Annotated in this window: 99 protein-coding genes (2 of these 99 running past the window's edge); 59 read left to right on the top strand and 40 right to left on the bottom strand. The window is 62.3% G+C overall.

The window, feature by feature from the left end; all coding sequences use genetic code 11:
- The 4 genes in view from CXQ82_RS03335 to CXQ82_RS03320 are tightly spaced (at most 10 nt apart) and all read left to right on the top strand, a layout consistent with a single transcriptional unit that may run on beyond the window.
- A protein-coding gene (locus CXQ82_RS03335; RefSeq protein ID WP_101266129.1) for a type II secretion system F family protein crosses the window boundary here: on the top strand, positions 1-692 show its 3' portion. The gene continues 190 nt to the left of window position 1, outside the view; the window shows 692 of its 882 coding nt (coding positions 191-882); its start codon lies off the left edge, out of view; the stop codon is at positions 690-692.
- Position 693: 1 nt separating this feature from the next.
- A complete protein-coding gene (locus tag CXQ82_RS03330) occupies positions 694-1581 on the top strand; it encodes a type II secretion system F family protein (protein WP_101266127.1) in 888 nt (295 codons plus the stop codon).
- Positions 1582-1591: 10 nt separating this feature from the next.
- On the top strand, positions 1592-2302 hold the full coding sequence (locus CXQ82_RS03325) for a lipopolysaccharide assembly protein LapB (RefSeq protein ID WP_101266125.1): 711 nt from the start codon (positions 1592-1594) through the stop codon (positions 2300-2302).
- Positions 2303-2312: 10 nt separating this feature from the next.
- Complete coding sequence (locus CXQ82_RS03320; protein ID WP_101266123.1) at positions 2313-2582, top strand: DUF3613 domain-containing protein; 270 nt, start codon at positions 2313-2315, stop codon at positions 2580-2582.
- Between the two features lie 21 nt (positions 2583-2603).
- Here the strand turns inward: CXQ82_RS03320 and CXQ82_RS03315 are convergent, their stop codons facing one another.
- Positions 2604-3392 carry a response regulator transcription factor gene (locus tag CXQ82_RS03315; RefSeq protein ID WP_101266121.1) on the bottom strand — a complete coding sequence of 263 codons (789 nt, stop codon included), beginning with the start codon at positions 3390-3392 and terminating at the stop codon, positions 2604-2606.
- A gap of 125 nt (positions 3393-3517) precedes the next feature.
- Positions 3518-3967 (bottom strand): prepilin peptidase, encoded by a 450-nt coding sequence (locus tag CXQ82_RS03310; RefSeq protein WP_101266119.1) that lies wholly within the window; start codon positions 3965-3967, stop codon positions 3518-3520.
- A 72-nt stretch (positions 3968-4039) separates the two neighbouring features.
- On the opposite strand from CXQ82_RS03310, the gene CXQ82_RS03305 reads away from it, so the two are divergent.
- Together CXQ82_RS03305 and CXQ82_RS03300 are read left to right on the top strand one after the other, a co-directional pair.
- Positions 4040-4489: a TadE/TadG family type IV pilus assembly protein gene (locus CXQ82_RS03305; RefSeq protein WP_101266117.1), complete on the top strand. Its 450-nt coding sequence runs from the start codon at positions 4040-4042 to the stop codon at positions 4487-4489.
- A complete protein-coding gene (locus CXQ82_RS03300) occupies positions 4486-7203 on the top strand; it encodes a PAS domain-containing sensor histidine kinase (protein ID WP_101266115.1) in 2718 nt (905 codons plus the stop codon). The genes CXQ82_RS03305 and CXQ82_RS03300 overlap by 4 nt, the downstream gene beginning before the upstream one ends.
- 9 nt (positions 7204-7212) lie before the next feature.
- Here the strand turns inward: CXQ82_RS03300 and CXQ82_RS03295 are convergent, their stop codons facing one another.
- The 6 genes from CXQ82_RS03295 to pbpC all read right to left on the bottom strand — a co-directional run bounded on the left by CXQ82_RS03295 (position 7213) and on the right by pbpC (position 13987).
- Positions 7213-9159, bottom strand: coding sequence for a pilus assembly protein TadG-related protein (locus CXQ82_RS03295; protein ID WP_101266113.1), 1947 nt, complete (start codon positions 9157-9159; stop codon positions 7213-7215).
- Between the two features lie 85 nt (positions 9160-9244).
- On the bottom strand, positions 9245-9802 hold the full coding sequence (locus CXQ82_RS03290) for a DUF4136 domain-containing protein (protein ID WP_101266111.1): 558 nt from the start codon (positions 9800-9802) through the stop codon (positions 9245-9247).
- A gap of 45 nt (positions 9803-9847) precedes the next feature.
- Entirely contained in the window at positions 9848-10450 is a 603-nt protein-coding gene (locus CXQ82_RS03285) for a DUF4136 domain-containing protein (RefSeq protein WP_101266109.1), read from the bottom strand.
- Positions 10451-10474: 24 nt separating this feature from the next.
- Positions 10475-11224, bottom strand: a complete 750-nt coding sequence (locus tag CXQ82_RS03280; protein WP_101266107.1) for a methyltransferase — start codon at positions 11222-11224, stop codon at positions 10475-10477.
- The gene (locus CXQ82_RS03275; protein WP_003188211.1) at positions 11217-11525 is read right to left on the bottom strand and encodes a MazG-like family protein; all 309 of its coding nucleotides are present in this window, start codon (positions 11523-11525) and stop codon (positions 11217-11219) included. Before CXQ82_RS03275 ends, CXQ82_RS03280 begins: the two co-directional genes overlap by 8 nt.
- Positions 11526-11674: 149 nt before the next feature.
- Complete coding sequence (pbpC, locus tag CXQ82_RS03270) at positions 11675-13987, bottom strand: peptidoglycan glycosyltransferase PbpC (protein WP_101266105.1); 2313 nt, start codon at positions 13985-13987, stop codon at positions 11675-11677.
- 212 nt (positions 13988-14199) lie between these two features.
- Between pbpC and CXQ82_RS03265 the strand changes: the two genes are divergently transcribed.
- Positions 14200-14493 carry a hypothetical protein gene (locus CXQ82_RS03265; RefSeq protein ID WP_101266103.1) on the top strand — a complete coding sequence of 98 codons (294 nt, stop codon included), beginning with the start codon at positions 14200-14202 and terminating at the stop codon, positions 14491-14493.
- A 67-nt stretch (positions 14494-14560) separates the two neighbouring features.
- On the opposite strand, the gene CXQ82_RS03260 is transcribed toward CXQ82_RS03265, so the two are convergent.
- Positions 14561-19456, bottom strand: coding sequence for an alpha-2-macroglobulin (locus tag CXQ82_RS03260; RefSeq protein ID WP_101266101.1), 4896 nt, complete (start codon positions 19454-19456; stop codon positions 14561-14563).
- 251 nt (positions 19457-19707) lie between these two features.
- Here CXQ82_RS03260 and CXQ82_RS03255 point away from each other — a divergent pair, with 251 nt between their 5' ends.
- Complete coding sequence (locus tag CXQ82_RS03255; protein ID WP_101266099.1) at positions 19708-21051, top strand: MATE family efflux transporter; 1344 nt, start codon at positions 19708-19710, stop codon at positions 21049-21051.
- A gap of 112 nt (positions 21052-21163) precedes the next feature.
- A complete protein-coding gene (locus tag CXQ82_RS03250) occupies positions 21164-22654 on the top strand; it encodes a M91 family zinc metallopeptidase (RefSeq protein WP_101266097.1) in 1491 nt (496 codons plus the stop codon).
- On the opposite strand, the gene CXQ82_RS03245 is transcribed toward CXQ82_RS03250, so the two are convergent.
- The 5 genes from CXQ82_RS03245 to CXQ82_RS03225 all read right to left on the bottom strand — a co-directional run bounded on the left by CXQ82_RS03245 (position 22651) and on the right by CXQ82_RS03225 (position 27888).
- Entirely contained in the window at positions 22651-23514 is an 864-nt protein-coding gene (locus CXQ82_RS03245) for an alpha/beta hydrolase (RefSeq protein WP_101266095.1), read from the bottom strand. The genes CXQ82_RS03250 and CXQ82_RS03245 overlap by 4 nt on opposite strands.
- Positions 23515-23670: 156 nt before the next feature.
- Entirely contained in the window at positions 23671-25584 is a 1914-nt protein-coding gene (speA, locus tag CXQ82_RS03240) for an arginine decarboxylase (RefSeq protein ID WP_101266093.1), read from the bottom strand.
- Between the two features lie 142 nt (positions 25585-25726).
- A complete protein-coding gene (locus CXQ82_RS03235; RefSeq protein ID WP_101266091.1) occupies positions 25727-26098 on the bottom strand; it encodes a translation initiation factor Sui1 in 372 nt (123 codons plus the stop codon).
- Positions 26099-26281: 183 nt separating this feature from the next.
- Positions 26282-26818 carry an NUDIX hydrolase gene (locus CXQ82_RS03230; protein WP_101266089.1) on the bottom strand — a complete coding sequence of 179 codons (537 nt, stop codon included), beginning with the start codon at positions 26816-26818 and terminating at the stop codon, positions 26282-26284.
- A 2-nt stretch (positions 26819-26820) separates the two neighbouring features.
- Positions 26821-27888, bottom strand: coding sequence for a DUF2333 family protein (locus CXQ82_RS03225; RefSeq protein WP_101266088.1), 1068 nt, complete (start codon positions 27886-27888; stop codon positions 26821-26823).
- 299 nt (positions 27889-28187) lie between these two features.
- On the opposite strand from CXQ82_RS03225, the gene CXQ82_RS03220 reads away from it, so the two are divergent.
- The 13 genes from CXQ82_RS03220 to CXQ82_RS03155 all read left to right on the top strand — a co-directional run bounded on the left by CXQ82_RS03220 (position 28188) and on the right by CXQ82_RS03155 (position 45283).
- On the top strand, positions 28188-29858 hold the full coding sequence (locus tag CXQ82_RS03220; protein WP_101266086.1) for a PleD family two-component system response regulator: 1671 nt from the start codon (positions 28188-28190) through the stop codon (positions 29856-29858).
- Positions 29859-29911: 53 nt separating this feature from the next.
- Complete coding sequence (locus tag CXQ82_RS03215; RefSeq protein ID WP_101266084.1) at positions 29912-31873, top strand: methyl-accepting chemotaxis protein; 1962 nt, start codon at positions 29912-29914, stop codon at positions 31871-31873.
- 297 nt (positions 31874-32170) lie between these two features.
- Entirely contained in the window at positions 32171-32626 is a 456-nt protein-coding gene (gene aroQ / locus CXQ82_RS03210) for a type II 3-dehydroquinate dehydratase (protein ID WP_010213488.1), read from the top strand.
- 24 nt (positions 32627-32650) lie between these two features.
- The gene (gene accB, locus CXQ82_RS03205; RefSeq protein ID WP_027607997.1) at positions 32651-33112 is read left to right on the top strand and encodes an acetyl-CoA carboxylase biotin carboxyl carrier protein; all 462 of its coding nucleotides are present in this window, start codon (positions 32651-32653) and stop codon (positions 33110-33112) included.
- A gap of 17 nt (positions 33113-33129) precedes the next feature.
- Positions 33130-34491 (top strand): acetyl-CoA carboxylase biotin carboxylase subunit, encoded by a 1362-nt coding sequence (gene accC / locus CXQ82_RS03200; RefSeq protein ID WP_101266081.1) that lies wholly within the window; start codon positions 33130-33132, stop codon positions 34489-34491.
- Positions 34492-34754: 263 nt separating this feature from the next.
- Positions 34755-35633 (top strand): 50S ribosomal protein L11 methyltransferase, encoded by an 879-nt coding sequence (gene prmA, locus CXQ82_RS03195; RefSeq protein ID WP_101266079.1) that lies wholly within the window; start codon positions 34755-34757, stop codon positions 35631-35633.
- A gap of 30 nt (positions 35634-35663) precedes the next feature.
- Entirely contained in the window at positions 35664-36905 is a 1242-nt protein-coding gene (locus tag CXQ82_RS03190) for a DUF3426 domain-containing protein (protein ID WP_101266077.1), read from the top strand.
- A gap of 185 nt (positions 36906-37090) precedes the next feature.
- Positions 37091-38104, top strand: coding sequence for a tRNA dihydrouridine synthase DusB (gene dusB / locus CXQ82_RS03180; protein WP_101266073.1), 1014 nt, complete (start codon positions 37091-37093; stop codon positions 38102-38104).
- Positions 38101-38421, top strand: coding sequence for a DNA-binding transcriptional regulator Fis (gene fis / locus CXQ82_RS03175; RefSeq protein WP_002555375.1), 321 nt, complete (start codon positions 38101-38103; stop codon positions 38419-38421). The genes dusB and fis overlap by 4 nt, the downstream gene beginning before the upstream one ends.
- Before the next feature lie 81 nt (positions 38422-38502).
- Positions 38503-40110 carry a bifunctional phosphoribosylaminoimidazolecarboxamide formyltransferase/IMP cyclohydrolase gene (gene purH, locus CXQ82_RS03170; protein ID WP_101266071.1) on the top strand — a complete coding sequence of 536 codons (1608 nt, stop codon included), beginning with the start codon at positions 38503-38505 and terminating at the stop codon, positions 40108-40110.
- Positions 40111-40313: 203 nt separating this feature from the next.
- On the top strand, positions 40314-41606 hold the full coding sequence (gene purD, locus CXQ82_RS03165) for a phosphoribosylamine--glycine ligase (RefSeq protein ID WP_101266069.1): 1293 nt from the start codon (positions 40314-40316) through the stop codon (positions 41604-41606).
- Between the two features lie 112 nt (positions 41607-41718).
- Entirely contained in the window at positions 41719-44490 is a 2772-nt protein-coding gene (locus tag CXQ82_RS03160; protein ID WP_101266067.1) for a hybrid sensor histidine kinase/response regulator, read from the top strand.
- A 196-nt stretch (positions 44491-44686) separates the two neighbouring features.
- A complete protein-coding gene (locus tag CXQ82_RS03155; protein WP_003171467.1) occupies positions 44687-45283 on the top strand; it encodes a MarC family protein in 597 nt (198 codons plus the stop codon).
- Here CXQ82_RS03155 and CXQ82_RS03150 read toward each other — a convergent pair.
- The 5 genes from CXQ82_RS03150 to cobG all read right to left on the bottom strand — a co-directional run bounded on the left by CXQ82_RS03150 (position 45280) and on the right by cobG (position 50618).
- Positions 45280-46059, bottom strand: coding sequence for a hypothetical protein (locus CXQ82_RS03150; protein ID WP_101266065.1), 780 nt, complete (start codon positions 46057-46059; stop codon positions 45280-45282). The genes CXQ82_RS03155 and CXQ82_RS03150 overlap by 4 nt on opposite strands.
- A gap of 225 nt (positions 46060-46284) precedes the next feature.
- A complete protein-coding gene (gene cobJ / locus CXQ82_RS03145) occupies positions 46285-47922 on the bottom strand; it encodes a precorrin-3B C(17)-methyltransferase (RefSeq protein ID WP_101266063.1) in 1638 nt (545 codons plus the stop codon).
- Positions 47922-48653 (bottom strand): precorrin-2 C(20)-methyltransferase, encoded by a 732-nt coding sequence (locus CXQ82_RS03140; protein WP_101266061.1) that lies wholly within the window; start codon positions 48651-48653, stop codon positions 47922-47924. Before CXQ82_RS03140 ends, cobJ begins: the two co-directional genes overlap by 1 nt.
- On the bottom strand, positions 48653-49279 hold the full coding sequence (locus CXQ82_RS03135; protein WP_010213506.1) for a precorrin-8X methylmutase: 627 nt from the start codon (positions 49277-49279) through the stop codon (positions 48653-48655). Before CXQ82_RS03135 ends, CXQ82_RS03140 begins: the two co-directional genes overlap by 1 nt.
- On the bottom strand, positions 49272-50618 hold the full coding sequence (gene cobG / locus CXQ82_RS03130; RefSeq protein WP_101266059.1) for a precorrin-3B synthase: 1347 nt from the start codon (positions 50616-50618) through the stop codon (positions 49272-49274). Before cobG ends, CXQ82_RS03135 begins: the two co-directional genes overlap by 8 nt.
- A 38-nt stretch (positions 50619-50656) precedes the next feature.
- Here cobG and cbiE point away from each other — a divergent pair, with 38 nt between their 5' ends.
- From cbiE to CXQ82_RS03075, 11 genes are all read left to right on the top strand, one after another.
- The gene (cbiE, locus tag CXQ82_RS03125) at positions 50657-51862 is read left to right on the top strand and encodes a precorrin-6y C5,15-methyltransferase (decarboxylating) subunit CbiE (protein WP_101266057.1); all 1206 of its coding nucleotides are present in this window, start codon (positions 50657-50659) and stop codon (positions 51860-51862) included.
- Entirely contained in the window at positions 51859-52578 is a 720-nt protein-coding gene (locus CXQ82_RS03120; RefSeq protein WP_101266055.1) for a cobalt-precorrin-6A reductase, read from the top strand. Before cbiE ends, CXQ82_RS03120 begins: the two co-directional genes overlap by 4 nt.
- Before the next feature lie 173 nt (positions 52579-52751).
- Positions 52752-53147 (top strand): DUF2946 domain-containing protein, encoded by a 396-nt coding sequence (locus tag CXQ82_RS03115; RefSeq protein ID WP_101266053.1) that lies wholly within the window; start codon positions 52752-52754, stop codon positions 53145-53147.
- A gap of 47 nt (positions 53148-53194) precedes the next feature.
- Positions 53195-53677 carry a copper chaperone PCu(A)C gene (locus CXQ82_RS03110; protein ID WP_101266051.1) on the top strand — a complete coding sequence of 161 codons (483 nt, stop codon included), beginning with the start codon at positions 53195-53197 and terminating at the stop codon, positions 53675-53677.
- 11 nt (positions 53678-53688) lie between these two features.
- On the top strand, positions 53689-54090 hold the full coding sequence (locus tag CXQ82_RS03105) for a DUF2946 domain-containing protein (protein ID WP_101266049.1): 402 nt from the start codon (positions 53689-53691) through the stop codon (positions 54088-54090).
- Between the two features lie 92 nt (positions 54091-54182).
- The gene (locus tag CXQ82_RS03100; RefSeq protein ID WP_101266047.1) at positions 54183-56252 is read left to right on the top strand and encodes a TonB-dependent copper receptor; all 2070 of its coding nucleotides are present in this window, start codon (positions 54183-54185) and stop codon (positions 56250-56252) included.
- Between the two features lie 118 nt (positions 56253-56370).
- Positions 56371-57753, top strand: coding sequence for a PepSY domain-containing protein (locus CXQ82_RS03095; protein WP_101266045.1), 1383 nt, complete (start codon positions 56371-56373; stop codon positions 57751-57753).
- A 150-nt stretch (positions 57754-57903) separates the two neighbouring features.
- Complete coding sequence (locus tag CXQ82_RS03090) at positions 57904-60012, top strand: TonB-dependent siderophore receptor (RefSeq protein WP_101266043.1); 2109 nt, start codon at positions 57904-57906, stop codon at positions 60010-60012.
- Positions 60013-60152: 140 nt separating this feature from the next.
- Positions 60153-60941: an ABC transporter ATP-binding protein gene (locus tag CXQ82_RS03085; protein ID WP_101266040.1), complete on the top strand. Its 789-nt coding sequence runs from the start codon at positions 60153-60155 to the stop codon at positions 60939-60941.
- Entirely contained in the window at positions 60938-61885 is a 948-nt protein-coding gene (locus CXQ82_RS03080; protein WP_101266038.1) for an ABC transporter substrate-binding protein, read from the top strand. The genes CXQ82_RS03085 and CXQ82_RS03080 overlap by 4 nt, the downstream gene beginning before the upstream one ends.
- A complete protein-coding gene (locus CXQ82_RS03075) occupies positions 61882-62892 on the top strand; it encodes an iron ABC transporter permease (RefSeq protein WP_101266036.1) in 1011 nt (336 codons plus the stop codon). Before CXQ82_RS03080 ends, CXQ82_RS03075 begins: the two co-directional genes overlap by 4 nt.
- Here CXQ82_RS03075 and CXQ82_RS03070 read toward each other — a convergent pair.
- A complete protein-coding gene (locus CXQ82_RS03070; protein WP_101266034.1) occupies positions 62889-68813 on the bottom strand; it encodes a hypothetical protein in 5925 nt (1974 codons plus the stop codon). The genes CXQ82_RS03075 and CXQ82_RS03070 overlap by 4 nt on opposite strands.
- A 303-nt stretch (positions 68814-69116) precedes the next feature.
- On the opposite strand from CXQ82_RS03070, the gene urtA reads away from it, so the two are divergent.
- The 11 genes from urtA to ureC all read left to right on the top strand — a co-directional run bounded on the left by urtA (position 69117) and on the right by ureC (position 79225).
- Positions 69117-70382 (top strand): urea ABC transporter substrate-binding protein, encoded by a 1266-nt coding sequence (urtA, locus tag CXQ82_RS03065; RefSeq protein ID WP_101266032.1) that lies wholly within the window; start codon positions 69117-69119, stop codon positions 70380-70382.
- Between the two features lie 134 nt (positions 70383-70516).
- Positions 70517-72019: an urea ABC transporter permease subunit UrtB gene (gene urtB, locus CXQ82_RS03060; protein WP_101266030.1), complete on the top strand. Its 1503-nt coding sequence runs from the start codon at positions 70517-70519 to the stop codon at positions 72017-72019.
- Positions 72019-73086, top strand: a complete 1068-nt coding sequence (gene urtC, locus CXQ82_RS03055) for an urea ABC transporter permease subunit UrtC (protein WP_101266028.1) — start codon at positions 72019-72021, stop codon at positions 73084-73086. The genes urtB and urtC overlap by 1 nt, the downstream gene beginning before the upstream one ends.
- Complete coding sequence (gene urtD / locus CXQ82_RS03050) at positions 73083-73916, top strand: urea ABC transporter ATP-binding protein UrtD (protein WP_163034692.1); 834 nt, start codon at positions 73083-73085, stop codon at positions 73914-73916. Before urtC ends, urtD begins: the two co-directional genes overlap by 4 nt.
- Before the next feature lie 89 nt (positions 73917-74005).
- Positions 74006-74704, top strand: a complete 699-nt coding sequence (urtE, locus tag CXQ82_RS03045; RefSeq protein ID WP_101266024.1) for an urea ABC transporter ATP-binding subunit UrtE — start codon at positions 74006-74008, stop codon at positions 74702-74704.
- A 30-nt stretch (positions 74705-74734) separates the two neighbouring features.
- Positions 74735-75574, top strand: coding sequence for an urease accessory protein UreD (locus CXQ82_RS03040; protein ID WP_101266022.1), 840 nt, complete (start codon positions 74735-74737; stop codon positions 75572-75574).
- 144 nt (positions 75575-75718) lie between these two features.
- The gene (locus tag CXQ82_RS03035) at positions 75719-76021 is read left to right on the top strand and encodes an urease subunit gamma (protein WP_101266020.1); all 303 of its coding nucleotides are present in this window, start codon (positions 75719-75721) and stop codon (positions 76019-76021) included.
- 10 nt (positions 76022-76031) lie between these two features.
- On the top strand, positions 76032-76553 hold the full coding sequence (locus CXQ82_RS03030) for a GNAT family N-acetyltransferase (RefSeq protein ID WP_101266018.1): 522 nt from the start codon (positions 76032-76034) through the stop codon (positions 76551-76553).
- Between the two features lie 5 nt (positions 76554-76558).
- Positions 76559-77092 (top strand): GNAT family N-acetyltransferase, encoded by a 534-nt coding sequence (locus CXQ82_RS03025; RefSeq protein WP_101266015.1) that lies wholly within the window; start codon positions 76559-76561, stop codon positions 77090-77092.
- Positions 77089-77394, top strand: a complete 306-nt coding sequence (locus CXQ82_RS03020; protein ID WP_101266013.1) for an urease subunit beta — start codon at positions 77089-77091, stop codon at positions 77392-77394. The genes CXQ82_RS03025 and CXQ82_RS03020 overlap by 4 nt, the downstream gene beginning before the upstream one ends.
- A 130-nt stretch (positions 77395-77524) precedes the next feature.
- Positions 77525-79225, top strand: a complete 1701-nt coding sequence (gene ureC, locus CXQ82_RS03015) for an urease subunit alpha (protein WP_101266010.1) — start codon at positions 77525-77527, stop codon at positions 79223-79225.
- A gap of 135 nt (positions 79226-79360) precedes the next feature.
- On the opposite strand, the gene CXQ82_RS03010 is transcribed toward ureC, so the two are convergent.
- Positions 79361-80299 (bottom strand): DnaJ C-terminal domain-containing protein, encoded by a 939-nt coding sequence (locus CXQ82_RS03010; protein ID WP_101266008.1) that lies wholly within the window; start codon positions 80297-80299, stop codon positions 79361-79363.
- Positions 80300-80537: 238 nt separating this feature from the next.
- Between CXQ82_RS03010 and CXQ82_RS03005 the strand changes: the two genes are divergently transcribed.
- Positions 80538-81806, top strand: a complete 1269-nt coding sequence (locus tag CXQ82_RS03005; protein WP_101266005.1) for an Hsp70 family protein — start codon at positions 80538-80540, stop codon at positions 81804-81806.
- 119 nt (positions 81807-81925) lie between these two features.
- Here the strand turns inward: CXQ82_RS03005 and CXQ82_RS03000 are convergent, their stop codons facing one another.
- The 3 genes from CXQ82_RS03000 to CXQ82_RS02990 form a co-directional block, all read right to left on the bottom strand.
- Positions 81926-82939: an AI-2E family transporter gene (locus CXQ82_RS03000; protein ID WP_101266002.1), complete on the bottom strand. Its 1014-nt coding sequence runs from the start codon at positions 82937-82939 to the stop codon at positions 81926-81928.
- 192 nt (positions 82940-83131) lie between these two features.
- Positions 83132-83434, bottom strand: a complete 303-nt coding sequence (locus tag CXQ82_RS02995; protein ID WP_101265999.1) for a PsiF family protein — start codon at positions 83432-83434, stop codon at positions 83132-83134.
- Positions 83435-83505: 71 nt separating this feature from the next.
- The gene (locus tag CXQ82_RS02990) at positions 83506-84294 is read right to left on the bottom strand and encodes a helix-turn-helix transcriptional regulator (protein WP_101265997.1); all 789 of its coding nucleotides are present in this window, start codon (positions 84292-84294) and stop codon (positions 83506-83508) included.
- Between the two features lie 97 nt (positions 84295-84391).
- Here CXQ82_RS02990 and CXQ82_RS02985 point away from each other — a divergent pair, with 97 nt between their 5' ends.
- Positions 84392-85261, top strand: a complete 870-nt coding sequence (locus CXQ82_RS02985; protein WP_101265995.1) for a DMT family transporter — start codon at positions 84392-84394, stop codon at positions 85259-85261.
- Here the strand turns inward: CXQ82_RS02985 and CXQ82_RS02980 are convergent.
- Both CXQ82_RS02980 and CXQ82_RS02975 read right to left on the bottom strand, forming a co-directional pair.
- Entirely contained in the window at positions 85258-86148 is an 891-nt protein-coding gene (locus CXQ82_RS02980) for a triacylglycerol lipase (RefSeq protein ID WP_101265993.1), read from the bottom strand. The two genes, CXQ82_RS02985 and CXQ82_RS02980, sit on opposite strands and share 4 nt — an antisense overlap.
- An 80-nt stretch (positions 86149-86228) precedes the next feature.
- Positions 86229-86870 carry an FMN-dependent NADH-azoreductase gene (locus CXQ82_RS02975; RefSeq protein WP_101265991.1) on the bottom strand — a complete coding sequence of 214 codons (642 nt, stop codon included), beginning with the start codon at positions 86868-86870 and terminating at the stop codon, positions 86229-86231.
- Positions 86871-87007: 137 nt separating this feature from the next.
- On the opposite strand from CXQ82_RS02975, the gene CXQ82_RS02970 reads away from it, so the two are divergent.
- Both CXQ82_RS02970 and CXQ82_RS02965 read left to right on the top strand, forming a co-directional pair.
- Positions 87008-87907, top strand: coding sequence for a LysR substrate-binding domain-containing protein (locus CXQ82_RS02970; protein ID WP_101265989.1), 900 nt, complete (start codon positions 87008-87010; stop codon positions 87905-87907).
- 98 nt (positions 87908-88005) lie between these two features.
- The gene (locus CXQ82_RS02965) at positions 88006-88536 is read left to right on the top strand and encodes a bacterioferritin (RefSeq protein ID WP_101265987.1); all 531 of its coding nucleotides are present in this window, start codon (positions 88006-88008) and stop codon (positions 88534-88536) included.
- A gap of 141 nt (positions 88537-88677) precedes the next feature.
- On the opposite strand, the gene CXQ82_RS02960 is transcribed toward CXQ82_RS02965, so the two are convergent.
- Positions 88678-90747, bottom strand: coding sequence for an AsmA family protein (locus tag CXQ82_RS02960; protein ID WP_101265984.1), 2070 nt, complete (start codon positions 90745-90747; stop codon positions 88678-88680).
- Positions 90748-91093: 346 nt separating this feature from the next.
- Between CXQ82_RS02960 and CXQ82_RS02955 the strand changes: the two genes are divergently transcribed.
- Together CXQ82_RS02955 and CXQ82_RS02950 are read left to right on the top strand one after the other, a co-directional pair.
- Complete coding sequence (locus CXQ82_RS02955; protein WP_101265982.1) at positions 91094-91504, top strand: hypothetical protein; 411 nt, start codon at positions 91094-91096, stop codon at positions 91502-91504.
- Between the two features lie 146 nt (positions 91505-91650).
- A complete protein-coding gene (locus CXQ82_RS02950; protein WP_101265978.1) occupies positions 91651-92283 on the top strand; it encodes a TetR family transcriptional regulator in 633 nt (210 codons plus the stop codon).
- 5 nt (positions 92284-92288) lie between these two features.
- On the opposite strand, the gene CXQ82_RS02945 is transcribed toward CXQ82_RS02950, so the two are convergent.
- A complete protein-coding gene (locus CXQ82_RS02945; protein WP_101265976.1) occupies positions 92289-92783 on the bottom strand; it encodes a C40 family peptidase in 495 nt (164 codons plus the stop codon).
- Positions 92784-93060: 277 nt separating this feature from the next.
- Here CXQ82_RS02945 and ureE point away from each other — a divergent pair, with 277 nt between their 5' ends.
- The 5 genes from ureE to CXQ82_RS02920 all read left to right on the top strand — a co-directional run bounded on the left by ureE (position 93061) and on the right by CXQ82_RS02920 (position 96698).
- Entirely contained in the window at positions 93061-93561 is a 501-nt protein-coding gene (gene ureE, locus CXQ82_RS02940) for an urease accessory protein UreE (RefSeq protein ID WP_101265974.1), read from the top strand.
- A complete protein-coding gene (locus tag CXQ82_RS02935; protein ID WP_101265972.1) occupies positions 93558-94232 on the top strand; it encodes an urease accessory protein UreF in 675 nt (224 codons plus the stop codon). The genes ureE and CXQ82_RS02935 overlap by 4 nt, the downstream gene beginning before the upstream one ends.
- A gap of 11 nt (positions 94233-94243) precedes the next feature.
- Positions 94244-94858: an urease accessory protein UreG gene (gene ureG / locus CXQ82_RS02930; protein ID WP_003188109.1), complete on the top strand. Its 615-nt coding sequence runs from the start codon at positions 94244-94246 to the stop codon at positions 94856-94858.
- Positions 94859-94880: 22 nt separating this feature from the next.
- A complete protein-coding gene (locus CXQ82_RS02925) occupies positions 94881-95453 on the top strand; it encodes a HupE/UreJ family protein (protein WP_101265970.1) in 573 nt (190 codons plus the stop codon).
- A gap of 135 nt (positions 95454-95588) precedes the next feature.
- On the top strand, positions 95589-96698 hold the full coding sequence (locus CXQ82_RS02920; RefSeq protein ID WP_101265968.1) for an AGE family epimerase/isomerase: 1110 nt from the start codon (positions 95589-95591) through the stop codon (positions 96696-96698).
- A 42-nt stretch (positions 96699-96740) separates the two neighbouring features.
- Here the strand turns inward: CXQ82_RS02920 and CXQ82_RS02915 are convergent, their stop codons facing one another.
- The 9 genes from CXQ82_RS02915 to CXQ82_RS02870 form a co-directional block, all read right to left on the bottom strand.
- Positions 96741-97646 (bottom strand): cation diffusion facilitator family transporter, encoded by a 906-nt coding sequence (locus CXQ82_RS02915; protein WP_101265966.1) that lies wholly within the window; start codon positions 97644-97646, stop codon positions 96741-96743.
- 196 nt (positions 97647-97842) lie between these two features.
- Positions 97843-98607: an SDR family oxidoreductase gene (locus CXQ82_RS02910; RefSeq protein ID WP_101273714.1), complete on the bottom strand. Its 765-nt coding sequence runs from the start codon at positions 98605-98607 to the stop codon at positions 97843-97845.
- Positions 98608-99395: 788 nt separating this feature from the next.
- Positions 99396-100112, bottom strand: a complete 717-nt coding sequence (locus CXQ82_RS02900; RefSeq protein ID WP_101265964.1) for an ABC transporter ATP-binding protein — start codon at positions 100110-100112, stop codon at positions 99396-99398.
- Complete coding sequence (locus tag CXQ82_RS02895; RefSeq protein ID WP_101265962.1) at positions 100109-100984, bottom strand: ABC transporter ATP-binding protein; 876 nt, start codon at positions 100982-100984, stop codon at positions 100109-100111. The genes CXQ82_RS02900 and CXQ82_RS02895 overlap by 4 nt, the downstream gene beginning before the upstream one ends.
- Positions 100981-102258, bottom strand: coding sequence for a high-affinity branched-chain amino acid ABC transporter permease LivM (gene livM, locus CXQ82_RS02890; RefSeq protein WP_101265960.1), 1278 nt, complete (start codon positions 102256-102258; stop codon positions 100981-100983). The genes CXQ82_RS02895 and livM overlap by 4 nt, the downstream gene beginning before the upstream one ends.
- 2 nt (positions 102259-102260) lie before the next feature.
- Positions 102261-103175, bottom strand: coding sequence for a branched-chain amino acid ABC transporter permease (locus tag CXQ82_RS02885; RefSeq protein ID WP_003236186.1), 915 nt, complete (start codon positions 103173-103175; stop codon positions 102261-102263).
- Positions 103176-103358: 183 nt separating this feature from the next.
- Positions 103359-104495, bottom strand: coding sequence for a branched-chain amino acid ABC transporter substrate-binding protein (locus CXQ82_RS02880; protein ID WP_101265958.1), 1137 nt, complete (start codon positions 104493-104495; stop codon positions 103359-103361).
- 374 nt (positions 104496-104869) lie between these two features.
- A complete protein-coding gene (locus CXQ82_RS02875; protein ID WP_101265957.1) occupies positions 104870-106153 on the bottom strand; it encodes an FAD-binding oxidoreductase in 1284 nt (427 codons plus the stop codon).
- A gap of 187 nt (positions 106154-106340) precedes the next feature.
- On the bottom strand, positions 106341-107831 hold the full coding sequence (locus CXQ82_RS02870) for an aldehyde dehydrogenase family protein (protein ID WP_101265955.1): 1491 nt from the start codon (positions 107829-107831) through the stop codon (positions 106341-106343).
- A gap of 153 nt (positions 107832-107984) precedes the next feature.
- On the opposite strand from CXQ82_RS02870, the gene CXQ82_RS02865 reads away from it, so the two are divergent.
- The 3 genes from CXQ82_RS02865 to nadE all read left to right on the top strand — a co-directional run bounded on the left by CXQ82_RS02865 (position 107985) and on the right by nadE (position 111141).
- Positions 107985-108875 carry a LysR family transcriptional regulator gene (locus tag CXQ82_RS02865; protein WP_101265953.1) on the top strand — a complete coding sequence of 297 codons (891 nt, stop codon included), beginning with the start codon at positions 107985-107987 and terminating at the stop codon, positions 108873-108875.
- 220 nt (positions 108876-109095) lie between these two features.
- The gene (gene pncB, locus CXQ82_RS02860; RefSeq protein WP_065900159.1) at positions 109096-110310 is read left to right on the top strand and encodes a nicotinate phosphoribosyltransferase; all 1215 of its coding nucleotides are present in this window, start codon (positions 109096-109098) and stop codon (positions 110308-110310) included.
- A 3-nt stretch (positions 110311-110313) separates the two neighbouring features.
- Positions 110314-111141: an ammonia-dependent NAD(+) synthetase gene (nadE, locus tag CXQ82_RS02855; RefSeq protein ID WP_101265951.1), complete on the top strand. Its 828-nt coding sequence runs from the start codon at positions 110314-110316 to the stop codon at positions 111139-111141.
- Between the two features lie 151 nt (positions 111142-111292).
- On the opposite strand, the gene azu is transcribed toward nadE, so the two are convergent.
- Complete coding sequence (gene azu / locus CXQ82_RS02850) at positions 111293-111739, bottom strand: azurin (RefSeq protein ID WP_101265948.1); 447 nt, start codon at positions 111737-111739, stop codon at positions 111293-111295.
- Between the two features lie 331 nt (positions 111740-112070).
- Between azu and CXQ82_RS02845 the strand changes: the two genes are divergently transcribed.
- Positions 112071-112253, top strand: coding sequence for a hypothetical protein (locus CXQ82_RS02845; protein ID WP_101265946.1), 183 nt, complete (start codon positions 112071-112073; stop codon positions 112251-112253).
- A gap of 230 nt (positions 112254-112483) precedes the next feature.
- Here CXQ82_RS02845 and CXQ82_RS02840 read toward each other — a convergent pair whose 3' ends face one another.
- Positions 112484-113374 (bottom strand): transglutaminase family protein, encoded by an 891-nt coding sequence (locus CXQ82_RS02840; RefSeq protein WP_101265944.1) that lies wholly within the window; start codon positions 113372-113374, stop codon positions 112484-112486.
- Positions 113374-115343: the 3' portion of a circularly permuted type 2 ATP-grasp protein gene (locus CXQ82_RS02835; RefSeq protein WP_101265942.1), read on the bottom strand. 517 nt of this gene lie beyond the right edge of the window; 1970 of the gene's 2487 nt are visible here — the last part of the coding sequence; the start codon falls outside the window, past its right edge; its stop codon occupies positions 113374-113376. Before CXQ82_RS02835 ends, CXQ82_RS02840 begins: the two co-directional genes overlap by 1 nt.

Below are 115343 nucleotides of genomic sequence, written 5' to 3'. Positions count from 1 at the left end.
GCAAACCCACAGATCGCCTGGGCCTGTGGATATGTGGCTGGGTGGTCGGTGCGCTGTTGGGCTACTTGCTCGCCGATGGGCTGGGCCTGCTGCTGATGCTGGTGGGGCCGCCGCTGGTTGTGCGTATTTATATCGCCTGGCGTTACCAGCAGCGTGTACAGCGCATGGTCGAACAGTTGCCGCAGTTGCTCGACCACAGTGTGCGCAGCCTCAAATCCGGCAGAACCCTGGCCGACGCAGTATTGGGCGGGGTCGAGAGCATTGAAGACCCGCTCAAGGAAGCCATGGGCCGCGTGCAGCGCAACGTGCGCATGGGCGTGAGCCTGCCGGACTCGGTCAGCGATTTCGCCGAGTTCTACGAACAGGACGAATTTCGCCTGTTCGCACTGGGCCTGAAGGTCAACCATCGCTACGGCGGCAACGCCAGTGAATTGCTGGAAAACCTGATCAAGATGATTCGCGAGCGCGAACAAGGCGCGCGTCAACTCAAGGCCATGACCGGTGAAACGCGCATGACCGCCTATGTACTGGGCGGGTTGCCGATCCTGATCGTGGGTTACTTCTTGATGGTCAACCCGGACTATCTGATGAACATGTGGAACGACGACACCGGGCGCAACATGTTGCTGGGCGCACTGGCCATGGACCTGACGGGCTCCTTTGCCATGTGGCGCATGCTGAGGAGTATCTGAGATGGTGCTTCTGGCCAGCCTGTTGATGTTGCTTGCTGCCGGGGTATTGGTGGGCGGCCAGCTGCTTGAGCATCGCCGCCGCGAGCGGCGGGTGACCGAGCGCCTGCAAGGGCGCATGGCTGCAGACGACAAGCTCGGCACACTCCTGCGCCAACTGGGCAGCAGCGCGCTGGCCCAGCGTTCGGTCAGCCTCGACAACGAAACCCAGACCCTGCTCAACCGGGTCGGCTGGCGCAAGGCCAACCAGCGCTCGCTGTTTGCCGCCTGCCAGATCGGCGTGCCGATTGTGCTGATGGGCCTTACGCTGCTCGCCCAGGAAATTCTGTTCGCGCAAATGTCGCCGGCCTGGATTGCCCCGATGATTGCGCTGGGCATCGGCTACCTGCTGCCAAAACGGGTGCTGGCCGCTGCCGCCAAACATCGCCAGCAGCGTATCGCCAAGGAAATTTCAACCTTCATTCCGCTGCTGCGCATCCTGTTCGAGTCGGGCATGGCGGTTGAACAATCCTTGCGTGTGCTGGGCAACGAAGGCCAACGCCTGCTCCCCAGCCTCACCCATGAATTGCGCCTGATCCTGGCACGGGTCGATTCCGGGCTGGAGCTGGGCGAAGAACTGGGCAAGACCGCCCGCGTGTTGGAAGTGGATGAGTTCACCGACACCTGCATCATCCTCCAGCAATTGATCCTGCAAGGGGGCGGGGCGATGAAATCGTTGCTGACCCTCAAGCAATTGCTCGATGACCGGCGCCTGACCAACCTGCAAGAGTACATCTCGAAAATGTCGGCGAAGATGTCCGTGGTGATGATGGTGTTTCTGTTTCCTGCCTTGCTGATCGTGCTCGGTGGCCCGGCGTTTATCGGCATCGCTCGCGCGTTGACCCACTTTTGAGGAGACCTTGATGAAAGCATTGATAGCCGGCCTGACCCTGCTGATGCTCGGCGGATGCGCGACCAATGGCCAAAGCCCGTGGGCCACATTGACCTCACCCGGCAGTTGCTCCAAACCCGGCGCGGACCAGGAGCTGGCGCTCAACCTGGCCGACGATATGGCCAACGAAGGCAAGCTGCACGCCAGCCTGGCCAACCTGCAAAGCCTGCCCGACAGCCTGCCCCAGGTGCGCCAGCGCAAAGCCCGCGCCTACCGTTTGCTGGGGCGCAGCGAGGCCGAGCCGTTGTACCGCAGCCTGTTGGGCACGTGCATGAACGCCGAAGGCGAGCACGGCCTGGGGCAACTGGCGGCGGCCAAGGGCGACAACGTCCAAGCGCTGGCCCATATGCAACGGGCGGCGCAGTTGGCGCCGACCGATGAAAAAATCCGCAATGACCTGGGCGTGGCCTACCTCAACCAATTGCGCCTGGAAGACGCCCGCTTCGAATTCATGACCGCCATCGAACTCAAGCAGAGCGACCCGCTGGCCGCCATCAACCTGGTGACGTTACTGATCTATCAGGACAACTGGGGCCAAGCGGCAAAAGTGGTCAGCCAGTTGGGCCTGAGCCCCGAGCAGGTCACCGACGCCCAGGCGCGCGCGGCAAAGCTCAAGGGCTTAAACACTGCACCGCGCAAAGTAGCGGCGGTCAGCGATGCCCTGCCGCTGACCATCAAGTAAGGAGTGATTGATGAAAGCCCATTACCTCATCTGCCTGGCGCTGATGCCGCTGGGCGCAGTGGCTATCGAACCCGGCCCATCGTCCCCGTACCAGGCCGAAACGGAAAACTGGTTGGCCTTGCAGGTCAATGGCGTGGCAGCGTCGCCCACGCCGCAAAAAACCACCCCCGCGGAACGGGAGCAGGCTTTGCAACGTTGGCTGGACAGCAACAAGCACCCGATCCCGGAGTTCTTTGAATCCGAATCCGGCGGAAAATCGGGCGGTGGCAAAAGCCAATAAGGTCGGTGCTCGCTCCCGCACTCAGTGTGCAGTGACCCGCTGGCGCATCGCCGAATTGTTCGGTGACAACGCCAACGCCAGCTGGGTACGGTTATGCATATGGGTCAGGCGCAGCACCTGGGACACATACAGCTTGACCGTGTTTTCGGTGATCCCCAGCTCGCAGGCTATCTGGTAGTTGGTCTGGCCCTTGCCCACCAGCCGCGCAACGTCAAGCTGACGGGGCGATAGCTGCGTGAAAATGGTCGGAATTTCTACCGGCGCAGCTTCGTCGGCCGCCAACTCGACCTCGTCCGCCACGCCGGCACCTGGGCTGCGACGCACTTTGTCGAGGTCGTGGTACAGGTCATTGATGGATTCGGAGAGGTATTGCAGCTTCTGGTTCAGGTGCCCCAGTTGTAACTCTTTTTGCCGCTCCTCCAGCGCCGACTCCTGGCGTTGCAGGCCTTCGAGCAATTCATCGAGGTTGATGGGTTTCTGGTAGTAATCGGCGATGCCCGCGCGCAGGGCCTTGATCACGTCCTGCTTGTCAGCGCGGCCGGTGAGCATGATCGCCTCGAACGCGCGCTGCTTGCCGGCGACCTTCTGCATGGCCTGGACCAGTTCAATGCCATCCATGTCGGGCATGTGCAAATCGCACAGCACCAGGCCGATCTCGGCGTCTTCGCTGAAACGCTGCAAGGCATGGCGACTGGACTCACAAGGCACGCAGCGATAGCCGCTGCTTTCGAGGAATTCGCAGAGTTCTTCCACGATCAACGGTTGATCGTCGACCACGAGCACTTTTACTGCCGATGTAAGCTTGTTCACGTGCTACTCCATGCCTGGCAAGCCAAATGGTTGACCTATCCCTTTTGACGAAGAATCTACACATCCACGCAATAAACGTAGACCTACTTTCCGACTATGTACATAGCGATAGAGGCCTTGTGCGACTAATGGATCCAAACGCTGTAAAGGGCAAAACCTGTCAATAAAAACGGTGCAAAGGGCTGCTTTGTTGACGCGCCTTGCGGCGGGGTACGGCCACGCGCCCTAAGCCATTGATCAATAAGTGACCAGCCAGCCAACGCCACCGCCGCCCCGATCAATGACCACAACAAATGGTCCACGGTAGAGGCCAGGCCCAGTGCGGCCAGCAGCTTTACATCACCCGCGCCAAAACGCCCCAGCGCATAGCCTGGCAGGGTCAGCAGCAACGCCAGGGCAAACGCCCAGCCGCCCTCGCCCGCCGGCGCGCCCAGCCAGGTGCGGCCCATCCACAGCAGATAAAGCAATGCCAACAGCGCCACGCCCAGGGTCAAGCCATTGGCGATCTGACGCTGACGAATATCCTGTACCGCACAGAGCCCCAGCCAGAGCAATATCACCGCGCCATGGATCACGTAAAAAACATCCCTTTTCGCTGAATGATTCTATGCTGATATCAAGTAGTAGCCGTCAGGGTAGACGCAGTCATGAAAACAGGCCTGCCTAAAAAGCAAAAAGGTGCGGCGGCGATTGAGTTCGCCCTGGTCTTCGGGATCTTTTTTGCGGTGTTCTATGGGTTGATCACCTATAGCCTGCCACTGCTGTTGATGCAGTCGTTCAACCAGGCGGCGGCCGAGGCGGTGCGCCAGGCCATGGCGGTAGACCCGCTGACGTCAGGATCGGCCTACCCCACGCTGCTCACCCAACGCGCCAAAGACGCCGCCGCATTGCAATTGAGCTGGATCCCCAGCAGCTTCCAGTTTCAACCCTCCTTCATTAGCGCCACCTACAACGTCGCCACGACCACGCTGACCGTTGCGATCACCTACCCCAGCGCCAACCTCAACGCCGTATTCCCGGTATTGGTGGTACCGGGCGTTGGCACCGTGCCGAATCTGCCGACCAATCTTACCGCCAGCTCGAGTCTTCAGTTTTGACCTCGGGGGATAACCTGTTCGGGCGCCTGCTGGGCCGCACCCACCCGGTGGTCCTCGACACACCCGCCTTGCCCGTTGCCGGGATGCACGTGCAACTGGACCCGCAAGGCCGCGTCGTGAACATCAGCGGCACGTTGCGCGCGCAGTTGGCCGCTCACGAGGCCACACCCTTACTGCGCGAACTGCTGTGCGCCGGCAGCGCCTTGAGCATCGAAGGCAGCCCTGCCGACTGGCAACGCCAAAGCCTCGACCTGGATTTCCAGGGCGCCGCCGGCCAGGTCCTGCATACCCGTGGCTGGGTCGCGCCCGACGGCGATGGCTGGTGCCTGCACTTGCTGGATGTGGGCGACTTACTCGCTGGCCGGCAACTGGCCCAGCACCACGAACAGAACCATCAACTCGCGTGCAGGATGAGCGAGCAGTTGCGGGTGTGCAGCCTGAGCCGCCTGCCCGAGGTGTTCAACGAGCACCTGCGCAGCCTGGCCCAGCACTGGCGAATCCCCTGCGTGGCCATGGCCTTGCTCGATGATGAGGACCAAGGCTGGCGGATCTACAGCCAATACGCCGCCCACGACGCCCCGGCCTTGTGGCAAACCGACCAGCACCTGGGCACCAGCCTCGACAGCGTAAATGGCAACGCGCTCTTGAGCCTCGCCGAAGGGCGCAGCGATAACCCGCGCTTGCACAGCGTCTTCGGTAACGCCGACGGGTTTCTGGTGCCCTACCGTGACAGCCAGGGCATTGCCGCCTGGTTGCTCTGCGGTTTCTACAGCGGCCAGCCGCACACCCGCGAGCGCGACTGGCTGGACCTCACCGCCGCCCTCGCCGCCCCGCTGTTGGGCCGCCTGCGCGAGCAACGCAACCATCAGCAACTGGAGCGCATGGAAGCCCTGCAAGGCCTGCTCGGCACCGGTTGGTGGGAGCTGTTGCCCGCCACCCAAGAGATCCAACTCGCGCCGCAATTGCTCGCCAACCTGAGCCTGGAACCGGGCGCAACCCGCCAGGCGCTGGGCACCTGGCTGGAACTGATCCACCCCGCCGACCGCCAGGAACTCAACAGCCGCCTGCAGGATCTGCAAGGGCTGGGCAAACCGCTGCTGACCAGCGTGCGCCTGCAGCGCACCGACGCCGAACACCACCCGCTCTGGTATCGCGTGCAGGGCCAGGTGCTGGGCGTCGGCGACGACCGCCGCTGGATCGGTTTCATGCTCGACATCAGTGACATCAAGAACCAGCAACTGCAGGCCGCCGCCGCCCACGCGCGCCTGGACAACCTGATCGCCAGTGCGCCGGCGGTGATCTATGTACAACGTTATGTTGACGGCGCCCTGCACCCGGCATTCTTCAGCGACAGCCTGCTGCCGCTGCTCGGCTGGACCCTGGCCGACTGCACCCACGACGGCCTGGCATCACTGATTCACGCCGACGACCGCGACCACTACTTTGAACGCACTCGCCAATTGCTGCGTGAGGGCAACGTGCGCAGCCGCTACCGCGTGCGCGATAAACAGGGTCACTACCACTGGCTGCTCGATGAAGCCAAGCTGTTACGCGATGACCTGGGCCTGCCAGTGGAAGCCGTCGGGCTGTGGCTGGACGTGACTGACGCGACCATGGCCGCCGAACAGATCAAACAAAGCGAAGAGCGCTATCGCATCCTGGTGGAGGATTCCCCGGCGATGATCTGCCGCTACCGCCCGGACCTGACCCTGACCTTCGGCAACACGCCGCTGGCCAACTACCTGGAGTGCCTGCCCGCGCAATTGCCGGGGCTGAATCTGGGTGATTGGCTGTCGGATGAACAGCGCCAGGCCTTTACCCAGCGCATCCGCCAACTGACCCCCGAGTTTCCGGTGAGCACCGCCGAAATCAGCCTGCAACTGCCGGGTCGCGAACATGCCTGGTGGGTGTGGTCCGACCGTGGCGTATTTGACCAGCAAGGTACCTTGGTGGAAGTGCAGGCGGTGGGCCGCGACAACACCGAAGTGCGCCGCTCCCAGCAACAACTGACCCAGAGTGCCAAGATGGCCACCCTCGGGGAAATGGCCACGGGCCTGGCCCATGAGATCAACCAGCCGTTGAACGTGATGCGCATGGCCATCGCCAACGTGCTCAAGCGCCTGGGCAGCGGCGAGGCACACATCGACTACCTCACCGAAAAGCTCCAGCGCATCGACGCCCAGGTACAACGCGCGGCACGGGTGGTCGACCATATGCGCGTGTTTGGCCGCCGTTCGGAAGTCGAACAGCAGCCCTTCGATCCGGCGCAGGCGGTGGACGGCACGTTGTCGCTGCTCAGCGAGGGCCTGCGCGGCAAGGGTGTGGAGCTGCGCATCACCCCGGCGGATTTTGCGGTACACGTCAAAGGCCACGTCGACCAACTGGAGCAGGTGCTGATCAACCTGATGGTCAACGCCCGCGACGCGCTGCTGAGCAAACGTGAAAAAGATGCGCAATTTCGTCCCTGGATCGCGCTGCATTGCGAGCACGACAGCCGGCATGTGCGGATCTGGGTCGAGGACAATGGCGGCGGGATCGACCCACGTTTGCTGGAGCGGATTTTCGAGCCCTTTTTCACCACCAAACCGATTGGCGTAGGGACGGGGCTGGGGCTGTCGGTGAGCTATGGAATTGTGGAAAACATGGGTGGGCGCTTGAGCGTCAGCAATGGCGAGCAAGGCGCGCGTTTTTGTGTCGAGCTGCCGGTGGTCTAGATCACTGCTTCAAATTACCAAGTAAGCGCGGCCCAGATGGCAGCTGAGGTTGGCACCGACTTCGGCGTTACCCGCGCTGATGCCCAGGGCTTTGAGCAGCGTATTGACGATCGGGTCGAGTATCGGCGACAGCACGTTCTGCACCAGGCTGGTCACCGAGTTGATCACCGTCGTTAATGCGGTTGTAACGGTGGCTGTCGGGCTATTGGGCGTGCTGCCGGTAGGTGGCACATAGGTGACCTGCAAGCCGCTCAGGGTCGCCCCCAGGCTGTTGATCACGTTGGCGGTGGCGGGTGGGCTTTTGTAGATCGTGGTCGCGTTGATGTCATTCACCGGTGCAAACAGCAACGTACTGGTTTGCGCGCCCACGGTGGACAACGCTTTGAGGTTCAAGCCGCCGCCGACACCGGCGGTGCGCGGGCCACACACCAGCGTCAGCAGGCAAAATTTCTGGCCAAAGTCGATCAGCCGCACCGGCTGCACATTGACCGCCGCAGACGACGAAAACACCGTGGCCGGGTCCACATAGCCGACGCCCAAGGTAGCGATTGAGGTCGTGGTGCTGACCGTCAACGACTTGCTGGCAGGCGTGGCGCAATTGAAATCGGTGACATGGGCTTGCGCGCTGCCCGCCTCGATATAAATGGAAAGTGAGGTGGTGATATCGACGTCAGTGACATTGCACCCCACTACACACAAAACACCGTTTACCACATCGAGAAGATTCAAATTCAGCAAGCCGCTGACCACCTTCGACACCGGCGTCGCCAGCCCGGTCAGTATCGACCCGACTCCCGACACCAGCTTGAGCCCCGGGGCCTGCACAATCACCAGGGTTCTGACTTGCGCGGTGCGCACAAAAATCTGATTGGTCGGCGGGTTGTTGGCCAGCCCGGCCTTGGCCAACGCAGGGTTGCCGAACGCCGAGAGCTGCGGTGGCTCGATGACTTTGGTCTGGATCGACACGCTGCCCAGGATCGGCACATTCACCTGGGTGGCCACACTGACGCCGCTCTTGCCGTTGGACAGCTGTGCAACCGTCTCGAGCAATTGAAACAGCTGCACGCCAGTGTTCAGCGCCGCCGTCGGCGTACCCGTCGCGACATTCAGCAGGCTGCCCACCGTGAGCACTTTGGTATTGGGCGCAATGGCCTTGATGGTCAGTACGTCATTGACCACCGCCTGCACTGCCGAACCATTCTTTTGCAGCAGCGTCACCGCCGCATCGATCAGGTCGGTGGCCGACGCGGCGGTGTTCAACAGCGTGGTGTAGTCACCCGCCGTCACGTTCAATTTGATCGCCAACTGGTCCAGGTAGCCGAGCAGGTTCACATTGGTTTGCAGGATGCCATTCCAGCCGGCCGCCGTGATCGACAGGTTGCCGCCAAGCAAACTGCCGATGGCGAAGTTCAGTGCGGGAGACTGGCTGGAATCGACCGTCAGCAGGCTGCTGCGAATGGTCAACTGCGCCACCGGCGGCGCGTAGGCGGCCACGGCGGTGGCGCTCAACAGGGTTTGCGTGGCAACCGGCGCGCCGCTGAACATGTTCCAGATACCACTGATAACACTGGTGACCACGCTGCGCGTTGCGACGACCCGGACCGCATCGTTTTTGCTCGGGTCGGGGGTATACACACGGATATTGCTGGCATTGGTCACCAGGCTGCCGCAGGTCACGGTCAGGCCACGGCTGTTGTCGCCGGCGCCTACGGTGAAGCCGTTGCGCGCAGCGTTTTGCAGCGCGTAGTCGTTGGCGGTGGTCGACGGGCTGCACACGCCGCCACGGCTGGCGGCTTCCAATGCCGCAGAGTCGGCGATGGACTGCAATTTGCGCTTTTCCAGGTACAGGCGCCCGCTATCCACTGCCAGCAGCATAAACACCAGGGCAACCGCCAGGGTCGCCGCCGCCATCAAGCCAATTGCACCACGCTGCCTGCAACCAAGTCGGGGAGACATCAGGCACTCCTTAGCGCTTACTCTCCGTAGTTGCTGTGGAGTGTAGACAAGGCTGGAACAAAATGTGCGAGGGGCGGTGTTGGGGTTAGTGTGGGGGGTAGCTGGAGAGGACGCGGCTCACCGTGGTGCGGATGGCCTTGTCGCGATCCTGCGGGTTGGGCGAGCCGGCCAGCATTTGCTCGTCACTGCCGCGCCACACCAGCTTGCCGTCCTTGCCGTCGAGCAGGTCGATCTGGATGGTCGCCACTTTGTAGGTGATGTTACGGGTTTCGTTGTACATCGGCGCACCCCAGTAGCCGTTCCACGGACCGCCCCACGCGCCACCGTAGTTGGTGGTGACTTGCTGCTGGCGGTCTTCGACGATCAGGTAGGCCTGCACATTAAGGTCTGCCTTGGTGCCAGCTGCTGCCGGGCGCAGGCCGCGCTGGTCGAGTTGCTCGCCCACGGCCTGGCGGATGCGCTGTTCGGTGAGGTCACTTTTGATCCGCGGGTCATCCGGGCGGTATTGCAGCGCCGGGTCTTTCCAGGCCCAGCTACGGTAGGCGCCGAAGTCTCGGCTGGCGTCAAAGTCGTGGTTGACCTGCGCGCTTTGGCAACCGCCCAGCAGCACGACAAAAGCGAGCGTAGCGATACGACGAAACATGGTTTTTCTCCAAAGAACAACCTGAGCTTGAAATGAGAATAGCTGTTAACTCGGAGGATAGGCCGTCATTGCCTTTTGCACCGCCTGGCGCAAGGCGTCTCCGCGCTCACTGAGGCTTCCCTGGCTGCCGGTTTCCGCACTGGCACTCCACACCGGCTGGCCAGTGCGGGCATCGAACAAGTTGACGCGAACCACCACCACTTGCACTTCATAGGTGCGCACGATCGGCACCGAGTTGTACATGCCATAGCCGTTGCCATAGCGGTTATAACCGCCGTAACCGTAGCCATAGTCATCCTGGACCTGCTTGAGGCGCTTCTCCAGGCGCACATCGGCACTCACGAACAGGTCCGCAGGGCGGTTGTCGTGCAACGGCCGCAGGCCACGCTGGTCGAGGGCGCCGCTGACCGCCTCGGCCACTTGCGCGGAATCGGCCCAGGCGGTACCCGCCGGTAGCTGGCCATTGCGCCAGGCCCAATTGCGATAGGCACCGTAGTCGCGCGCCGGCGCGGGGTAGGCGCTGGCGTCAAACGTGTTGGCTGCCTGCGCCGGGGCCGGTGGCATGGGGGCCGAAGCGGCGACATAGGGATTAGGGCTGGAGCAAGCGCTCAGCCCAAGGGCTAACAGGATCAAACAGAGACGACGCATTTCGACCTCCGCAGACTGGGCCGCTTAAACCGGACGGCAGATCCAGTGCAAATAACGCCCAAGTCCGGCAAAGCTTGGGTGACGACGGTGAGCGAGTTCCATCTCCAACAAATCCTGCACATTGGCTCGGGCCTGGAATTCCACCGGCATATAGTCGTGAAAAACCCGTACGCCACTTGTGCTTTCGACCTGCCAAAGCCCTTCTAGTTGCGCCGCCAATTCTCGTGGGTCGAGCGGCTGCTGGGGAGTAAGGCTCTGCTTCTCGCCGGCCATGTCGTTCTTGCGCATTTTGCGGAAATGGCCTTTGAGCAGGTTGCGATAAATCAGCGCATCACGGTTGTAGAACGCCAGCGACAACCAGCCGCCCGGCACCGTGAGCTGGTGCAGCACCGGCAGGATCGCATGGGGCTCGGCCAGCCACTCCAGCACGGCGTGGCACAGCACCAGGTCGTAGGGTTCGGTGAGTTGGCCGAGCAGGTCTTGCCAGGGCGCGTGGATAAAGGTCGCAGTCTGCCCAGCGTCGGCGAAACGTTGGCGCGCGCCGTCAAGCATGGGCTCGGCAGGCTCGGCCAGGGTCACCTGATGGCCCTGCTCGGCCAGCCACAACGACATATGCCCCAGCCCCGCGCCGATATCCAGCACGCGCAACGGGCGTTGGGGCAAGGCTTCGGTCAGGTCGGCCTGGAGCACCGCCAGGCGGATGGCACCTTTGGCGCCGCCGTAGATTTTTTCGGCAAAGCGCGTGGCCAATTGGTCGAAATGGCGGTCACTCATGGGCAAACCGCCGTTCGCTGTCGGCCAGTTTGGCGCGCACAACCTCGTTCATGTCCAGGCCCAACTCACTGCACAGCAACAGCAGGTACAGCACGATATCGCCGACTTCCTGCCCGGCATGGGCGAGTTTGTCGGCCGGCAGCTGGCGGGACTGGTCTTCGGTCAGCCATTGGAAGATTTCCACCAGTTCGGCCATTTCGACGCTGGCGGCCATGGCCAGGTTTTTCGGGCTGTGGAACTGCTTCCAGTCGTTGGTATCGCGGATACGATGCAGGCGTTCGGTGAGGTGTTCGAGGTTCATGCGGGGGCTCCTGAAGGTGGGTAGCTTCGGGGGGATTGGGCTTGAAGGCAAGTGAACCTTTAGGGCCTCATCGGGGGCAAGCCCCCTCCCACATTGGATTTGTGATCACCTTCAGAGGTGCGAAGATTCGACTTGCCCCCGATGAGGCCCTAGTCGACGACGCTGAATTCCAGCCTTGCGGTTTGGCCGGCTTCATCGAGGACGCTGAGCTGGTAGCGGCCCAGGCGCTCGAAGCTGGCATTGATAAAGTCCTGGTTGGCGCTGTCGCCCAACGGCGCGCCGTTGAGGAACCACCAGCGCCGACCACTGCCGCCGAGGGCGGATAGTTTCAGCTGCAGGGCTTGCTGGCTGCCCGCTGGCAGGCGCAGTTGGTCGCCTTCGCGGATGCCGACGATCGACAGCGGCGAAGACGCGGCGAGTGCCGGTGGCGGGCAATCCGGGTCGGCCGCCGGGATGCGTGCTTCACGGCGTTCAGCCCTTGGCAGCCAAGGCTCCAGTGGCGCGGGCCACAGGGCAATATTTTTGCCGACGGCACCAGGGCAATGGGCGTCCACGCGCAAACCCTTGGCGTTGACCCAGATGGCTTCCATCAAACCCACACTCAACGGCTGATCGAGCGCCTGCAAGGTCGGCGGCGTGGTGTTATCCAGGGTCCAGGCAAAGCGCTGGCGACGGCAGTTGGGGTCGCTGCGGTTCATCGGCTGGCCCAGCGGCCAACAGATCGCCGCCACGCCGACATTGGCCGGCACCGGGCTGACGGGCGCGCTGATGCCGCGCTGGCTGTCGCGGTTGGTCAGCACATCGTGCACTTGCAACATCAACGGCGCGGCCGAGGCCAGGCCGAACTGCCCCGGCACCGGCGTGCCGTCGGGTCGGCCGATCCATACGCCGATCAGGTAACGCGGCCCCACACCAATCGCCCAGGCATCGCGAAAGCCGTAGCTGGTGCCGGTTTTCCAGGCCAGCACCGGGCGCTGAACCAGCTCGGCGCGGGGGTCGCGGTCCGGGCGCGCCTGGCCACTGAGGATGCGCCGCACAATCCAGGCGGACCCTGGCGACAGTAATGGCCGTTCTCTAAGCGTATCGTCCGGCTGTAATCGAATCGTTGCCGCCCTGCCGTCGCGGGCAAAGGCGCTGTAGCCGCTGACCAGGTCTTCGAGGCGGCTGCCCGCGCCGCCCAGGATCAGCGCCAGGTTGGGCTCGGCCAGCGCCGGCAGCGCCAATGGCACCCCGCCGATGCGCATCTGCGCGGCAAAGCGCTTGGGCCCGTAGGCCTCCAACAATTGCACGGCCGGCAGGTTCAATGAACTGGACAGCGCCGTGCTCGCCGGTACCGCGCCGGTAAACCCCATGGAGAAGTTGCCCGGCCGATAATCGCCATAGCGACGCGGCACGTCCTGCAACAGCGATTCGGAATGTATCAAGCCATCGTCCAGGGCCATGCCATAGAGGAAGGGTTTCAGGGTGGAGCCGGGCGAACGCAGCGCGCTGATCATGTCCACGTGGCCAAAACGCTTGGCATCGTTGATATCCACCGACCCCAGATAGGCGCGCACCGCCATGCTCTCTTCTTCCACCACTAGAATGGCGGCGGAGGTGTGCTCCGGCAGGCGCGCGCGCCAGCCCAGCAGCAGGTCTTCCAGGCGGCGTTGCAGGGTGGCGTCCAGCGTGGTGCGGATCAGCGGCGGGCTGTCCGGGCGGTTCAGGCGGCGCGCGAGCAAAGGCGCCAGGCTGGGTTCCAGGCGCGGGGCCAGCAGCAACGGTTCTTCGAGGGCTTCATCCACCGCCGACTGCGGCCATACCTGGAATTCACCCAGGCGGCGCAGCACCTTGTCCCGCGCAGCCTGGGCGCGTTGCGGGTGGCGGTCGGGGCGCAGGCGACTCGGCGCCTGGGGTAATACTGCAAGCAGGGCGGCCTCGGCGTGGGTCAACTGTGCCGGGGACTTGCCCAGGTAAGCCCAACTGGCGGCCGCCACGCCCTGCAAGGTGCCGCCAAACGGCGCGCGATTCAGGTACAGGTTGAGGATCTGTTCTTTGGACAGGTGCCACTCCAACTGCGCCGTGCGCCACAGCTGGCGCAGTTTGCCGTGGAAGGTGCGCGAATGCGGGTCGAGCAACCGCGCCACCTGCATCGACAAGGTGCTGCCGCCGGACACCACCCGCGCGCCCGTGAGGTTCTGCCACGTCGCCCGCGCCAATGCCAGCGGGTTTACGCCAGGGTGCTGGTAGAACCAGCGGTCTTCATAGGTGAGCAATGCGTCCAGGTAATACGGCGACACTTCGCTGGTTTGCACCGGGTAGCGCCACACCCCGTTGGCATCGGCAAACCGCCATAACGGCGTGCCATCCTCGGCCAGTACCACCCGCGCCAGGTCGTCCTCTGGCAGGGGCAACGGCCAGAAGCGATCGGCCAGCCACAGCAGGGCAATCACCAGCAACACACTTGCCAAGGTCCAACGCAATAACTGTGGGAGGGGGCTTGCCCCCGATGGCAGTGGGTCAGTTGCCAAAGCGTTCACAGGCATACCGCCATCGGGGGCAAGCCCCCTCCCACATCAAACCGAGTCATTAATACAAAACTCAAACGGGCAAACCTCTATGCTGGTAGGGAACTAGCCTGTCGCAATTACAACCAAAGGCACAGATACGCCCACCTCTTACTCAGGACACACACATGCAGGTAGAAAGCTTTTTCGAATGGCTGGGCCAGGCGCTGGGCTCCATCATCCGCTTTATCGTCGACGGCCTCAGCGGGTTGTTCGGTGCCTTGACCAACGCCGGCGGCAACTTTGTCGAAGGCCTGTCCCGCACCTTGGGCATGGACACGTCGATCATCAGCATCATCACCCTGATCGTCGGCCTGCTGTTCCTGTACTCGGCCGTGCGCGCGTTTATGCGCGCGTCGATCGTCTTTGGGATTATCTGGTTGATGCTCGGCCTGTGGCTCCTGAGCTGGGTAGTCCACTAACGCCAAAAATCCTCTGTGGGAGGGGGCTTGCCTCCTCCCACATCTGCCCCTATTTCAAATTAGGCTATCAGCGGCCCTTGATCACCAGATCCGCCGGAGTCTCCCCCACCGCCTGCCAGTTCGGCCGGTACATCGACTCCACCTGCGGCGGCGGCACTCGATACGTCCCCGGTGTCACGGCACGCGCCAGGTACAGCAGGTGCGTAGTCCCCGAACCGTCCAGATTCATCGCCGCGACATAGCGGTCATCCCTGAACTCCTGATGCTTGAGGGTCGAGTTCTGCATCGCCTCACGCCACTCCTTCACTTGGCTGCTGGCGTTTTCCAGGCTGGCGGCGCTTTGCGCCAGGTTCTGGTTTTCCAGCTCCAGGCCCGCCGGTAGCAAGTCCACCACCAGGGCGTCGGGCACACGCTGCTTGGCGCTCACGGCCAGATGCACCAACACCAGGTCGCCACTGTTGAGGCTGCGCAGGTTCAACGGCTGGCCGTTCATGCCCAGGTACTCACGGCGGATGCTCAGGTTGTCGCCCCCCGCTGCCGGCGGCACCTGTGGATAACCGGAAATGCTCAACTGCTGGTACACCGGTGTATCCCCCTGATTGCTCAAGGCCAGGTCGCTGGACAGCTGCTTACCCTCCAGTGCCAGGGTCGATTGCTGGTTATTCAACTCATGCACACCGCCGCTGCCGGTCAGCGACACCTGCCAGTTGGCCTCGGGCTTAGCGAACCCCAGGCGCCCGGCCAGGAACAACGAATTACGCTCCTGGGTCGACAGGTACGGGCTGGCCGCCAATTGATCCGACAGCGCGAACAAACGCTCCTCGCGCTTGCCCTTGGCCAGGTCATTTTCTTCAAGCAGGGCCAGAATCATCGCCTGGTCGCGCAATGGGCTGCCGTAATCGGCCAGCCATTCATTGGCATTGCGTTGCGCCGCCAACCCGGCGAGCAAGGCCTGATCGGCGCGCGGCTGGTCACCCATCTTCTGCAGCGCGATGGCCAACTGCACCAATGGCAAGCCAGAGCGCGCCTCGCTGCGCCGCTCAAAAATACTGCGCAACGCGCCCAACGGTGCCTGCTGGCTGCGCGCCAGCACCATGCCCGCGTAGGCTTGCACGGCAAAGCGGGTGTGGTCGGCGTTGTCGCTGTAGTCGACTTCGATCAGGTTGCGCTCCTGCACGTAACGCAGCAGGCGCTCGCTGGCTTTTTTCAAGGCTTCAGGCGGCACGGCAAACCCTTGGTCACGGGCCCGCAGCAGGAAGTCGGTGACATACGCGGTCAGCCAATATTCTTCTTCGCCATCGGCGCCCCACAAACCGAAACTGCCATTGTAGCGCTGCATGCCCAGCAGGCGTTCGATGCCCAGCTCGATCTTGCGTTTGCGCTCGGCATCCGGCTCACCCTTGATGCTCAAGCGCTTGAGCAAGGCGTCGTCGGCATACAGCGACGGATACAAGCCGCTGGCCGTCTGCTCCAGGCAACCGTAAGGGTAAGCCTTCAGCGCGCTGATCTGCGCGCCGAGGTTCAGCGGCGGCCGGCTCGACAGGCTCAGCAACGCCTCGCGCCCCGAGGCATCAAACTGGTCCAGCGTGCCAGCAGGCAGGCTCCACGATTCGTTTTTGAGCACCGCGCGGTAATGCTTGAGCAATGCCGGGTACGCCGGGCGCACACCCAAGGTCCATTCGCGACTGAACGGCGGCAGGTTTTCACCCGGCAGGTCGAGGCCGTTCACCATGACCTTGACCTTACCATGCCCCAGGCCACCCCAGGCTTTCACCGGGATATGCAGCGTGGTGCGCTGGCCCTGCTTCAATTCGAAGGTTTGCGCGCCAGTGTTGACCAATTCCAGCTGCCCTTCGGCACTCAGTTGCACATCCAGCTTCTGCGCCTTGCCCGACAGGTTGGACAGGTCCAGCGCCAGGCTGGTCTGGTCGCCACCCGCGAGGAAACGCGGCGCCGACAGCTCGGCGATCAGCGGCGCGGCGATCACGGTCTTGGCTTCGGCCATGCCGTAGCGGTCATCGCTCCAGGCCTGGGCCATCAGGCGCAGCTCACCGTTGAAGTCCGGGATGTTGACGCTGACTTCGCCCTCGCCCTGCTCATTCAAGGTCACCGGCGCGCTTTGCAGGGCGACGATAGTCACGCTGGTGTCCGGGCGCTTGCCGCCCTTGGCCAACGCCGCATCACCGCCGAATGCCAGGCTGGCCAGGCGGCCCTGCCCGGCTTCGATCAACTGGCCATAGATGTCGAACTGGTCGACGCCATAGGCCTTGCGACCGAACAGGCTGGAGTAAGGATCGGGTGTCGGGTATTCGGTGATATTGAGAATGCCCACGTCCACCGCCGCGACTAGCACATGCACCTGCTTGGGCACGCTGCCATCCGCATTCCTGGCGGCGATTTTCACCGTCAGTGGTTGTTTGGGGCGCATTTTTTCCGGCGCAGTGAGGGTCACGCCCAGCTTGCGCTGAGTACGGTCCAGCGGCAGGTGCAGCAGGCCTACGGCACGTTTGGGGGTGATATTGGCTTTGCGCTCGCCGGGGCGAATCACCAGGGCGCTCACGTACAGGTCATGGCGCGACCATTTCGGGTCGAGCTTCACCGCGAAGCTTTTACCCTCGGCCGGCACGTCGATTTCCTGCCACCACAGCGGCCCTTCGGCCGACTCCACCAGCAGGTAGCCTTTACCGGCTGCCGGCGGCGTGACCGTGACGTTGGCGGTATCGCCGTCGCCATACGCGGGTTTGTCCAGCGCCAGCTTGACCTGGTCGGGGCGCACGGCGCCGCCTTCGGTGTTGTCCTGGGCCTGGTAGCCGGCCCAGAAGCGCAGGCTGCTGACCAGCCCGGTCTGCGGGTCTTCGACCTCGACGCGGTAAGGGCCCCACTCCACCTGGAAGCTGACCTTGGCGGTATCACCGGCCTTGATGTTCAAGGTCTGTTCGTCGAGGTTGAGGAATTTTTCGTTGAAATGGTAGCTCCAGCCATCGCTGTCGGAGTAGTTCCAGTAGTAGTCGCGACGCTCGCGCACCAGGCGCACCTTGAGGTTCTGCGCGGCGAGTTTGTGCCCGTCCTGGTTGGCCAGCAGCACTTCGAATTCCGCCGGGCCATCGCCATTGGTTTCCTTGCCATCAAACAACCCGCGCAGGCCCGGCAGTTGCTCGGCCGGCCAGATCGGCTGCACCAGGCGCCGGGTGATCGGCCGGCCGCCCGACTCGTGCAGGCTGGCTTGCACGATCAATTGCAGCGGCGACTTGGCCTCGGCCCATTTGCTTTCCAGGGTCAGGTCTTCCTGGCCCTTGGCATCGAGCACACTTTCGTCCAGCTCGAAATCCTGGCTCAGCTCTTCTTCGGTGACGGAGCCGAACTGATAGCCCGGCAGCGCCTTGACCGCTTCGCGCAGGGGGCGCACATACACCTGGCCGCTGACCCGGTTGCCCGACGCCGGCGCGCCGTAGAGGTAACGCCCGTTAACGTGGATGACCGGGTTGTCGGCCGGGCTCAACGCCGTATCGCTGCCTTTGAGCTCCAGCGCCAGGCGCTCGGGCAGGAAGTCTTCGACAAGGAATTCATACAGCTGCGGCTTGCCATCGCCCAGGTCGAACACCAACTGCCAACGCCCGGTGGGCGCCTCGCTGTTCAATTGCAGTTGATATTGATAGAGGCCGGACGCATCGGCATCCCAGACAAACTTGCGGCTCACCTGCTCGTCCGGGCGGCGCACTTCGACGCTGACCGGCTGCGGCTTGACGGCATTGCCATCCTTGTCGCGCAGCAGCGCATTGAGCAGCACGGTTTCGCCGGGGCGATACAGGTCGCGTGGGCCGAACACAAAGAACTGCAACGGGTGCGAAGGCTGACCGCCGATATCGAACTCGGCCAGGTCCAGCGCGGCGCTGTCCAGGCGCAGCAGGCTGGTCTGCTCGCCTGTCTTGGCCAGCAGCACCTGGGCCTTTTTCGGCAGTGGCAGCTCGGCATGCCCACCCTTCTCAGTCTTGCCCTGGCCCAGCACGCGGCCATCGGCATCCAGCACTTCAAGGTCGACGCCGTCCAGCGCCTTGCCACCTTCGAGGGCCTGGGTAAACACGTCCAGGCGATTGGCGTAGCGGTGCACCGACAGGCCTATATCACTCAAGGTGAACAGCGTGGCCGGTTGCGAATAATTGTAAGTGCCCGAGGCGCGCATCACCGCCAGGTAGACGCCCGGTTGCTGCAATTGCTTGAGGCCAGCGATCGGCAGCAACAGGGTTTCGCGGGTATTGCGCGCCGGGTTGAGGTCGAAGCGGCCACCGTAGACCAGGTCGGCCAACGGCAGCAGCTCGCGGGATTCATAACTTTGCAGGCTGGTGTTGCGGCCCCATTGCGCGAGGAACGACGGCAGGGATTCGGGCTTGATGCGGAAGAATTCGACGTCGATCTTGTCGACGTTCAGCGCGATCACCGGCAGGCCCTCGGCCAGGCGCGTCGGCAGCAAGGTGCCGCGGCTAGCGAAGCCGACGGTGGCTTGCAGGTCACGGGTTTCCAGGCGGGCGCTGTACTCGGCGGCGAGTGTGTTGGCGTTGACCGCCTTGACCCCGGCATCCACCGTCAGCACCAGCTTGCGCTGCGGCTCCAGGTGGCGCAGGCGCAATTCCATCAGGTTATCGGACAGCTCCCACGCGCCATCGACCTTGCCCGACTTGCTGTCCACCAGGCGCAGCTTGTCGGCGAACTTCTGCTCCGGGTCCAGCGGGATGGAAAAGCTCACCGACAAGGTACTGGCGCCGTCCAGTTGCACCTCGGACACGTCCACCACACTCAACTCACGCCCGGCATAACGCTGCTTGAGCGCCGCCACATCCACTGCCGCCTTGGCCGGTTTGGGGGCCACCGCTACCGTTGGCGCAGGCGGTGCTGCCGGTTTGTCGGAGGAATCGCAGGCGCTCAGCAGGGCCAGCGCGCAAGCCAGGATCAGTCCTTTGTTCAGCATGGGGCACTCGTAGTGAGAGGGGTCCGAGGGGTGAACTATATATCAGCGCCGCACAAGCCGATGTGGCGCTGGTCACATTGACCGACGGAGGGTGGGTTGGTTCTGAGGCACTCTCAGGCCCAAGACAAATCCCACAAACAATGAAGATCAAAATGTCGGAGGGACAAGTCGAATCGTCGCACAGCCCCTCCACATTGGTCCTGCATCCTCCTGGAGGCCCAGTTACAATGCCGCTCCCCCAAGGAGCCCGCATGCCTACCCTGCTCACCGACTGGCGCCACCGCCCGACCCACCGCCGCGTCTGGGCCCTGGCCGCGCCGATGATCCTGTCGAATATCTCGGTGCCGCTGGTGGCGTTGGTCGACAGCATGGTCATCGGCCACCTGCCCCATGCCCATCAACTCGGGGCCGTGGCCGTTGGCGCGAGCCTCTACACCTTCCTCGCCTGGGCCATGGGCTTTCTGCGCATGGGCTCCACCGGGTTCGCCGCCCAGGCCGCCGGGCGTGGGGATGGCGCGGCGCTGAGGCAGATACTGCTGCAAGGTTTGCTGCTGGCACTCGGCCTGGCGATGGTGCTGGGCACTGTCGGCATTCCCTTCAGCCATCTGGCGCTGGAATGGATGCAGCCCTCGCCCGAGCTGAACCAACTGACCCAGGATTTCTTCCACACCCGCCTGTTTGGCCTGCCCGCCGCGCTGGCCAGTTATGCATTGGTCGGCTGGTTCCTGGGAACCCAAAACGCTCGGGCGCCGCTGGCGATTTTGCTCACCACCAACCTGGTCAACATCGCGTTGAACCTGTGGTTCGTCCTCGGCCTGGACTGGGGCGTGGTCGGCTCCGCCCGCGCCTCGGTGATCGCCGAATGGACCGGCGCCTTGCTTGGCCTGGCCATGACGCAAAAAGCCCTGCGCGCCTACCCCGGGCATATCGCCTGGGGCGCGTTGAAATTATGGCAAAGCTGGCGCCCGCTGCTGGCGGTCAATCGCGACATCTTCATCCGCAGCCTCGCGTTGCAATCGGTGTTTTTCATGATCACGGTGCAAGGCGCGCGCCTCGGCGATGCCACCGTCGCGGCCAACGCGCTGCTGCTCAACGGCCTGCTGCTGACCGCCCACGCGTTGGACGGCCTGGCCCATGCGGTCGAAGCCCTGTGCGGCCACGCCATCGGAGCCCACGACCGCCCCGCCTTGCGCCGCTCGCTGGTGGTGGCCGGCGGTTGGTCGCTGATCGCCAGCGTCGGGTTTGCCCTGCTGTTCAGCGTCGCCGGCCATCTGTTCATTGCCATGCAAACCGATATCCCCAGCGTGCGCGAAACCGCCGACCTGTACCTGCCGTACCTGGCGCTGTTGCCGTTGATTGCGGTGTGGAGTTACTTGCTGGACGGCCTGTTTATCGGCGCCACCCGCGCGCGGGAGATGCGCAACGGGATGTTGCTGACCGTGCTGCTCACGCTGCCGTTCGCCTGGGCCTTGCAGGGGCTGGGCAACCATGGGCTGTGGCTGACGTTCCTGCTGTTTATGGCGTTACGCAGTGTGACCCTGTGGGCCATTTCTTGGCGCCTCGCTAAACAGGACGCTTGGCTCAGCGCCCCCTGATAGCACTTGCCGGGCATCAGGTTACAAAGTTATTGGGCTTTATGGAGAAACCGGAACCACACAGCGCCTGTGCCTCTGTGGTTTAACTCAATCCTCATAAAGTGACGTATCAATGAACATTCTTGCGATGCCATCAATCTATCCCGTCTTTACTCCCCCCAGCGCTGCCGACGTACCGGATGGCGCGCAACATCGATCAACGTTAGTTGATGATGGAACTACCAAGATTCAACATCTTTCAACCTATGTAACCGATCAGCAAGGCAAGCGCTCCCTTGATGTCAGCCGAGTCCTGATCACTACAACCGACAAGGCTGACAACGTAAAGATCAGCGTAGGCGCAAACCACCAGCTCAACGCGCGTATCAACGGCAAAGACTACAAACTCCCACTGACTGCCAACAATGACTCGCACGCGCTGACAATAAAAACCGAGGGAGGCAATGACCGCATCAGCGTCGACAAGCACGTCAACATTGAGACACACATACACAGTGGCGACGGTGATGACTATATCGCTGCAAATGGGCGCTCCGGTAGCGTGAACGCAGGCAAGGGTAACGATTACCTTCGCCTGGGCACCGGCCATATGGTCGCCTTTGGCGGTGATGGCGACGACGTAATGATCGCAGGCAGCGGCAACGCCGTACTGTCGGGCGGCAAAGGCAACGACAAGTTATATGCCGACTACTTCTCCCAGAAAACCAATCTGCGTCAGGTTTACCTCAATGGCGACCAAGGTAATGACGAACTCTACGGCGGGTCTGGTAAAACGGTTCTGAGTGGCGGGCTCGGCAACGATAAGCTCGTGGGATATCGCCAGACCACTATCTATACCGGTGCGGGCGCAGACACGGTCTATTCCTACGACACTAAGGATCAGATCTACGCCAAGAAAACCGATTCGGTTCACAGCCTGGCACAGGTAAAACCGAAACACGTCGAATACACCGACGCAGGCAAAACAGGCTTCACGATAAAGGGGCCTGAACCATTCGTTGAACAGGTAGAGAACTACCTTGAACATCTCAGGGGGTCGCCGGCCGGCCAGCGAATGCTTCAGGAAATGGACCGTTTGGCCGAAAAAAATCGAAACTCCGTCACCATAATCCCCGCTGCCTTCATCGGGAGAAACTCCTATCGTTTTGGAAACGAGTTTAGAAATAACATCAGCGACGACGACTATGATCAGTACAAAGACCGGCCTGAGCTTGGTTACATAAAAGACGGCGCACCCGGCTCTGTAGCGACCCACGCGGAAATAGAATTTCACCCCGATTATTTTGAGAAACTCTTTTCAATCTCTCCGCTACTTGCCCTCTACCATGAGATGAGCCATGCCTATAACGGCGCCACCGGTACAAATATTCCGGGGGAAGGCCCCGTTTTCAGTACGGCAGAAGGCCCAACGACCGTTGAAAACAACGAATATCAGGCGGTAGGGCTTACCACCGGGGGGCAGCCCTTCGACTTCGATAACGACCCACTGACGCCGCCGACAGACACCAACCCCTCCCCCTTCAACGAAAATGCCTTGCGTAAAGAGATGGGCGTGCCACTGCGTGACCGTTATCACCTGGACGAACCCTCACGCCTCGTTTAAGCGTCCGGGGTGGAGTTGATAAAGGCCGTGACCCGCTCCAGCACCGGCGCCAGCCAGCGTAGTGGCTTGGACATGGCCGCCACCAGGGTCTGGTGGTTGGTCTTGGTGAAGTAAAACGTTTCTACCGGCACGCCGGCTTCTCGCAGCTTGTTGGCCAGCCCACCGGTATTGCGCGTGGGGTTGACCAAGTTGTCATCGGTCGAGGCGATCAGCAGGCTGGGCGGCGCGTCGTGGCTGACGTGGTTGATCGGCTGCGACTCCGGCGGTGAGTCGGGGAAGAAAAACACCGGTTTCACGTCCGGGTTTTCAATCGGCAGGAAGTCGTACGGCCCGGCCAGGCCGATCCAGCCCTTGAGCATCGACGGCGCCTGGCCCACAGCGTTCAGCCAACGCGCATCCAGCGCCAGCATCGAGGCGTTGTACGCGCCGGAGCTGTGGCCCATCACATAGAGCTGCTTGGGGTCGGCGCCGTAGTCGGCGATGTGCTGATAGGTCCAGGCTACCGCGTGGGCGCCATCCTGGAGAAACGCGGGGTAACGCACCTGCGGGTAAAGCCGGTAGTCGGCGATCACCACCACGATGCCACGTGAGGCCAGGGCTTCGCCGACAAAACCGTAGTCATCCTTGGAACCGCTGTTCCAACTGCCGCCGTAGAAAAACACCACCACAGGCGCGTTTTGCGAGGCGCTGACGGGGCGGTAGATATCGAGTTTCTGGCGAGGGTCGTCGCCGTAGGCGATGGCGGCGGTTTTGGTGAAGGTGTTTGAAGGGGTGAGGGCGTTGAGGACTTTGATTGGGGAGCAGGCTGCAAGCAATGCAGCCAATGCCAGGGTGATCGCTTGCAGGTATTTGCTCGACATTTTCCGTCCCCCATAAAGAAGGTATTACCAAACACAAATCCAAATGTGGGAGCGGGCTTGCTCGCGAAAGCAGTGCGTCAGTTAACACCGGTGTCACTGATGTACCGCTTTCGCGAGCAAGCCCGCTCCCACATTTTAGATCTCTGTCAGCCGGTATTACGAGGACAGGTAGGACGAACGCGTCAGACCCAAACGCAACGCATCCAGGAACTGCGTACGCTCCGACGCAGAGATCTTCGCGCTCGCACACTTGTCACGGTAGTGCGTCATCAACTCCTCGGGCGACAAGTGCACATAGCGCAGCATGTCTTCGATGGTGTCGTGGGTCTCGATACCGGCGCTGTACACCGAACCGTCTTCGCGCTGGTAGATGTTCACCGAGTCGGTGTCACCGAACAGGTTGTGCATATCGCCCAGGATCTCTTGATACGCGCCGACCAGGAAGATCCCCAGCAGGTAGTCTTCCCCTTCGTTCAGGGCATGCACCGGCAGGCTGGTCTCGATGCTCTGCTCGTCGACGTACTGCTTGATCTTGCCATCGGAGTCGCAGGTCAGATCCTGCAATACCGCGCGGCGCAGCGGCTCTTCGTCGAGGCGGTGCAGCGGCAGGATCGGCAGTACCTGGCCGATGGCCCAGGTGTCCGGCAGGCTCTGGAATACCGAGAAGTTGCAGATGTACTTGTCGGCCAGCTTGTCGTTGAGCTCGTCCAGCACTTGGCGGTGCGAACGCTGGCGGGCCTTCAACGAGTTGTGCAGGCGGCGGCACACGGCGAAGTAGCACTGTTCGGCCAGGGCTTTTTCGGCCAGGGTCAGCTTGCCATCGGCGTACTGGGTGGCCACGTCGCTCATGTAGTGGGTGGCGCGCCAGTAAGTTTCGGTGACCATCTCGATGTCGGTCGGGCCAAGCAGGTCCACCAGCCATTGCACGGTTTCCGGCAGGCTTTCCTTGTTTTCGATCAGCGGGATTTCGTCGTTGTGTTTCTCGACGTCGGTGACCTGCACCACCAGCATGGCGTGGTGGGCGGTCAGGGAACGGCCGCTCTCAGAGAAGATGTTCGGGTGCGGCAGGCTCTGCGCGTCGCAGAATTCCTTGAGCATGCCCACGACCACGCCGGCGTAGTCGTCCATGTCGTAGTTGATCGAGCTGGCGTTGCGCGAGTGGGTACCGTCGTAGTCCACGCCCAGGCCGCCGCCGACGTCGATGTGGTCCACCGGCAGGCCGAGGTTGCGCAGTTCGCCGTAGTAACGAATGGCTTCCTTGAACCCGTGCTGGTAGTCGGCCAGGTTGGCGATCTGCGAGCCCATGTGGAAGTGCAGCAGGCGGATGCCCTGGTCCAGGCCCGCCGCGCGGAAGCGCTCGACCACCGACAGCAACTGCGCCGCCGACAAACCGAACTTGGACTTCTCGCCGCCGGTGTCCGCCCATTTCGACGAAGCCAGGGACGACAGGCGCACGCGCAGGCCAACCTGCGGCTTGACCTTGAGGCTCGCCGCCTCTTCGATCACCAGCTCAACCTCGGATTCTTTCTCGATCACGATGAACACATTGTGGCCGAGCTTCTGGCCCATCAGCGCGAGGCGGATGAACTCACGGTCCTTGTAACCGTTGCAAACGATGGTGCCGCCCTTCGGCGCCAGGGCCAGCACGGCCAACAGCTCCGGCTTGGAGCCGGCTTCCAGGCCAATGGACACGTTCTGGGTGGCAATGATGTTTTCGATCACCGCTTCCTGCTGGTTCACCTTGATCGGGTACAGCGCGGTGTACTTGCTCTGGTATTCCAGGCGTTCGATGTTCGAATCGAAGGCACCGGTCAGCTGGCGCACGCGGTCTTGCAGGATGTCGGGGAAGCGCACCAGCAATGGCAGCGACAGGCCGCTTTTGCGCAACTCGTCGACTTGCTCGTAGAGGTCGACCGGCGTGCTGTTCGGGCCGTTCGGACGGACTTCTACGCGACCGGCTTCATTGATCGCGAAATACCCGGCCCCCCAATGGCGAATCCCGTAAACACTGCGGCTGTCCGCAACTGTCCATTGGCTGCCATCATCTTTGCGTGTGCGTCGTACGGACATCGAAGTCCCCTATAAATGAAGGCGAAGGCGCCACCTCAAGCGGAGGCTGGCGCAGTCTAAAGAATGAAAATGACGATTTGCCTGTAAAGGAGGTAGACCCCACTCGCAGGACAGAGTTTAGCCACAGGTTGGGAAGAGGCTTTCAGCCGCCGGACTTCTTGGCCTTGTACCCGAGCTTGATCAGCTCGGCCAAGAGCAACTCGACGTGCTCGCCCTGGATTTCGATGACCCCGTCTTTCAACGCGCCACCGGTGCCACAGCGTTTTTTCAGCGTGGTGGCCAGTTCCTTCAGGGCATCTTCGGCCAACGGCACGCCGGTGATGGTGGTCACCGTCTTGCCGCCACGGCCTTTGCTCTCGCGTCGCACGCGGGCAATACCGTCGCCTTCAGGGATCAGGGTGTGTTTGCAGGTACACGAACCCACGGGCTGACGACAGTCCGGGCAGTGTCGACCTGCATCGGTGGAGAATACCAGGCCACCAAGGGCGGCGAAGGATGCGGCTTTTTTGGCCACCGGCAATCCTCTTGGGAGGACAAAGACTGATCGGTCTGCGCCAAGGCGTTTAACCGACCGCGAAGCCCCACTCAGGCAGGGGCAGCGCTACCGGGCCGCCAAGGCGTTCCGGGTGAAAAGTCGCGCAGTGTAACGGCAAAAAGCCGACTTGCTAAGAGTCAAATCGCGCCAATTTATGCAACTTTAGCGACGCAGGGCCAGATAGCGCCGCAAGCCCTCTTGGGCGTCCGGGCAGTAAGGCTTTTGTTGCGCCTCCTGCAGCACACTTTCAATCGGTAAAAAGCGCGCCTCCATGACCTCTTCGGGCTGCAGGCGCAGGGGCCCGTCCCAAGTCGCGGAGTAGGACCGGCACCAGAGCCGGCTGTCGCCATCTTCGAAGTAGAAATGGTCGTGCTCGATCAATTCCACCCCGCCGACACCCAGTTCTTCTTCCAGCTCACGGGCTGCCGACACGGCATACGACTCCCCCGCCGCGACCATCCCACCCGCCGCCGTATCCCAGAACCCGGGATACATGGCTTTGCTCAGGGTGCGCCGATGCACACACAGCTCGCCGCTGGAGTTGAACAGGAAGATAAAGGTGCAGCGGCCGATCAGGCCGCGCTGGCGCAGGTCGGACCTGACCAGGTGGCCGAGCAGGTTGTCCTGCTCGTCGACCCAGCAGATCAGTTCGGCATCAGAGGCCGCACGGTGCGCGGCCTCCTTTTGAGTCGCGTCCATCATCAACCCTGGTTGAGGAGCTGACGCAAGTCGATCACTGCAGCGTTGGCCCGGGAAATGTAGTTGGCCATCACCAGCGAGTGGTTCGCCAGCACGCCGAAGCCACTGCCATTCAGGATCATTGGGCTCCAGACGGGCTCCTGCGAAGCCTCCAGCTCACGAATGATCTGGCGCACGCTGACGGTGGCGTTCTTTTTCGCCAGCACATCGGCAAAGTCGACCTCGATGGCGCGCAGCAAGTGCGACAAGGCCCACGCCTGGCCACGGGCTTCGTAGAACACGTTGTCGATCTGCATCCATGGGGTTTCCACCACTTCTTCATCGACCTGCGGCACTTCGCCCGGCGCCAGGGCTTCGGTTTTCAATGCGGTGTTCAGTTTCACCCGGCCGACGCTGGCCGACAGGCGTTGCGACAGCGAGCCCAGGCGAGTGGCGACATCGCCCAGCCAGTTGTTGAGGTTGTCGGCACGCGCATAAAACAGCGCACCGCGCTGGTTCGGGTCGGACAGACGCGCTTCGTAGCGGCTCAGGGAGTTGATGCCCTCCTGGTACTCCGACTCACTGGACGGCAGCACCCAGCTCTTGTTGTCGAAGTTGAAGCGCGGCTCGGCCTTGGCCAAATCCGCATCTTCGGCCGACTGCGACTGGGAGCGGGCGAAGTCTTTACGCAGGGCACGGGTCAGGTCGCGCACCTGCACCAGCACGCCGTATTCCCAGCTCGGCATGTTGTCCATCCACAGGCCTGGCGGGAAGCGGTCGTTGGAAATGTAGCCACCAGGCTTGTTGAGCAAGGTGCCGACCACGGTCTTGAGGGTTTCGACGGTGGTGAAGCCCACCACCATCTGCTTGCCTTCTTTTTCGGCGGCGATCTGCGCATTTTGCTGGACCGGGAACAGCGCCGGCTCTTCGCTCCAGTACCAGCCCAGGGCGCCGGTGACCAACAGGTACAGGCCGAGCACACTGAGCAAGGCCCGGCTCATCAGCAGAGTACGCAAATAGCTGCGGTTGGCCGACTTCGGCTCAGGCGCGGGGCCTTTGGCACTGCCTGCACGGTTTTTCCAGTCCAGCATGGCGATATCCTTTCAATCACTTGAGTTCATGCACTTGAATTGATGGCGTGCGTTCAAACACTCCGACCACAACCCTACCCCATCGTGCCCGCCCATGCGGGGCTTTTCACCAAACTGGCGCACGTGAGGCTTTCGACTATAAAGGATGCACGTTTTTTACGCTGCGCGACCATCGAGTCAGTAACTGAATATCAGGGGCACGCAGTTTATTGATGTATGACACTCATCCACTTCCAAAGAGGTGCTAGCATAGAGCCATCAGTTCGACCTCAGCATGCACCCTAACTAGTAGTCAGGATATGACCGAGCCAGAAGACCCCAGCCGTGAGCGTCTCAAGCAACATTTTGCCCAGCGGGTAATTCATCAGGCACGTCAAATTCTTGAGATCTGGCAGCGCCTGCAACGTACCGAATGGTCCGGCGCCGACCTCTCCGAACTCAGCGAAGCCAACTTGCGCCTGCTGCGTTTCGCCGAGCGTTTCGAACAGCCGGAGCACGGCCAACTGGCCCAGCACATCCGCGAATCCCTCAAGGCGGTGGACGAAAACCGCGGCCGCCTGAGCAGCCAGCTGATCACCGAACTCAACCGCCTGATGCAGCGCCTGTCCCGCACCGGCCTGCGCCAGGGCGACCAGCTGGAACAAACCTTCCTGCCGCCGATGCGCAAGCCGATCTACGTAATGCTGGCCGACCACGAGCGGGCCGAGCGCCTGGCCAAGCAGCTGGAGTTCTTTGGCATGAGCGCCCAGTCCCTGGACAGCGTGGCGGCTTTCCATGCATCGATGGCCGAGCGCCTGCCTTCGGCAATTGTGATGGACGTGGATTTCTGCGGTGCCGGCCTCGGCCTCAAGCTCGCCGCGCAAGCCCAGGAAGGCCTGGAACAAAAGCTGCCGCTGCTGTTTTTCAGCCTGCTGGAAACCGACACCCCAACCCGCCTGGCCGCCGTGCGCGCTGGTGGCCAGGAGTTCCTCACCGGTACTTTGGAAGCCTCCAGCCTGCTGGAAAAGATCGAAGTGTTGACCTGCGTCGCCCAGTACGAACCGTACAAAGTACTGATCATCGACGACTCGCGGGCCCAGGCGCTGCACACCGAACGCCTGCTCAACAGCGCCGGCATCGTCACGCGCACCTTGATCGAACCGATCCAGGCCATGGCCGAGCTGGCGGACTTCCAGCCCGACCTGATCATCCTCGACATGTATATGCCAGCCTGTACCGGTACCGAACTGGCCAAGGTCATTCGCCACAATGACCGCTACGTCAGCGTGCCGATCATCTACCTGTCGGCCGAAGACGACCTGGACAAGCAACTGGACGCCATGAGCGAAGGCGGCGACGACTTCCTGACCAAACCGATCAAGCCCCGCCACCTGATCACAACCGTGCGCAACCGCGCGGCGCGGGCGCGCAACCTCAAGGCGCGGATGGTGCGCGACAGCCTGACCGGCCTGTACAACCACACCCACATTCTGCAATTGCTCGAAGACTGCAGCTTCCGCGCGCGTCGCGAAAACAAGCCGCTGAGTTTTGCCATGCTGGATATCGACCACTTCAAGCGGGTCAACGACAGCCACGGCCACCCTATGGGCGACCGCGTGATCAAGAGCCTCGCGCTGTTTCTCAAGCAGCGCCTGCGCAAGACCGACTATATCGGGCGCTACGGCGGCGAAGAATTCGCCATCGTGATGCCCGATACCGACCTGGAGTCGGCGTGCAAGGTGCTGGATGAAATTCGCGGGCGCTTCGCCGAAATCCACTACCCGGCCCAGCCGCAGGATTTGTGGTGCACCTTCAGTGCCGGGCTGGTGGAGCTGTGCGACGGCTCCGACAGCCTGATGATGGCCGCCCAGGCCGACGAGGCGCTGTACCGCGCCAAGAACGCCGGACGCAACCGGGTGCAAGCTGCGCGCACCTCAAAGCAAAGTGCCACCTTTTCACCGGAATCCACTGATTCCGTCATAACCTTGTAACGAAAACGCAATAACTTCAGGCACTTATCTTTTGCCGTCGGTTGAAACCACGCATGCGCCTGAAGCTGCTGACCAATCTCAACACCCTTCTTCTGGTGGCCGTGTGCCTGGCGCTGGGGGCGACGCTCTGGTGGTCGCAACGCGCGCTGGAGCGGCCGTATTTGCTGATGGAGCGCTACCTGGGTCTGTCGCAAACCTTCCAGAACCAGGCTGCGCGCAATATCGACGACTACCTGGCCACCGGCGATGCGCTGCGCTTGAGCAGCGCCAGCCAGAGCCTCGAAAGCCTGCTGCAGCACCTCGACGAATTGCCCGCCGACCTCGCGCAAAGCCTGCGCCCCAGCCTGGCGGACCTGGACACCTTCAGCAAGACCGACCTGCTTGCTGCCGGCAAACTGGCTGGCGACCCCCAAGCCTTGCTGCTGCAAGCCGAGCGCGAACTGGGCGCTAACCTGGAGCAATTGAGCCAGTACGCCCTCGGCGTCAGCTCGCCGGACGCCGCGCGCTACCTGCCGCCGCTGCTGGCCGCTGCGCAGCACCTGGGCAAGTTGTCGCTGGCCCGTGACAAGCTGGTGAGCAGCGGCCGCGCCGAGCTGGCCGCTGATGTGGAGCGTGAAGTCGCCAATATCCGCACGCAGGCGGATGTGCTGGAGGCGCTGCCGTTGCTCGGCGTCAAAGCCAGCGCCGAATCGAATACCGACGATTTTTCCGCGCTGATGGGCCTGGAAAACACCGAAAAAACCGAAGCCCAGGACACCGGCGTCGACCTCAAGCGCGAACTCAACAGCCTGCTCACCCGCTACCCCGCCGAACTCAAGCGCACCCGCGAGCAGATCCAGCAACGTGCCGACCTGGGCAACGCCACCCGCCTGAAAATCAACGCCGTGCAGCAGGCCATCGCCGGCCTTGAGCCCGTGGTGCGCGCGCAACACGGCAAGATCCAGGGCGAAGTGCGCCTGATGCAAGGCGTGATGATTGGCCTGATCCTGCTGATCGCCCTGCTGATCGACACCCTGCAGCGCAAACTGGCGCGGGTGCTGACCAACCTGGCACCGGCCCTGTCGACCTGGGCCGAAGGTGACTTCAGCCAGCCCATCGCCCTGGGCAAGACCAACCGCGAACTGCACGACATCGAAGCCTCGCTGAACCGCCTGCGCGCCTATCTGGTGGACCTGGTGGGCACCATTCGCGGGAATGCCGAAGAGGTTGCCGGCAGCAGCCGCGCCCTCGCCGAATTGAGCAGCGGCCTGCACGATGGCGCCGAACGCCAGGCCGGGGACACCGCGCAGATCCGCGACTCCCTCGGCGAACTGGAAGCGACCATCCAGCAAGTGGCCGGCGACGCCAGCCAGGCTGCCGGTGCCAGCCGCAGCGCGGGCCAGGCGGTGGAGCAAGGCCAGCGCGTGATCGGCTTGAGCCTGACCGGCCTGCACGCCCTGGTAGGTGAAGTGCAGCAAAATGCGCAGATGATCGAAAAACTCGCCGAGGAATCCGCCACCATCGGCGGCGTGCTCACGGTGATTCGTTCGATTGCCGACCAGACCAACCTGCTGGCACTCAACGCGGCGATTGAAGCCGCCCGCGCTGGCGAGGCCGGGCGTGGCTTTGCCGTGGTCGCCGACGAAGTGCGCTCGCTGGCGCAACGCACAGCCGGCGCCACCGCCGAAATCCAGACCCTGATCGCCGGCCTGCAAAGCGCCGCGCACCAGTCGGTGCAAGGCATGCGCGCGCAGGTCGAACACGCCGAAGCCACTGCCCAACAGGCCCAGGCGGCCGACGGCGCGCTGGATGAAATCGTCGGCGCAATCCAGACCATTTCCGACACCGCCGTGCGGATTGCCGATGTGACGGCGCAGCAAAGTGGCGCCGTGAGTGAGATTCGCGACAACAGCGAGCGGATTCATCGGCTGGGTGAGGATAATCTGCTGCGTATTGGCCAGGGGCGCAGCCAGGGCGAGCACCTGCTGGTGCTGGGTGGGCAGCTCAATACCGCGGTGCAGGCCTTCCGGGTTTGAGCCCATCTCCTGCCATGTGGAGAGCAAAATGTGGGAGGGGGCTTGCCCCCGATAGCGGTGGACCGGTTACAGATACTGAGACTGACACACTGCTATCGGGGGCAAGCCCCCTCCCACATTTGCCCTCCGGTGTTTTCAGAAATGTGTTGCCAATGACCAGACCGGACAACTTGGTCACATACTTTGCGCTATCCTCGCTAATCGTGCTGGCTACTGCATAGAACTGGACAGTCACAAAGGCTTTGCGGCATAGTCGCCGGGTTCTGCCGTACCCACATCAATAACAAGGAACAGCCGATGGCGACCTTACTGGTTCTTCACGGACCCAACCTGAACCTGCTCGGCACCCGTGAACCGGGCGTCTACGGGGCAGTGACCCTGGATCAGATCAACCTCGATCTGGAACGCCGGGCCCGTGAAGCCGGCCACCATCTGCTGTACCTGCAAAGCAATGCCGAGTACGAATTGATTGATCGCATCCATGCCGCGCGTGGCGAAGGTGTGGACTTTATCCTGATCAATCCCGCCGCTTTTACGCATACAAGCGTTGCATTACGTGACGCGTTGCTGGCGGTGAGCATCCCATTCATCGAAGTGCATTTGTCCAACGTGCACAAACGCGAAGCTTTCCGCCATCACTCCTACTTCTCCGACGTTGCGGTAGGTGTGATCTGCGGCCTTGGCGCCAGCGGTTACCGACTGGCCCTGGAGGCCGCCCTGGAACAACTTGAACAACCGGCCAAGCGCCCCTGACCGACCCTTGGGAGTTGATGATTCATGGATATCCGTAAAGTTAAGAAACTGATCGAACTGCTGGAAGAATCCGGTATCGACGAGCTGGAAATCAAGGAAGGCGAAGAATCCGTACGGATCAGCCGCCACAGCAAGACCCCGGCCCAACAGTTCTACGCGCCACAGATGCAAGCACCGGCTCCGGCTGCTGCACCTGCCGCCGCCCCTGCTGCTGCCGCTGCTCCTGCAGCACCGGCCGCGCCAGCGCTGAACGGTTTCGTGGTCAAGTCGCCAATGGTCGGTACTTTCTACCGCACCCCGGCACCGACCTCGCCAGCCTTCGTTGAAGTCGGCAAGACCGTGAAAGTGGGCGACACCATCTGCATCGTTGAAGCGATGAAGATGATGAACCACATCACGGCCGAAAAAGCCGGTGTCATCGAATCCATCCTGGTAGAAAACGGTCAGCCGGTTGAGTACGACCAGCCGCTGTTCACCATCGTTTGAACCGCGGAGCGCCTTCGATGTTGAAACCTGCGAAGAAACTGCAAAAAGTCCTGATCGCCAACCGCGGCGAGATCGCGCTGCGTATCCTGCGCGCCTGTAAGGAAGAGGGCATCAAGACCGTCGCTGTTTACTCGACGGCCGATACCGAATTGATGCACGTGAAACTGGCGGACGAAAGCATCTGCATCGGCCCGCCACTGGCCACGAACTCGTACCTGAAAGTCTCGAACATCATCGCCGCTGCTGAAGTGACCGGCGCTGATGGCATCCACCCGGGCTACGGCTTCCTCGCGGAAAACGCCGATTTCGCCGAACAGGTGGAAAAATCCGGGTTTGCCTTCATTGGCCCTAAAGCCGAAACCATTCGCCTGATGGGCGACAAGGTCTCGGCCAAGGACGCCATGATCGCAGCCGGTGTGCCAACCGTGCCTGGCTCCGACGGCCCACTGCCGGAAGACGAGGAAACCGCCCTGCGCATTGGTCGCGAAGTCGGTTACCCGGTGATCATCAAGGCCGCCGGTGGCGGTGGTGGTCGCGGCATGCGCGTGGTGCACAAGGAAGAAGACCTGATCGAAGCCGCCAAGCAGACCCGCTCCGAAGCAGGCGCCTGGTTCGGCAACCCGATGGTCTACCTGGAAAAGTACCTGACCAACCCACGTCACGTGGAAGTCCAGGTACTGTCCGACGGCCAGGGCCACGCCATCCACCTGGGCGACCGCGATTGCTCGCTGCAACGTCGTCACCAGAAGGTGTTGGAAGAAGCGCCGGCACCGGGCCTGGATGAAACCGCTCGCCAGGAAGTGCTGGCTCGCTGCGTCAAGGCGTGCATCGACATCAACTACCGTGGCGCCGGTACCTTTGAGTTCCTGTACGAGAACGGCCGTTTCTACTTCATCGAGATGAACACTCGCGTGCAGGTAGAGCACCCGGTTTCGGAGATGGTCACCGGTATCGACATCGTCAAGGAGATGCTCAGCATCGCCGCCGGTAACGTGCTGTCGTTCACCCAGGACGACGTGAAGATGCACGGCCACTCCCTGGAGTGCCGCATCAACGCCGAAGACCCGAAAACCTTTATCCCAAGCCCTGGCCTGGTCAAGCATTTCCACGCCCCCGGCGGCAACGGCGTACGTGTGGATTCGCACCTGTACAGCGGCTACAAGGTTCCGTCCAACTACGACTCGCTGATCGGCAAGCTGATCACCTGGGGCGCCACCCGCGACGAGGCGATGGCCCGCATGCGCAATGCCCTGGACGAAATCGTGGTAGACGGCATCAAGACCAACATCCCGCTGCATCGGGACCTGGTTCGTGATGAAGGCTTCTGCGAAGGTGGTGTGAACATTCACTACCTGGAACACAAGCTGGCCAACCAGTAAGCGTTCCACCCAACAAAGCCGCCTTCGGGCGGCTTTGTTGTTTCTGGGATGTACACAAATCAAAAATGTGGGAGGGGCTTGCCCCCGATGGCGGTGTGCCAGCCTCAATATCTGTCACTGATCCACCGCTATCGGGGGCAAGCCCCTTCCCACATTTAGCCGGTGTACCGTCAGCAGTGTCGTCTTCTGCCCTGCTCTCGCGTAAACTTGCGCGCTTTCGCGGCCCACCCGTCGCACATTCAATTTTTTCAAAGGTGCCCGCCATGCCTTGGCTGCAAGTCCGTCTCGCCATCAGCCCAGAACAAGCCGAAACCTACGAAGACGCTTTCCTCGAAGTCGGCGCCGTGTCGGTGACCTTCATGGACGCCGAAGACCAACCGATCTTCGAACCGGAACTCAACACCACCCCGCTGTGGTCCCACACCCATTTGCTGGCCCTGTTCGAAGACGGCACCGATGCCGCCGCCGTGCTGGCCCATATGGAACTGCTCACCGGCGGCCCGCTGCCCGAGCATCACAGCGAAGTGATCGAAGACCAGGACTGGGAACGCTGCTGGATGGACAACTTCCAGCCGATGCGTTTCGGCCAGCGCCTGTGGATCGTACCAAGCTGGCACGCCGCGCCGGAGCCGGAGGCGGTCAACCTGCTGCTGGACCCGGGCCTGGCCTTCGGCACCGGCACCCACCCCACCACTGCGCTGTGCCTGGAATGGCTCGACGGTCAGGACCTGACCGACAGCAACGTGCTGGACTTCGGCTGTGGCTCGGGGATCCTGGCGATTGCCGCCCTGCTGCTGGGCGCCAAGGAAGCCGTGGGTACCGACATCGACGTACAAGCCCTGGAAGCCTCCCGCGACAACGCCGGGCGCAACAACATTGCTGAAGGCAAATTCCCACTCTACCTGCCGGAAGATTTGCCCCAGGTGCAGGCCGATGTGCTGGTGGCCAATATCCTCGCCGGCCCGCTGGTATCCCTGGCGCCGCAGCTGTCGAGCCTGGTCAAGCCGGGTGGGCGCCTGGCGCTGTCAGGCATCCTCGCCGAACAGGGCGAAGACGTGGCCGCCGCCTATGCCAAGGATTTCGAGCTGGACCCTATCGCCAACCGCGATGGCTGGGTACGCATCAGCGGGCGTCGGCGCTAGAATGAGCGCTTGCCTGAATCGGATGGCCGCATGACCGACAGTTTCGTCACCCAGTGCCCACATTGCCAAGCGCGCTTTCGCGTCAACCACGCTCAATTGAGCGCGGCCCGTGGCGTGGTGCGCTGCGGTTCGTGCCTGCAAGTATTCAACGCGGTGCGCCAGTTGTTGGAGCAGCGCGCTCAAGCATCTGCTGCGCCAACTGAACAGCCGACCGTCGCCGAGCCGATCCCGGAGCCCACCCTCGATGCCCCGCGGGCTATCAGCCAGAAACAGTGGACCGCCGAAGAGCTGGACCTGGACAACCTGGACCTGGACGAAGAGCTGGCCAAGCTGGAACGCCGCGAGATTCAGCATACGCTCCCAGTGAATGCGGAGCGCCGTCAGTCCGGCTCCGACCGCCGGCAGAAGGAAGACGCCCTCAGCGCCAGCCGCGATACCGTCAAGGCCGAGGAAGAGAAATGGGCCGCCAGCCTGTTCAGCGAGCCGCCAGAAGAACGCGCCCAGGCCACCGAAGAAGACCCCGAGCCCGCGACCAAACAGCGCACCGAACCGTCCATGTCGTTTCACCCCGACGATATCGACGATGAGCCGCCGTTGCGTTCGCTGCCGGATGACGACAACGCAGACCCACCCTTCACGCCCCTGACCCATGCGGCAGACGAACACGAGCCAGAAGAACGCCCGCAGCCGCGTCGCAAGCGCCTGCGCGCCGAAGCCAGCGTGCACGACGACGTGCTCCAGGACCTGGAAGACGACCCGCTGCACCTCTACGCGCACAAACGCCCGTCGAGCCTGGGTCGACGCCTGGTGTGGATCCTGCTGGTATTGATCGCCGCCGCCGGCCTCGCCGGCCAGTACATCGCTTACCAGTTCGACGACCTGGCCCGCCAGGACGCCTACCGCCCATGGTTCCAGCAACTGTGCCCCACACTGGGTTGCACCGTGCCGTCACGGGTCGATATCGCCCACATCAAGAGCAGCAACCTGGTGGTGCGCAGCCACCCGGAATTCGCCGGGGCGCTGGTGGTGGATGCGATCATCTACAACCGCGCGACCTTCTCCCAGCCCTTTCCGCTGCTGGAGTTGCGCTTTGCCGACATGAACGGCGGCCTGATCGCCAGCCGTCGCTTCAAGCCCGCCGAATACCTCAGCGGCGAGCTGGCCGGCGTCAGCGAAATGCCCTCGCAGACCCCAATCCATATCTCCCTGGATATTCTCGATCCGGGCAATAAAGCCGTGAATTACAGCCTGAGCTTCCACTCGCCCGAGTGAATCGGGTGATGTGCTGAGGCTTGACGGCAAATTCTTGACTTGGCGTTGCGCAACCAAACCGGCAGCGATAAAGAAATAACTGTTCAGATTTTATCCAATTCAGCCTTTATCCAGTCATCGAGAGCGGGTATCATGCCAACCCTTTTTCGAACTCTAATGATCCGGCCCCACAACAGGGAAGTCCTATGTCGGCGGTACGCATCGGCCCATATACATTGCAGAACGGCTTGATTCTCGCCCCTATGGCGGGCGTCACCGACCAGCCCTTTCGTCAGCTGTGCAAGCGTTTGGGCGCGGGTCTAGTAGTCTCGGAAATGGTCACCAGCGACATGAGCTTGTGGAACACCCGCAAATCGCGGATGCGCATGATCCACGAAGGTGATCCCGAGCCCCGCTCGGTACAGATCGCCGGGGGTGATGCACAGATGCTCGCGGATGCGGCCCGGGCCAACGTGGAGTTGGGCGCACAGATCATTGATATCAACATGGGCTGCCCGGCCAAGAAGGTGTGTAACAAGGCCGCCGGTTCCGCCTTGTTGAAGGACGAACAGTTGGTTGCCGAGATCCTGCAGGCCGTTGTTGCCGCAGTGGATGTGCCGGTAACCCTGAAGATTCGCACCGGCTGGGACCGGGACAACAAGAACGGCCTGACGGTGGCGAAGATCGCCGAACAGGCAGGTATTACAGCGCTGGCGGTGCATGGCCGCACCCGCGCCGATCTGTACACCGGTAAAGCCGAGTACGACACCATCGCCGCGATCAAGCAGGCGGTGTCGATGCCGGTGTTTGCCAATGGCGATATCGATTCAGCCGAGAAAGCCCGGCGCGTGCTGCACGCAACCGGTGCCGATGGCTTGTTGATTGGCCGGGCCGCCCAGGGGCGACCGTGGATTTTTCGTGAGATCGAGCACTTTCTGCGTACCGGCGAGGTCTTGCCGGCACCGGAGCTGATCGAGGTGGAACGTATTCTGCTAGAGCATCTGGCCGCCCTGCACGCCTTCTATGGAGACGTGATGGGAGTACGCATTGCTCGCAAGCATGTCGGCTGGTATCTCGCAACCTTGCCGGGCGCCAGGGAGTTTCGCGCCCACTTCAATCGTTTGGATGATACGGAAGCACAGTGCGCCAACGTTCGTGAGTTTTTCAGCGAGCGTTACAAGAGCCTGGGGACAGGGGACGGAGAGGGGGTGGCCGCATGACGATGATGACCGAGACTTTAGTGAGTGGAACAACACCCGTGAGCGACAACGTCAATTTGAAACAGCACCTCAACACGCCGAGCGAAGAAGGCCAGACCCTTCGCGGGAGTGTCGAGAAGGCGCTGCACAATTATTTCGCCCACCTTGAGGGCGCTTCCGTCACGGACGTGTACAACCTGGTGCTCTCCGAAGTCGAGGCGCCCTTGCTCGAAAGCGTGATGAACTACGTCAAGGGCAACCAGACCAAAGCCAGTGAGCTGCTGGGCCTCAACCGTGGCACCCTGCGCAAAAAGCTCAAACAATACGATTTGCTGTAAGCATTCAATCAAACCAGAAAGGCGCCCGCGTAAAACCGGTCGCCTTTTTTGCTGACTCCTTTGCTTTTGATGGAAATTGAAATGACCGACCAGACTACCCGCCTGCCGATCCGCCGCGCCTTGATCAGTGTCTCCGACAAGACCGGGATCCTCGAATTTGCCCGGGAGCTGGAAGCCCTGGGCGTGGAAATCCTCTCCACGGGCGGGACCTTCAAACTGCTGCAGGACAACGGCGTGGCCGCAGTGGAAGTGGCGGACTACACCGGCTTCGCAGAAATGATGGACGGTCGGGTCAAGACCCTGCACCCGAAAATCCACGGCGGCATCCTCGGCCGTCGCGGTATCGACGACGCCATCATGACCGAGCACGGCATCAAGCCGATCGACCTGGTGGCCGTTAACCTCTACCCGTTCGAAGCCACCATCAACAAGCCAGGCTGCGACCTGCCGACCGCCATCGAAAACATCGATATCGGCGGCCCGACCATGGTTCGCTCCGCGGCCAAGAACCACAAAGACGTGGCCATCGTGGTCAACGCCAGCGACTACGCGCAAGTATTGGAAAGCCTGAAAGCCGGCGGCCTGACCTACGCCCAGCGCTTCGACCTGATGCTCAAGGCGTTCGAACACACCGCCGCCTACGACGGCATGATCGCCAACTACATGGGCACCGTGAACCAGGCGGCTGAAACCCTCAGCACCGAAGGCCGCAGCCAGTTCCCGCGGACCTTCAACAGCCAGTTCATCAAGGCCCAGGAAATGCGCTACGGCGAGAACCCGCACCAGAGCGCGGCGTTCTACGTGGAAGCCAAGCCGGCCGAAGTCGGCATCGCCACCGCAACCCAGTTGCAAGGCAAAGAACTGTCCTACAACAACGTGGCCGACACCGACGCCGCGCTGGAATGTGTGAAAAGCTTCGTCAAGCCGGCCTGCGTGATCGTCAAGCACGCCAACCCGTGCGGCGTAGCCGTCAGCCCGGACGCTGAAGGCGGTATTCGCCAGGCCTACGAACTGGCCTACGCCACCGACACCGAATCCGCGTTCGGCGGCATCATCGCCTTCAACCGCGAGTTGGATGCCGAAACCGCTAAAGCGATCGTTGAGCGTCAGTTCGTGGAAGTGATCATCGCCCCGAGCGTGAGCGCAGAAGCCCGCGCCATCGTCGCCGCCAAGGCCAACGTACGCCTGCTGGCCTGTGGCGAGTGGTCGGCTGAGCGTGCCGCGGCCTGGGACTACAAGCGCGTCAACGGCGGCCTGCTGGTACAAAGCCGCGACATTGGCATGATCGGCAGCGAAGACCTTACAGTCGTGACCAAGCGTGCGCCGACCGAGCAAGAGATCAACGACCTGATCTTCGCCTGGAAAGTGGCCAAGTACGTTAAATCCAACGCCATCGTCTACGCCAAGAACCGCCAGACCATCGGTGTCGGCGCCGGCCAGATGAGCCGTGTGAACTCGGCGCGTATCGCTGCGATAAAGGCCGAGCACGCCGGTTTGCAGGTCGTGGGTTCGGTGATGGCGTCTGATGCGTTCTTCCCGTTCCGTGACGGCCTGGACAACGCCGCGAAAGCCGGCGTAACGGCTGTGATTCAACCAGGCGGCTCGATGCGTGATGCAGAAGTCATCGCTGCAGCCGACGAAGCCGGCATCGCCATGGTCTTCACCGGCATGCGCCACTTCCGTCACTGATCCAAATGTAGGAGGGGGCTTCTTGTGGCGAGCGGGCTTGCCCGCGTTGGGCTGCGCAGCAGCCCCCCTCAAGAAACACAGGCTTTATCAGTCAGCCCTCGGTGCTTGGTGTTGGGGCCGCTTCGCAGCCCAACGCGGGCAAGCCCGCTCGCCACACGAGTCCGGCGCCACGTTAGCGCCTTATAGAATTTGAGGTTTTTGAAATGAATGTTTTGATCATTGGCAGCGGTGGCCGTGAACACGCCCTGGCCTGGAAAGTTGCCCAGGACCCACGCGTCCAGAAAGTTTTCGTAGCCCCTGGCAACGCCGGTACCGCCATTGAAGCCAAGTGCGAGAACGTCGCCATCGACGTGCTGGCCCTCGAGCAGTTGGCCGACTTTGCTGAAAAAAATGTATCCCTGACCATCGTCGGTCCGGAAGTGCCTTTGGTTGCCGGCGTTGTCGACCTGTTCCGCAGCCGTGGCCTGGATTGCTTCGGCCCAACCGCCGGTGCGGCACAGCTGGAAGGTTCGAAAGCCTTCACCAAGGATTTCCTCGCACGCCACAAGATCCCGACTGCCGATTACCAGAACTTCACCGAGATCGAGCCGGCCCTGGCTTACCTGCGTGAAGTCGGTGCACCGATCGTGATCAAGGCCGATGGCCTGGCCGCCGGTAAAGGCGTGATCGTCGCGATGACCCTGCAAGAAGCCGAAGACGCAGTGCGCGACATGCTCGCCGGCAATGCCTTTGGCGAAGCCGGTTCGCGCGTAGTCATCGAGGAATTCCTCGACGGCGAAGAAGCCAGCTTTATCGTGATGGTCGACGGTAAGAACGTACTGCCGATGGCCACCAGCCAGGATCACAAACGCGTCGGCGACGGCGATAGCGGCCCGAACACCGGCGGCATGGGTGCTTATTCCCCTGCCCCAGTGGTGACGGCTGAAGTCCACAAGCGCGTGATGGACCTGGTGATCTGGCCGACCGTGCGTGGTATGGCTGACGAAGGCAATGTGTACACCGGTTTCCTCTACGCCGGCCTGATGATCGACAAAGCCGGTAACCCGAAAGTCATCGAGTTCAACTGCCGCTTCGGCGACCCGGAAACCCAACCGGTGATGCTGCGCCTGCAGTCGAGCCTGGTGCTGCTGGTGGAAGCCGCCCTGGCCCAAGCCCTGGACAAGGTGGAAGCACAGTGGGACCCACGTCCGAGCGTCGGCATTGTGCTGGCGGCCGGTGGTTACCCTGCCGACTACGCCAAGGGCGATGTGATTGAAGGCCTGGATGCGGCTGCTACGCTGGAAGGCAAGGTGTTCCATGCGGGCACGGCGCTCAAGGATGGCAAAGTTGTAACCGCAGGTGGCCGTGTGTTGTGCGCCACCGCAATGGGTGCCAGTGTCGACGCCGCGCAGCAACAGGCATACAAGCTGGCCGCGAAGATCGATTGGAAAGGCTGCTTCTACCGCACAGACATCGGCTATCGCGCCATTGCCCGTGAGCGCGGCGAGAACCAGTAAGCCGTACAGCAGGAGCTATCCGTTCGGTTAGGCAGGGGCCTCTGGCCCTTGCCGTATGCAGGCCACCCCGCGCATAGTTAACCCGTGCATCAACCTACGAAGGGATTTCGCCGTGCGCTGGCTCAGGATCGCCATAGGTTTAACTGTCAGTCTGCTGACATTGCTCTGCCTGTTCCCGGCCCAGGCCGCCGCGCAAGGCAGTGGCTGGGCGGTATTGCTCGATGAGCAGGCCGACCTGCAACTGAGCGACATCCGCTCCTCGCGCTACACCAATCAATTCAGCCCCATCGAACTGGACCGCATTACCGCCGCGGAACCGGCCGGTGCGTTGTGGGTACGTTTCAAGCTGCAACCCGGCAAGCACGAGCAAGTGCTGCGGGTATTCGCGCCGGACCTGTCGCACCTGAGCCTTTACGTGCTGGACGGCGACACCCTGGTCGAACAACAAAGTACCGGCACCCGCCAACCCCAGGCGGAGCGCCCGCTGCCCAGCAGCGATTTCATGCTGCCGATGCCCCAGAGCCAGAAGCCCCTCGAGGTGTACCTGCGCCTGGTCTCCGAACACGAGTTGCGGCCGTACATCACCCTGGAACCGGCCGTGCTCGCCGCCGCCGACCAGACCCAGACGCTGATCTATGGCCTGCTGTTCGGCTGCCTGCTGATGCTGATCCTGCACAACATCACGCGCTTCGCCTACCATCGCTCGCGCAGCAGCCTGTGGCTGGCGGCCTGCGAAATACTGTTGATGCTCAGCCTGCTGCTGCTGCTCAACCTGGCGGGCCCATGGTTGCCGAACTGGCATGCGATCCAGACACCCGGCGCCTACCTCGCGCTGCTGCTGACCGCGCCCTGCGGGCTGATGTTCGCTTACCGCTTTTTCATGCCCCTGGGCCCGCACCCGCTGAACAAGCTGTTGATGGCCGATATCCTGTTCATCGTGCTGTGTGGCCTGTTGCTGTTGTTCGTCAACACCCTGCCGCTGAACATCATCACCTATGCGCTGGTGGCCCTGGCCGGCCTGAGCATGCTGTTTGTCTCGGCCTGTCACTGGCAAAAAGGCTACCGGCCGGCGCGCCTGTTCGTGGCGGCGATGGTGGTATTCAACATCGGCACGCTGATCATCCTGCCTGCCCTGCTGGGCCTGACCATGGTCTCGCCGCAAGGCTTGATCATCACCCTGTTGGCCTTTATCTGCCTCAGTGGCCTGTTGATGAGCCTGGCCCTGGGCGAACGCCAGCGGGCGATTGTCGAGGCCCGGTTCAGCCTCAGCCGCGACCTGGCGGCCAGCAATGCAGAGATCGCTGCCAAGGCCGAGTTCCTGGCCAAGATCAGCCACGAGATCCGCACCCCGATGAACGGCGTGCTGGGCATGACCGAGTTGCTGCTGGGCACGCCGCTCTCGGTGAAACAGCGCGACTACGTGCAAACCATCCACAGCGCCGGTAACGAACTGCTCACGCTGATCAACGAGATTCTCGACATTTCCAAGCTCGAGTCCGGGCAGATCGAGTTGGACGACGTGCAATTCGACCTCAACGCGCTGATCGAAGACTGCCTGAGTATCTTCCGCGCCAAGGCCGAACAGCAAAACGTCGAGCTGATCAGCTTTATCCAGCCCCAGGTACCCCGCGTGATCAGCGGCGACCCGACGCGCCTGCGCCAGGCCTTGTTGAGCCTGCTGGAAAATGCCCTGCAAAAGACCGATGAAGGCGAAGTACTGATCGTGGTCGCCCTGGATGACCGCAGCACCAAGCCGCGCCTGCGCATTGCCGTACAAGACAGCGGCCTGCCGATGGAAGCCGCCGAGCGCGACGCCCTGTTGCACAGCGAACTGCACAGCAAGAACTTCCTCTCGGCCACCCGCTTGAGCGGCCACCTGGGCCTGGTCATTGCTCGCCAGTTGATTCTGTTGATGAACGGCGAGTTCGGCATCAAGAGCAGTGCCCATCAGGGCAGCACCCTGTGGCTGACCCTGCCGCTGGACCCGGAGCGCCTGGAACACCCGACCTCCGACCTCGACGGCCCGCTCAAGGACGCACGCGTGCTGGTGGTGGACGACAACGACACCTGCCGCAAAGTGCTGGTGCAGCAATGCACCGCCTGGGGCCTCAACGTCAGCGCCGTGCCCTCGGGCAAGGAAGCCCTGGCGCTGCTGCGTACCAAGGCGCACCTGCGCGATTACTTCGACGTGGTGCTGCTGGACCAGAACATGCCCGGCATGACCGGCATGCAACTGGCGGCAAAGATCAAGGAAGACCCCAGCCTGAACCACGACATCCTGTTGATCATGCTCACCGGCATCAGCAATGCGCCGAGCAAGATCATCGCGCGTAATTGCGGGATCAAACGCATCCTCGCCAAGCCGGTGGCGGGTTATACGCTCAAGACCACCCTGGCTGACGAACTGACCCAGCGCAGCAAAGGCAACGTGCAGCCCCGCGCGCCCCTCAACGCGCCGGCAGCCGTGACTGTGCCCAGCGACTTCCGCATCCTGGTGGCCGAGGACAACAGCATTTCCACCAAAGTGATCCGCGGCATGCTCGGCAAGCTCAACCTCAACCCGGACACCGCCAGCAACGGTGAGGAAGCGCTGGAAGCGATGAAGGCGCAGCGTTATGACCTGGTGTTGATGGATTGTGAGATGCCGATCCTCGATGGCTTCTCTGCCACCCAGCAATTGCGCGCGTGGGAAGTCAGCCACCAACGCATTCGCACCCCGGTGGTGGCGCTCACGGCGCATATCCTTTCGGAACACAAGGAGCGCGCGCGCCAGGCCGGGATGGACGGGCATATGGCCAAGCCGGTGGAGTTGTCGCAGTTGCGTGAGCTGGTAGAGTTCTGGGTCGCGCAGCGTCAGCAGCGCCCCGAACACGCGCCTTCCTGACCCAGGCATGACGCAGATCCAAATGTGGGAGCGGGCTTGCTCGCGAAAGCGGTGTGTCAGCCCAAACATGTTTGACAGATATACCGCTTTCGCGAGCAAGCCCGCTCCCACATTGGATTGATGTAGCTTCACAGATAGCGCTCAGCCACAGGCCTGATAAACTCCCGCTCGCCCTCCTTCGCTGTGAGCCCCCACCATGCTCCACGTGTTATTCAGCGTTTACCTGAAGATGCTGGTGCTCTACAGCCCGTTCTTCGTGCTGTCCTGCTTTATCAGCCTCACCCGTGGTTACTCCAGCAAGGAACGACGCCGCCTGGCCTGGAAAGTCGCGTTGGCCACCCTGGTCTCAAGCGTGTTGTTGTACCTGTTCGGCCGCGTGATTTTCAGTGTGTTCGGCATCACCGTGGATGCCTTCCGCATCGGTGCCGGCAGCGTGCTGTTCATTTCCGCCCTGGGCATGGCCCAGGGCAAGTCGGCGGTGCAGACCGACAATGTGCAGCAGGACGTGACCATCGTACCGCTGACCATCCCCCTCACCGTCGGCCCCGGCACCATCGGTGCGTTGCTGGTGATGGGCGTCAGCCAGCCGCACTGGGATGACAAGCTCACCGCCATCCTCAGCATTGCCCTGGCCAGCCTCACGGTGGGTGTGGTGCTGTACCTGTCCAACCGTATCGAACGCATTCTCGGCGACCAGGGCTTGCAAATCGTCAGTCGGTTGATGGGGTTGTTCGTGTGCGCCCTCGCCGCGCAAATCATCTTTACCGGCGTACGCGGTTATCTGGTGCCTTAGATCCGGTATTTGGCGATCGCCAATTGCACCTTGTCACCGGTGCTTTCGCGCATCAACTGGAGCGTCTTTTCATTGACCACCGAGGTATTCAGCACCAGGCAGGTCTGCCCACTGAAGGCCTCGAAGGAAGAGCTGTCCCACTCCAGAAACGGCAACCCCACCTGTTTGCTCACACCGTGGGAGCTGTACGTCACCAGCACCATCATCACTTCGCCGTTGGCTTCGGCGCAGGACGCTACGCCGAAGTCGCCGCCCTGATGCACGCTGCTGTTACGTTTGAACAGCTCGAACGAGCCGGGTTGCTGCTTCATGGCTTCCAGCGCGTCGGCCGCCAACTTCGGCAATGCCGCCATCACGGGCCCGGCCAGGGAGGTCGAGGCCAGCATGGCGGCGATAATGTTCAGCACCGTCAACTGCACCGTCAGACCCTTGCCGGTGCGGGAGACCCGTTCAAAGCTGCTGCGTAACGGCAGCCAGCCCAGGCTGACCATTACCTTGATAAATTCGTCGTACCAATCCTCCGTCCCTCGGTGAACTTTCAACACATCGCTGACATAACTGCTGGCCAGCAAATAACTTTTGCGGATGTACTCCCGGCTCAGGCCGGACAGGCCATCGGCAAACGAGATCACGCTGTTGTTGACCACCGCTGCATTGGTATCGTCGTCGGTATCCAGCGGTAATACGGCGTGCGCTCCTGACGCTTCGGGTAACTTGTAGGCGGCAATCAGCTTGCGCCTTTTTGTACTGTTGATCCTTCTGTGATGTCGCTCCATTTTCAGTTCTCCGCAAGCACCCCACATGGGGCTGGCCTTCACACTAGTCCAGTGCCTTGAAGGCTTTCCATACGATATATATTGCTTACAGGCGCGCCGCGAAAACCGCCAACCAGCAATTGCTGGGCGCGGAACCGGGCCTTCCAGATTTCATCGAGGAAAAAAGAAAAAGCCCCGATCAACGATAGGTAATTACCCAACGCAAATCGGAGCTTTCCTACAGCCTTAAGCGGTGGGTTTTTCGCCATACCACCGCGGCGTGTACACCCATTCGCCACCACCGGCACGCGGGAATGTGCAGGTAGTGGATGAACCGATCAGCACCATGGTGCGCATATCCACCTGGTCCGGGGTGAGTTGCCCCAGCGTGATGACGCGTAGGGTCTGGCCTGGGCGGCCGATATCGCGCCCCAGTACCACGGGCGTTTCAGCGGTGCGATGCAGCGCGACGATTTCCAGCGCGCGCCCCAGCTGCCAAGGCCGCGAACGAGAGATCGGGTTGTAGAACGCCAGCGCCAGGTCGGCCTGGGCGGCGAGGTCCAGGCGCTTTTCGATGATCGACCAGGGCTTGAGGTTGTCCGACAGCGACATCACACAAAAATCATGACCCAACGGCGCACCCGCCTGGGCGGCGGTGGCCAGGGAGGCCGAGACGCCCGGCAGGATTTCCAGGTCGACCTGGTGCCATGCCGGGTCGCTGGACTCGTGCAGCGCCTCGATCACCGCCGCGGCCATGGCGAATACACCTGGGTCGCCGGATGACACCACCACCACCGAGCGCCCAAGGGCGGCCAGTTCGAAGGCGTTGCGGGCACGCTGCATTTCTTCGCGATTGTCGGTGCAGTGCTGCACTTGATCGTCACGGAACGGCCCGGCCATGCGCACGTAGGTTTCGTAGCCGAGCACATCGGTGCAACGCGCCAGTTCGGCTTTCACCGCCGGCACCATCAGTTCGGCGGCACCGGGGCCCAGGCCGATCACGGCCAGGCGGCCACGGGCGCGGCCAACCTGCGCCAGGTCCAGGGGCTGTTCCGCGACACTGATCGAGATGTCCGCGTCGTGTTCCACGTGGGCGAAACGCAACGGCACGCCCAATGCCAAAGCCGCTTCATGCAGCGACGCGTCGGCCATCTGCGTGTCGCTGGCCTGCAGGCAGGCCAGGGATTGCACCGCGAGACCCGCGTCGTGCAAGGCCGTGCGTACGCGCTGCGCCAGGTCCGCGCCCGGTTTGCAGGTGACGCACACCGTCTTCGGGTAAATCAGCAATTCGTTGGCCGCAGGCGTGCGCGCGGCGCTGCCCACATGGATTGCCAGGCGCGCCTGTTGATCCTGCGGCAGGTTGGCCTGGTCCAGCCACGGCGCGGCACCTTCGATGCGTACGCTTTCGCCAGCCAGCAGGTCCGAGACAAAGCGCTTGCCCAGCTCCAGGTCCGCCAATTGGTAACCCGCGGGCGGGTTGAGCAGGCAGGTGCCGAAACGCAACTCGCCGCTGGTGGTGATCGCCGCAGCCACCTCCAGTGCGGCCGCAATCTGGCGGGCCATGACGTTCACGCCACCCAGGCCACCGAGCAAGGGCACCACGGCGCTGCCGTCTTCAGCCACGGCCAGCACGGCGGGCTCTTCGCCCTTCTCCAGCAGCAGCGGCGCCAGGGTGCGGATGATGATGCCGGCCGCACACAGGGCAACCAGCGGCGTGCCTTGCTGGTAGAGCTGGCGCAGGGTCGCGCCGAATTCGCTGTAGGGCTGATCGGCGCCTTCAACGCGCCCGGCCAGGCCGTAGATTACTGCGCCAGGGTAAACCTGTTGGATCCTGCGCGCGGTGGCCAGGCTGCCCTGGCCCAAGATGACAATCGCCGGCGTCATCACCCTTGCCACCGTTCACCGGGCACGATGATCAGCGAGAAGTACGGCGAGGACGACGGGTCAACCTGATCCAGCGCGACGATCTTCTGATTGGCCATGGTGGCGCGCTCCACATACAGCGCGCGTGCGGCCAGGCCGAGTTCTTCCAGCACCTGGCGAACCTTGGGGAAATTGCGGCCCAGCTTCATGATCACCGCCGCGTCGGCGTCCGCCAGGCGGCGCTTGAGGTCGTCATGGGGCAACACGCCGGAGAGCACCGACAGGCTCTGGTTGCGATACACCAGCGGCGCGCCAAGCACCGAGGCACCGCCGAGCATCGAGCACACGCCAGGGATGACCTGTGCTTCGTAGCGCTCGGCGAGGCGGTCGTGCAGGTACATGTAGGAGCCGTAGAAAAACGGGTCGCCTTCGCAGATCACCGCCACATCGCGGCCGGCGTCCAGGTGCGCGGCCACGTCGAGGCTGGCCGTGTCGTAGAAGTCGCTGATCACTTGTTCATAGGACAGCGGCGCAGGCAGCGCCTCGGTGGTCACCGGGTACACCAGCGGCATCAGGGTTTGCTGTGGCACCAAATGGTCTTCGATGATGCCGAAGGCGTTGCCCTTCTTGCCCTTGGCCACGAAGTACGCCACCACCGGCGATTCACGCAGCAGGCGCAGGGCCTTGAGGGTGATCAGTTCCGGGTCGCCGGGGCCTACGCCCAGGCCGATCAAACGTCCGCGAGCCGGCATTATTCGACCTCCGTGGCGAGCGCATTAACCGCTGCAGCCGCCATGGCGCTGCCGCCCAGGCGGCCCTGCATGATCACGAATGGCACGCCACGGCTGTCGGCCGCCAGCATCGCCTTGGATTCGGCCGCGCCGACAAAACCGACCGGGAAACCCAGGATCAACGCCGGTTTCGGCGCGCCGGCATCGAGCATTTCCAGCAGGTAGAACAACGCCGTCGGCGCGTTACCGATCACCACCACACTGCCTTCCAGGTGTGGGCGCCACAGTTCCAGGGCAGCGGCGGAGCGGGTGTTGCCCAGCTCGCGCGCCAACGCCGGCACGCTGTCGTCGCGCAGGGTGCAGATCACTTCGTTGTTGGCTGGCAGGCGCGCACGGGTCACGCCCTCGGAGACCATCCGCGCATCACACAGAATCGGCGCACCGGCCGCCAGCGCATCGCGGCCGGCCTTGCCCGCACCTTCGGAGAATTGCAGGCCGTCGATCGCGTCGACCATGCCGCACGCATGAATCACGCGCACCGCGAGTTTTTCCAGATCGGCCGGGATGCGGTCCAATTTGGCTTCCGCGCGAATAATGGCGAAGGAGTTGCGATAGATCTCCTGACCGTCGCGGATGTAATCAATCATCGGTGTTGCTCCGTGGGCGAGCGCGCAGCAAGGCGCCCGTCGCTTCAATAGAAAGAGTGCGTGCGTGCAGCCGACCGAAACCGGGTTGGGCTGCCTCGCGAAAATAGACGTCGTAGTGGCCGGGGCTCGCTGCCAGCAAGGTGACCGGCGCCACGTGAGCGGCAGCGCAGGAGCGTGGGCAGCCGGACAGGTGCACCTCAACCCCAGGCGCCAGCGCGGCCAGTTGCATGGCGTCGGCCTTGGTGTCGGCCAGGGCTTTGCCGCACCCGCTGGAGCCGGTACAGGCGGTCATGCGCGCCAGCGGCTGGTCGACAGAGCAGAGAAAACCCAGTTGCTCCAGGCGCGCGGTGACGGCGTGAGGTTTTTCGACGTAGGGCAGTAACACGCCTTGCCAGGGAGTGAAGCGCAAGGTGCCGTCGCCGTGGTCGCTGGCCAACTGTGCGAGGCCCTTGAGCATCGTCGAGTCCAGACGGCCCAAGGGGGCGACGGCGGCAACGTAGAACTGATTTTTTTGCGCCTGTGGATAACTGCCAAGGTGCAGCAAAGCGCCACTGGTCGGGCGCTTGAAGCCATCGGCCGGCAATAGCGGCAGGCTGAGGCGGCTCAACACGTTATCCACAGCCAGATGACGCATGCGCGTTTGTTCCGGGGTCGCCAGGTCAAGGAACGCCTCCAGCACCGCCACCACCACTGCATGGCCCTGGTCCAATGGCACTGCCGCCAACGGCGCGTCCAACCCCGGGCAACCGGCCAGGCCGAACGCAAGCAGCATCTCGCCATTGCGCACAAAAGCAGACAACCACAGATCGTGGTGATGCTCGAGCATCGCCAGGGCTTCGCCCCCATCCAGTTGCACGGCGAACTTGGCCGACAGCTCATGGAAGCGCGGATGGGTTTGCAGGGTGCCCAGGATCTGCTCGGCCAGCGGCCGGGTGTCGAACAGCATCTGCGGGTCGATGCCGGCGCCGGGGCTGAGCATCACGTTGCGCACGTCGTCACCGGCGGCGCTGCTGGGGCCCAGGTCGGCCGCCAGCAGCATGGCGATCAACGCGTCCTGCTCGGCGCCGATCCCACGAATCTGCAGGTTGGCGCGGTTGGTTGCCTCGATCACCCCGCCCGCATAGGCCTGGGCCGCGTCCGCCACGGCATGGGCCTGCGCGCTGGTAATCGCCCCACCGGCCAGTTTGACCCGGCAAATGCCGCCATCCAACGCCTGGACAATACGCAGCAACCCCGGACAAGCCGAGGGGCGCAAGGTATTCAGGGCGGGCGTTGGGTTCACGGGGCTACCGGTTGATGGGTAAAGGCGCGGTATTATGCCTGCTTTGTCCGGCGGCATGAAAAGCCTGCCCGTCGGATGTCGTTCAAGGAATTCATATGTCGCCCTGGCTGACGGTTGTAGGCATCGGTGAAGACGGCTTCAAGGGGCTGGGCAGGAATGCCCGGCATGCCCTGTTGCGCGCCAACCGGATTATAGGTGCTCAGCGCCAGTTGGACCTGCTGCCGGTGTGCATTCGCGGCGAGCGCCAGCTGTGGCCGAGCCCGTTTTCCCTGGAGCCGGTGCTCGCGCAGCGCGGTACGCCGGTGTGTGTACTGGCCAGCGGCGATCCGATGTTCTATGGCGTGGGGGCCAGTTTGGCGCGGCAGGTGGCGGCGGATGAGTTGCTGATTCTGCCGGCGCCGTCCTCGGTGTCGTTGGCGGCGGCTCGGCTGGGCTGGCCGTTGCAGGAGGTTGTGACGTTATCCGTGGTAGCCCGGCCGGTGGCCGCGATCAACGCCCATCTGGCCAGTGGCGCCAGGGTGTTGGTGTTGAGCAACGACGGCAGCAGCCCTGCGTTGATCGCCGCGTTACTGGCTGAGGCCGGGTTTGGCCCCAGCCGCTTGAGCGTGTTTGAACACCTGGGCGGCGCGGATGAGCGGCGAATCGACGGCGTGGCGGCAGATTGGCAACACGCCGCGGTCGCCGATTTGAACCTGGTGGCCATCGACTGCCTGGCCGCCATCGACACGCCACGCCTGTCACGCCTGGCGGGCCTGCCGGATTCGGCCTTCAAACACGACGGCCAACTGACCAAACGCGATGTACGCGCCATGACCCTCGCCCGCCTGGCGCCGATGCCCGGCGAACTGCTGTGGGACGTGGGCGCGGGCAGTGGCTCTATCGGTATCGAATGGATGCGCACGCACCCGAGCTGCCGTGCGTTGGCGATTGAAGCCGACGAAGGCCGCCAAGGCCTGATCGAACACAACCGCGACGCCCTTGGCGTGCCCGGCTTGCAACTGATTCGCGGCAAAGCCCCGGATGCCTTGCGCGGCCTGCCGGCGCCCGATGCGATCTTTATCGGCGGCGGCGTCACCCGCGAGGGCGTGCTCGACACCTGCTGGCACCACCTGCGCCCCGGCGGCCGCCTGGTGGCCAACGCGGTGACCCTGCAAAGTGAAATCACCCTGATGGCCTGGCGCGCCAAGCATGGCGGCGAACTGACGCGCATCCACGTGGCCCAGGCGCAGCCACTGGGCGAATTCGATACCTGGCGCCAGGCGCTGCCGATCACCTTGCTGGAAGTGCTCAAGCCACTATGAAACCCATCCTGTTGTTGGGCGGCGTGACGGAAGCGTTGGCCATTGCGCGCACCCTTGGCCCGCAGCATATCTACAGTTTGGCAGGGGTTGGGCGTGTGCCTACCGACCTCACGTGCCAGGTGCGGGTTGGCGGTTATGGCGGGGCTGAAGGGTTGGCGCAGTTTGTTCGCGATGAGGGGATTGGCCTGATTCTCGATGCAACCCATCCGTATGCGGCACAGATCAGCCGCAACGCCGCCGAGGCTGGGCGTTTGTGTGGTGTGCCGTGCTGGGCGTTGCGTCGCCCGGCGTGGCAACCGCAGGCGGGGGATGATTGGCGCGAGGTCGGTGATTGGGCCGAACTGATCGAAGCACTGAAACCCTTCAAGCGACCTTTATTCACCTTGGGCCGCGAACCGTTGCAGCACCTTGATGAAATCCCCGCAGATCAATTCTGGACCTTGCGCGCGCTGGATGTGTATCCGGGGAATGCGCGCTGCGAAGTGATCGGCGCGCGTGGACCGTTTCTGATTGATGACGAGCGCGCATTGTTTGAACGGCGGCAGATCGATGTGTTGATCAGCAAAAACAGCGGCAGCACGGCGACGGAGCCGAAGCTGGAAGTGGCACGGGAGCTTGGCGTGCCGGTGTTGGTGTTGAAGCGGCCGGTGTTGGCTGCTGTAGATCGAGAATTCACCACGGTGGCGGCGGCCTCACAGGCCATCGAGTCACTTTGAACAACACCCCTCCCACATTTGATCTGTATTGCCTTGAAGGTCGGCATCCACTCAATTCCCCGTCTATCCTCAAACCAGTCACTGCGACACCAAACCACACCGCCCCTTTTTACTTATCCCCCCCGATCAGGCTAAATACCCACCTGATCGTTTAACCCTACGGATTGTCCGCCATGGCCCGTCAACGCTTTGCAATAGCCTGGATCGCCTGCCTTGCAGTGCTGTTCAATGCGTTTGCCATGCCGATGGCCACTGCGATGCAGCAGTCGCAAGACCCCGTGCAGCAATTGATATGGGGCGGTTTCTGTTCGTCCAATGGCGCCAGCCTCAAGGCGATTGCCCTGGGCAAGCTGGAGATTCCGGCGCCGCAGCAGGACGAACACTCCACCATGCAGCATTGCTGGTGTTGCTCGGGCTCGGCGCCGTTGGTGGCGTTGCCGGGGCATGTGCCGCAGTTGTATGTGACGCGGTTCGATGCGTTCCAGAACCTGCCAACGCCTTCGCTGCAATCGCCCACGCCGCGCCAGCAATGGCCAAGCCTTAACCCCCGCGCCTCTCCAACGGTCTGATCGTCTTCGCAAGTGAACTGCGTTTAGAACCGTTCTGGAGAACTGCCATGCTCAAATCTTCCCTGCTTCTGGCTGCGTTGCTGCTGCCGGTGTTCAGTGCTGCCAACGCCGAGGACTACAAGGCCGGTGACCTGCTGGTCAGCGATCCCTGGTCCCAGGAGTTGCCGCCGAATGCGCCGACTGTCGCGGCGTATTTCGTTATTCATAACACCGGTGAAGCCCCGGACCGCTTGCTCAGCGTCGATACCCCCGTGGCGGACAAGGCCGAACTGCATGAGCATGTGATGCAGGGCGACTTGATGAAGATGCAGCAAGTACCCAGCGTGGCCGTGCCAGCCAAGGGCGACCTGACCTTCGCGCCCATGGCGTACCACGTGATGTTGCTGGGCCTCAAGGACCGCAGCCTGCTGGCCGGCGGCAAGCAGTTCCCGCTGACCCTCACCTTCGAAAAAGCCGGCAAGGTTGAAGTGGAAGTGTCGGTGCAGAAAGTACCGCCTGCGGCCGCCCACGAGCACAAGCACGCCCAGTAGGCCAACACTCGATGGGCGCCCCTCGCGCCAGGCCAGTTCCACACCCGCGCGTGATGCGCGGCAGTTGGATCAGCCTGTTCGCCATGCTGATGATCTTTATCGGTCCGCTGATTTCCCAAGCGATGCCGATGGATCATCACGCCGGTATGTCGATGGAAATGCCGATGGACATGCCAGGCGAGCATGGCGATTCCCATCACACCAAAGCCCCCGAAGAACACCACGCCCTTTGGTCCAAGTGCGGCTATTGCGACCTGCTTTACAGTTGCCCTGCCCTGCCTGGCGGCATTTCAACCTTCACCCTCAGCCCCCCGCCGCCGGCCAACGCCCTCACCCCCGCCACGCGCCTGGGCCATGCCCGGCAGAGCATCTTCCCCGGCGCCCGCAGCCGCGCGCCGCCCATCATCACGTAAGCACTTAACACCGTTACTTCATCCCGGCCGACTTTAGACAGACAGCCGCAGGCTGCTGGCCGTGTTGTTTACGATTGATTGATGGAATTTTTATGTCCAGGTTTTCTGCTGACACCCGTTTGGGATGCACCCCCGTGCTCGCGGCGTTATGCGGCGCATTGCTCGCGCCCCATGCTCAGGCCGATGAACACGCCGAGCATGAGCTGAGCCCCACGGTGATCACCGCGATCGCCCCCAGCTCGCCGCTGACCGTAACCACCCACCCGAAAGACCCACGCCAACCCGTGCCTGCCAGCGACGGCGGCGACTACCTCAAGACCATCCCCGGCTTCGCGCTGGTGCGCAACGGCGGCACCAATGGCGACCCGGTATTGCGCGGCATGTTTGGCTCGCGCCTGAACATCCTCACCAACGGCAGCCAGATGCTCGGCGCCTGCCCCGGCCGGATGGACGCGCCCACCTCGTACATCTCGCCGGAAACCTACGACACACTCACCGTGATCAAAGGCCCGCAAACCGTGCTCTGGGGCCCAGGCGCGTCGGCCGGCACGGTGTTGTTCGAGCGTGAGCCGGAGCACTTCGGCGCGCTGGGCACCCGCCTCAACGCCAGCGTATTGGCCGGCTCCAACGGGCGTTTCGACAAGGTCATTGATGCCGCGGCCGGTGGCCCCCTGGGCTACGTGCGCGTGATCGGCAACCAGGCCCATGCCGACGACTACAAGGACGGCAACAACGACACCGTCGCCTCGCGCTACGACAAGTGGAATGGCGACGTCGCCGCAGGCTTCACCCCCGACGCCGACACCCTGCTGGAACTCACCGCCGGCCGTGGCGATGGTGAAGCGCGCTACGCCGGGCGCGCCATGGACGGTTCGCAGTTCCTGCGTGAAAGCCTGGGGCTGCGTTTTGAAAAATCCAACCTCGGCGAGGTACTCGACAAGGTCGAAGCCCAGGTCTACTACAACTACGCCGACCACGTGATGGACAACTACAGCCTGCGCACGCCGTCGGGCACCGGGATGATGGCCGGGCCCATGGCCGCGAACGTCGACCGCCGCACCCTCGGCGCGCGCATCAAGGCCACCTGGCGCTGGGCCGATGTGCAACTGATCAGCGGCCTGGATGCGCAGACCAATGAACACCGCGAGCGCAGCAGCATGGGCGTCGACACCTACAAGGAATTGCCCAAGATCAAGGACGCCAACTTCCACAACTACGGCGTGTTCGGCGAACTCACCTGGTACGCCGCAGACCGCGAGCGGCTGATCAGCGGCGCACGCCTGGACCGCGCCTCGGCCAAGGACTTCCGGCAAACCACCGGTTCCGGCATGAGCACCCGCGCCAACCCGACCGCCAACGACACCCGCGCCGATACCTTGCCGTCGGGTTTTGTGCGTTATGAACACGACCTGGCCGACAGCCCCACCACGCTCTACGCCGGGCTGGGCCACGCGGAGCGTTTCCCGGATTACTGGGAGTTGTTTTCGCCTGACACCGGCGCGGTCGGTTCGGTGAATGCCTTCGATGGCGTGAAGCCGGAAAAGACCACCCAACTCGACTTCGGCGCGCAGTACAAAAGCGCCGGCCTCGAAGCCTGGGCCTCGGGTTATATCGGCCGAGTGCAGGACTACATTTTGTTCGACTACCAGCCCGGGATGATGGGTACCACCTCCCAGGCGCGCAATGTGGACGCGCGGATCATGGGCGGCGAACTCGGCGCAGCCTACAAACTGACGCGCAACTGGAAGGCCGACGCGACCCTGGCCTATGCCTGGGGCAAGAACAGCAGCGACGGCAAGGCACTGCCGCAAATGCCGCCACTGGATGCCCGTTTCGGTCTCACCTACAGCGAAGACGACTGGAGCGCCGGCGCCCTGTGGCGCGTGGTCGCGGCGCAAAACCGCATCGACCAGAACAAGGGCAACGTGGTCGGCAAGGACTTCGACAAGAGCGGCGGCTTTGGCGTGTTCTCGCTGAATGCGGCGTATCGCATCAATAAAAACTTCAAGGTCAGCACCGGCGTCGACAACCTGTTCGGCAAGGCCTACGCCGAGCACCTGAACCTGGCCGGCAACGCCGGGTTCGGCTACCCGGCCAACGACCCGCAAGCCATCAAGGAGCCGGGGCGCACGCTCTGGACCAAAGTCGATATGAGCTTCTAAGAGCATCGGGGGCCACCGCCCCTCCCACCTTGGAACGCATTACAAGTGTGGGAGGGGGCTTGCCCCCGATGGCGGCCTAACTGACACAAAAAAATCAAAGCCTTTGCGGAGCCCCCTGATGACCACCCAAAAAATCTCCTTCTACAACCTGGCCTGGCGCTGGCATTTCTACGCCGGCCTCTTCGTCGCCCCCTTCATGGTGCTGCTGGCCCTGACCGGCATCATCTACCTGTTCAAACCCCAACTCGACCCGCTGATGTACGGCAACCTGCTCACCGTACCGGCCGCCGAGCACGCCCTGAGCGCGGACGAGCAATTGCAACGCGCCCAGGCCGCCTTCCCCCAGGGCAAGATCAGCAAATACCTGCCACCCGCCGACGCCACCAGCAGCGCGCAATTCGTGATGCACCAAGAGGGCCGCGAAGTCAGCGTATTCGTCGACCCCTATCGCGGCAGCGTACTCGGTGAACAAGATGCCAAATACAATCTGCAAGCCATCGCCCGTGCCCTGCACGGTGAGCTGATGATCGGCACCGTCGGCGACCGCCTGGTGGAACTCGCCGCCGGTTGGGGCGTGATGCTGGTGGTGTCGGGCGTGTACCTGTGGTGGCCGCGCGGCAAGTCTTCGGCGGGTGTGTTGTGGCCACGTTTCAATAGCCGTGGCCGGGTGTTCTGGCGCGACTTGCATGCAGTCGCCGGCTTCTGGGGCGCGGCATTCTTGCTGGTTATGCTGCTCAGCGGCATGACCTGGACCGGCTTCTGGGGCAAGCAATACGCCGACCTGTGGAACACCTTCCCGGCGGCGATGTGGAACAACGTGCCGCAATCCGACCAGCAGGCGCGGGTGCTTAACACCGCCAGCCAGCAGACCGTGCCCTGGGCCATGGAAAATACGCCGATGCCGATGTCCGGCGACCACGCCGAACACATGAACCACGGCGCCATGCATTCGGCGCCGGCCGCACCGACCATCCGCCTGCAACAGGTGGTCGACCTGGCCAACGCGCGCAAGGTCGAGCCCGGCTACAGCATCACCTTCCCCACCACCGCCGAGGGCGTGTTCACCGTCGCGGTGTTCGCCAACGACCCGCGCAACGACGCCACCCTGCACGTGGACCAGTACACCGGCAAAGTCCTCGCCGATGTGCGCTGGGCGCACTACAACACGCTGGCGCGCGCGACCGAGACCGGCGTGATGCTGCATGAAGGCAAGATGTTCGGCTGGGTCAACCAGCTGATCGTGCTGCTGATCTGCCTGATGATTCTGCTCAGCGCCGTGAGCGGCGTGGTGATCTGGTGGAAACGTCGCCCGCAAGGCGGCCTGGGGGTGCCGCCGCTGCGCCATGACCTGCCCAAGTGGAAAACCGCGATGGTGATCATGCTCGCGCTGGCGATTATTTTTCCGTTGGTGGGGGCGTCGTTGATCGCCGTGTGGGCCTTGGACCGCCTGGTGTTGGCGCGATTTTTTGCCCAACGTGAATCCGCCTCAGGTTCTGCATGAAGCAGGCGAGATGCCCAAGCCAGAGGGCTTCTGTAGCCTTGCGCGACTTTTGCCCCGCAGCCAATAAGTGTTAACTTATAACACTTTCTGCGTTATCGTGGCTCGCCGCGCCCTGCGGCGAGTACCCCCGTAAAGAAGATTGATCGACCGATGAACAAGTACCTCGCGTTCGGCCTGTGCCTGCTCGCCCTGCATACCAGCGCCCAGGCCCTGACCCTGCCCACCAGCCCCGTGACCGCGCCTGCCGTGGATGACCAACACGTCGACCTGAACACCCCGACCACTGCCGGCTCGCGCCTGAACCTCACGGCCCTGCAAACCCCGGGCAGCGTCGAAAGCCAGACCGGCGCGCAGATCCGTGAGCGTGGCGACGCCAGTGTGCAGGACGCGATTTCCCGCGCCACCGGCATCAGCCGCACCGGCTCGCCGGGCGACGGCGGCACCTCGCTGTCGGCCCGTGGCTTTACCGGCCAGGGTTCGGTGATGCAGCTGTACGACGGCAACCGCATGTACATGGGCATGGGCACCTCGACCTTCCCGGTGGACACCTGGTCGGTAGAACGCGTGGACGTGCTGCGCGGCCCGGCCTCGGTGCTATATGGCGAAGGCGCGACCGGTGCGGTGGTCAACACCGTGCCGAAAAAACCCTTTGCCGGCGAGATCGAAAACCATATCCGCCTCGGCTATGGCTCCTATGATCGCCAGCAACAAGCCCTGGACAGCGGCGGCTCGCTGACCGACACCCTGAGCTACCGCCTGAACCTCAACCGCCTGCGCAGCAATGGTTTCATCGACCGGGGCGACTCCAGCAGCGACTTCGTCAGCGGTGCGCTGCGCTGGCAGGCCGCCGACAACCTGAGCTTCACGTTGGCCAGCGACTACGGCGACCAGCGCCCGCAAAACTACTTCGGCACGCCGCTGATCAACGGCCAGTTGCACAAGGGCCTGCGCGACAAGAACTACAACGTCAGCAATGACGTCCAGCACTACAACGACCAATGGACGCGCCTGACCAGCGAGTGGCAGATCAACGACAGCGTCAGCGCCACCAACGAATTGTTCTACCTGAAAAACCAGCGCCGCTGGCAGAACGCCGAGAACTACAACTTCACCAATGGCCAACTGACCCGCAGCGGCAACTACGGCATCAAGCACAACCAGGAACAGCTCGGCGACCGCCAGACCTTCACCTTCAAACACAGCCTGTTCGGCCTCGACAGCCAGACCGTGACCGGCGTGGAATACAACCGTATCCGCTTCCGCCTGGCCAGCAACTCGCCGTTTGAAGACACGTTCCCCGGTGGCCAACCCATCGACGTGAACCACCCGGTACCTGGTCAGTTCGCCAGTAACGACCCGTTCAAGCCGCTGTTCGCCAGCACCACCAAAACCGTCGCCGGCTTCGCCGAAAACCGCCTGCAACTCACCGACCGACTGTCGCTGATCACCGGTATCCGCGGTGACTACGCGCACATCGACCGCGACAACTTGCGCGACGGCAGCCAAAGCGACAAAACCCTCACGGGCAACAACTGGAAGGCCGGCCTGGTGTATGCGCTCACCCCGGATACCTCGATCTACGGCCAGTACGCCACCAGCACCGACGGCGTCGGCGGCCTGATTTCCCTGAGCCCCGGCCAGCAGCAATTCGACCTGGCCACCGCCAAGCAGACCGAGATCGGCATCAAGCAAGCCTTCTGGGACCAGCGCGGCGAATGGACGTTGGCGGCCTATCACATCGTCAAGAAGAAGCTGCTCACCGACACACCGGGTGACCCGGACCACCAGCAGCAAGTTGGCCAGCAATCCTCCCGTGGCCTGGAAGCCAGCCTCGACCTGCAACTGCCCCACGCCTGGCAGCTGCAAGCCAACGCGGCCATCGTCCACGCGCAGTACGACGACTTCAACCAGGACGTCGACGGCGTGCAGGTGTCCCGCGACGGCAATCGACCGGTGGACGTACCGCGCCGCACCGCCAACCTGTGGTTGAGCAAGGCCGTGACCGACGACATCCGCGCCGGCGCCGGGGTGCGGTATGTCGACGCGCGCTACGCCGACATGGCCAACCAGAACGAGCTGCCGAACTACACCGTGGTCGACGCTACGCTGTCGTGGAAGGCCGCGCGCAACACGACCCTGGGCCTGCAACTGAACAACCTGTTCGACCGCACCTATGCCGTGAGCCAATACAACGACGGCCAGCAATGGATTTTGGGTGAGCCACGTTCCTTCTTCGTCACGGCGGACTACACCTTCTAACTGAACCAACACCGATTAAAAATGTGGGAGGGGGCTTGCCCCCGATGGCGGTGAGCCAGTCTATACACCTGTCACTGACCCACCGTTATCGGGGGCAAGCCCCCTCCCACATTTGACCTGTGTTGGACTTGAGAATATTGATGACCTCACTCACCCTCGCCGACCTGACTTGGACACCGTCCGATCACGGCCACTGTCACCATCACTTCCAGCTGCGCAACGCCAGCCTGCAGGTCGGTGCGGGGGAGTTCGTGGGGTTGATCGGGCCCAACGGCAGCGGCAAGACCAGCCTGTTGCGCTGCGCCTATCGATTCAGCAAACCGGCACAGGGCGAGGTGTTGCTGGAGCATCAGAATGTGTGGAAGCAGACATCCAAATGGTGCGCGCAACGCATCGCCGTGGTGTTGCAGGAATTCCCCGATGCCTTTGGCCTGCGCGTGGATGAAGTGGTCGCCATGGGCCGCACGCCGCACAAAGGTTTGTTCGATGGCGATACGCTGCACGACAGGCAGTTGGTTCAAACGGCGCTGCAATCCGTCGGCCTGCTGGGCTTCGAAGACCATGCCTTCGCCACCCTCTCCGGCGGTGAAAAGCAGCGTGTCATTCTTGCCCGCGCCCTGGCCCAACAGCCGCAACTGCTGATCCTCGACGAGCCGACCAACCACCTCGACCCACGCTACCAGCTCGAGCTTTTGCGGCTGGTCAAGCGCCTGAACATCGGTACCCTGGCCAGCATCCACGACCTGAACCTGGCCGCCGCCTTCTGTGATCGCCTCTATGTGATCGACCACGGCCGCATCGTCGCCAGCGGCACGCCACATCAAGTGCTCACCACCGAATTGCTGCGCGAGGTGTTCGGCGTCGAGGCCTTGATCGACACACACCCCCTGGCCGACCATCCCCGAATCACCTGGATAACCCAACCATGATCCTGCGCTCCATGCTGCCTCTCGCCCTGTTGTTGGGTACTGCAAACGCTTTCGCCGCAGCGACCCATTACCCGGTCACCATCAAAAGCTGCAACCGTGACGTGACCTTCCAGGAGGCGCCGCAACACGCCGTCAGCCACGACATCAACATGACCCAGATGATGCTCGCCCTCGGCCTCAAGCCGCGTATGGCCGGCTACAGCGGCGTCAGCGGCTGGAAGTCGGTGACGCCGGAACTGGCCCAGACTCTTGACGGCCTGCCGGAGCTGGCGAGCAAGTACCCATCGGTGGAAACCCTGCTCAACGCCAATGTGGATTTCTTCTTCGCGGGCTGGGACTACGGCATGCGCGTGGGCGGCGACCTCACGCCCAATACCCTGCAACCCTTGGGCATCAACGTGTATGAGCTGACCGAATCCTGCGCCTTTGTGATGAAGCGCCCGGCCGCGACCCTGGACGACACCTACAACGACCTGCGCAACCTCGGCAAGATCTTCGACGTGCAGGACCGCGCCAATGCCTTGATCGCGCAGATGCAGGCGCAGGTAGCCGAGGTGCGCAAAGACCTGCCGGCCGACAAGCCGCGGGTGTTCCTCTACGACAGCGGTGAGGACCGCGCCATGACCTCCGGCCGCCTGGGCATGCCCCAGGCGCTGATCGATGCCGCCGGTGGGCGCAATATTCTCGACGACGTCGACGCCAGCTGGACCCGCATCAACTGGGAAACCGTAGTGGAGCGCAACCCGCAGGTGATCGTGATCGTCGACTACAGCGAAATCACCGCCGAGCAGAAACAACAGTTCCTGCTCAACAACCCGGCGCTGCAAGGGGTGGAGGCGATCAAGAACCAGCGTTTTATCGTGATCCCCTATGTGCAAGCCACGCCGGGTATCGATAACGTGCTGGCGGTGGAAACCCTGGCCAAGGGGTTCCACGGCGAATGATCACCCGTCGCTATGCCTTATTGCTCGCCGCCCTCGGCGCGGTGTTGCTGGTGTCCTGTGTGCTCTCCCTGGGCTTCGGCCCGGCGCGGGTGCCGGTGGACGTGGTGTGGCGCATCGTGGTGTACAAGGCGTTCGGCATCGGCGAGGTGAGTTGGCCCGCCGGGCAGGAACACATCGTCTGGCTGATCCGTGTGCCGCGCATGTTGCTCGGCGCGCTGGTGGGGGCCGGATTGGCGTTGATCGGTGCGGTGCTGCAGGCAGTCACGCGCAACCCGCTGGCCGACCCGCACCTGCTCGGGGTGACCTCCGGCGCCACCCTCGGCGCGGTGATTGTGGTACTGCATGTGGGCGAAATCATCGGCCTGCTGACCTTGCCTATCGCCGCGTTTATCGGCGCATTACTGAGCATGCTGGTGGTGTTGGCGGTGGCCAGTCGCAGCGGCCGGCTGGACAGTGATCGCCTGCTGCTGTGCGGCGTGGCGGTGTCGTTCGTGATGATGGCGGCCGCCAACCTGTTGCTGTTCATGGGCGACCATCGCGCGGCGTCGGCCGTCATGTTCTGGATGCTCGGCGGCCTCGGCCTGGCGCGCTGGGAACTGCTGGCCATCCCCTGTGCGACGGTGTTGCTCGGGCTGATGTTGCTGCTGGGCATGGCGCGCCCGTTGAACGCGCTGATGGCCGGTGAACAGACTGCCGTAACCCTCGGCCTGAACGCACGCAATGTGCGGCTGAAGGTGTTTCTGATCGCCTCGCTGATGACCGGCGTGCTGGTGTCCATCAGCGGTTCCATCGGCTTTGTCGGGCTGATGGTGCCGCACATTGCCCGGCGCCTGGTGGGCGCCGAGCATCGCCGCCTGCTGCCGGTGTGTGCGTTGCTGGGCAGCCTGTTCCTGGTTTGGGTCGATGTGGCGGCCCGCACGCTGATCGCCCCGGAAGACTTGCCCATCGGCGTGGCAACAGCAGCCATCGGCGGGTTGTTTTTTATCGGGTTGATGCGTAAACGTTAACTGCGCTCATCGGCCTCCTTGAGCGCCTGCAACAGCCCGCGCGCCACCTGGCTACGCGGCTGCCAGAAATGATCGGGTTCAAGAATGCTCAGCTGGCCGGACGTCGCCAGCCGGCGGATCACCTCACTCGGCAAGACCTTGACGGCACCGCTGGCCTCGTCGACCCAGTCATCGCGTAATAACTGGCTTTCATCCAGCTGATAGCTGGGTTCATACACGATCAGCCCGCCCTGTACCGGCGTGAAGTAATACCGCGCCCCGGCCACCTGGTCCTGACGCAGCATCTCAATGAAGCCGCGAATTTCCGGCTGGGCGACAAAGTTGTGGGCCAGGGCCTCTTCGTAGCGGTCCACCAGGCGCTGGCGCTGGGTGTCGAGTTTGTACAACTGCTGTACCCCCATGACCTTGTAACCGGCCGGGTAGCGGGTGGAGGTGCTGGGATAACCGAGGTTCATGACCCCTTCGAACAGGCTCTGATAAGCCGGCGTTTGCGGGCGCAGCCCTACCGCCACCGATGGCCCAGGGTCCGCCACCGGTTGCACGGCAATAAACGTGTCGCTGTCGCCATTGCCCAGGATCGCGCCCAGCCACGGCTGCGTCTTACGTGGCGCGAAACGCTGCCACACCAGGCGCGCTGCATCGTCGGGGTGGGCACACAACGGCCCCAGGGCCAGGCGAGTATCGAACCCCGCCAGGCCCTTGGCCGCGCGCATGACCCTGGGTAGCAGCGCATCCCAGAACGGGCTGCTGTCGAGCACGCGCAGCTCTGCAGACTCGATCAGCTTCAACAGGTAACCGTCGATACTGCCACGCTGGTTGAGGCGTGCAAGGTAGGCCGCCTGCCGAGTAGCGGAGGTCCAGTCCGGGTCCAATTGCGTCGCCCTGAAACGCACCAATGAACCGTCGGGACAAGACACATACAACGCCAGGAAGCGCTCGCTCGGGGCGGTCAGCACCCGCAGGAAACTCAGCGCTTCCAGCAGCACAGCCGGTGCCGGCAGTTGCGCATAGCCCTCGCCTTGCGGCAGTTCCGGTGCGGCCTGTTGCGGCAAACGCAGATAGAGGCCCTGGAGGCTGTAGCCGGTGGGCAGTTGGCCGCGCATGAAGGCGCGGTCGAGGCGAAATTGCAGATCATCGCCCTTGATCGGCGCACACGCGACGAAGTGGCCGTTATCTGACGACTTGAGGATCAGCCCAAAGCTCAGCCGTGCACGTTGCTCGGCATATGCGTGAGCATGGCGTGCGGCGTCGTCGGCATGCTTGAACACCGGGCTCAACGCCCGATCCGCCACGGCATGCAGGACTTCCTCGGGCGCGATATACCCCACGCCTGGCATCCAGCCCACGCGTACACGCCTGGCAATCCCCCATACCGCACCGCCCTCAAGCACCTGCAAAGTGCCGACCCGCGCCAACTGGTTGACCCATTCGCTCGGCGTTTTACGACCGGCACGTATTTGCTGCTCGACGGCATTGCCGTAGGGGTCATGGGCCGCCAGCGCGTTGGGCGCCAGGGAAGTTTCCAGCTGGTTGAGCAACTGCATCGCGTCGTTGCGCTGCGTGCTGTTCATCAGGCTGCGCTCGGCGTCCTGAGTACTGAAGCCGATCAGTGAACCGTCCGCTGTCAGCAGGTATTCATGGGTCCACAGGTGGCCCGACTTGAGGGCAGTCTCCAACGTCTTGGTGGAAAACAGATTCTGATACGTCGCATTCTCCTGGGCCTCCAGCCAGAACGGCAGTACCTGGGCTGCGCGCGACCGGTAACGCCCGAGCATTTTCCAGCCGGGTGCCAACAGCGCCTGGCTGACGTCCAGCCCCGGCAGAATGACCTCTGGGGCGAAGTCCTCACTCAATACCGGTATCGCCAGGGTCGCGACGTATTTGCCGTTGCGCTGTAATACCAGGCCGCCATAACGCTGGTCGCGCCGGGTGCCGAGGTGTTGATTGGCGTAACGAACGGCATCCGCCTGGCTGCTGAACACAGGGCTCAAGGCGCGGCGCATAAACCTGGAAAACGCACTCCAGGGTGTACGGCTGGTGTCCACCTTGCCCAACGACGCCCAGCACTCATTGGCGACCAGCACACTCAACCAGCTCAGTTTCGCCACCTCGTTGACGAACCCTACGGCGGATAACTGCCCGCTGGCGATCAGGGTTTGCACATCTTCAAAGACCCCCGAAGGCTGGCGGATCGGGTTGAACAACGTCGACGACAGCGGCGCTTGCACGCTCAGCAGTGCCCGGTCGAGGGTCGAGATATACACCGGCAACCCCGCCGGCGCCCCCGCTTCGCGCTGACGCTTGGCTTGGGCAAGGGCATCGGCAAGGTCGCTGGCTGAAATAAAATGCTCGGCCAGCCAGCGCTCGGCCGTGGTCAGCCCCTGCGGCATCCAACTGCGACCATAGAACAAGGCGTGCAGCTGATAGCCCGGCGGGTAGATGAACTGACCCGCATCATCGAGCGCAAAAATGCCTCCCAAGGCCAACAGCCCGTTCTTGTCCCAGGCTGGCACCAGCTCTGTGCAGACGAAGGCAGCCTGATCACGATGCTTGAGAATGACCGCAAAGCAGGTCTGCGTCGGTGCGCCAGGGTCCATACGCGCGTGTAGGGATTGGGCGGCCTTTGCGGCGCTGGTGGAGACCTGGCTATAAGCAACTTGCTGCGGGCGATCGCGGCGAAAAATCGGCACGCGCGGGCGCCAATGTTCGGTGATCAACTCGGGGGCGCCCCACAAGAGGTTGCCCAGCACCACTCGCAAACTCCCGCCCGCCGCTACCTGCCGGATCCATTCCGCTGCGGTCAGGGTGCCGTTGCCCAGGTTGCGGGCCACTGGGCTGCCATGGTCCGAAGGCGTTACTGCCTGGCGCAAATCCGCCAGGCCGGGTGCATCCCCCAGGTCAAAGACCAGCAACGCATCCTCGGCGACGGACAGATAAGCCGCCGCAACCTGCTGGCGATTGCGGATCAGCGTGTAGATATCCTCGGCGCTGAACATTTGCGCTTCCAGGTAAGCGTCATCCCGTGTCCAGCCAGGGCGCAACAGTTGCCGGGGTTCCATCAACGACACGCCACGGCAGGAGCCATACACCGCCTTCAACACGTGCCGAGACGGCAGCAGGGTGCGCCCCTTGGCGTCCCGGGGGTAGACAAAACCCAAGGCAAAACGCCCGGCATCGCTGGCATACAACGGCTCGGTCGCCACGAACAGGCCGTCCTGGCGTTGCAGGATATAGCCGCAATACTCACGCTCGCGCTGGCCGCCGATCTGCGCATGGGCATAGCGCGCGGCGTCTTCTTCGTGCAGGAACCCGGGGCTCAGTTGCGGGCGGACCGCCAGCACGTACCCGCGCCAAGTAGCGCTGACCAGGCCAGGAACATCCCACAGCGTGCCCACCTGCAACACCGACAGTGCTCCGGCATCGGCGATCTTGAGGATCAGTTCATGGGGCGTCAGTGTGCCGGCACGCAGTTCATCCGCCAGCCCATTGTCGCCTACGCTGCCATCAGGCAACACGCTGTAGAGCCCGGCTTCCTCGGCTGAGCCGGAGGCGTCATACGCGAGTTGCGCGCCGTCTGCCGTACTCACGTAGAGCGCCACGTTGCTTTGCGGGGCGGCACGCAAGGAGGCAATGGCCTGGGCAAAATCGGCAGTGGCCATAAAGGACTCATAGAGCCAGGGCTCGCTGGCAATGCCCTCGGCATCCGGTTCGCTGCGGCAGTACCAGCCACGCAGGGCAAATCCATGCGGTGGCCCGTCGTTACCGAAGAGATGAGACAGCGCGAACAGGGACTCGCCGACAAGTATCGGCGCGGAAGGCTCGCTGACCACGTATTGCGCCTGGCTGCCGAACTGAAGGATGCAGCCGATACGCCGCCCTCCCGGCGTCGCCTGCAGGCGGCCATGGGCATATTCGGCGGCGGTGGCCAGGTCCGTGAACACCCAGCTCAGCGGCGCCTCGATGGGCGCTGCCGCGGTGAAGGGCGTTTGCGGCGCCCAGTCTGCCGGGACCCGCCCCTGGACGTGATACCAGGCGTCATCGGCCAGCAGCACCGTCAACTCACCGAGCGTCACCAGCTCTTTGATCAGCCCTTGGGGTGTGCCGTCATAACCTTGTACCCGGGGCGCCACCTCACCGGTACGCACTGCGTTCGACAAATACTCGCCGAATTCACGCTCAGCGCGGGAGCCGCTGAGCCCATATTTGACCAGCGTGCCGTTAGGGCCGCTGGTGTAGAGCGTCTTGATCAGCTGCGAAAAGTGCAGCGTGAGGATAACCGAGCGCACCCCCGGCGTGCTGACCAGGAACGCCAATTGCCTGGGCGTGAATTGGGGATAGTTGGCAACCAGCTCGGCCTGATCCGGCTCAGGCCGATTGAACTGGCCGACCACGCGGTAGCCTTCCAGTTCGACACGGGTCAAGTAGTCGCCGGCAGGCGATGCCGGCCCCCATGTAGCCCGCCACTCATCACCGCCCTGCAATTTCGCGGTCACAAACCGGCCATCTTTACGTAACAAGATGAAGGCCTGCAGAAACTCACCGCGTGGCCGGCCTGCCACGGCCAGGTAATGCAGATAGCGCGCCGCGTCATCCGCAGTGACAAATGCCGGGCTCAGAGATTGGTGGATATTTTCAAAGGCCCGCCATTGCGGCCCCACCACGCCGGCCACGTCCCAGACCCTGCCGGTTTCCATCACCGTCAGCGTCCCCACCGCCGCCACTTGCCGGACAAACGCCGAGGGGCTAAGCGTGCCTTCCTTGAGACGCCGGTCGATGGCCGCGCCACGGTTGGCGAACAGTTGGGCTTGGGCTGCGGAGCCGGTGCAGCGGTACATCAACAGCGCGCCGTCGTCGGCGCGCAGGTAAAACTCAAGGTCGGGCTCGTCGGTGGCCGCCAGGGCGACGGCCGTCGCCAGGCTCGCGGCGGTAAAAAAACTCTGGGCCAGCCAAGTCTCGCCGGCCACTGGTGGAATGTCCGGCCTGGCCAGCGAAGCGTAAATACCCTGCAGATAAAAGCCACTGGGCAACTTCGGCCGCCCCTTGGGCAGCGACATGCCTGGCGGGGCGCTTTCAAACACCGACTTCAACGCGGCATCCGGCAGCTTTGCGACGAACTCGCCAGCAGCATCCTTGAGCAGATAGCCAAAATGGCTGGCCTGGGTCGGCGCATCCAGGGGCGGCAAGGCGGAGCGGATTGCATCCTGCCAGCGCTTGAAAACTTGAGTACCGGGCTCTGCCTGCCGGGACTGGGCCGCCTCTGAAACGGCCTGATTGAGGGTCCAGGGCTCAATGATCTGCCCGGCCTTGCCGCCCAATTCCTTGTTCGGCGTCACCACACGCAGCACGCCCACTCTTGCGGTGACATTGATCAGGAAAATCAGGTCTTCAAATTCGTCCGATTCCCTGCTGGTCGTCAGCTTGCTCAGGAAATGCTGTTCCTCCTGCGAACCGCTGCTTTCATATTTGATCAGCGAGTCATAGCGCCCCGACAAATAATAAATCGGGCAGAAGTCGCGCCGCTCAATCACGTACGCCAGACCTTTGATTGAAAAGAAGCTCGGTTCGAGACGCCGCTGTGCAGCGCTCCAATGGGCCACCTCCGCGGTCCGCGCCTTGGACTGCCCCGCCCGCGAAGTGAACAGCGCATAGACGCTGTACCCCTCAGGCGCCTGAAGGTCGAAGTTGGCATCCTCGTTCAGGATCGAACCAAAGTGGAACCCGCCAGCGGTACCCGCCGTAGGCACCGTCGGCAGATACCTGCCATCGGCACGTTTGAGAATCACCGAGCCGTACACCCGCTCGCGCTTGTTGCTGACCTGCATGTGCAGCCAAAAGGCCGCATCGTTGCCGGTGATGAATTCCGGGCCCAAGGGCGGTAGGCGCCCCGCAGCCTGGTCATGTTGAATGTCAGTACTGTCCATGTTCCTGCCTTTGAATAAAGTGAAGACACTGCCGCGCCCCTCCATTTCGAGGCGCATCAGGCAGGCCTAACTTTCAAGGGTTTGGCGGCAGGCAGGCGTTAGATAGTTGCTCGTTGCGGCATGGCTGCCCCGTTCTGGCGCAGCGCCGCGCACCACCTTGCCGACACGCCTGCTTATGGTGCGCACCCCACGCTGTGCACGGATCAAAAGCGGCTGGAACATGCCTCTTACCGACTAGGCACACCCCTTGCAACGTCTCCAGCATCAGCCATTACAACAACATTGAGTTCTGGAGATAGCACCATGAAGCGTCGCAGCTTGATCAAGGCTTTCACCCTCTCGGCATCGATTGCCGCCATGGGCCTGACCTGGACCGTACAGGCCGCCGAGACCATCAAGGTCGGCATCCTGCACTCGCTGTCCGGCACCATGGCCATCTCCGAAACATCGCTGAAAGACATGGCGCTGATGACCATCGACGAGATCAACGCCAAGGGCGGTGTAAACGGCAAGATGCTCGAGCCGGTGGTGGTCGACCCCGCGTCGAACTGGCCGCTGTTCGCTGAAAAGGGCCGCCAGTTGCTGACCCAGGACAAGGTCGCCGTGGTGTTCGGCTGCTGGACCTCGGTGTCGCGTAAATCGGTATTGCCGGTGTTCGAAGAACTCAACGGCCTGCTGTTCTACCCGGTGCAATACGAAGGCGAAGAGATGTCGCCGAACGTGTTCTATACCGGTGCGGCGCCGAACCAGCAGGCGATCCCGGCAGTGGAATACCTGATGAGCGAAGAAGGCGGCAGCGCCAAGCGCTTCTTCCTGCTCGGCACCGACTACGTGTACCCACGCACCACCAACAAGATCCTGCGCTCGTTCCTGCACTCCAAGGGCGTAGCGGATAAAGATATCGAAGAGGTCTACACCCCGTTCGGCCACGCCGATTACCAGACCATCGTTGCCAACATCAAGAAGTTCTCGGCCGGCGGCAAGACGGCGGTGATCTCCACGGTGAATGGCGACTCCAACGTACCGTTCTACAAAGAGCTGGCCAACCAGGGCCTGAAAGCCACCGACGTGCCGGTGGTGGCGTTCTCGGTAGGCGAAGAAGAACTGCGCGGTATCGACACCAAGCCGCTGGTGGGCAACCTCGCGGCCTGGAACTACTTCCAGTCGGTAGAGAACCCGGTAAACAAGAAATTCGTCGCCGACTGGAAAGCCTACGCGAAGAAACACAACCTGCCGGGCGCGGACAAAGCCGTGACCAACGACCCGATGGAAGCCACCTACGTGGGTATCCATATGTGGGCGCAGGCGGCGGAAAAAGCCAAGTCCACCGACGTCGACAAGGTGCGTGAAGCGCTGGCCGGCCAGACCTTCGCCGCGCCGTCGGGCTTTACCCTGACCATGGACAAGACCAACCACCACCTGCACAAGCCGGTGATGATCGGCGAGATCCAGGCCGACGGGCAGTTCTCCGTCGTATGGCAGACCAACGAGCCGATCCGTGCACAGCCGTGGAGCCCGTACATTCCTGGCAATGACAAGAAGCCGGATTACGCCGTCAAGAGCAACTAAGACCAACTCGGTCTAAATGTGGGAGCGGGCTTGCTCGCGAAAGCGGTGTGTCAGTCGACGCATCCGAAACTGATCCACCGCTTTCGCGAGCAAGCCCGCTCCCACATTGTCCGTGCACGATCAGGACATTTTGTATGCCCACTGCCCTATACCGCTTCATCCTCGCCGCGCTGCTGTTGCTGCCTTTCGCCGCACACGCCAGCGACGCCGAAGACTTCCTTGCCGCCAACCCGACGCAGCAAGCCAAACTCCTCCAGGACTGGGCCGCCCAGCCCGACCCGGCGCGCATCGAACTGGTGGACGCGCTGCAACAAGGTCAACTCACGCTAAACGGTGAAACCAAAACCGTACGCTTGAACAACCGTCTGCGCGGCCTGATCGACAACGTACAGGCCAGCCAGCAGCTGCTCGCCGCCGACCCCAAGGTACGTTTGGCCGCAGCGATCACCCTGCAAAAAAGCGCAGTTCCTGCACAACTCAAATTCCTCGACCAGCAGGTCGCTGCCGAGACCGACGAAGGCGTGCACACCGCCCTCAGCCTGGCCCTGGCCAACCTGCAACTGGTCGACACTGACCCGGTGGTGCGCCTGGCCGCGGTGCGCTTGCTCGGCAGCACTGGCGACCCGCTGGCACGCACGCGGCTTGAAGCCCTGCTCGCCCCCGGCGTCGAAACCGATGCCGCCGTGCACACCGCCGCCGAAACCAGCCTGGCCCAGGTCAAACGCAAACTGATGGTCGGCGAGATCCTCGGCCAGGCCTTCAGCGGCATGTCCCTGGGTTCGATCCTGCTGCTCGCAGCCCTGGGCCTGGCGATCACTTTCGGCCTGCTCGGCGTGATCAACATGGCCCACGGCGAGATGCTGATGCTCGGCGCCTACTCCACCTACGTGGTGCAGTTGCTGATGCAGCGCTACGTGCCTGCCGCCATCGAGTTCTACCCGTTGATTGCGCTGCCGGTGGCGTTCTTTGTCACCGCCGCCATCGGCATGGCGCTGGAGCGCACGGTGATCCGTCACCTGTACGGGCGCCCGCTGGAAACCCTGCTGGCCACCTGGGGCATCAGCCTGATGCTGATCCAACTGGTGCGCCTGGTGTTCGGCGCGCAGAACGTCGAGGTGTCCAACCCTGCCTGGCTGTCCGGTGGTATTCAAGTGCTGCCCAACCTGGTGCTGCCGTACAACCGCATCGTGATCATCGCCTTCGCGCTGTGCGTGGTGGTGCTGACCTGGCTGCTGCTGAACAAGACGCGCCTGGGCCTCAACGTGCGTGCCGTGACCCAGAACCGCAACATGGCCGCCTGCTGCGGCGTGCCCACCGGGCGTGTGGACATGCTCGCGTTTGGCCTCGGCTCCGGCATCGCCGGCTTAGGCGGCGTGGCGCTGAGCCAGATCGGCAACGTCGGCCCGGACCTGGGCCAGAGCTACATCATCGACTCGTTCCTGGTGGTGGTGCTCGGTGGCGTCGGCCAGTTGGCCGGTAGCGTGATGGCCGCCTTCGGGCTGGGCATCGCCAACAAAATCCTCGAACCGCAGATCGGTGCCGTACTCGGCAAGATCCTGATCCTCGCGCTGATCATTCTGTTTATCCAGAAACGCCCGCAGGGACTCTTCGCACTGAAAGGACGGGTGATCGACTGATGAACCAGCCATTGATGCTTACGGCCGCGCAAAAGGCCGGTCCCAAGGTGACGATTGCAGTGGGCGCGGTGATTCTGATCCTGCTGCTGGCACTGCCGTTGTGTTCACTGCTGTCGCCGGAAAATCCGCTGCATGTGTCGGCCTACACCCTGACCCTGGTGGGCAAGATCCTCTGCTACGCCATCGTCGCCCTGGCGCTGGACCTGGTGTGGGGTTACGCAGGGATGCTGTCCCTCGGCCACGGCCTGTTCTTTGCCCTCGGCGGCTATGCCATGGGTATGTACCTGATGCGCCAGGCGTCCGGCGATGAGCTGCCGGCGTTCATGACCTTTTTGTCGTGGACCGAACTGCCGTGGTATTGGGTCGGCACCGAGCACTTCCTCTGGGCCCTGTGCCTGGTGGTATTGGCGCCGGGAGTGTTGGCGTTGGTGTTCGGGTTCTTCGCCTTCCGTTCCCGGATCAAGGGCGTGTATTTCTCGATCATGACCCAGGCCCTGACCTTCGCCGGGATGCTGCTGTTCTTTCGCAACGAGACCGGCTTCGGCGGCAATAACGGCTTCACCAATTTCCGCAGCATTCTTGGTTTCGGCATCACCGAGCCCGGCACGCGGGCGGTGCTGTTTGTGGCCACGGTGCTGCTGCTGGTGGCCAGCCTGTACATCGGCTGGCGCCTGGCGCAAAGCAAGTTCGGCCGGGTGCTGACCGCCTTGCGTGATGCCGAGAACCGCCTGATGTTCTGCGGCTACGACCCGCGTGGTTTCAAGCTGTTCGTGTGGGTGCTGAGCGCGGTGCTGTGCGGCTTGGCCGGGGCCTTGTATGTGCCGCAAGTGGGCATCATCAACCCCAGCGAAATGTCGCCGACCAACTCGATTGAAGCCGCCGTGTGGGTAGCCTTGGGTGGGCGTGGCACCTTGATCGGTCCATTGCTCGGCGCCGGTGTGGTGAATGGCATGAAGAGCTGGTTCACCGTGGCCTTTCCGGAGTACTGGCTGTTCTTCCTTGGGGCGCTGTTCATCATCGTCACCCTGTACCTGCCCAAGGGCGTTATCGGCCTGCTGAAGAAATGAGGAACGTCATGCTTGAACCTATTTTCGATGCAGGCAGTGGCCGCGATGCCATCGGCATAGGCCAGGCCGCGGGCACTGGCCTGAACACCCGCCACGGCACCATCCTGACCCTGGAAGACATCAGCGTAAGCTTCGATGGCTTCAAGGCGCTCAACGATCTGAACCTGTACATCGGTGTCGGCGAACTGCGCTGCATCATCGGCCCCAACGGCGCGGGCAAGACCACGCTGATGGACGTGATCACCGGCAAGACCCGTCCCAGCCACGGCAAGGCCTGGTTCGGCGAAACCCTGGACCTCACCAGCATGAGCGAAGTGCAGATCGCCCAGGCCGGCATCGGCCGCAAATTCCAGAAACCCACGGTGTTCGAAGCCCTCAGCGTGTTCGAGAACCTGGAGCTGGCGCAGAAGACCGACAAGTCAGTGTGGGCCAGCCTGCGCGCACGCCTGAGCGGCGAGCAGAAAGACCGTATCGACGAAGTGCTCGACACCATCCGCCTGACCGCCTCGGTACAGCGCCCGGCGGGCTTGCTGTCCCACGGCCAGAAGCAGTTCCTGGAAATCGGCATGCTGCTGATGCAAGACCCGCAACTGTTGCTGCTGGACGAACCGGTGGCGGGCATGACCGACGCCGAAACCGAATTCACCGCCGAACTGTTCAAGGGCCTGGCGGGCAAGCATTCGCTGATGGTGGTGGAACACGACATGGGGTTTGTCGGTTCGATTGCCGACCACGTGACCGTGTTGCACCAGGGCAGTGTGCTGGCCGAAGGGTCGCTGGAACAGGTGCAGGAAAACGAGCGCGTCATCGAGGTTTACCTCGGTCGCTGAAACTGATGCGGACCGCTTTATGTGGGAACAGGCAAGCCAGCTCCCACATTTGAACCGGTTCCTTCAAGGGAATCGAGGAGGTTTTGAGAATGCTGCAAGTCGACAAGCTGCACCAGTACTACGGCGGTAGCCACATCCTGCGTGGGCTTTCGTTTGACGTGAAAGTCGGCGAAGTCACCTGCCTGCTCGGCCGTAACGGCGTGGGCAAGACCACCCTGCTCAAGTGCCTGATGGGTTTGCTGCCGGCCAAAGAAGGCGCGGTGAACTGGGAGGGCAAGGCCATCACCGGCTACAAGCCGCACCAACGTGTGCACGCCGGGATCGCCTATGTGCCCCAGGGCCGGGAGATTTTCGGCCGGCTGACGGTAGAAGAAAACCTGCTGATGGGGCTCTCGCGCTTCCCGGGTTCCGAGGCCAAGGAAGTACCGGCGTTTATCTACGAGCTGTTCCCGGTGCTGCTGCAGATGAAGCATCGGCGCGGCGGCGACTTGTCCGGCGGCCAGCAGCAACAGTTGGCGATTGGCCGCGCCCTGGCCAGCCGCCCGCGCCTGTTGATCCTCGATGAGCCCACCGAGGGCATCCAGCCGTCGGTGATCAAGGAGATCGGCGCGGTGATCAAGAAACTCGCGGCACGCGGCGATATGGCGATCCTGCTGGTGGAGCAGTTCTACGACTTTGCCGCCGAACTGGCCGACCAATACCTGGTGATGTCTCGCGGTGAGATTGTCCAGCAAGGCCGTGGTGAAAATATGGAAAGCGAAGGTGTACGCGGGCTGGTTACCATCTAATCTGTAGCGTCCTAACGATAAGCCTAAAACATGAACCTGCCCGTACCTTCTGCCCTGTTCACCCCAAGCTGGCACGCCGAGCTGGAACTCGGCTACGCGCGTTTCGGCGATACCACGCGCCCGGTGATGCGCCGCCACCTCGGCCCGCTGCGCGTGCAAAAACACCTGTACGCCGAAGGCCCCGAGGTGTGCCAGCACATCATCGTGCACCCGCCCGGCGGGATTGCCGGCGGCGACCGCCTGGATATCAGCGCGCATGTCGGCGAAGGTGCCTGGGCACAACTGACCAGCCCCGGTGCAGCCAAGTGGTACCGCGCCAGCGGCCCGGCATTCCAGCAGCTGGATTTGACCGTTGAAGCCGGCGCGACCCTGGAGTGGCTGCCCCAGGAAACCATCGTGTTCAGCGCTGCCCAGGCTGAACTCACCACGCGCATCGACCTGCACGGTGACGCGCGGTTGTTCTACTGGGATGTGGTGGCCCTCGGCCGCCCGGCGAGTGGCGAGCGCTTCGACCTCGGCCACTTTCAATCACACCTGGATATCCGCCGCGACGGCCAGTTGCTCTGGCATGAGCGCCAGCGCATTGTGGGCGACGACGGCCTGCTCGACTCGCCCATCGGCCTGGACGGGCAACCGGTGTTTGCCACCCTGCTGCTGACCGGCGATATCGACCCCGAATTACTCGAAACCTGCCGCGCCCTGCCCCACGCTGTGCGCGGTGACCTGACCCAACTGCCCGGCCTGCTGGTGGCGCGCTGCCTGGCCAGCGAAGCCCTGCTGGCGCGGGGATGGTTGATCGACTTATGGCGCTTGCTGCGCCCGGCTGTGCTGGGCCGCGAAGCCGTTTCACCTCGAATCTGGAGCACATGAAGATCAAAAGGTGGGAGGGGGCTTGCTCCCGATGGCGATGGGTCAGTGACAGATGCATTGCCTGACACTCTGCTATCGGGGGCAAGCCCCCTCCCACAGGGATCTACAGTGTTTTTACCAATGTATTTCACGACGGACTGAACCATGGATCTGACCCCACGGGAAAAAGACAAACTGCTGATCTTCACCGCAGGCCTGGTGGCCGAACGGCGCCTGGCGCGCGGGGTGAAGCTCAACTATCCGGAAACCATCGCCTACATTTCCGCCGCCTTGATGGAAGGGGCCCGCGATGGCCGCACCGTGGCCGACCTGATGCACTACGGCACCACCCTGCTCAGCCGCGAACAGGTGATGGAAGGCATCCCGGAAATGATCCCGGATATCCAGGTGGAAGCCACCTTCCCCGACGGTACCAAGCTGGTCACCGTCCACCACCCGATTGCTTGAGGGAGCGAGCATGTCCATTTCCCTGCGTGATGCCGTGCATGCCGACCTGCCGGCCATTCGCGACATCTACAACGACGCCGTGCTCAACACCACGGCGATCTGGAACGAACAACCGGTGGACCTCGGCAACCGTCAGGCCTGGTTCAGTTCACGCCAGGCCCAGGGCTATCCGATTCTGGTCGCGGTCGAAAACGACGCCGTGGTCGGCTATGCCTCGTTTGGCGATTGGCGCCCGTTCGAAGGCTTCCGCTACAGCGTCGAACACTCGGTGTACGTGCGCAGCGACCAACGCGGCAAAGGCCTCGGCCCACTGCTGATGCAAGCGCTGATCGAACGCGCCCGCGCCTGTGGCAAACACGTGATGGTCGCCGCCATCGAAAGCGGCAACCAGGCGTCGATCCGCCTGCATGAGCGCCTGGGTTTCATCACCACCGGGCAGATGCCGCAAGTGGGTATCAAATTCGGCCGCTGGCTGGACCTGACCTTTATGCAACTGACATTGAATCCGGGTGCAGAACCGCCCAAGGAGTGAGTTCGATGAGTGCGACACAACTGCGTCGAGTGAATGCTGAAAGCTTCGCCCACTACCGCCCGGGTCTGATCGAGCTGTTGCTGGACGCGGTCAAGCACGGCGCCTCCGTGGGTTTTATGGCCGACTTCGACGAAGCCCAGGCCCGCGACTATTTGACCGGCGTGCACGCCAGCATCGAAGACGCCGGCCTGTTGTTGTGGGTGGTGGTGCGCGACGAACAAGTGATCGCCAGCGTGCAGTTGGCGTTGTGCCAGAAAGCCAACGGGTTGAACCGCGCCGAGGTGCAAAAACTGCTGGTACACAGCAGCGCCCGCCGCCATGGCCTGGGCCAGCAGTTGATGAATACCCTGGAACTCGCCGCGCGCCAGCACAAGCGTGGCCTGCTGTACCTGGACACCGAAGCCGGCTCCGGTGCCGAAGCCTTCTACCAGTCGCTGCGCTACACCAAGATCGGTGAACTGCCCGATTACTGCCAAAGCCCGGACGGGCGCTACAGCCCGACCGCCATCTACTTCAAGACCCTGGGGCAACCTGCATGATTCCTGGCGAATATCAGATCCAGCCTGGCGAGATCGAACTCAACGTGGGCCGCCGTACTATCAGCCTGAGTGTGGCCAACAGCGGCGATCGGCCGATCCAAGTCGGCTCGCATTACCACTTTTTCGAAACCAACGACGCGTTGACGTTTGACCGTGCAGCCAGCCGTGGCATGCGCCTGAATATTCCGGCGGGGACCGCGGTGCGGTTCGAGCCGGGGCAGAGTCGTGAGGTCGAGCTGGTGGATTTGAGCGGCGGGCGGCGGGTATTTGGGTTTGCCGGGCGGATTATGGGCGACCTTTAGGGCCTCATCGGGGGCAAGCCCCCTCCCACACTGACCGCATTCCAAAGGATGTACACGGAACAAATGTGGGAGGGGGCTTGCTCCCGATAGCGGTCTCACATTCAACACAAATTTCTCAGGGCAACCACACATGAAAATCAGCCGCCAAGCCTACGCCGACATGTACGGCCCCACCGTCGGTGACAAAGTCCGCCTGGCCGACACCGAGTTGTTCGTCGAAGTCGAACAGGACTTCACCGTCTACGGCGAAGAAGTGAAATTCGGCGGCGGTAAAGTGATCCGCGACGGCCAGGGCCAGAGCCAACTGCTCGCCCATGAAGTGGTCGACACGCTGATCACCAACGCGCTGATCATCGACCACTGGGGCATCGTCAAGGCCGACGTCGGCCTCAAGAACGGCCGCATTCACGCCATCGGCAAAGCCGGCAACCCGGATATCCAGCCCGGCGTGACCATGGCCATCGGCGCCAGCACCGAAGTAATCGCCGGTGAAGGCATGATCCTCACCGCCGGCGGCATCGACTCCCATGTGCATTTCATCTGCCCGCAGCAGATCGAAGAAGCGCTGACCAGCGGCGTCACCACCATGATCGGCGGCGGCACCGGCCCGGCCACCGGCACCAATGCCACCACCTGCACCTCGGGCCCGTGGCACCTGGCGCGCATGCTCCAGGCCAGTGATTCGTTCCCGATGAACATCGGGTTTACCGGCAAGGGCAACGCCAGTTTGCCCGAGCCGTTGATCGAACAGGTCAAGGCCGGCGCCATCGGCCTCAAGCTGCATGAAGACTGGGGCACCACGCCCGCCAGCATCGACAACTGCCTGAGCGTTGCCGATGACTATGACGTGCAGGTGGCGATCCACAGCGACACCCTCAACGAGTCCGGCTTCGTCGAAACCACCCTGGCCGCGCTCAAGGGCCGCACCATCCACACCTACCACACCGAAGGTGCCGGCGGCGGTCACGCGCCGGACATCATCAAGGCCTGCGGTTTCGCCAACGTGCTGCCCAGCTCCACCAACCCAACGCGGCCGTTCACGCGCAACACCATCGACGAGCACCTGGACATGTTGATGGTCTGCCATCACCTGGACCCGAGCATTGCCGAAGACGTGGCCTTCGCCGAAAGCCGTATCCGCCGCGAAACGATTGCCGCCGAAGACATCCTGCACGACCTTGGCGCGTTCTCGATGATCAGCTCCGACAGCCAGGCCATGGGCCGCGTTGGCGAAGTGATCACCCGCACCTGGCAGACCGCCGACAAGATGAAAAAGCAGCGCGGCGCCCTGCCCGGCGACGGCCCCGGCAACGACAACTTCCGCGCCAAACGCTACATCGCCAAGTACACCATCAACCCGGCGATTACCCATGGCATCAGCCATATCGTCGGCTCTATCGAAGTAGGCAAATGGGCCGACCTGGTGCTGTGGCGCCCGGCATTCTTTGGCATCAAGCCGACCTTGATCCTCAAGGGCGGCGCGATTGCTTCCAGCCTGATGGGTGACGCCAACGCGTCGATCCCGACACCGCAGCCGGTGCACTACCGCCCGATGTTCGCCAGTTTCGGCAGCTCGTTGCACGCCACCAGCCTGACCTTTATCAGCCAGGCGGCGTTGGCGGCGGGCTTGCCCGAGGCGCTGGGATTGAAGAAGCAGATTGCGGTGGTCAAGGGCTGTCGCTCGGTGCAGAAAACCGACCTGATCCACAACGATTACCTGCCGGATATCGAAGTGGACCCACAGACCTATCAGGTCAAGGCCGACGGTGTGTTGCTGTGGTGCGAGCCGGCCGAAGTGTTGCCGATGGCGCAGCGGTATTTCCTGTTCTGAAGCAAAACCAACAGACAACAACCTGCGGCGAGGGAGCTTGCTCGCGCTGGGTCGCGAGGCAGCTCCAAAATCTTGGGAGCGCTTCGCACTCCAGCGGGAGCAAGCTCCCTCGCCACAGGTATGGGTTGCTAAGCCTTAGAAGTTCTCACGCGGATTAAAGGCCGCTTTCTGCGCCAGCTCCTGCCACAACGCTTTCACGTCGTCGTCGCCCACCGGCGGCATCACGGCCTTGAGTTGTACGTACAGAAAGCCGCGCTGCCCGGCCTTGTTCAGCAAACCATGGCCCTTGGCGCGCATGCGCTGGCCGTTCTGGCTGCCGGCCGGCACCTTGAGGTTGATTTTGCCGGTGAGGGTCGGCACCGCCACTTCCGTGCCCAGCGCCAATTCCCACGGCGCCAGGGGCAGGTTGATGATCAGGTTTTCGCCATCTACTTCAAACTTGGGGTGCGGCGCAAACTTGATGATCAGGTACAGGTCGCCATTGGCGCCACCGCCGATACCTGGCGCGCCCTGGCCTTTGAGGCGGATGCGCTCGCCGTCGGCCACGCCGGCGGGGATCTTCACGTTCAGGCTCTTGGTGGTGTTGCTCACATGCCGGCCCGAGGCGTCGTATTGCGGCACCTGGAAGCTGATCTGCTTGGACTCGGTGGACAGCGTCTCTTCGAGGAACACCGACAGCTGCATCTCCACGTCCTGGCCCTTGCGCCCGGTCGGGCGGCGCTGGCCGCCACCAAAGGCGTCGCCACGGGAGCCGAAGATCGAACTGAAGAAGTCCGAGAAATCCCCCGCGTCCTGGCCGCCGCCAAAGCCGCCACGGCTCTGCCAGCCCGGTGGGCCCTGGAACGGCTGGCCATGCTGGCCGTATTTGCGCAGCTCGTCGTATTCCGCGCGCTTGTCGGCGCTTTTGAGCGCTTCATAGGCCTCGGACGCGTCCTTGAACTTGGCTTCGGCGTCTTTTTCCTTGCTCACATCCGGGTGATATTTGCGTGCGAGTTTGCGATAGGCGGCCTTGATTTCCTTGTCATCGGCGCTCGGCTCGACACCCAATATCTTGTAGTAATCTTTGAAATCCATCGGCGATTCACCATCCTTAATCGAGATCGCACAGCCCGGGGCACAACGTGCGCTGCTTTGCACCTGTTGAGTGATGTGGCCTGGGGGTGCGTCGGAGTTTTATCGGCACTTGCCGTATGCAGCAGATGTGGGGGCGAATCGCTGACTTTCAAGCACGATTTAACGGATGGTCGGCCTACGCATCCGCCTTCGACTGGCATACACTGCGCGGCCGTTTTTCAACCGGAACCCGATAGACATGAAAAACCCATCCCCAGCTCGTGCCTGCGGCATCGACTTTGGCACGTCCAACTCTACCGTCGGCTGGATCCGCCCCGGCGAAGAGACGCTTATCGCGCTGGAGGACGACAAGATCACCTTGCCGTCGGTGGTGTTCTTCAACTTCGAGGAGCGTCGCCCGGTGTACGGCCGCCTGGCCCTGCACGAATACCTGGAAAACTACGAAGGCCGCTTGATGCGCTCGCTCAAGAGCCTGCTGGGTTCCAAGCTGATCAAGCACGACACCAGCGTGTTGGGCACGGCCATGCCGTTCACCGACCTGCTGGCGTTGTTTATCGGCCAGCTCAAGAGCCGCGCCGAGGCCACCGCCGGCCGTGAGTTCGAGGAAGTGGTACTGGGCCGCCCGGTGTTTTTCGTCGATGACGACCCGATGGCCGACCAGGAAGCTGAAAACACCTTGGTGGACGTGGCGCGCAAGATCGGCTTCAAGGACATCTCGTTCCAGTACGAGCCGATTGCGGCGGCCTTCGACTATGAGTCCACCATCGCCAAGGAAGAGCTGGTGCTGATTGTCGACATCGGCGGGGGTACTTCCGACTTCTCGCTGGTGCGCCTGTCGCCGGACCGTCGGCACAATGACAACCGCCAGGACGACATCCTCGCCACCGGCGGCGTGCATATCGGCGGTACCGACTTCGACAAACAGCTCAGCCTGCAAGGCATGATGCCGCTGTTCGGCTACGGCAGCCGGATGAAAAGCGGCGCCTACATGCCCACCAGCCACCACATGAACCTGGCCACCTGGCACACCATCAACTCGGTGTACTCACAGAAATCCCAACTGGCCCTGGGCAGCATGCGCTACGACATCGAAGACACTGGCGGCATCGACCGCCTGTTCAAGCTGATCGAACAGCGCGCCGGGCACTGGCTGGCGATGGAAGTGGAAGAAACCAAGATCCAGCTGACCCACGCAGACAGCCGCCACGTGGCATTGGACCGTATCGAAGCGGGCCTGAGCGTGGAATTGAGCCGGGCACTGTTCGAGTCGTCCATCGACAATTTGCTCGAGCGCGTGCGCGGCAGCGTCACGCAATTGCTCAACGATGCCTCGGTGAGTGTGGCGCAGGTGGACACGGTGTTCTTCACCGGTGGTTCCAGCGGCATTCCGGCGCTGCGCCATAGTATTTCGGCGATGTTGCCGAATGCACGGCATGTGGAAGGCAATATCTTTGGCAGCATCGGCAGTGGCTTGGCGATTGAGGCCAGCAAGCGCTACGGCAGCTGAGTTTTAGCTGAAACACTGTGGTGACTTCATCGGGGGCAAGCCCCCTCCCACATTTGGAATGCATTCCACCTGTGGGAGGGGGCTTGCCCCCGATTAGGCCGGCCAAAGCTACAAAAAGCTTAAACCATCCCGCCGAGCTTCAGCTCACTCTTCAGATACGCGTAATAAATCGGCCCCGCTACTACACCGGGCAAACCAAACGCAGCCTCAAACACCAGCATCGCCAGGAGCAATTCCCAGGATTTGGCACTGATCTGCCCGCCGACAATGCGCGCGTTGAGGAAGTACTCGACCTTGTGGATCACGATCAGATAGCCCAACGCCGCCACCGCCACCCAGATCGACAGCGACAGCGCGACGATGGTGATCAGGGTGTTGGACATCAGGTTGCCGATCACCGGCAGCAGGCCGAGCAGGAACGTCAGCACAATCAGGGTCTTGGTCAGGGGCAGGTGAATGCCACACAGCGGCAACACCACGGCCAGGAACACGGCGGTGAAGGCCGTATTGAGCGCGGCGATCTTGATCTGGGCGAAGACGATATTGCGAAACGCCTGGACCAGCAGGTGCAAACGGTCGAACAGCGCGGCGGCCAGTGGCTTGCGTTTGGTCAGGTCGGGCACGCGCTGCAGGGCGATGATCGCGCCGAGCACCATGCCGATCAGCAGGGTCACGAACATGTGGGCGGCATCTTTGCCGACCAGTTGCAGTTCGCTCAGGTGCTTGCTCAGCCAATCGCCAATGGCCACGCGGAACTCGGCGGCGCTGGCGGGCAGGTAGGCGTCGAGGAACGGCGGCAGCTGGCCGCGCGCGCGGTCGACCACGCCCATGAATTTGTCGAGGGAGGCCCCGGGGTTTTCCGCCTCGTGGAGCAGGAAGCTGATGGCGCCGGCGAAGATCAGGGTCAGCACGCTGACGATCAGGGTGCCAAGCAAGGCCACCGCCAGCCAACGCGCGCGCCGGCCTTCGATCAGCCGCTGCAGTTGCGGGGTGAGCATGTTGACCAGTTCATAAACCAACAGGCCGGCCAGCAGGCTGGGTAGCAATTTCAGCGGCAGTACCAGCAGCAGTCCGCCGAAAATGATGATGTAGCTGGCCAGTAATATCACGTGACGCTGAGAAAACGTTGGCATACAGCCTCAAAACAAACGGCGCTAAAGGATGGGCAGTCTGCCAGCCTTGAGAGAATCAAGCGAGTGGTCTGAATTGCGAACACCGTCAGTGTGAGAGCGGGCTTGCTCGCGAAAGCGGTCGTTCAGCCACTGATGTGTTGAATGACCCACCGCTTTCGCGAGCAACCCCGCTCGCACAGGAGATTCGCGTGATCAGCTACCTTTGAGGCAAGTGCTCATAAAGGTTTTGCGCGCATCGCCGGTCAGCGCCCTGGTTTTCGCCGACGCATTGCAATCCTTCATTTTCTGCTGCTGCGGGGTGAGGGTCTTGGCATCGTTGGCCGCCGGGGCCGACAGGCAGGTCTTCATGAAGGCCTTGCGGTCGTCACCTTTAAGCGTCTTGGTGGTGGCTTCGGCGTTGCAGGTGGTCATTTTATTTTGCTGGGCGGTGGCGGCAAAACCCTGAGAACACAACAGCAGGCCCATCATCAACAGCGGAATACGCAGCATCTTCATGGAGTTTTCTCCCAGTTACCGTGCCGGGCGGCACGGCCTATCGAGCAGTGTAGTCAAAGCCTGTTACATCTTCACCGGCCACGGATATTTGCCCGGCGGTACTGCTCCGGCGTGCAGCCGGCATGGCGCTGGAACATGGCGATAAAGGCCGAGGCGGTGCTGTAGCCGAGGTCGAAGGCCACGTGCTGCACGCTGCGCTCGCTGTCCAGTGCCTCGATGGCGGCCAGGTAGCGCAGGCGCTGGCGCCATTCGCCGAAGCTCATGCCCAATTCCCGCACAAACTGCCGCGCCAGGGTGCGTTCGCTCACATGCACGTGCTCGGCCCAGTGCGCCAGGGGACGGTTGTCGGCGGGGTCGGCCTGCATGCCTTCCAGCACCCCGAGCAGCCCGGGATGGCGGGCGTAGGGCAGGAAGCAATCATGCATCGGCGCCTGCCGGAGCTGGTCCACGACCACTTCGGCCAGGCGCCGGTCGGCGTCGCTTTGCGGGATATTCACATCGCGCAGGGCAAAGTCGCGCAGGATGGCCTTGAGGATGTCGCTGATCGCCAGGGTGCACGGCTGCCGGGGCAGTTGCTCGCAGAGCTCGGGCGCCAGGCCCACCGAGTGATAGACAATCGCGTGGGCATTGTACGAACTGTGCTCGGTGTGCGGCGGCACCCACACGGCATATTGCGGTGGTGACATAAAGCGGCTGCCGGCGACTTCCATGCGCATCACGCCGCTGGCCGAGTAGTCGAGCGAGCCCCAGAAGTGCTGGTGCGGCGTGCACTCGGTGTCCGGGGCAAAATCGGAGTAGCGGAAGTACACCGGGCTGGGCAGGCGCGGGAAATCGGGTAGGCGTACGGTATGTCTGGCCATATTGTCTGGATACAACGGTCGCTTGTCTGGATCGCAGTATAGGCTTCGATCCAGACAGGGGATAATCCTGCCTCATCAACACACCTGGTTTCTTTCGATGCAATACGCGTATCCCCTGCTGGCCATCTTTATCTGGGCCGGCAACACCGTGGTCAACAAGCTCGCCGTGGGCGTGATCTTCCCCACGGAGATCGGCTTTTATCGCTGGTTGCTGGCGGCGCTGCTGTTCACGCCGTTCATGCTCAAGCCGGTGGTTGCCCACTGGTCGCTGATCCGCCCGAACCTGGGCAAGATCGCGGTCCTCGGCGTGATGGGCATGGTGGTGTATCAGAGCCTGGCCTATTACGCCGCGACGCTGACCACCGCGACGAACATGGGCATCATCCTGTCGTTGATGCCTTTGATGTCGCTGACCGCCGCCATCATCAGCCTCGGCCAGCGCCTGACCTACGGCGCGCTGGTGGGTGCGGTGCTGTCGTTTGCCGGGGTGGTGGTGGTGGTGTCGGCCGGCAACCTCGATGCGCTGCTGCAACACGGGGTCAACCTGGGGGACGGCTTGATGCTGGTGTCAACCTTGTCCTATGCGATTTACAGCACGCTGCTGAAGAAATGGCAGCTGCGCCTGCCGCCGCTGGTGTTGCTGTATTTGCAGGTGCTGGTGGCGGTGGTGGTGTTGTTTCCGCTGTTCCTGGTCTCGTCCAAAGAGGGCCTGAGCGTGGCCAATATCCCGCTGGTGCTGTATGCCTGCCTGCTGGCGTCGATGCTCGCGCCGCTGGCCTGGATGCACTCGATCAAGACGCTGGGGCCGAGCCGGACCACGCTGTTTTTCAACCTGCTGCCATTGATTACCGTGCTGATCGCAGCGGTAGTGCTGAAGGAAGAGTTGGCGCTGTACCACCTGGTGGGCGGCCTGCTGACCTTGGGCGGGGTCATTTTGTCGGAGCGCTGGACCACGCCGGTGCGCTAGACGCCGGCCGCCTTCAAGCGCCGCGCGTGCTCGACAAACAGCCGGATCGGTTCCGCGCCCTTGCCCACCAGGCCCATGGACTGGTTGACGATATCGAAGTGATCGAGGGCGTAGTCATCACCGATCACCCGCCCCAGGTGCGAGCTGTAGCGCCCGACCATGCCGTCGCACTGGCCCTTCTCGCGGACAAAACTGCGAGCGAACAGTCGGCAACTGCGGTTCGTACCGTCCAGCAAATTGCGCCCGCGATCGGTCTTGCCTGGCTGCAAGGTGCCGGACCACGAGTAATAGCGCACGCCATTGACCAGCTCCGCGCCCTGCCCGCCCCAGGTCTCGGGCAAGCCTTGAGGGTACTGGCGATTGAACAGCGCCACGCCCTGGCTGGTCAGCGATAGATGGGAGGCGTGCAGGTCCGCCTTGAAACGCGGGCCGCGATAGCCGGTTTCCAGCAGGCTCATCACCCAGGCCACCAGGTGAAACAACGCGCTCATGATCCGCCCCTTGAAGCCATCGATGGGGTAATGCGCGTGGATATGGTCCGCCAGTTCCGAGCCGTGGTTGGGACCGGCCACCGAGGTCACTGAAGCAACCCACTCCGGGCGTTTGGCCGCTGCATAACGCGCGCTCAACGCACCTTGGCTGTGGCCGATCAGGTTGACCTTGTCGGCTCCGGTTTCGCGACGGATCTGCTCGATCTGCGCCAGCAACTGCTCGCCGCGCACCTCATTGGAATCCAGCGGCGCTACCTGCACCGGAAACACCTGCGCGCCCCCCGCCCGCAGCGCCGGGACGATGCCGTACCAATACGGGAACCACCCCAGGCGTACAAACCCGAGCATGCCGGGCACCAGCACCAGGGGGTAACGCGTGGCGAGGGGGTCGGGCATGGTGCAAAGGTCCTGATCGGGGAGGTGATGACTCCATCCTAGACCAATCGACATGACCGCCCCATGACGCCCCGGCCTTTTTAGAACTGCCCTGCCAGGTCGTGCAGCTGGCGTTCGGCCTCTTCGCAGGCGCGCTGGAAAACGCTCTTGTCCGACTCCTCACCTTCTGCGGCGATCACCTGGATATCGTCGATGCCAATAAAGCCGAGAATCGTACGCAGGTGCGGATCTGCGTGGTTCATCGCCGCGTTTTCGCCGCCCGGGCCAAAGCCGTTACCGCCGCGACTGGTAATGATCAGGGCGCGCTTGCCCGTCAGCAGACGGTGATACTGCGCCATGCCCTGGCTGTCTTGAGTGACATCGAACGTCAGCCCCATACGCACGATCTGATCGATCCAGGCCTTGAGGCCGCTGGGCACGCCGAAGTTGTAGAGCGGCATGGAAATCACCAGCAGCTCATGCTCGATCAACTCGCCGACCAGTTCGTCGCTTAATTGCAGGTCGGCCTTCATCACCTTCGGCAGCGACTGCGGCTCGGGATAGAAATTGGCCGCCACGAAGGCTTCACTGATATGAGGAATGGCGGCGCGCCCGACTTCGCGACGGGTCAATTGAGCATCAGGGTTGGCGGTTTGCCAGGCATCGATAAACGATTCGGCCAGGCGGCGGGAGTGGGAACGCTCACCACGGGGGCTCGAGTGAATCACTAGCATTTTTTTCATCTGTCGAATCCTTCACAGGGTAGACTCAGGCAACCGAAATGGCCGCCGCTGATGCCAGAAAATCTATGGATGAGCCCGGATTTCGACAAATGAGCAATAGTTAATCCAGATGAATCCACTTCATCCATGGAGGAAAAATGTTCGCTTCACTGCCCCTTACCGCCCTGCGTACGTTTGAATCAGCGTCACGCCTGCTGAGCTTCAAGGCCGCCGCCCAGGAACTCTCGGTGACGCCCACGGCGGTGTCCCACCAGATTCGCAGCCTGGAAACCTGGCTCGGGGTGCCGCTGTTCGAGCGGCTGCCACGCCAGGTGCGCCTGACGGAAGGTGGCGAGCGCTTGTTTCGCAGCGTGCATGGCGCCTTCCTGGATGTGGCGCAAAGCCTCGACACCTTGCGCCCGCAACGCAGCGCCGGGCACCTCACGGTGTCCACTACGCCGGCGTTTGCCGCGCTGTGGCTGGTACCACGCCTTGGGCGGTTTTATACCGCCCACCCAGACATCAACTTGCGCCTGGATACCCAGTGCGACGTGATCGACTTGCAGCAGGACGCCAGCGTCGACCTGGCAATCCGCTACAGCCTCGGCGACTACCCCAACCTTTATGGCCAGTGCCTGTTCGATGAGGGTTTTGCGGTGTACGGCTCGCCCGAACAGGTCGCCCTGGCCGCGATCCGGGTGCCCACCCTGATCAGCGTGCGTTGGCACAACTCCGAGCTGTACGCCTTGGGCTGGCAAGCCTGGTGCGAAAAAGCCGGGGAGCCCTGGCTGGCCCACACCGCGCAATTGCGCGAATACGATGAAGAGCACTACGCGCTGCAAGCGGCGATTGCCGGCCAGGGGCTGGTGCTGGCGAGCAATATCCTGGTGTCGGAAAGCGTTGCCACCGGACTGCTGGTGCCTTATCGACCGCAGATCAGCGTGGACGGCGCCGGCTACACCGCCCTATGCGTACCGGGCCGTGAGCGCCACCCGCCGGTTCGAGCGTTTTTCCAGTGGGTGCGGGAGGAAGCGCAGCTGTCCGGCCAAGCGGTGTGAAATCCGATAAAACTTTTTGCGTTGCCTGGGACTCACAACTTGGAGCGATCACGCCGGCAGAGCGTGGCGCAAAACCGGATTAGTACCAGGAGATTGAAATGACTGAAGCACACCTGACTGACGTTGCGACCCTGCGCAGCCGCGCCCGCCAAAACGTCGAAAACGGCGCTGTGACCGAAGGCTACGACGCCGACCGCGAAGAAATCATTCGCCTGCTCAACGAATCGCTGGCCACCGAGCTGGTCTGCGTGTTGCGCTACAAGCGCCACTACTTCATGGCCAGCGGCCTGAAAGCCAGCATCGCCGCCGATGAGTTCCTCGAACATGCCACCCAGGAAGCCGAGCACGCCGACAAACTGGCCGAGCGCATCGTGCAACTGGGCGGCGAGCCGGAGTTCAACCCGGACCTGCTGTCGAAGAACTCCCACGCGCAATACGTGGCTGGCAAGAATTTGAAGGAAATGGTCTACGAAGACCTGGTAGCCGAGCGCATTGCGGTGGACAGCTATCGCGAGATCATCCAGTACATCGGCGATAAAGACCCGACCACACGCCGTATCTTCGAAGACATCCTGGCCCAGGAAGAAGAACACGCCGATGACATGGCGGATATTCTGCAAGGCCTGTAAACAGCAACACTGCAGATAAGAAATGTGAGAGGGGGCTTGCCCCCGATGACAGTGTGTCAGTCACTGAATTAGTTGACTGATACACCGCTATCGGGGGCAAGCCCCCTCCTACATTCAAATCTGCAGCCTGCAGGCTGTCAGTTAGCCTTTCACCGTCTTCGGCGCCTTGCCTTCCTTCATCTGCTGCAACAACGGCGCGCATTCGTTCGGCTCGCCGCCACTTGGCGCGACCAATGCCAGCAAGCCCGCCGCTGGGCCGGCAATCACGCCCAGCGCGACCATGCCGGCACCGCGCAGTGCCAGGGGGATGGCTTTCACACCGGCATTGGGCTTGATAAACGGCCCGTTGACGTACAACGGCGAACGCAGGGAGAACAGGCGGAAGCCCTTGGACTCCGGCGTGATCGTCAGATCCAGTTGTTCGGTGGCCATATTCGCCGTGCCATCGATGTAGATGATCGCGTTCTCGGTATCGAATACAAACAAGCGCGTGGTCGCCAGGCCCGTCTTGATACCGAAGTCTGCCGCCGCACAGTTGATCTTCACTTCCTTGTCGCCAAACAGACGCCCGACCACGTAGTTGCCCACGTTGAGCCCGGCGATTTCCATCAGGCTACGGCTGATGGCGCCATCATTGATGAGCATTTTCAGGTCGCCATTGGACGTGCCCAGCAGCGCCGCCACCGAGTTGCCGCGCCCGGAAATATCGGCGTCGCCGTTGAGTTCACCAAAGCTGGTCTTCATCGGTTCGAAGGTCGGGAACAGCTGCTTGAGCTTGAAGTTGCGCGCAGTGAGCTTGGCGCGACCTTCCATCGGGGTAGTGCGACCGTTCAGGCGGATCTGTGCATCCAGCTTGCCGCCGGCCACGCCGAAACGCAGGGGCTCCAGGCTCAGTTCGCCATCGTTGAGCACCAAGTGGGTGTAGAGGTCAGTGAAGGGTAGGTCAGCACTGTGCACGATGCGTTTGCCGGTGAATTCCACATCGGCGTCCATGTCGCGCCAGCGCTCGGTGCGGAACTCTTCCACCGGCAGCACCTTGGTCGCCGGTTGTTTGCTTTCACCGCCACGCGCCTTCTGCTTGGCGTTGGAGTCGGCGCCGATCAGGGGCGCGAGGTCGGTCATCAGCAACTGGTTGGACACCAGCGCACCGCTGAGCTTGGGCCGTGGTTGGCTGGCGACGTAGCTGAGGTTGCCGTGGATGTCGCTGTTGCCGATCTTGCCGTTGAAGTTCTCATAGGTGAATGAGGCACCGCTGGCTTCATGCAGCTTGGCGATCAGGTGGCCGTCGGTGGAATAGGCCGGCGAATCCGGCAGCGTCACGCCGGTCAGCGGGTAGAGATTGCCCAGACTGCTGCCGGAAAGTTTCAGCCGCAGGTCCAGGGCACCGAGGTTCAGCGGGTCGGTCAGGGTGCCGGCCAGGGCGATGCTGGTGTCGGCAATCTTCACCTGGGCTTGCAGCGGGAACGGCTTGGCCGCGTCCTGCAAGGCCAGCAAGCCGCCGATCTTGCCACTGCCGTCGAGTTTCTGGCCGTGGTACTGGCCTTTGACCTTGAGGCCGAAAGCGTAGTCCTGCGGTGCGGAGCCTTTTTCCAGGGCCTTCTTGGCATCGGCGTCACCGACGATTTCACCGAAGGGGATGGGTTTGCCCAAGGGGTCGATGATCACGTCCAACTGGGTCTTGAGCGTTTGGTCGTCAAGGGTCACGTGGCCTTTGTCGAAGCCGATGGCACCGATATCCACCACCCAATTGGACGGCTCAGCGTTGGGGTCTTTGGGGTCGAACTTGAAGGTCCAGTTGGCGCGGCCGTCGGCCAGGCGCTGCAACTCGGCGCTCGGTTCGGTGAGGTCAATACGCGGGATCACCACGCGTTGCACCAGCAGCGCCAGCGGTGAAATGCGCAGCTCAACCTTTTTCAGCGTGACCATCTGCGGTTTTTTCGACCAGTCCGGGTTGCCCAGGGTCAGGTCTTCGGCAATCACATGCGGCCACGGCACCCAGGCCCGCCAGCCGCCTTCATCGGGCTCACGCGCCCACACCACGGCCAGGTTGCCATTGATGGCAAACGGGCGATGCAACTCTTCGGAAACCTTGGCATTGAGGGGCGGTTTGATGCGGTTCCAGTCGAAGAACACCAGGACCAGCACCACGATGGCGAGCAACAGAGCGAAGCTGGCGCAGCTCCAAACAACGATTTTACGAGTGCGCGTCATTGCACAGGACTCCTCAATACAAGTAGCGAAACTACAGCTTATAAGGCTACGACTGGCAAACCGCGCGGGGGTTTAACCCAATCACGGATTTAGTCGCAAAAAGCCATTTTCCTGACCGACCAGACCATTTCATCCATCGATGGCGCACCATTGTTACCCAAGTTCGTGTCGAAAATACCCAGCCTGGTGCAAAACCGCGTGCTTGAGAGGCCCGTGCTAGAGCCTCTCCAGCGAACAATCAATTCTGTTGATTATTACCATTGTGTTTATGAACTTTTATATCGACTTATCGAGAGTAGCATTAGCCCTGTACCCACTTTATCGCCCTCCCAAGGAGCAACCCATCATGAAACGCCAAGTACTCGCTACCGTCCTGTTATCCGTCCTGGCTTCCAGCGCTTTCGCCCTGCCAGCTGCCGAACAGGCTATCCCACAAAACAAAGCCCAAGCCGTTGAATCCAGCCAGACCCTGGCTCGCAGCGGTTCGCAGGAAGAAGACAACCGCGACTACGCCAAAGGCGCTGTTGCTGAAAACGGCCGCAACCGCCTGGAACAGAAAGGTCTGGTTGAAGGCGGTTCTGAAAATGCCAACGAACGCGCCTACACCGAAGGTGTTGCTGAAGGTGGCCGTGATCGCCTGGAACAGAAAGGCCTGGTTGAAGGCGGCGCCGAACAAGCCAATGATCGTGCCTACACCCAAGGTGTTGCCGAAGGTGGTGCCGATCGCCTGAAAGAACTGCACGAAGCACAGAGCTAAGCCTGTGGTGGCCCAGAAAAAAGCCCGATCTGCCGATCGGGCTTTTGCTTTTATATAGATCACGCCACGCCTGCGCCAAGTTCGACGTCAACGAAGCTGTTTTGCTAGAGTGCATCGCTGTACTTGCCGACAAAGCCCGCCCGCCAATGCTGCCCCGCGCCGAACAGAAGCAACAGACCCGCCTCGCCTTGATGGACGCAGCCCGCCATCTGATGGAGTGTGGCCGTGGGTTTGGCAGCCTGAGCCTGCGTGAAGTGGCCAAGACGGCTGGTATCGTACCCACCGGTTTCTATCGCCATTTTGCCGACATGGACCAGCTTGGCCTGGTATTGGTCAGCGAAGTGGGCCAGACCTTTCGCGCCACAATCCGCCTGGTGCGCCACAACGAATTCGTGATGGGCGGCATTATCGATGCCTCCGTGCGGATCTTTCTCGATGTGGTCTCGGCCAACCGTTCGCAATTCCTGTTCCTGGCCCGTGAGCAATACGGCGGCTGCCTGGCCGTGCGCCAGGCCATCGGCGCCTTGCGTGAAGACATCACCCGCGACCTGGCCGCTGACCTCACATTGATGCCCAAGCTCCAGCACCTGGACGCCGAAGGCTTGCACGTAATGGCCGACCTGATCGTCAAGAGCGTGTTCGCCACCCTCCCCGACATTATCGACCCACCCGCCCAGGCCTTGCCGCCCCACCTCACGCCCCAGGCAAAAATCACCCAGCAACTGCGCTTTATCTTCATCGGCCTCAAGCATTGGCAAGGGCTGGGCAGCACCGAGTAAGCCGATCAGCCCGCCGAATGGAAACGCTTGGCGCTGGTGTAATACTTTTTCCAATATGTATTGTTCAGCGAATCAATCCGCACGCGCTTGCCGGTGCGGGGCGCATGGATGAATTTGCCTTCGCCGATATAAAGCCCGACATGGCTGACCTGGCGGCGCCCATTACCGCGAAAAAACACCGCATCGCCCGGCTTCAGTGCCGCACGCTGGATGGTCGCGGCGCTGGAGCGATGCATCGCCATCGTGGTGCGAGGTAAACGGATATTGGCTTCGGTCTTGAACAAATAGACCAGGAAGGCGCTGCAATCAAACCCTTGCTCCACCGCGGTACCACCGTTCTTGTAAGGCGTGCCGAGCAACGCATGGGCGCGGTCGATCACATTGTCGATGGCGGGGTGCGGCGCAGTATCGAAGGCTGCCTGGGGTTTTAAATTGGCCAAAGCAGGCGCAACTGCGAAAACCAGGCTGACAATGACCAACACATAAAATGACTTGAGCATGAAAACCGTCGCAGTGAATTAAACACGGCGCATAGGCTAGTGAAACGCCAGGCAAGCTATTGAACGCCGACTCTTAGGCATGCGTAGGAAAAGTCCCAAAACGCCCGCGATAAGTGCACTACGCAAACGCGCGCACCATTACAGGTCACGCCTGCGCTCTTTTCACGCCCTCTTTGGTGGCGCTGGCGTACCTGCCTACAGGTAATTCTTACCCTCAACCGGGGTTGGCAAGCCCCTTGCTCTAGGTCTTTCATCGCTCATAGCTGGAAGATTTCTGATGCTGGTGATCCACCGCCGAATCGCCCCCCAGGCCGTCTGGGCCGCCGAACTGCTGCTGAATTTCGAGGCACGCAGCAAAAGCCGCCTGCGCTGTTTCAGTGCCGACGGTGAAGACGTCGGCCTGTTCTTGGAGCGCGGCCAGCCGCCGTTGCACGATGGTGAATTCCTACAGGCCGAAGACGGACGGGTCGTACGTGTGTGCGCGCGTCCTGAACAACTGCTGCACGTCACCTGCAGCAGTGCCTTCGAACTGACCCGCGCCGCCTATCACCTCGGTAATCGCCATGTGGCGTTACAAGTCGGGGATGGCTGGTTGCGTCTGCTCGATGACTACGTGCTCAAGGCCATGCTTGAGCAATTGGGCGCCCACACCGAGACGCTCGAATCACCGTTCCAGCCGGAACATGGTGCCTATGGCGGTGGCCATCATCACTCGCGCCATGGCGATGAAGATTTCAATTACCCGCCCAAGCTGCACCAGTTCGGCGTACGCCTATGAACCCAGCCTGGGCGTTGCTGCGTCTGGCCAGCCCACAATTGCCGATTGGCGGCTACAGCTACTCCCAAGGGCTGGAAATGGCCGTGGAAAACGGCCGGGTGAAGGATGCCGCCAGTGCGCGGCGCTGGATCAGCGACCAGTTGCTGCTCAACCTGGCGCGCTTCGAAGCGCCGCTGTTGCTCGCCCATTGCCGTGCCGCGGCCGACCAGGACTGGCCGCGCTTGACACAATTGTGCGAAGAGCATCGCGCCAGCCGCGAGACGCGCGAGCTGTATCAGGAGAGCCGGCAGATGGGCTACTCCCTGCAGCAACTGCTTAATGGCTTGCCCGAACTGGACGCCGCCGCACGCAGCTTTCTTGAACACCTCGCCGAGCCGCACCTGGCCCTGGGCTGGGCGCTGGCAGCGCGCGCGTGGAGCATCAGCGCCGACGACGCCCTCGCCGCCTGGCTCTGGAGCTGGCTGGAAAACCAATTGGCCGTGCTGATGAAAACCCTGCCCCTGGGCCAGCAAGCCGCACAGCGCCTGACCAGCGAACTGTTGCCCCTGTTGCAACAGGCCCAGCAGGACGCCGGGCAGATCGACCCCAACCATTTCGGCAGCGCCGCCTTTGGCCTGTCCCTGGCGTGCATGGCCCATGAGCGCCAGTACAGCCGCCTGTTCCGTTCCTAGGAGAAGCATGCATGAACACACAACCTTTGCGCGTTGGCATCGGCGGCCCGGTGGGCTCCGGCAAAACGGCCCTGACCCTGGCCCTGTGCCTAGCCCTGCGCGATCGCTACAACCTGGCGGTAGTCACCAACGACATTTACACCCGTGAAGACGCCGACTTCCTGGTGCGCAACCAGGCCCTTGCGCCCGAGCGCATCATCGGCGTGGAAACCGGCGGCTGCCCGCACACCGCAATCCGTGAAGACGCTTCGATCAACCTCGAGGCTGTAGACCAGCTCAACCGCCGCTTCCCCGGCCTCGACCTGATCCTGGTGGAGTCTGGCGGCGACAACCTCTCGGCCACGTTCAGCCCGGAGCTGTCGGACCTGACCATCTACGTGATCGATGTGTCCGCCGGTGACAAGCTGCCGCGCAAGGGCGGGCCGGGTATCTGCAAATCCGACCTGCTGGTGATCAACAAGATCGACCTCGCGCCGCTGGTCGGTGCCTCGCTGGAGCTGATGAACAGCGACACCCAGCGCATGCGCAACGGCAAACCCTTTGTATTCAGCAACCAGAAAACCGGTGTCGGCCTGGATGACATCGTCGCCTTTATCGAACGCCAAGGCCTGCTGACCGCCGCCTGATCACCCTATAAGGAACCTGTCCATGAGCCTCAAAAAACTCTTCGCAGCCGCCGTACTGCTGCTCGCCCCCGCCCTGGCCTTCGCCCATCCGGGCCACGGCGACAACGGCCTGTTTGCCGGGATCAGCCACCCCCTGAGCGGGATCGACCACTTGCTGGCCATGGTCGCGGTCGGTTTGTGGGCCGCGCAACAAAAAGGCGCTGCGCGCTGGGCCCTGCCGTGCACCTTCGTGGGCACCATGCTGATTGGCGGCGTGCTGGGTTTTGAAGGCCTGCAATTGCCGGCGCTGGAAAGCGGGATTGCCGCCTCGGTACTGGCCCTGGGCCTGGCTGTCGCATTGGCGGTGCGGCCACCGCTGTTTATGGCGGTAGGTGCCACGGCGCTGTTTGCGCTGTTCCACGGTGTGGCTCACGGCCTGGAGCTGCCGGACATGTCCAACCCTTGGGCGTATGCCGCTGGGTTTGTCGGTGCGACTGCGGTATTGCACGCCGCCGGGTATGCGGTGGTGCGCTTCCTGCCAGCGGCCGCAGCGCCGTTGGTGCGGATTGCCGGGGCGGCTTCGGCGGCGACTGGGGTTTGGTTGCTGGCGGGGTGATTTGCGGGGCTGCTTAAGGCCTCATCGGGGGCAAGTCGAACCGTCGCACCGCCCCCGATAGCTTTGGCACAGACACCACTGTTCCCAAGCCTGCTACCATGCGCGCCTACACCCCTGCCGTGACGACGCCAGCCAATGCCCAGCGCTTTCCAACCCGCCTTGAATTCCGTGCTCACCCACTTCCATGACCTGATCGTGCCGCTCTGGCAAGGCCCGGGCTGGAATGCCGAGTTGGCGCTGCCCTACGAGGCGCTGGGCGCCGATCACCAACCGCTGCCGCCGCAACGCTACCGCGCCATGGCCTGCGCACGACAGCTGTACCTGTTTGCCAGTCTGATCGGCGAGCCCGGCGCAGCCTTTGCCGAGGAGCGCGCAGCCGCGTTGTTCCGCTCCCTGCAACGGCACTTCCACGACGCCGAGCACGGCGGCTGGTTCTACAGCATCGACCCGGCCGGGCAGCCGCTGGACAAGCGCAAAGACCTCTACACCCATGCCTTCATCATCTTTGCCTGCGCTCATTACTGGGCCAAGGTGCGCGAGCCGCTGGTGGAGTCGGTGCTCGATGCCGCCCTGGAAGTGGTCGCCGAGCGTTTCGCCACCGGCGACGGCCTGTACGAAGCGGTGTTGGAGCGCAACTGGTCATCGCTCAAGTCCGGCCCGCTGCAAAACCCGTTGATGCACCTGGCCGAAGGCTTTCTCGCCACGCTGGCCGTGCGTGAAGACGCCATCACCCAGGACGCCCTGCTGGACCTGGCCCACGCCATGCAAAAGCGCTTCATCGACCGTCAGCACGGCGTGATGATGGAAAAACCGCTGGGCGCTGTGGATAACTGGTTTGAGCCCGGCCACCAGTTCGAATGGTTCTTTTTGCTCGAATCATCGCCCGTCCTGCGCGGCACCCCGCTGCATGCCTCGCTGACGCGCGCATTTGCCTACGCCGAACAAAAGGGTGTGGATAAGTTAAGCGGTGCGGTCAGTGGCATGCTGGCCCTGGACGGCACCGTGCGCGACGGCACCCAGCGCATCTGGGCCCAGGCCGAATATCTGCGGGCACTGACTTTGCGACCGGAAAGTGAAGCAGTGTTGCAGCGCCAGTTGCTGGCACTGCAACAGCATTTTCTGCATGGGAAAGGCTGGCATGAATGCCTGGATGCCACGGGTGAGGTGAGTCGGCGGGATATGCCTTCTACCACGCCTTATCATTTGGCGACTTGCTATCAGGGGCTGGTCCAGCATCTCGGGTGACCTGTCTTGCCCCCGAAGGCCTCACCTCGGTCTAACTGGTTGTCACGCAACCCACTTACGATCCCCGGTAAAACTGATCGTCAGCCAGCGCGCCGCATCCGGCGTGCCGAGCCCTGTGGATATCTCTTCGCGCAAGGCGTCCAGCGTCGCGACGTTATCCACCGGGTAATTCGCCGGCAATACCACATGAATCTCGATAAACCGCGCCCGCCCGTGCTTTTGCACGTAGGACACATAGTCGTCGAAACCATGCCTGGCCTGTACCGCGGCCATTACTTCTCGAACCTTGTCGTCCAGTTGGTCCGGGGCAATCCCCAGCACCTCGCGCAGCGCCGGGCGCAGGATCTTGAACGCCGGCGCCAGCATGCTCAGGGCCAGCAGGATGAGGATCAGCGGGTCGACATACACAGCCCACTCGCCATAGCCCTGGGACTTGAGCAACAGCGCGGCAAGAAAGCTGATCAGCAACCCCACCGAGAGCATCGCGTCCACCAGCCAGCTGATGTTGTCGAACTGGATCAGCGAGGATTTCAGCCTGCGGTTGCGATAACGCACGTAGAAGAAATAGGCGAACTCCACCACGGTAAACACCGCCGCGTAGATGATCACCAGGCCCAACTCGATCTCGCGCCCGCCATTGATGATGCCGAACACACCGTTAAGGAAGGCATAGATAGCGATCAGCAGCAGGAAGCTGCCTTCGATCAACAGCACCATGGGCTCCAGGTGCCAATAGCCGAACTGGAAGCGGTCGTTACTTTTCTTCGCGATCAGCTTGGCCGTGATCAGCATCAACACCTTGATGGCGGTGGCGATCAGCGAGAAAAAGCCGTCGAACAGAATAGATTGGGCGCCGGATATCACACCCGTGACAATCCCCGCGATCGCAACGGCGAACATCAGGATGGTCGATTGTTTGAGCAGTGACTGCTCACCTCGGTTACTCACATTTCCTCCCGTCAAAACCTTTAAACCGCACAATGCGGAGGGTTTTTCAGGAGGGGAGTGTACCTTATGCCGTGTTTTGGCCGATTTGACTCCATCGAGGGCAAGCCCTCTCCCACATTCAACCGAGTTTCAACTTTGAAATGCAGTCAATGTGGGAGGGGGCTTGCCCCCGATGGCAGCGCCTCGGTCTAAAGCCTTACTTGGCCCCACGCTCAATCGCAAACCCAGCCCAGGTCTGGCTCACCGGCATCAGCTCCAAGCGGTTGATGTTCACGTGCGCCGGGGTGTTGAGCACCCAGAAGATCGTGTCGGCAATATCCTGCGGCTGGATCGGCTCGGCGCCGGCGTAGGTGGCGTCGTAGCGCGCCTGGTCACCGCCGAAGCGCACCAGGGAGAACTCGCTCTCGCACAGGCCTGGCTCGATGTTGGTCACACGCACACCGGTACCTTGCAGGTCGCAACGCAGGTTCAGCGAAAACTGCTTCACGAACGCCTTGGAGCCGCCATACACGTGGCTGCCCGGGTACGGGTAGCTGCCGGCGATGGAACCCAGGTTGATGATGCCGGCGCCGCGGCCATGGGCGATCAGGCGTGGCAGCAGCAGGCTGGTGGTGGTCAGCAGGCCCTTGATGTTGGTGTCGACCATGGTTTCCCAATCGTCGAGGCTGCACTTGGGCGCAGGGTCGGTGCCCACGGCCAGGCCGGCGTTGTTGATCAGGCCGCGTAACTTCGCGAACGACGGCGGCAGATTGGCGATGGCGTCTTCCATGCCCTTGCGGTCACGCACGTCCACGACCAGGCCGTGCACTTCGGTCTGCTTGGAAAGCTCTTCGACCAGCGCATTCAAACGGTCGGCACGACGGCCGGTGAGCACCAGTTTCCAGCCGGCTTCGGCGAAACGACGGGCGCAGGCTTCGCCGAAACCTGAGGTGGCGCCAGTAATAAACAGCGTGTCGGACATGGTGTTCTCCTTGCGGGCATCGGGAAAAAAATCAGCCAGCAGAATGCCCTTACGCCGCGGTTGCGGCAACCGCTATGCGCACAACTTCATGTACAGCTGATCATTTTTTGATCATGCCGAGCAACGCCTTATAAACCGTGGCCTGCAGCCATATGCGCGCAGGTTATCCACAACTGCGCCCACAGTCTTTGGGGGCAACTCCAAAAAGCCCCAGGCCTCTATTCACAAGGGCTGCAGGCCGTTTTAGAAAGTTTTTTGCTTGACCTGGGCCCAGGCGTATGTAGGCCCATGCCGAAAGGAAAAATCCGAACGATGGCTCCAGGCCAGTCATTCCGGCCCCTGCGGCAGTCTTTCCAGAGTTTAGTCACAGACTTATCCACAGGCTGGCGGGACATATTTCGGTCATATACCTGTGTCTTTAAACAGGTTGACAAACCCCGTGGTCGGTCGCGAAAAAGCCGCTGATCAAAAAACAACCATCGCGCTGGAGACCCCGTAATCAGAGGCTTGCAGCCAGCTACACCCACGTTACCCACAGCCGGTTCCACAGCGGATGGGGACAAGTCAAAACTGTGACAAAACAGGGATTTGCGGCGGCTATATGTCGCGCTTTGGAGGCAGGCTGGATTTGTTTTCCACAATTTGGAAGCGGGTCTTGTGGATCACACAAAACAAATGTGGGAGGGGGCTTGCCCCCGATAGCTATTTGTCAGTCAAAACATCTGAAACTGACACACCGCTATCGGGGGCAAGCCCCCTCCCACAGCAGAACTTCGCTGTTATTTAAATCAGTGGCCACCCAAATAGGCGTTGCGCACTTCCTCATTCACCAGCAATTCCTTACCGGTGCCTGTCAGGCGAATCTCACCGTTGACCATCACATACGCCCGGTCCGACAAGCGCAGCGCGTGGTTGGCGTTCTGTTCCACCAGGAAGATAGTCATCCCGGTCGCCGCCAGCTCGCGCAGGGTGGCGAAGATCTGCTTCACCACAATCGGCGCCAGGCCCAGGCTCGGCTCGTCCAGCAGCAACAGCTTGGGCCGGCTCATCAGCGCGCGGGCGATGGCGAGCATTTGCTGCTCGCCGCCGGACATGGTCATGGCGCGCTGGGTACGCCGCTCCTTGAGCCGTGGAAACAGCTCGAACATGCGCTGCATGTCTTCCTGGGCGAACTTATCCCCAATCGGGATGGTGCCCATCAGCAGGTTTTCCTCGACGGTCATGTCGGGGAACACCCGCCGCCCTTCCGGCGACTGCGCAATGCCGTTGGAGGCGATGTAGTGGGACGACTTTTGGGTAATGTCGACGCCGTTGTACAGAATCTGCCCCGACTCGGCCCGCGGCTGGCCGAAGATCGACATCAGCAACGTGGATTTACCCGCACCGTTGGAGCCGATCAGGCTCACGGTTTCGCCTTCGTTGATGTGCAGCGAGACTTTTTTCAGGGCCTGGATCGGGCCGTAGAACACGTCCAGGTCCTTCATTTCGAGGATAGGTGCACTCATACCAGCTCCTCTTCGTCAGCGCCCAGGTAGGCGGCAATCACTTTCGGGTCGTTACGGATCGCTTCCGGCCCGCCTTCGGCGATCACGTTGCCGTGGTCCAGCACCACGATGTGGTCGGAAATACTCATCACCATGCCCATGTCGTGTTCGATCAGCACCACCGTCAGGTCGTGCTCGTCGCGCAACAGGCGAATCATCGCGCTGAGCGCCTCGGTTTCCTGGGGGTTGAGGCCGGCGGCTGGTTCGTCCAGGCAGATGATCTGCGGTCGGGTGCACATGGCACGGGCGATTTCCAGGCGGCGCTGCTGGCCGTAGGAAAGCTCACCGGCCAGGCGGTTGGCGCAGTCCACCAGGTCGACCACTTCCAGCCAGTAGAACGCATGGTCGAGCGCATCACTTTCGGCCTTGCGGTAGCCCTTGGTGTTGAGAATGCCCGCCAACATGTTGCGGTTGACCCACATGTGCTGGGCCACCAGCAGGTTTTCCAGCACCGACATTTCCTTGAACAGGCGAATGTTCTGGAAAGTTCGCGCCAGGCCTGCACGGTTCACCAGGTGGGTGCCGCCGAACATCTTGTAGTACACGCGGCTGAAAAAACTTTTGGGCGATACAAAGTCGGTGGCCTTGAAGCGTTCGCCGAGCAGTTGGATCACATTGGTTTGCTTGCCACGGATGTTGAGCTCGATCTTGCCACCGCTGGCTTTGTAAAAGCCGGTGAGGCAGTTAAACACCGTGGTCTTGCCGGCGCCGTTGGGGCCGATCAGGGCGAAGATCGAGTTGCGTTCGACCTTGAGGCTCACGTCGCTCAAGGCCTTGATGCCACCGAAGTGCATCATCAGGTGTTCCACGGAAAGCACGACTTCCTTGCTCATGGCGCCACTCCTTTACGTGGGGTCACACCGGTGCGGCTGATCCGGATCAGCCCGCGTGGTCGCCAGATCATCATCACCACCATCAACACGCCAAACAGCAGCACGCGGTACTCCGAAAAACTGCGCAGCAGTTCCGGCGCGACGGTCAATACGAACGCCGCAATCACCACGCCTACCGTCGAGCCCATGCCGCCCAGCACCACGATGGCCAGGATCAGCGCCGACTCGAAGAAGGTGAACGACGAGGGGTTCACAAAGCCCTGGTAGCTGGCAAAAAACACCCCGGCCAAACCGGCAGTGGACGCGCCAATGGTGAATGCCGAGAGCTTGACCAACACGTGGTTCAGGCCCATGGAACGGCAGGCGATTTCATCTTCGCGCAAGGCTTCCCAGGCGCGGCCGACCGGCATGCGCGTCAGGCGGTGCTTGATGTACAGCACAGCCAGCACTACCAGGAACAGCACGATGTAGATAAACAGGAATTTGATATTGGGGTTGTAGTCGATGCCGAAGAATTCATGGAAGGGAATCCCGCCATCCTTCGCGCGCTTGCCGAACTCCAGGCCGAGGAAGGTCGGTGAAGGCACCGGCATACCGTTTGGCCCGCCGGTAAACGACAGCCAGTTGTTGAGCACCAGGCGGATGATTTCACCAAAGCCCAGGGTCACGATGGCCAAATAGTCACCGTGCATTCGCAACACCGGGAACCCGAGTATGCATCCCGCTAGAGCCGCCGCGATGGCCGCCAGTGGCAGCACGGTCCAGAAGCCCAGGCCGAGGTATTGATAACCCAGCGCCAGGCCGTAGGCGCCGATGGCGTAGAACGCCACGTAACCCAGGTCGAGCAGGCCGGCCAGGCCCACCACGATGTTCAGCCCCAGGCCGAGCAACACGTAGATCAGCCCGAGGATCACCACGGTCAGCAGGTACTTGTTGGCGAAGATCGGGAACACGATGGCGATCACGATCAACGCCGGAATGATCCAGCGCAGCCGCGACTTGTAGTCCGGCGCCAGCACATGCACGCCGGAGCCACTGCTTTCGAAGCCCTGCAGGATCTTCACGCCCTTGGGGGTTTGCAGGAACAGGCTCATGGCGAAGCGGCCGACCATCACGATGGCGACCAGCAGGCCCACGCGGGCCGGTTCCAGGTTGAAGCTGTAGCCGTCGAGTACCACGCCGACGATCGGACCGAACACGATCAGCGAAATCAGCCCGGCAAGGACCGTATCGACCACACTTTTCTTGATATCGATGGGTTTGGCAGCAGACATGTTTACACCTTAGCCACGAGTGGGCGACCCAGCAGGCCCTGGGGACGGAAAATCAGAATCACCACCAGCAGGGAGAAACTGAACACGTCTTTGTAGTCAGAGTTGATCAACCCCGAGAACAGCGACTCGGAAATACCCAGGATGATCCCGCCGAGCATCGCCCCAGGCAGGGAACCAATGCCGCCGAGTACCGCTGCGGTAAACGCCTTGATGCCGATGATGAAGCCGGCGTAGAAGTCGAAGGTGCCGTAGTTGAGGGTGATCAGCACGCCGGCCAGCGCGGCCATGGCGGCGCCGATGACGAAAACGTAGGAGATCACGCGGTCGGTATTGATACCGAGGATCGAGGCCATCTTGCGGTCTTGCTGGGTGGCACGGCACATGCGGCCGAGCTTGGTGTATTTGATGATGTAGGTGAGTAACGCCATGCCGGCAAACGCCGCCACGAGGATGAAGACCTTGGTGTAGGTGAGCTGCACGAACCCGCTGCCGATATCGACACGCCAGGCGCCGGCCAGCAGCGTTGGAATGCCTTGTTGTTTCGCACCCTGGGCGATCTGCGCGTAGTTCTGCAGGATCAGGGAGATACCGATGGCGCTGATCAGCGGAGCCAATCGGGTGGAGTTGCGCAGCGGTTTGTAGGCGACACGCTCGATGACCCAACCGTACACGCCAGTAACGACCACGGTGAAGATCAACGTACCGAGAATGAGCAGCGGGAAGGATTCGATGCCGAAGTAAGCCAGCAGTGCCAGACTGATCGCCGCGAGGTAAGCGGAAATCATATAAACCTCGCCGTGGGCGAAGTTGATCATGCCAATGATGCCATAGACCATTGTGTAGCCGATGGCGATCAGGCCATAGACCGACCCGAGGGTCAGGCCGTTGACCAGTTGCTGCAGGAAAATACCATCCATAACGCAATCTCACGCGGTGAGCACCTGCACACCGGTGGGTGTGCGGCGCTTCTGGAGGAAAAGACAGATCTCAATAACAACACTGTCCCAATGTTGGAGGGGGCTCACCCCCGATGCGGTGGGTCATCTGAACAACTGTTGACTGACACACCGCTATCGGGGGCAAGCCCCCTCCCACATGGATTACTTCTGCTTATCGAGCTGGTGGTATTTGCCGTCTTTGTCCCACTGGTAAACCACGTAGTCGGAGATCTTCAGGTCCCCCTTGGAATCCCAGGCTTTTTCGCCCATGACGGTTTTCACCGGGTGAGCCTTGAGCCACTTGGCGGCGTCTTCGCCCTTGTTGGACTTGGCACCGTTGAAGCCGGCGGCCAGGGCCTGGACCGAGGCGTAGGCGTACAGGGTGTAGCCTTCCGGCTCGGTGCCGTTTTTGCGGAACTCTTCCACCACGGCCTTGCTGTCTGGCAGCAGGCGCGGGTCGGCGCCGAAGGTCATGTACACGCCATCGACGTATTGCTTGCCGCCGGCGGTAGCCACCAGTTCGTCGGTCACTACGCCGTCATCGGACATGAACTTGACGTCTTTGAGGCCGGCTTCACGGATCTGGCGAACCAGTGGACCGGCTTCCGGGTGCAGGCCGCCGAAGTACACGACATCGGCGCCGGTGGAGCGGATCTTGGTGACCAGGGCGCTGAAGTCTTTCTCGCCACGGGTCAGGCCTTCTTCCAGCACCGGCTTGACGCCGCGCTTGGTCAACTGGGCAGCGGTGGCATCGGCCAGGCCTTTGCCATAGGTGTCTTTGTCGTTGATGACCGCGACTTTCTTGCCCTTGAGCACGTCGACGATGTAGTCGCCGGCGACGATGCCTTGCTGGTCGTCACGGCCGCACATGCGGAACATGGCGCCCAGGCCGCGCTCGGTCACTTGTGGGTTGGTGGAGCCCGGGGTGATGGCGATGATGCCGGCTTCGTCGTAAACCTCGGAGGCCGGGATGGTGTTGGACGAGCAGAAGTGCCCGACCACGCCGATCACTTTGTCCTGGTCAGCCAGGCGGTTGGCCACGGCCACGGCTTGCTTTGGCTCGCAGGCGTCGTCGCCGGCCACCAGCACGATTTTCTCGCCGTTGATGCCACCGGCCTTGTTGATGGTATCGGCTGCCGCCTGGGCACCTTTCATGTACTGCTCACCGAAAGCAGCGTTGGCGCCCGTCATCGGCCCCGCCACGCCAATTTTCACATCAGCTTGAACAAACGTAGAAACACCCAGCGCCGCAGCTACGGCGAGGGCCAGAAAACCTTTCTTGTAAAACGTCTGGGACATGAGTGGTGCTCCGATATTTTTGATTTTTGGCACGACAACTTGCATTCAAACCTTTCACTGAAAGCCCTGAGCAAGGCGCGTGCCATTACGTTTTTATTCTTCAAAAAGACACGGTGTCATTGTTATTACGGGCGTTTCGGCTCCTTTTGTCAGGACGTGCAACCGTCTAGCGTCTAGAGGTGCAACCAATGGATCAAAAAAGTACAACCTGAGCAGGTCGCACCTGCAACCGGAGGGATAAACGACAGTTCCTACACCTGTAACAATGTGCGTAACGGAACTGCACATTTACAGTGCGCGATTGCTACGACTTGCACCAATACAGATTAGTAGCCTGCTAAGAAAATGCAGGCTTTTGAGCGGTATTTCGCTGATCAGATCACGATCCGCAGACATTGCCCCGCGTGATACAGCGAGAATCCGGCCTCATACAGGCAACTGCGCAGGCCCACCCCCGCCAGGGGCTGCATGGGCGCAAACGGGATAGGCAGCGCCTGTGGATTCTGGTGACACAGGTAGTCGGCGAACGCCTTGCCGACCACGCTGCCGGTGGTCACTCCGCGCCCGTTATAGCCCGTTACTGCCACAAGCCCCGGCGCCGGTTCGAACAGGCGCATCAAGTGGTCGGGGGTGAAGGCGATGCAGCCGGTCCAGGTGTATTCCCATTGCACCGATTTGAGGTACGGGAAGTAGTGTTGCTGCACCCGATCGGCCCACGCCTTGAGGAACCAAGCCGGTTTCTGGTTGCCATTGCCCAAACTGCCAAGCAACAGGCGGCCATCGGCATCGCGGCGGATGCTGCTCAGTACCTGGCGCGTGTCCCACGAGCCCTGGCCGCCAGGGAGGATCTGTCTGGCGGCGTCGTCAGTCAGCGGCGCGGAAGCGACCTGGTAGTAGTAACCGGGGAAAAAATTGCGCCGCAGCTCGGTCCATTCGCCTTCGGTGTAGGCATTCGAGGCGATCACCACCTGTGCAGCCTGCACCGCGCCGTTGGCGGTCTGCACCGACCAGTGCGCACCTTGGCGTTCCAATTGGGTGACCGGGGAATGGTCGAACAATTGCCCGCCCAGCCCGACTGCCGCGCCTGCCAGGCCGCAGGTGTAGGCCATAGGGTTCAAGGTGCCGGCGCGCCGGTCCAGCAACGCGGCGGCGATCTTTTTAGTCCCGGTGGCTTGCTCGCAAGCCTGGCCGGTGAGCAGTTCCACCGGCGCCCCACGGCGTTTCCATTGTTCTTCACGACTGCGCAAATCCGCCTCGCCACGGGCGTTGTGCGCCATGTGCAAGGTGCCCTCTCGGCGCAGTTGGCAATCGATGTTGTATTTGTCGATCAGGCTGAACACCAGCGAAGGCGCCGCGCCCAACATGCGGTTGAGCTGGCTGCCCACCGCTTCGCCGAAACCGGCTTCGATCTCATCCGGCGGGATCCACAAGCCGGCATTCACCAACCCGACGTTGCGCCCCGAGCCGCCATGGCCGGTGCGATGAGCCTCCAGCACGGCAACGCTTTTACCCTGCTCCAGCAAGTGAATGGCCGCAGACAAACCAGTGATGCCGGCGCCGATCACGCACACATCCACCTTGACCTCGCCCTTGAGCGCGGCGCGATCAGGCCGGCTGGGCGTGAGGTGTTCCCATAAACATGTTTCGCGTAGCGCCATTGCCAGACTCCGGTGAGACCTAACAAACAACTTTTCCGAACTGCTAATGAGGTCAAATGTGGGAGGGGCGGTGCGACGACTCGACTTGCCCCCGATAGGGGTGGATCAGTTGTAAGTTTGTTGACTGACACACCGCCATCGGGGGCAAGCCCCCTCCCACATTTTGACCGCCACCTGACTTGAGGAATCAGTCGAAGGTAATACCCTGGGCCAGCGGCAATTCCAGCGAATAGTTCACAGTATTGGTCTGCCGGCGCATATACCCACGCCACGCATCCGACCCCGACTCACGCCCGCCGCCGGTCTCTTTCTCGCCACCAAACGCGCCGCCAATCTCCGCGCCGCTCGGGCCGATGTTGACGTTGGCGATGCCGCAGTCACTGCCCACCGCCGACATGAACTGCTCGGCTTCACGTACATCAGTGGTGAAAATGCACGACGACAGGCCCTGAGGCACGGCGTTGTTCAGGCGCAGGGCTTCGGCGAAATCGCTGTAGCCGACCACGTACAGGATCGGCGCGAAGGTTTCGGTGCAGACCACGTCGCTTTGCTCGGGCATTTCCACAATGGCCGGCGACACGTAGTAGGCATTCGGGAAAGTGTCTTGCAACTGGCGCTTGCCGCCGAACACCTTGCCACCTTCGCTCAAGGCCTGCTCCAGGGCGTCCTGCATGTTGTCGAAGCCGTGTTTGTCGATCAGCGGGCCGATCAGGTTGCCTTCCAGTGGGTGGCCGATGCGCACTTTGGAATAGGCCGCCTTGAGGCGGGTGACGATTTCTTCCTTGACCGATTCATGCGCGATCAGCCGGCGCAGGGTGGTGCAACGCTGACCGGCGGTGCCGACGGCGCTGAACAGGATGGCGCGCACGGCCATGTCCAGATCGGCGCTTGGACCGAGGATCATCGCGTTGTTACCGCCCAGTTCGAGGATGCTGCGGGCGAAACGCGCGGCGACTTTCGGCGCCACTTCGCGGCCCATGCGGGTGCTGCCGGTGGCGCTGATCAGGGCCACGCGCGGGTCATCGACCAAGGCTGCGCCGGCGTCGCGGCCGCCGATGATCACTTGGCTGAGGTACTGCGGCGCATCCTTGAAGTTCTTCAGCACGCGCTCGAACAGGGCCTGGCAGGCCAGAGCGGTGAGCGGGGTCTTTTCCGACGGTTTCCAGATCACGGCGTTGCCGCACACCAGGGCCAGCGTGGTGTTCCACGCCCACACGGCCACCGGGAAGTTGAACGCGCTGATCACGCCGACCACGCCCAGCGGGTGCCAGGTTTCACGCATGTGGTGGCCCGGACGCTCGGAGGCGATGGTCAAGCCGTACAACTGGCGCGACAGGCCGACGGCGAAGTCGCAGATGTCGATCATTTCCTGCACTTCGCCCAGGCCTTCCTGGGTGATCTTGCCGGCTTCCCAGGAAACCAGTTCGCCGAGGTCGGCCTTGTATTCGCGCAGCACGTCGCCGAACTGACGCACCAGCTCGCCGCGACGCGGGGCCGGCACCTTGCGCCAGGCATCGAATGCATGCTCGGCGCGACTGACCTGTTGCTCCACCTCGGCGGCACCTTCCCAGTGCACACTGCCGATGACGCTGCCATCAATCGGCGAATGCACGGGCTGTTTACCCGCCTGGTACAGCGCCGGGTTTACCCCGAGACGATCAAGCAATGCGGCAACCATGGGTGACTCCTTCAATCTCGAACAGAAAATGCGCGCCGCCACAGACACGGCGATCCAGGCCTTATTTGTAGCTGGCCCAAGACTTGCCAACAAACGACGATTAGGCGAGATATCATTCCGTTTATTCATGCAAAGAATAAAAAGAGGCGTGCCGTGCTGAACAAAAGACATTTGCCCTCGATCACTGCCCTGCAGTGTTTCGAAGCCGCCACCCGCCACCTGAGCTTCACCCGCGCCGCCGAGGAGCTGAACCTCACGCAAAGCGCGGTGAGCAAACAGGTGGCGCAGTTGGAAGAGTTGCTGCAACACCTGCTGTTTCGCCGCGTGCGTCGGCGCCTGCAGATGACCCCGGCGGGCGATTTGTACCTGGTGGAAGTGCGCAAGATCCTCACGCAGGTGGAGATGTCCACCCATTACCTGCGCTCCTACGGCGGCGAAACCGAAGTGCTGCGCGTGTCCACTCCCTACACCTTCGGCGCGCGCTGGCTGGTGCCACGTCTTAAGGGCTGGCGCCTGCGCCACCCGCAGATCCACCTGGACCTGTGCAACGAGCAGGAACCGGACGAACTGCTGCAAGGCAAGGCCGACATGGCCTTCTACTTCGGCCAGGGCGCGCGCCCGGGCACCGAAAGCCTGAAACTGTTCAGCGAAGAGTTGATCCCCGTGTGCGCCCCGGAGAGCCTGCCGGCAAAGCCGTTCAGCGACCCGACGCAACTGAGCGAACTGGTGCTGCTGCAAAACGCCTCACGGCCTCAGGGCTGGCACGACTGGTTCGCCAGCCAGGGTTACCAGACCGAGCACAGCTACCACGGGCCACGTTTCGATACCTTCTATATGTGCATTCGGGCGGCGCAGGTGGGCTGCGGCGTGGCGCTGCTGCCGCGGTTTCTGGTGGAGGAGGAGTTGGCCGACGGTAAGTTGGTGATTCCTTGGCCGCATGCGATGCCGAGCCAGGATGCTTACTATTTGGCGTATCCGGAGCATTCGGCGGAGGTGCCCAAGGTGCGGGATTTTGTGAAATGGATGATGGAGCAAGTTATTTAGTGCCTGGAATACCGCTATCGGGGGCAAGCCCCCTCCCACATTTGGAATGCATTTCAAATGTGGGAGCGGGCTTGCTCGCGAAGGCGTCAGTGGACACAACAACAATACCAAGCTGAAAAAATCACTGGCAAACCGACCCACGTCTATGCGCCACTAGCCCCCTTCCTTAATTGTGCGTAAAGGCCGGCGCCCATCGCCGACCCGTCTGGAGATTCCCGTTATGAGCGAGAGTGTGTTTGCCGATCGCATCGTGCAGAACCTGCTCGACACCGACTTCTACAAGCTGACCATGATGCAGGCGGTGCTGCACAACTATCCCAACGTGGAAGTTGAATGGGAGTTTCGTTGCCGTAACAGTGAAGACCTGCGCCCGTACCTGGCGGAGATCCGCTACCAGATCGAGCGCCTCGCCGAGCTGAGCCTGAGCCCGGATCAACTGGGTTTCCTGGAACGCATCAGCTTTATGAAGCCGGATTTCCTGCGCTTTCTCGGCCTGTTCCGCTTCAACCTGCGCTATGTGCAGACCGGCATCGAGAACGGCGAGCTGTTTATCCGCCTGCGCGGGCCGTGGCTGCATGTGATCCTGTTTGAAGTACCGATGCTGGCCATCGTCAGCGAAGTGCGTAACCGCTACCGCTACCAGACCGTGATCCTCGAACAGGCCCGCGAGCAGCTATATCGCAAGTTCGACTGGCTGACGGCAAATGCCAGCAGCGACGAGCTGTCGGAGCTGCAAGTCGCCGACTTCGGCACGCGCCGGCGCTTTTCGTACCGGGTGCAGGAAGAAGTGGTGAGCGTGCTCAAGCATGATTTCCCCGGGCGTTTTGTCGGCACCAGCAACGTGCACCTGGCGCGCGAGTTCGATATGAAGCCGCTGGGCACCATGGCCCACGAATGGATCATGGCCCACCAGCAACTCGGCCCACGGCTGATCGACAGCCAGATCGCCGCCCTCGACTGCTGGGTCCGCGAATACCGCGGCCTGCTGGGCATCGCCCTGACCGACTGCATCACCACCGACGCCTTCCTCGGCGACTTCGACTTGTACTTCGCCAAGCTGTTCGACGGCCTGCGCCACGACTCCGGTGACCCGGTGCAGTGGGCCGAAAAAGCCATCGCCCATTACCACAAGCTGGGGATCGAGCCGATGAGCAAGACCCTGGTGTTCTCCGACAGCCTGTCGCTGCCCAAGGCGCTGGAGATTTTCCGCGCGTTGCGCGGTCGCATCAATGTGAGCTTTGGCATCGGTACCAACCTGACCTGTGACATTCCAGGGGTGGAACCGATGAGCATCGTGCTTAAAATGACCGCCTGCAATGGCCAGCCCGTCGCGAAGATCTCCGATGAAGCGGGCAAGACCCACTGCACCGACCCGAATTTTGTCGCCTATTTGCGTCACGTTTTCAAAGTACCTGCCCTTTCCAGCAAGGAGTGAATCATGCAAGCCGTACAGCGTGAGATTGCGCAGCAGCTCAAGGTCCAAGCACCGTTCAACGACCAGGCCGCCCTTGAGGCCGAAGTGGCCCGCCGCGTAGCCTTTATTCAGGATTGCCTGCGCAATTCCGGGCTCAAGACCCTGGTGCTGGGCATCAGTGGCGGCGTCGACTCCTTGACCGCCGGCCTGTTGGCGCAACGTGCGATGCAGGAACTGCGCGCCAGCACCGGTGACGAGGCATACCGGTTTATCGCCGTGCGCCTGCCCTACGAAACCCAGTTCGACGAAATCGACGCCCAGGCCTCGGTGGACTTTATCGAACCGGACGAACGCCACACCGTGAATATCGGCCCGGCGGTAAAAGCCTTGGCCAATGAAGTGGCAGCGTTTGAAGGCAAGGCGGCGGTGTCCCGTGACTTCGTGCTGGGCAACACCAAGGCGCGCATGCGCATGGTGGCGCAATACACCATCGCCGGCGCGTCCGGTGGGCTGGTGATCGGTACCGACCATGCGGCGGAAGCGGTGATGGGCTTTTTCACCAAGTTCGGTGACGGCGCCTGCGACCTGGCCCCGTTGAGCGGGCTGGTGAAAAACCAGGTGCGTTCGATTGCGCGGCACTTTGGGGCGCCGGAGTCGTTGGTGGAGAAGGTCCCGACTGCCGACCTGGAAGACCTGTCGCCAGGCAAGCCGGACGAAGCGTCACATGGCGTGACCTATGCCGAGATCGATGCGTTCCTGCACGGTGAGCCGGTGCGTGAAGAAGCGTTCAGAATTATCTGCGAAACCTACCGCAAGACTGAGCACAAGCGGGTCATGCCGTTTGCGCCGTGAGGTGAGCCAGATAGGTTTGTGTTGACTGTCAGGCAGCCATCGGGGGCAAGCCCCCTCCCACAGTTGATCGAGTTCCAACATGAGAATGCGGTCGAATGTGGGAGGGGCGGTGCGACGATTCGACTTGCCCCCGATGAACGATTACGCGGTGTTACTTCAGAACCACAGTACCTTTCATCATCGAGATGTGGCCTGGGAACGAGCAGAAGAAACCGTACTTCTCATCGGCCTTCAGCTTCGAAACGTCGAAAGTCACCGAATCTTTCTCACCCGCACCGATGAGCTTGGTGTGAGCGATGATGCGTTCGTCGCCGTCTTTCAGGTAGTTCTTGTCCACGCCGCCGGCCATGCCGTCAGTTGCAATCGGCTGCATGTCGGCTTCTTTACTCAGCACCCAGTTGTGACCCATGACGTTTTTCGGCAGGTTGCCGGAGTGAGTCAGCTCGACGGTGAATGTCTTGCAGCTCTTGTCGATTTCAATCGCTTTGGTGTTGAAGGACATTTGGTCAGTAGAGTCGACAGTGACCTTGCACTCTGCGGCAAGCAACTGGCCGCTCGCCAGAGTCAGCAGGGAAACAGCAACGAGTTTGGCAAACATGTGAATCTCCAAGGCAGGGTTTAAAAACGCGGATTGCGGTAAGGGTGCCTCAAGCAGGCTTGAATTCTTATGATCTGCATCAACAGATTGTATACAACTTTAGGCTATCAGACTGATCAACACAATCTACCAGCCAAAGTACTACGACCCGCCTATGATCGGCCCATCACCCATCGGAGGCTCTGCCATGCACTTCAATCAATTCTTCAACGGCCTGCTGGCCGCGTACGCCTGCGGTAAGTGAAGGCCAAGCGCGCTGCTAAGCTGCTACCATAGCGACCCAAGGCAGCTGCGCGCCGCCACCCTCACCTTCGACCCTAGAGGATCGCCCATGGCCAAACCTAATTACTCCTTCGCCAAACGTCAGAGAGACTTGGCCAAGGAACAGAAGAAAGAGGAAAAACTGCAACGCAAGAAAGCCGCTGCCGATGAAGAAGCAGGCGCACTGAACCCGGATGCCGATGGTGAAGTAACGAGCGACGAGACCGAAACACCAAAAGATCCGGCTGAATAACTGACCGCTCCCACCCTGTGGCGAACGGATTTTTCGTGGCGAGCGGGCTTGCTGTGGCGAGCGGGCTTGCCCGCGTTGGGTCGCGAAGCGGCCCCCATCGATGCCCGTGGTGCTTCATAAAGATCGTTGAATCAGTTATCGGGGCTGCTGCGCAGCCCAACGCGGGCAAGCCCGCTCGCCACAACACGCCTGCTTGCCACAAAGCCTGCTTACGACAGTAAGCCCGGCAATCATTCCAGCGGCATCACCGTTACCCGCACCTCCGGGTCATGGCTCCCGCCCCCCAGAATCACCCCCCGCAACGGCGACACATCGGAAAAGTCCCGGCCCCAGGCCAAGGTGATGTGCTCCAGTGCCGGCTGCACATTGTTCGTCGGATCAAAATCCACCCAACCGGACACCGGGCAATACACCGACACCCACGCGTGGGACGCATCGGCGCCGATCAGCCGTGGCTGGCCGGGTGGCGGCTGGGTCAACAGGTAGCCGCTGATATACCGCGCCGCCAGGCCCCGCGAGCGCAGGCACGCGAGCATCAGGTGGGCGAAGTCCTGGCACACACCGCGCCTGCGCTCCAGCACCTCAACCAGAGGCGTGGCGACCTGGGTGGCTTCGGCATCAAAGGTGAATTCGCTGAAAATCTTTTCCATCAAGGCCTGCACGCCCAACAGCAACGGACGGCTCGGCGGGAAGCAGCTCTCGGAAAACTCGACGAAGGTTTTTTTCAGGTGCACGTAGGGCGATTCGAAACGGTAGCGGCAGGCTTCGATAATCTCCAGTGACAGCGGCTGGCTGCTGTAGGTCAGGCTGTCACGGGTCTGGTCCCAGGCCGGCGAGTGCTGGAAATCCAGCACCGGCCGCGCCAGCACTTCCACGGTCAGCCCGGCATTCACCAGCAACTCATCGTGGGGCCGCTCGAACGCCAGGCGTGTGATCGGGTTGCCGAACACGTCCAGCTCATCGCGGCGCGCCGTGGGCTCGGGGCTGATGTCCAGCTGCTGCCAGGTGCAGCGCTGCCAGGCGCACGGCCGCGGCCATAAATGCGCCAGCTGTTGGGCCAGCGACACCGGGCTGTCGTAGTGGTAATGGGTATCGTGAAAGATCTGATAGCGCACGCTCATTACACCGACACCGTTTGCTGGCTGACATCATCCACATGGGCAAAGTGGCGCAACGCCAGGCGATCCGACACTTGCCCACTCTCATCGGCGACCGCTTGCAGCAGGTCGGCCAGGCCATCCAAGGCCGCACGCACGCTGGCTTCGCCAAACAACGGGTTCTCCAGGCAGCCCAGGTCGAAGCGCGCCAGGCGCTCCACCAACGGCGCCAGACCGGTTTCCCGCGGCACGCCGAAGTCGTCATTGAGGCGACGCAGGGTGCGGCTTACCAGTTTGAGCTGGAACAGCACCGCATGGGGGTTCTGCTCATCCAGCAGCAACAGGTCGAGGACCGGAATCAACTGCGGCACCGCCAGGTAGCGCGAGCGATAGGTGATGCTACTGTTGCCCAGCTCCAGCAACCATTCCAACCCGGCCTGATCGAACACCGCCACGCCGCGCAGGAACGCCGCGAGGCTGCTGCTGAGAAATTGCAGGCGCTCGATGCGCCGCCCCATCATCAGAAAGCGCCAGCCTTCGTCGCGGGTCATGTCGTCCAGGGCAAACCCGGACAACGCCGCCAGCGACATCACCAGGCGGTTGAGGAAGTCCAGCAGCTCGCCAAAATCCGGCGCCTCGCTTTCCAGCTCCATGGCTTCGCGTTGCAGCTCGACCAGTGCCTGCCAGTTCTCGCGGGACAACTTGCCGCGCACCTGGGACGCCGCCCACTGCAAGCGCTGCAGGTTGGCGCGCAGGCTGGACGGCCAGTCATCGCCGAGCATGGCGGCGAGCAGGCGCTCGGGTAACTCGCCCTCCTCCGGCAGCAGGCGCAGGCTCTCACCCAGCTCGACCGCCGCCTGCAACGCCAGCGGGTCATCACCGTCGACATACCGCGCCAGCACGATGCGCAGCCAGCGCGCACTGTCGTCGCAGCGCTCGCAATAACGGCCGAACCAGAACAGGTTTTCCACCACACGCGACGGCAGATACGGATCGCGGCGCACCAGGTCATGGGCGCCGATCGTGCGCTGTGCACGCCACTGTTCGCCACCGGCGGCACGTTCACCGAGGACCCAGGTGTCCTTGCTCGCGCCACCGCGCTGCATCGACACCACCTCGGCATCGGCCTCGGCCGCCACACGGGTCAGGCCGCCAGGCAGCACGCGGTAGCCATCGGCGCTGGCCACGGCATACACGCGCATGCCGATGGCACGGTGTTGCAGGTGGTCTTCCACGGTGTGCCACACCGGCGCCTGGGACAGTTGCGCCAACTCCTGGGCGACATACGCGTAAGGCCGCGCGCGCATGCGTTCGGCCAGGGCCTGGCGTTGTTCGTGATTCAAATCACGGCCGAATACCGGGGCGAAGCTTTGCGACGGAAATGCCGGTTTGATCAACAGCTCGGGCAGCTTCTCCAGCGCCTCGGCCAGTACCGGCGCCTCACCGCACCACCAGGTGGCGATGGACGGCAGGATCAGTTCTTCGCCAAACAGAAATTCATTGATCTTGGGCAGGAAGCCGAGCAGCCCCGGCGACTCCAGCACGCCGCTGCCCAAGGCGTTGGCCACCAGCACATTGCCCTGGCGCACGGCGTCGAGCAGGCCCGGCACGCCGAGGGCCGAGTCGGTGCGCAGCTCCAGCGGGTCGCAGAAGTCGTCGTCCAGGCGGCGCATGATCGCGTGTACCCGGCGCAGGCCACTGAGGGTCTTGAGGAACACGGTGCTGTCGCGCACGGTGAGGTCGCCGCCTTCGACCAAGGGGTAACCGAGCTGGCGCGCGAGGTAGAGGTGTTCGAAATAGCTTTCGTTGAAACGCCCAGGGGTCAGCAACACGATCAGTGGCGGCTGGTCATCACTCGGCGCCTGGCGGGCCAGGGTTTCCTGGAGCGTGCGGAAGAAACCGGTGAGGTGCTGCACCTGCAGGTCGCGGTACAGGTCCGGGAACGCACGCGACACGATGGTACGGTTTTCCAAGGCGTAACCCGCGCCCGACG

The sequence above is a fragment of the Pseudomonas sp. S09G 359 genome, assembly GCF_002843605.1.
Lineage (GTDB): Bacteria > Pseudomonadota > Gammaproteobacteria > Pseudomonadales > Pseudomonadaceae > Aquipseudomonas.
This window is presented reverse-complemented; position numbering and strand designations above follow the sequence as displayed.

Excerpts from the sequence above, each read along its gene's own strand:
- CXQ82_RS03330 (WP_101266127.1), top strand. The coding sequence starts at position 694 with ATGGTGCTTCTGGCCAGCCTGTTGATGTTGCTTGCTGCCGGGGTATTG.
- CXQ82_RS03325 (WP_101266125.1), top strand. The coding sequence starts at position 1,592 with ATGAAAGCATTGATAGCCGGCCTGACCCTGCTGATGCTCGGCGGATGC.
- CXQ82_RS03320 (WP_101266123.1), top strand. The coding sequence starts at position 2,313 with ATGAAAGCCCATTACCTCATCTGCCTGGCGCTGATGCCGCTGGGCGCA.
- CXQ82_RS03305 (WP_101266117.1), top strand. The coding sequence starts at position 4,040 with ATGAAAACAGGCCTGCCTAAAAAGCAAAAAGGTGCGGCGGCGATTGAG.
- CXQ82_RS03295 (WP_101266113.1), bottom strand. The coding sequence starts at position 9,159 with ATGTCTCCCCGACTTGGTTGCAGGCAGCGTGGTGCAATTGGCTTGATG.
- CXQ82_RS03290 (WP_101266111.1), bottom strand. The coding sequence starts at position 9,802 with ATGTTTCGTCGTATCGCTACGCTCGCTTTTGTCGTGCTGCTGGGCGGT.
- CXQ82_RS03285 (WP_101266109.1), bottom strand. The coding sequence starts at position 10,450 with ATGCGTCGTCTCTGTTTGATCCTGTTAGCCCTTGGGCTGAGCGCTTGC.
- CXQ82_RS03280 (WP_101266107.1), bottom strand. The coding sequence starts at position 11,224 with ATGAGTGACCGCCATTTCGACCAATTGGCCACGCGCTTTGCCGAAAAA.
- CXQ82_RS03275 (WP_003188211.1), bottom strand. The coding sequence starts at position 11,525 with ATGAACCTCGAACACCTCACCGAACGCCTGCATCGTATCCGCGATACC.
- CXQ82_RS03265 (WP_101266103.1), top strand. The coding sequence starts at position 14,200 with ATGCAGGTAGAAAGCTTTTTCGAATGGCTGGGCCAGGCGCTGGGCTCC.
- CXQ82_RS03260 (WP_101266101.1), bottom strand. The coding sequence starts at position 19,456 with ATGCTGAACAAAGGACTGATCCTGGCTTGCGCGCTGGCCCTGCTGAGC.
- CXQ82_RS03255 (WP_101266099.1), top strand. The coding sequence starts at position 19,708 with ATGCCTACCCTGCTCACCGACTGGCGCCACCGCCCGACCCACCGCCGC.
- CXQ82_RS03250 (WP_101266097.1), top strand. The coding sequence starts at position 21,164 with ATGAACATTCTTGCGATGCCATCAATCTATCCCGTCTTTACTCCCCCC.
- CXQ82_RS03245 (WP_101266095.1), bottom strand. The coding sequence starts at position 23,514 with ATGTCGAGCAAATACCTGCAAGCGATCACCCTGGCATTGGCTGCATTG.
- speA (WP_101266093.1), bottom strand. The coding sequence starts at position 25,584 with ATGTCCGTACGACGCACACGCAAAGATGATGGCAGCCAATGGACAGTT.
- CXQ82_RS03230 (WP_101266089.1), bottom strand. The coding sequence starts at position 26,818 with ATGGACGCGACTCAAAAGGAGGCCGCGCACCGTGCGGCCTCTGATGCC.
- CXQ82_RS03225 (WP_101266088.1), bottom strand. The coding sequence starts at position 27,888 with ATGCTGGACTGGAAAAACCGTGCAGGCAGTGCCAAAGGCCCCGCGCCT.
- CXQ82_RS03220 (WP_101266086.1), top strand. The coding sequence starts at position 28,188 with ATGACCGAGCCAGAAGACCCCAGCCGTGAGCGTCTCAAGCAACATTTT.
- CXQ82_RS03215 (WP_101266084.1), top strand. The coding sequence starts at position 29,912 with ATGCGCCTGAAGCTGCTGACCAATCTCAACACCCTTCTTCTGGTGGCC.
- aroQ (WP_010213488.1), top strand. The coding sequence starts at position 32,171 with ATGGCGACCTTACTGGTTCTTCACGGACCCAACCTGAACCTGCTCGGC.
- accB (WP_027607997.1), top strand. The coding sequence starts at position 32,651 with ATGGATATCCGTAAAGTTAAGAAACTGATCGAACTGCTGGAAGAATCC.
- accC (WP_101266081.1), top strand. The coding sequence starts at position 33,130 with ATGTTGAAACCTGCGAAGAAACTGCAAAAAGTCCTGATCGCCAACCGC.
- prmA (WP_101266079.1), top strand. The coding sequence starts at position 34,755 with ATGCCTTGGCTGCAAGTCCGTCTCGCCATCAGCCCAGAACAAGCCGAA.
- CXQ82_RS03190 (WP_101266077.1), top strand. The coding sequence starts at position 35,664 with ATGACCGACAGTTTCGTCACCCAGTGCCCACATTGCCAAGCGCGCTTT.
- dusB (WP_101266073.1), top strand. The coding sequence starts at position 37,091 with ATGTCGGCGGTACGCATCGGCCCATATACATTGCAGAACGGCTTGATT.
- fis (WP_002555375.1), top strand. The coding sequence starts at position 38,101 with ATGACGATGATGACCGAGACTTTAGTGAGTGGAACAACACCCGTGAGC.
- purH (WP_101266071.1), top strand. The coding sequence starts at position 38,503 with ATGACCGACCAGACTACCCGCCTGCCGATCCGCCGCGCCTTGATCAGT.
- purD (WP_101266069.1), top strand. The coding sequence starts at position 40,314 with ATGAATGTTTTGATCATTGGCAGCGGTGGCCGTGAACACGCCCTGGCC.
- CXQ82_RS03155 (WP_003171467.1), top strand. The coding sequence starts at position 44,687 with ATGCTCCACGTGTTATTCAGCGTTTACCTGAAGATGCTGGTGCTCTAC.
- CXQ82_RS03150 (WP_101266065.1), bottom strand. The coding sequence starts at position 46,059 with ATGGAGCGACATCACAGAAGGATCAACAGTACAAAAAGGCGCAAGCTG.
- cobJ (WP_101266063.1), bottom strand. The coding sequence starts at position 47,922 with ATGACGCCGGCGATTGTCATCTTGGGCCAGGGCAGCCTGGCCACCGCG.
- CXQ82_RS03140 (WP_101266061.1), bottom strand. The coding sequence starts at position 48,653 with ATGCCGGCTCGCGGACGTTTGATCGGCCTGGGCGTAGGCCCCGGCGAC.
- CXQ82_RS03135 (WP_010213506.1), bottom strand. The coding sequence starts at position 49,279 with ATGATTGATTACATCCGCGACGGTCAGGAGATCTATCGCAACTCCTTC.
- cobG (WP_101266059.1), bottom strand. The coding sequence starts at position 50,618 with ATGCCGCCGGACAAAGCAGGCATAATACCGCGCCTTTACCCATCAACC.
- cbiE (WP_101266057.1), top strand. The coding sequence starts at position 50,657 with ATGTCGCCCTGGCTGACGGTTGTAGGCATCGGTGAAGACGGCTTCAAG.
- CXQ82_RS03120 (WP_101266055.1), top strand. The coding sequence starts at position 51,859 with ATGAAACCCATCCTGTTGTTGGGCGGCGTGACGGAAGCGTTGGCCATT.
- CXQ82_RS03115 (WP_101266053.1), top strand. The coding sequence starts at position 52,752 with ATGGCCCGTCAACGCTTTGCAATAGCCTGGATCGCCTGCCTTGCAGTG.
- CXQ82_RS03110 (WP_101266051.1), top strand. The coding sequence starts at position 53,195 with ATGCTCAAATCTTCCCTGCTTCTGGCTGCGTTGCTGCTGCCGGTGTTC.
- CXQ82_RS03105 (WP_101266049.1), top strand. The coding sequence starts at position 53,689 with ATGGGCGCCCCTCGCGCCAGGCCAGTTCCACACCCGCGCGTGATGCGC.
- CXQ82_RS03100 (WP_101266047.1), top strand. The coding sequence starts at position 54,183 with ATGTCCAGGTTTTCTGCTGACACCCGTTTGGGATGCACCCCCGTGCTC.
- CXQ82_RS03095 (WP_101266045.1), top strand. The coding sequence starts at position 56,371 with ATGACCACCCAAAAAATCTCCTTCTACAACCTGGCCTGGCGCTGGCAT.
- CXQ82_RS03090 (WP_101266043.1), top strand. The coding sequence starts at position 57,904 with ATGAACAAGTACCTCGCGTTCGGCCTGTGCCTGCTCGCCCTGCATACC.
- CXQ82_RS03085 (WP_101266040.1), top strand. The coding sequence starts at position 60,153 with ATGACCTCACTCACCCTCGCCGACCTGACTTGGACACCGTCCGATCAC.
- CXQ82_RS03080 (WP_101266038.1), top strand. The coding sequence starts at position 60,938 with ATGATCCTGCGCTCCATGCTGCCTCTCGCCCTGTTGTTGGGTACTGCA.
- CXQ82_RS03075 (WP_101266036.1), top strand. The coding sequence starts at position 61,882 with ATGATCACCCGTCGCTATGCCTTATTGCTCGCCGCCCTCGGCGCGGTG.
- CXQ82_RS03070 (WP_101266034.1), bottom strand. The coding sequence starts at position 68,813 with ATGGACAGTACTGACATTCAACATGACCAGGCTGCGGGGCGCCTACCG.
- urtA (WP_101266032.1), top strand. The coding sequence starts at position 69,117 with ATGAAGCGTCGCAGCTTGATCAAGGCTTTCACCCTCTCGGCATCGATT.
- urtB (WP_101266030.1), top strand. The coding sequence starts at position 70,517 with ATGCCCACTGCCCTATACCGCTTCATCCTCGCCGCGCTGCTGTTGCTG.
- urtC (WP_101266028.1), top strand. The coding sequence starts at position 72,019 with ATGAACCAGCCATTGATGCTTACGGCCGCGCAAAAGGCCGGTCCCAAG.
- urtD (WP_163034692.1), top strand. The coding sequence starts at position 73,083 with ATGAGGAACGTCATGCTTGAACCTATTTTCGATGCAGGCAGTGGCCGC.
- urtE (WP_101266024.1), top strand. The coding sequence starts at position 74,006 with ATGCTGCAAGTCGACAAGCTGCACCAGTACTACGGCGGTAGCCACATC.
- CXQ82_RS03040 (WP_101266022.1), top strand. The coding sequence starts at position 74,735 with ATGAACCTGCCCGTACCTTCTGCCCTGTTCACCCCAAGCTGGCACGCC.
- CXQ82_RS03035 (WP_101266020.1), top strand. The coding sequence starts at position 75,719 with ATGGATCTGACCCCACGGGAAAAAGACAAACTGCTGATCTTCACCGCA.
- CXQ82_RS03030 (WP_101266018.1), top strand. The coding sequence starts at position 76,032 with ATGTCCATTTCCCTGCGTGATGCCGTGCATGCCGACCTGCCGGCCATT.
- CXQ82_RS03025 (WP_101266015.1), top strand. The coding sequence starts at position 76,559 with ATGAGTGCGACACAACTGCGTCGAGTGAATGCTGAAAGCTTCGCCCAC.
- CXQ82_RS03020 (WP_101266013.1), top strand. The coding sequence starts at position 77,089 with ATGATTCCTGGCGAATATCAGATCCAGCCTGGCGAGATCGAACTCAAC.
- ureC (WP_101266010.1), top strand. The coding sequence starts at position 77,525 with ATGAAAATCAGCCGCCAAGCCTACGCCGACATGTACGGCCCCACCGTC.
- CXQ82_RS03010 (WP_101266008.1), bottom strand. The coding sequence starts at position 80,299 with ATGGATTTCAAAGATTACTACAAGATATTGGGTGTCGAGCCGAGCGCC.
- CXQ82_RS03005 (WP_101266005.1), top strand. The coding sequence starts at position 80,538 with ATGAAAAACCCATCCCCAGCTCGTGCCTGCGGCATCGACTTTGGCACG.
- CXQ82_RS03000 (WP_101266002.1), bottom strand. The coding sequence starts at position 82,939 with ATGCCAACGTTTTCTCAGCGTCACGTGATATTACTGGCCAGCTACATC.
- CXQ82_RS02995 (WP_101265999.1), bottom strand. The coding sequence starts at position 83,434 with ATGAAGATGCTGCGTATTCCGCTGTTGATGATGGGCCTGCTGTTGTGT.
- CXQ82_RS02990 (WP_101265997.1), bottom strand. The coding sequence starts at position 84,294 with ATGGCCAGACATACCGTACGCCTACCCGATTTCCCGCGCCTGCCCAGC.
- CXQ82_RS02985 (WP_101265995.1), top strand. The coding sequence starts at position 84,392 with ATGCAATACGCGTATCCCCTGCTGGCCATCTTTATCTGGGCCGGCAAC.
- CXQ82_RS02980 (WP_101265993.1), bottom strand. The coding sequence starts at position 86,148 with ATGCCCGACCCCCTCGCCACGCGTTACCCCCTGGTGCTGGTGCCCGGC.
- CXQ82_RS02975 (WP_101265991.1), bottom strand. The coding sequence starts at position 86,870 with ATGAAAAAAATGCTAGTGATTCACTCGAGCCCCCGTGGTGAGCGTTCC.
- CXQ82_RS02970 (WP_101265989.1), top strand. The coding sequence starts at position 87,008 with ATGTTCGCTTCACTGCCCCTTACCGCCCTGCGTACGTTTGAATCAGCG.
- CXQ82_RS02965 (WP_101265987.1), top strand. The coding sequence starts at position 88,006 with ATGACTGAAGCACACCTGACTGACGTTGCGACCCTGCGCAGCCGCGCC.
- CXQ82_RS02960 (WP_101265984.1), bottom strand. The coding sequence starts at position 90,747 with ATGACGCGCACTCGTAAAATCGTTGTTTGGAGCTGCGCCAGCTTCGCT.
- CXQ82_RS02955 (WP_101265982.1), top strand. The coding sequence starts at position 91,094 with ATGAAACGCCAAGTACTCGCTACCGTCCTGTTATCCGTCCTGGCTTCC.
- CXQ82_RS02950 (WP_101265978.1), top strand. The coding sequence starts at position 91,651 with ATGCTGCCCCGCGCCGAACAGAAGCAACAGACCCGCCTCGCCTTGATG.
- CXQ82_RS02945 (WP_101265976.1), bottom strand. The coding sequence starts at position 92,783 with ATGCTCAAGTCATTTTATGTGTTGGTCATTGTCAGCCTGGTTTTCGCA.
- ureE (WP_101265974.1), top strand. The coding sequence starts at position 93,061 with ATGCTGGTGATCCACCGCCGAATCGCCCCCCAGGCCGTCTGGGCCGCC.
- CXQ82_RS02935 (WP_101265972.1), top strand. The coding sequence starts at position 93,558 with ATGAACCCAGCCTGGGCGTTGCTGCGTCTGGCCAGCCCACAATTGCCG.
- ureG (WP_003188109.1), top strand. The coding sequence starts at position 94,244 with ATGAACACACAACCTTTGCGCGTTGGCATCGGCGGCCCGGTGGGCTCC.
- CXQ82_RS02925 (WP_101265970.1), top strand. The coding sequence starts at position 94,881 with ATGAGCCTCAAAAAACTCTTCGCAGCCGCCGTACTGCTGCTCGCCCCC.
- CXQ82_RS02920 (WP_101265968.1), top strand. The coding sequence starts at position 95,589 with ATGCCCAGCGCTTTCCAACCCGCCTTGAATTCCGTGCTCACCCACTTC.
- CXQ82_RS02910 (WP_101273714.1), bottom strand. The coding sequence starts at position 98,607 with ATGTCCGACACGCTGTTTATTACTGGCGCCACCTCAGGTTTCGGCGAA.
- CXQ82_RS02900 (WP_101265964.1), bottom strand. The coding sequence starts at position 100,112 with ATGAGTGCACCTATCCTCGAAATGAAGGACCTGGACGTGTTCTACGGC.
- CXQ82_RS02895 (WP_101265962.1), bottom strand. The coding sequence starts at position 100,984 with ATGAGCAAGGAAGTCGTGCTTTCCGTGGAACACCTGATGATGCACTTC.
- livM (WP_101265960.1), bottom strand. The coding sequence starts at position 102,258 with ATGTCTGCTGCCAAACCCATCGATATCAAGAAAAGTGTGGTCGATACG.
- CXQ82_RS02885 (WP_003236186.1), bottom strand. The coding sequence starts at position 103,175 with ATGGATGGTATTTTCCTGCAGCAACTGGTCAACGGCCTGACCCTCGGG.
- CXQ82_RS02880 (WP_101265958.1), bottom strand. The coding sequence starts at position 104,495 with ATGTCCCAGACGTTTTACAAGAAAGGTTTTCTGGCCCTCGCCGTAGCT.
- CXQ82_RS02875 (WP_101265957.1), bottom strand. The coding sequence starts at position 106,153 with ATGGCGCTACGCGAAACATGTTTATGGGAACACCTCACGCCCAGCCGG.
- CXQ82_RS02870 (WP_101265955.1), bottom strand. The coding sequence starts at position 107,831 with ATGGTTGCCGCATTGCTTGATCGTCTCGGGGTAAACCCGGCGCTGTAC.
- pncB (WP_065900159.1), top strand. The coding sequence starts at position 109,096 with ATGAGCGAGAGTGTGTTTGCCGATCGCATCGTGCAGAACCTGCTCGAC.
- nadE (WP_101265951.1), top strand. The coding sequence starts at position 110,314 with ATGCAAGCCGTACAGCGTGAGATTGCGCAGCAGCTCAAGGTCCAAGCA.
- azu (WP_101265948.1), bottom strand. The coding sequence starts at position 111,739 with ATGTTTGCCAAACTCGTTGCTGTTTCCCTGCTGACTCTGGCGAGCGGC.
- CXQ82_RS02845 (WP_101265946.1), top strand. The coding sequence starts at position 112,071 with ATGGCCAAACCTAATTACTCCTTCGCCAAACGTCAGAGAGACTTGGCC.
- CXQ82_RS02840 (WP_101265944.1), bottom strand. The coding sequence starts at position 113,374 with ATGAGCGTGCGCTATCAGATCTTTCACGATACCCATTACCACTACGAC.